This window comes from Saccharopolyspora sp. ID03-671, assembly GCF_045278815.1.
GTDB lineage: Bacteria > Actinomycetota > Actinomycetes > Mycobacteriales > Pseudonocardiaceae > Saccharopolyspora > Saccharopolyspora ipomoeae.
This window is the reverse complement of record NZ_CP134054.1, coordinates 5505234-5620576: the sequence shown is the minus strand read 5'-3', so window position 1 is coordinate 5620576 and position 115343 is coordinate 5505234. Positions and strand designations below refer to the sequence as shown.

Sequence of the window (115343 nt, the reverse complement as noted above, 5' to 3'; positions counted from 1 at the left end):
CGTCACCGACACATACCCCGAGTTGCGGGCCGCATCACCGCCGTGGACGTGCGACACCAGGTTGTAGTCCCGACCCCACGACGTCATCCCGTCCCGGAAAACAACCTCCGGCTGACGCGTATCACCCCGGTACATCCACGCCGGGCGCGACGGATTCTCCCGCAACTGCGGGTTGTCCAACCGCACCGGACCCGACTGCGACGGCTGACCCGACTGCGACGACGGGGCCGCCGTGTACGTCGAGTACGACGGGGTGTGCCGACTCGACGACGAGTGGTGCGAGCGCGACGAGTGGTGCGAGCGCGACGAGTGGTGCGAGCGGGTCGACTCGTGCGAGTGCCGCGAGCGGGACGAATGGCGCGACGAGTACCGGCCGTCGTCCGACGGCGGCAGCCCCGGCGAGACGTCGGCCCCGACCGCACCGGACGCGGGTTCCCGCCGCGGCCGGATCTCGGCGTTGCCGAGCAGCCTGGCCACGTCGTGAGCGGCGCGCGCGGCCGTGTCTCCGGTTTCCACCACGACGCGGCGATCCTGGTCGAAACCGGGGTGCAGGCGCACGTGGTTGGCGAAGTCGCGCGGCGTGCGGTCCCCGCCGTCCCAGAGGCTCACCCGGTCGCCGTCCTGGCTCGTGGTGAACCGGATGACCTGCTCATCGAGGTTCGGGCGGGCGTCGCGGGCCTGCTGGACGAGGTTCGCGACGTCGTCGTTCGAACTCGGGTAGTGCAGTCCGTCGCGGGTGGGCACCGCGAGGGTCTGGAAGTCGTCGGTGGCACCGGTCCGCTGCCAGGGTTCGGTGGCGGCGAACAGCTCCACGATCTGCTGCTCGGCCGCCTTGCTCAGCGGTAGCACGTCCAGCAGGTCGAGCAGGTCGTTGAGCTGGGCTTCCTCGGAGCGGTCGCCGGTTTCGTCGCCGAGCAGCCTCGGGTCGGACAGCAGCGCGTCGATGCGGTCGTGTGTCGCCGGGTCCTGGGCGGCGGCGACCATCGCGGAGCTGAGCTCGACGCGGGCCTGCCACTCCCCCTTGTCGGTGCTGCTGGGGAACATCCGGAACTCCCAGCGGTCGTGGGGGCTCGCCTGGACGTGCTCGAAGTTGAGCCCCTCGTTGCGGCTGGAGTTCAGCGCGCGCACGTCCTCGGCGGTCGACGCGGCATCCGTGCGGGGCGGGACGGGCATCGGCCCGACGGCGCGGAGTTCGCGCTGCCTGCCGCCCATCGTGGAGTTCGCCATCCGGTACAGCGACTGCTCGCGGGCCTTGGCGAGCCCTGCCAGAGCGACGCTGGCCTGCGGGGTGAAGGTGGTGCCGTCGAAGCTGACGTTGACGTGCCCGCCGCCTTCGTCGACGGATCCGCCGTACTTCTCCACGACCGAGCCGATGATGTCGGCGGCGGTTTCGAAGCGCTGCCAGGAACGGGCGTCGCCACCCAGTTTCTCCGACACTGCCTCGATCCCGTTCTCCAGGGTGTCCTCGTCGACCAGTCGCCAGCGGTCGGGCGCCTTCTTGACCAGGCCGGACGCCAGTTCCTGCCCGTCGCGCCAGTCACCGAGGCCCGCGTCGCGGAACGCCGTGCCGAGCTCCTGGACCGCGACGTCGAAGTGCTCCTCGGGAACGGTGAACTCGATCTCGGTGCCGAAGCGGGCATCGGGCCTGCTGCTGACACCGCCGGGCACGCCCTCGGCGTGGTAGCGGACCGGGTTGGTACCGGCGGCGACCGCGTTGCGCGCGTCGCGGTAGGTGTCGAGCATCGCGGCGAAGCGCTGCTCGCGGGGTACCGAGGCGGCGGGCGAAGCATCGGTGGCACGGTTCGGGGCGGCGCCGTCCTGGCCAGGCGGGAGGCCGGGCCGCCGGTCGTAGTAGTACGAGCTGCTGCTCGACGCCGGGTAGTAGTACGAGGTCGACGGGTACGAGGCGGGCACCGATCGACTCGACTCGTGCGACGATCGGGTCGGCTGCGGGGCGGGTTCGGCGAGTCCGAGGTCGGTGTTGCGGGTGAAACCGCTGTACGGATCGGCGTGCGGGTCATAACCACGGAAACCCGGCACGTAGCGGCGGTTCTCGACGTTCGTCAGCTCCGGCGTCGTACCAGGAAGAATCGTGCGCCGACCATCCGGACCCTGGTGGAAGTAACCGCGCACCGTCATAGCGCTGTGCACGTTGCGGTGACCGACATGACGAACCGCGTCCCACTCGGTCTGGTACTGCATCCGGTCGAGGAGGGCCTGCGGAAGGTTCTGCGAGGCCATGTGGATCATGTTGCCGGTCGACTCGATCTGATAGATCTGCCCGGTCATCGGCACGTACCACCGACCGCCGTGCTGAATCGGATCACCACCGTCGGGGACGACGAACTGGTGCGCGGCGACGGCACTCGGCGTCACCGACACGTAGCCGGAGTTGCGGGCGGCATCACCGCCGTGCACGTGCGCCACCAGGTTGTAATCAGTGCCCCAGGAGGTCATGCCATCCCGGAAGATGATCTCCGGCGGACGGGTGTCGCCCCGGTACATCCACTGCGGACGCCGCGGGTTGGACCGCAACTGCGGGTTGTCGAGTCGGACCCGACCAGAGGGCTGGGCAGGCACCTGCGGCGAACTGCTCGCCTGCGATGAGGACGGCATCGCGGTGTAGGTCGAGTACGAGGGGGTGTGCCTGCTCGACGAGGAGTGGTGCGACCTGGACGAATGATGCGAGCGCGACGAGCGGTGCGAGCGCGAGGACTCGTGCGAGTAGCGGTAGCGGTCGTCGGGCGACACACCGGGCGAGACGTCGGCCGGATCGGCCTGGCGCTGCGCCGTGGTCGTGGTGTCCGAGGACGCCGGGATGACCCCGTCGGTCGCCAGCGATCCGGGCAGGTGCGGCGAGGCCACGTCCATGATCTGCTGCATGTGCCGGTCCAGCACCCGGTACTCGACACCGGGCTGACGCACATCCATCAGATCGCCCGGAACCGGGCTGTCGGAGGTGTCGAGCACCTGCCGCGGATGCGGGTAGGCGTCCCGCACACCGAAGAAGTGCATCACCTCGTGCGTGAACTCCGACGGCGTCGCATCAGCGGCCCACCGGTGCTGATCCATCGGGTTCGACCGGTCGTCCGGCTTGCCCGGCACCACGTCGATCACGCCGTCGGCCTGGGCCGGGTCGTCGACGAAGGTCACCTTGCCGTGCGCGCGAACGTCCGGTCCGGGCAGCACGTTCTCGGGCTGGTTGAGCAGCTGCTCCAGCCCGGCGGTCGTGTTGGCCCGCACGGCCGCCAGGTCCTGCGGGCTGACACCGGGGGCCGGCCGCAGGTGCAGCTTCGTCTCGAAGGTCCACCGGCCCGGTTCGGGCGTGAGGCTGTAGCTCACCGCCTGCCGGATGCCGCTGCCCGGACCGCGCTGCACGGTCCCATCACCGAAGACGAACGCGTTGTCCAACGGCTTCCACCGCTCGGCCTCGACGGTGAACGTCGGCGGCGGCTCCGAGACCTGCGACCCGGTGGCCTGCCGGTTGACGGGCGCGGGCGTGTCGGGAGTCGTGAGGGCGGGGGTGATCGGGCCGTCGTCGCGGACCACGCGCGGTCGGGAGCCGTCGGGCTGGAAGCTGCGCCACTGGAGCTTGCCCCGGCCGTTGTCGACCAGCGCCACGACCTCCTTGCCGAGGTCCCGCGCCACGCGCGTCCCGCTGTCGGTGAACTCCACACCGCGAGCACCCGAGCCGTCGGGCGGGAGCAGCACGACGCGGTTCGCGTCGGGAGCGACCTGGGCGGACACGGTCTCGGCGCTGACCGGGCCTGCCGGGGCCTGGATCCTGGGGCTGTCGGCGATCGAAACGGGCACCCGCACCGAATCGCCGCCCTGCTCGCGAAGCACGTCGGGCGTCCCGGTCTGGTCCCGTGGGAGCCCCGGCCGACGGTCGTAGTAGTACGGGTCGCTGCTGGAAGCCGGGTAGTAGCGCGATGACGAGGAGGAGCTGCCGGCTGGGTAGTAGGAGGAGCTCGGGTAGGTCGACGAGGTCGTGTATCCGGTGGGAGCGGGGATCGAGCGGCTCGACTCGTGGGAGGACCGGCTCGGGCGCGGCGGCGCGAGTCCGAGGTCGGTGTTGCGGGTGAAACCGCTGTACGGATCGGCGTGCGGGTCATAACCACGGAAACCCGGCACGTAGCGCCGGTTCTCCACGTTCGTCAGCTCCGGCGTCGTACCAGGAAGGATCGTCCGCCGACCATCCGGACCCTGGTGGAAGTAACCGCGCACCGTCATGGCGCTGTGCACGTTGCGGTGATCGACGTGGCGGACCGCGTCCCACTCCGTCTGGTACTGCATCCGGTCGAGGAGGGCCTGCGGAAGGTTCTGCGAGGCCATGTGGATCATGTTGCCGGTCGACTCGATCTGATAGATCTGCCCGGTCATCGGCACGTACCACCGACCGCCGTGCTGAATCGGATCACCACCGTCCGGCACCACGAACTGATGCGCGGCGACGGCACTCGGCGTCACCGACACGTAGCCGGAGTTGCGGGCCGCATCACCGCCGTGCACGTGCGCCACCAGGTTGTAATCAGTGCCCCAGGAGGTCATGCCATCCCGGAAGATGATCTCCGGCGGACGGGTGTCACCCCGGTACATCCACTGCGGACGCCGCGGACTGGACCGCAACTGCGGGTTGTCCAAGGTGACCGGGGGTTGGGCAGGGGGCTGCGACGGCGCGGGCGCGTAGGTGGAGTACGACGGCGCGTGCCTGCTCGACGATGAGTGGTGCGACCGCGACGAATGATGGGACCGCGACGAGCGGTGCGAGCGCGAGGACTCGTGCGAGTGCCGTGAGTGAGACGAGTGCCGGGACGAGTACCGACCGTCGTCCGAGGGCGGCAGCCCCGGGGAGATGTCGGGGTCGTAGGAGCGGCGCCCGCCCAGTCCGAGATCGGTGTCGCGGGTGAACCCGCTGCGGGGATCGGCGTGCGGGTCGTAACCCCGATATCCGGGGACGAAGTCGGGGTTCTCGACGTTGGTCAGGTTCGGAGTCGTGCCGGGCAGGATCGTGCGACGACCGTCCGGACCCTGGTGGAAGTGCCCGCTGACGGTCATCGCCGAGTGCACGTTGCGGCGATCGACGTGGCGGACGGCGTCCCACTCGGTCTGGTACCGCATCCGGTCCAGCAGATCCTGCGGAAGGTTCTGCGACGCCATGTGAATCATGTTTCCGGAGGACTCGATCTGGTAGATCTGCCCCGACATCGGCACGTACCAACGACCGTTGTAGTACACCGGTTCACCACCGTCGGGAACCACGAACTGGTGCGCGGCAACGGCACTCGGCGTCACCGACACGTAGCCGGAGTTGCGGGCGTGCTCTCCACCGTGCACGTGCGAGACCAGGTTGTAGTCGGTGCCCCAGGACGTCATCCCGTCGCGGAAGATCACCTCCGGTGGTCGCGTGTCGCCCCGGTACATCCACGACGGGCGCGACGGGTTGGCCCGCAGCTGCGGGTTGTCCAGGGTGACCGGACCCGTCGGGTTCTGCGATGAGGACGGAACAGCGGTGTAGGTCGAGTAAGACGGCGCGTGCCGGCTCGACGAGGAGCGGTGCGACCGCGAGGAGTGGTGCGACCGCGAGGAGTGGTGGGACCGCGAAGACTCGTGCGAGTTCCGCGAGTGAGACGAGCGCCGACCGTCGTCCGACGGCGGCAACCCCGGCGAGATGTCGGGGTTCTGCTCGGTGCGCGGGGTCTCGGCGAGGCCGAGGTCGCTGTCGCGGGTGAACCCGCTGGCGGGGTCGGCGTGCGGATCGTAGCCCCGGTGCCCGGGCACGAAGTTCTGGTTCTCGACGTTGGTGATGGTCGGGGTCGTGCCCGGCAGGATGGTGCGGGTGCCGTCGGGGCCCTGGTGGAAGTAGCCCTCGACGGTCATCGCCGAGTGGATGTTCTCGGTGTCGACGTGGCGGACCGCGTCCCATTCGGTCTGGAACTGCATCCGGTCGAGCAGGGCCCGCGGCAGGTTCTGCGAGGCCATGTGGATCATGTTGCCCGACGACTCGATCTGGAAGATCTGCCCGGACATCGGGAAGTACCACTTGCCGTCGCGCTGGATCGGCGCGCCGCCGTCCGGAACGACGAACTGGTGCGCGGCAACGGCACTGGGCGTCACCGACACGTAGCCGGAGTTCTTGGCCTGGTCGCCGCCGTGCACGTGGGCGACCAGGTCGTAGTCGGTGCCCCACGACGTCATCCCGTCGCGGAAGATCTCCGCGGGCGGCCGCGTGTCGCCCCGGTACATCCACCGCGGCCGTGGCGGGTTCGTCCGCAGCTGCGGGTTGTCGAGCGTGACCTCGGTGCTGTCCTGCTGATCACCCGTCTGCTGATCACCCGTCTGCTGGGCCGAGGTCTCGGCGCTCGGGGGCAGGCCGGGGCGCCGGTCGTAGTAGTTGTCGTAGGAGCTGGAGTGCCTCGGGTAGTAGGACGAGGAGCTGCTGGTTGCCGGGTACTCGTCGTCGTAGGACGGCGAGCGGCGACGCCGCGAGGGACCTAGGCCCAGGTCGGTGTCGCGGGTGAACCCGCTGTCGCGGTCGGCGTGCGGGTCGTAACCCCGATAACCCGGGACGTAGTCGCGATTCTCGACGTTCGTCAATCGTGGCACCGTGCCCGGGAGAATGGTGCGACGGCCATCGGGCCCCTGGTGGAAGTGCCCGCTTACGGTCATCGCCGAATGCACGTTGCGCCGATCGACATGACGGACCGCATCCCACTCGGTCTGGTACCGCATCCGGTCCAGCAGATCCTGCGGAAGGTTCTGCGACGCCATGTGAATCATGTTTCCGGAGGACTCGATCTGATAGATCTGCCCCGACATCGGCACGTACCAACGCCCGTTGTGGCGAATCGGCTCCCCGCCGTCCGGGACGACGAACTGGTGGGCAGCCGTCGCACTGGGCGTCACGGACACGTACCCGGATTCACGCGCACCATCACCACCGTGCACGTGCGACACCAGGTTGTAGTCCCTACCCCAGGAAGTCATGCCGTCCCGGAAGACAACCTCCGGCTGACGCGTATCACCCCGGTACATCCACGACGGACGCGACGGATTCTCCCGCAACTGCGGGTTGTCCAGCACGACCGGCCTCGACTGCGACGACGAGTGGTGCGAGCGAGGCGAGCGCGAGGAGTGGGACGATCGCGAGGAGCCGGAGTCGTGGCCGTGGTGGCGACGGGGCCGGTCGCTGGGCGGCCTGGCCGGTGAGACGTCGGAGGTGTCGGGCTCGCGCTGCGAATCGAGCGCGGTGCCCGAGGACGCCGGGATGACCCCGTCGGTCGCCAGCGATCCGGGCAGGTGCGGTGAGGCCACGTCCATGATCTGCTGCATGTGCCGGTCCAGCACCCGGTATTCGGCACCGGGCTGACGCACATCCATCAGATCGCCCGGAACCGGGCTGTCGGAGGTGTCGAGCAGCTGCCGCGGATGCGGATACGCGTCCCGCACGCCGAAGAAGTGCATCACCTCGTGCGTGAACTCCGACGACGACGCGCCCGCCGCCCACCTGTGCTGATCCATCGGATTCGACCGGTCGTCCGGCTTGCCCGGCACCACGTCGATCACGCTGAACGCCTGGGCCGGGTCGTCGACGAACACGACGTTGCCGTGCATTTCGACGTCGGGTCCCGGCAGCAGGTGGGCCTGCTGGTTGAGCAGCTGCTCCAGGCCGGCGGCGGTGTTGGCGCGCACGTTCGCCAGGTCTTCGGCGGTCACACCGGGGGCCGGACGCAGGTGGAGCTTCGTCTCGAGGTTCCAACGCCCCGGTTCGGGCGTGAGGGTGTAGCGGACCTCTTGCCGGATGCCGCTGCCCGGTCCGCGCTGCACGGCCCCATCACCGAAGACGAACGCGTTGTCCAACGGCTTCCACCGCTCGGCCTCCACCTCGAACGTCGGAGGCGACTCATCACCGTCAACCGGCTGCGGCCCAGCGTCGGGCCGCGACGCGGGAGCGGGTTGGGGCGAGGTCGGCAGCCGGTCGCGGACGGACTCGGCGATCTGGGCGCTGGCGGGATCGGCGAAGAACTCCTCGGCGTGCCGCGACCCGAAGTCCTCGACGCCCGCGGCGTGGGCGACGGCCGCGAGGATCTCGCGAGCGGTGTTCTGGCGCGTCACGCCGAGATCGCGGACGTCGATCTCGACGCTGCGCCCGACCTCCCGCACGTCGGCGGTCGTGCTCGGCTTGTGCGGGGTGCCGGTGCGCTCCAGCGACACCGGGACGAAGTGCGCGTCCGCCTTGGCGTTCCCGCTGCCCGGGGTGGTGTTCGTCGTGCCGTCGTGGCCGGTGAACCGGTAGCCGCCGGGCAGGTCCTGGCCGACCCGGTCGGCGAGGGCGGCGGTGACGACGTCGCCGTCGGCACCGACGTGGCTCTGCTGGGCGTTGCCGCCGGGCGCGGTCGGGAACCCGGCCATGTGGTTCGGTCGGCCGGTGAAGGGGTTGGTCTCGGGACGGACGCCCAGCACCAGCGTGTTCTGGTCCAGCCAGGGCAGCGCGACGTAGCGCTGCTTGCGCCACTGCCCGTCCTGGCCGCGTTCGACGAGGTTGCCGGACCGGTCGAAACGCCGCCCATCACCGTCGGTCCGGGACTCGTCGGGTCGAACCCCGTTGTCCTGAGCGGGACCGTCCGGCGCGGGCGCGACGCCGGGGTCGACGTCGGTGGCCTCGCGGCGCAGGTCCTGCAGCTCGAAGGTGTTCGCGGCGATCTGCTGACCGAGCTGGTCGAGCCGCCGCACGTCGGGCTCGGTGACCTCGACGGCGGCGCGGTGGATGATCTCGACCTGCCGCGGATCGGGTCGCGGCCCGCCGTCGAGGTGCGGTTCGGCCATCGCCTGGACGGCGCCGGCGATGTGGGTGATCCTGCTGGTCAACCGGTCGTACTGGGAGGTCAGGTCGGAGATCTGGTCCTCCAGCGCCCGGATCTCCCGACGCACCTCCTCGGGGCTCCGCGCCCCGTCGTCAACAACCCCCTCCCGAACAGCGCCGTCCCGATCAGCGCCGTCCTGAACAGCGCCGTCCTGAACAGCGCCGTCCTGAACAGCGCCGTCCTGAACAGCGCCGTCCTGAACAGCGCCGTCCTGCGTGGAGGTCGTGGGGTCGGTGGCGGGAGCGGGCGTCGTGCGGGGCGGGGGTTCGAAGGCGGTGTGCTCGCCCTCGCGGACGTCGAACTCCACCGGGGTGCCGGTGAACCCGTCGGCGCCTTCCCTGCGGTGCTCGGACCAGAACGGCGAGAAGTGCGGCTTGGAGCGGATCACCACGTCGTAGTGCGGGGTCGCGGTGTAGCGGTGCCACTCCTGCTGCCGGGTGCGGGAGGTGTTGCTCTGCTCCAGCGCGGAGGCCGCCGTGTCGCCGTCGGTGACGCCGCGCGAGGCGGCGTTCTCGGCGTTGCTCCAGTTCTGGGCGTTGATGGCCATCGCGCCCAGACCCGTGTCGACGCCGCGCGTGTTGCCGTCCCCGGAGGACGATCCGGCTTCCTGACCGCGCTTGGCCTCGTGCTGCGCCTCGGTCCAGGTGTGCAGGTGTTGCGGGTCGCTCAGCCGGGGTTTGACCTGAACCTCGTAGTCCACCGCGAGGAAGCGGTCGTGCACCCGGAAGGTGCTGGTGTGGCCGTCCTCGCTGAGCAGCTGCCGGTCGGGACCGATGTTCGGCACGAGCACGTCGGGGGAGAACAGCGCGTCGATCTTGCCGCGGTTCGGGGTTCCCTCCCCGAACCAGCGGTGCACCAGGTCCTCGTGGCCGCGCGCCTCGACGATCGCGTCGACCACCTGCCGCGTCAGCTCCGGGTCCCGGGTGCTCTTGGCCAGCTGGAACGACGGGGTCTGCCGGGCGGCGTCGGTGATGTCGCGGCCGGTGGTCGTGGTGGTGCGGTCGGCGGGCTGGTCGAGCAGGAACTCGGGCAGGCTCAGGTCGACGGCGCCCCGGGTCCGGGACAGCTGCGGCGGCAGCGTGACCTCGCGCAGCTCCGGGTGCCGGTAGGCGCTGGAACCCGCGGCGCCTTCGGTGAAGGTGGACAGCAGCAGCGGCGGGACGCGGAACTTGTGCACCGTGAAGTTGACCTGCACGGGTGCGCGCACGCCGACGTGGCCGTCGGTGTCGGAGCGTTCCTGCTGGAAGGTGTCGACCTCGTTGGCCTGCTCGGCGCTGCTCGCCTGGGTCGAGCCGACGAGCGGCATCGGGGCCATCGTGTCGCCGGCGGCGGTGGTCGGCACGATCGGCCACGCGGTGATCCCCAGCGCGGTGGCCACGTCGCGGGAGGAGTCCTGGCCCTGCCCGCGCACGCCCTGGGTCTCGGCGTAGCCGCCGGAGGGGACGTCGCCGCGGTCGATGACCTCGGCACCCGGCTGCTGCTCGGCGGTCGCGGTGAAGGTGTAGTAGTGCGAGCCGAACCAGCGGGAGCGGAACATGCTGCGCTGCCAGCCGCCGTTGAGCATCTCGCGCACGTCGGCGGGGTTGTCGAGGGCGCGCAGCGCGTTGGTGGCGTCGAACAGCGGTGCCGGGCGGCCGGAATCGGGCGTCCAGCCGGGGAACAGCTCGGGCGCGGCGTGCCAGAGCGCGCGGATCGCGTCGTCGGACAACCGCCCCGGCGCACCCGCCTCCTGGTCCTGCGAGCCGTCGGCGGGCGCCGGGTCGTCGCGGGTGAAGCCGTTGACGACCACCGACCGGTCCAGGCCCTTGCCGAGGTCGCGCAGCAGCGGCAGGTCCTCGGTGAGCCGGCCGTCGGGGTGCGTGGTGACGGGGGTGCGCGGTTTGACGTAGAGCAGGCCGTCGGGGACGACGATCTCGACGCTGTCGCTCTGCGCCCCGGTCGGGTAGGGGCTGATCGCGTCCCAGCGGTGGTTGGGCTGGCCGAACAGCTGCTGCCAGGCGTCGGCGCGGACGGTGAGCACGAGGTCACCGGTGTAGAGGTCCATCGGGGTCTTGACCTGCGAGCTGGACTTGGTGGAGCCGCCGAGCGAGTCGTCGTTGCCGCGCCCGGTCGACATCGACACGCCCGCGTTGGCGTCCGCCATCGCGCCCCAGAAGTTGACGCCCAGCTCGCCGTCGGTGCCGCTGCTGGTGCCGTTGGAGATCGACACACCGGTCTTGTTGCTGGTCTCCCAGGTCGAGTTGCCCGGCACCGGGCCCAGCGGCCGTTCGTTGTGCACCCGCATCTCGAAGGCGCCGCGCTGCATCCGGTCGAAGAACCACCCGGCGTGCGATCCGTCGTCCCGGACCTGCGGGGTGTGGAACATGCCGGGGATCCGGGTCTTCCACCACTGCGGGTCGACGTCGACGAGGTGCTTGGGGTCGCTGTGCCGGGGATCGCTGCTGCCGTGCGCGATCCACCGCCGGAAGCGTTCGAACCGGCCTTCCTTGGCGCCGCGGGCGGCGTCGCGCTGCATCTCGTGGAAGGCTTCGTTGGCCTTGCCGTAGAGGTCGGGGACCGAGACCACGGCGGTGTTGCTCATGTCGACGCGGTTGCCGTCGTCGAGCCCGCGTCCCGCGGCCGGGACCGGGTCGCCCGGGCGCCAGCCCGCGTCGGCGTCGAGCAGGAAGCTCGCCACCCGGTAGTCGGCCTGTCCGGGCACCTGCATCGAGGTGGGCGGGGTGGTGCGGCTGAACGGGTTCCGCGCGGAGGTGTCGGTGGCCTTGAGCTCGAACGCGACGTCGCGGGTGACCCGGTCGGCCTTGCCCTCGTACTTGATGCGCTGCTCGGATTCGAGGCTGTCGCCGTACCCGCTGGCCTTGCCCCGGTTCCAGCTGCCGCCGATGCCGGCGATGCCGCCGACGTAGTTGTTGGCGCCGTAGCCGGACGGGCGGATCGTGGCGCGCGCCATCGCCGCCACCAGCGCGCCGACGCCGAAGCTGGTCTTGAACCCGGTCTTCCAGCCGCTGCCGCGCTTGCGGGTGGCGCTGAACTTGACGTCGTTGTCGAGGGTGCGGCGCCCGGTCACGTCGCCGAGGTCACCGGTGAGCTCGAACTTGAACTTGCGGCCGCCCGCGGTGACCTCGACGGTCACCGGCTTGCCGTCACCGGTCAGGTCGTCGAACTTGGTCATCACCCCGTACGGGCCGAGCCCGCCGAGGTCGCGGTTGATCTGGTTCCAGTCGACCTGGTCCTGGTCGACGCCGAGCGCGGTGAGCCGCTGCCGGATGTGCTGCCGCGCCTGGTCGCGCACGGCCTCGGTGCCGCGCACCCGCACCACGTTGCTGAACATGCCCTCGCCGTCGACGACGGTGCGGATGCGTTCGCGCTGCTCGGCGTCGGGCACCGGGACCGGGTTCGGCATGGTGGTCGTGCCGTCGGGGTTGAGCGCGTCGGTGAGCGCCTGCTCGAACTCGGGCACGTCCTCGTTGCGCACCCACACGTAGGTGGCCCCGTCGGTGGGTGCGACGGTGACGGGTGCGGACTCGGCCTTGCCGCCGGGCCGGGAGGTGATCTCGGCGGCCAGCGACAGGTCGATCCGGTAGCGCTGAGCGCCGTCGCCTTCCAGCGACTTGTCCTTGTTGGTGCCGGATTCCCGGCCGGTCTGGGATTCCTTGCGGCTGGAGTTGAGCGACAGCACGCCGATCGGGCCGATCTGCAGCGGGCTGCCGTGCCCGTCGATCTTCGCCTCGCCGGAGGTGAACAGCCCGCGGAGCCGGATGCCGCCGATGGCGCGCGATCCGATGCTCTGCGACAGGCCGGTGTCCTTGGTGTTGCGCAGGATCTCACCGGTGCGGATGGGCTGCGGGTCGCCGATCCGCTCGAACCCGCGCACCTGCGGTTCGACCTTCACCGAGACCTGCGGGTGCTTCGACCAGTTCTTGCCGGGCATCCGCGACCACTTGGGGTAGGTGGTGCGCTGGCTGATGTCGATGCCGTTGACCAGGCCCTCGGAGGTCTCCTCGACGAACTGCGAGGAGTCGACCTTGTCGGCGATCCCGCCGCTGAGGGTGGCGTCGTTCTTGGCCCAGTCCGGCAGGTTGTCCATGACGGAGCGGTTGAGCTGCCCGATGCCCGCGTAGCCGTCGAGGTTGGCGATGAGCTGCTGGATCTCGGCGGGCACCGGGACGGGGGCGCGCGGCGTCGGCGTGGTCTGCGCGGCCGGGTTCTGGTTGCCCTGCACCGCGGGGGTCGTGGTGGCCGGTGCGGTGTCCGGGGTCGGTGCCGGGCGGGGTGCTTCCAGCACCGTCTCCGGGTACGCCAGCCGGACCGTGGGGTCGAAGCGGGAGCTGCCGCGCTGCCCGCCGGACTCCCACTGGACCTCGAAGTTGACGTCGAAGGCCTTGTGGTGGCCGCCGAGTTTGGCGGTGCGCTCGCGCGTGTTGCCGGTCTTGTCCGAGACGGAGCTGGTGCGGCTCTCGCCCCAGCCGAGGAACGGCATGACCCGCAGGTTCAGCGAGGTCGCTGCCACCTCGATCGCCGAGTCCACCCAGCCGGCGACGGCGTTCTGCCGGAGCTTGCGGGACACGGCGTGGCTGGAGATCGAGCGGCTCGCCCCCTCGTGCTTGCTGCTCTGCGACGGGGTGTCGTGCACCGCCGAGTCGGGGGTGGCGGCGGGGGTGACGGTGTCGGGGTCCATCCGCACGAACACGCTCTGCGTGCCGGTCGTCGTCGGGACCTGGAAGCTGCGGCCGCTGGAGAGGATCTGCAGCAGGCCGAGTTCGCCCCGCGTGTTCACCAGGTGCTGGAACTGCCCCTGCAGCCCGGCGCGCACCGCCGGGTCCACGTCGATCTTGGAGGCGACGTTGGCGGCGAGCGGCGCGGGGCGATCCGGCGACCACACCCCGTCGCTGGGCAGCAGGCGCGAGTTGTGGGTGATGATGCCGTCGCGGGTGAGCTCCGCCGGTCGCGGCGTCTCGTCGACGCGCGCGGTCATGTCGGCGGCGAAGGAGTCCGCGGCCCGCGCCGTCTCCGGCAGCACCGGAGCCGGGGTGACCTGCGACGGATCGGTGAGCGACAGGTCCAGCGGGGTGTCCTGGTCCAGCGCCGCGAACAGGTCGTCGGTCGAGGTGGTGCCGTCGGTGGCCGTGTCGGTGGAACCGGTGTCGGTTGCCGTGTCGACGGTGTCCCGGCCGGTGCCGGCGGTGTCTTGCTGAGTCGTGTCCTGCTGGGTCTGCGTGGATTGCTGCCCGGTCTCCTGGGTCTGCCCGGTCTCCTGGGTCTGTCCCGTCTCCTGGGTTTGGGGCGTCTCCTGGGTTTGGGCGGTGTCGACGAGGTTGCCGCTGGAGTCGACCGTGACCGTCGCGGTCGACGCCTCGGGCGTCGGGGTGCCCGGAACCTGGGGCACGGACGTCTGCGAGGTCGCCGTCACGTCGGTCACCGACGGCGAGGACGTGGCGATCGAGTTCGTGGTGCCGCCGCGCGTGTTCGGGGTCGACTGGGATTGGGTCTGGGTCTGGGACTGCGCTTGCGGCGCGGGCGAGTTCGTCGAGGCGGGGTTCGACGAACTCGATCCGAGGCCGGAAACCTGCGTCTGACCGGTCTGGCCGAGACCGGTGACCGACTGCTGGCCGGACGTCCCGTCGCTGCTGGTCACGCGGTCGGTGCTGGTCGTCTCGCTCGCAGGGCGCCCCTGGCCGCTCTGCGCCTGCACGTCGGCGAAGCTCTGCGAAGTGGTCGTGGTGGTGTCGCTCGCCGAGTTCTGCTGGTTCTGGCCGAGATCCGTCCGCGACTGCGTGAGATCCGTCCCGGCACCATCGGTCTGGGAACCCCGATCGACCTGCACGGCGGAATCGGTGCCTCCCCGCACCGGATCGGCGGCGGACTGGGAACCGTTGGACTGCACCGGATCGGTCTGAACCGACCCGACCGGCGACGAGGGCTGCTGCGTCCCGGTCCCGGTCGTCCCCCCGTCGGTGGCGACGGCATCGGGGGCGGCCTGCTGCCCACCGGGATTCACCTGAGCCTGCCCGTCGACCTGCGTCGGCGGCGCGACGTACGAGTCCGATGTGGACGGCGAGAGGTTCGGTTCCCCCTGGGTGTTCGACGACTGCCCCGACGGAGGAAGTCCGGGTGAGACGTCCGGGTTCGAGGGAGCGGGTTCCGGCGGAACAGCGCTGTTCGAACCGGATTCCTGCCCGGTCGAGACCTGCGAACCGGAGTTCGGGGCAGCTCCCCGCTCGCCGCCGACGCTGACGGTCTCCGGCGTCTCGACGACCGAACCGGTCTCGGACCCGGGCTGCGAGGGGACCTGGGTCTGCGACTCGGCGAGCGACCCAGTCGTGGACTGCGCAGGCGTGGACTGCGCAGGCGTGGACTGGGCGGTCGTGGACTGGGCATCGGCATCGGACTCGAACGGGTTGCTCGGGTTGTCGGACCCGGTCGATGCGACGTCGTCGACCGCGCCGCGATCTCCCCCGCCCTGCCCCGGGACCTGGGTCTGGGACTGCCCCAGCGAAGACGGGTTGCCACCCGCAACACCACCGGCGACCCCACCACCGGACGTGCTGCCACTGGACGTGCTGTCGCCGGACGTGCTGTCGCCGGAGACGCTCTGCGCGTCGCTGTCGATGTCGGAGGTGTCGAGGTCGCCGTCGCCGTTCAGCAGCGGCGAGGTGTCGGAGTCGCCGCCCTCGTTCTCGCGCTGCGCGGCGAGGAACGGGTTCTCCCCGCTGCCGGGCGTGAGGTTGCCGTGGAGCCCGGCGCCGATGACGCTGCCCAGGTTCTCCGACAGACCGGCGGACATGCCCGCGGTGAACGAGTACGGGTTGGCCTGGAAGCCCTGCCCGGTCATGGCGCCGTAGAGGCCCTCGGTGAAGAACTCGTGCAGCCCCTCCTCGACGGCGTCGGCGAGGCCGCGGCCGAACTTCTCGGCCCACATGCCCTTGAGGCTCATGCCCGCGTAGTTGCCGGGCGTGGCGGCCCCGAGGTCGCGGGCGATGTGGGTGTTCATGTGGTCGGAGACCTGGGTGGCGAACTTGGCCAGCGACGGTGCCTTCGGGAAGTCGTCGGCGAAGTTCTTGGCGGCGGCCTCCGCGGCGGCCTTGAGGATATCGTTGTCGATCTGGTCGCCGATGCCCTTGACCAGGCCCTTGGCGAGCATGTTGCCCATCGCGCCGCCGAGCGCGGCGAAGGGCAGGGACAGCGCGCCGCCGAGGGCTCCGACTGCGGCGGCCTGCTTGGTGGCGTCCTCGTCCCAGTCGTCGCGGCTGCCCTTCGCCATCTGGATGCCCTGGGCGGCGGCGTCGATGGCCACCTGGAAGGCGATGCCGAACACCTGCGCCTGGATGACGCGCATCAGCAGCCGTCCCCAGATGTTCTTGAGCAGGAACCGGACGATGGCGTAGCGGCCGGCGAGCCAGGCCATGCTGGCGCCGAAGGTGGGCCCGGCCATCGCGATGGCCCAGGCGATCTCGGCGAGCAGCTCGACGAGCGAGAGCAGGCTGACGAGCTTGACGTACTCGGTCTGCACCGAGAGCTGCTTGAGGAACGCGGAGATCTGCTCGTACCCGGCGGCGGCGGTCTCGATGTGGCCGTTGCTCTCGACGTACGGCGCCATCCGGTCGGCGAAGCGCATCGCGGCCTTGCCGTAGAACTCGGAGCGGATGAGCTTGATCGCCTGAGCGAGCTCCGGTGTCAGGTCGTTGCGCAGCCGGTTCGCGGTGTTGCGCCACGATTCCGACAGCTTGCGAAGTTGATCTTCATTGATCTGCGGCCACTTCTCGCCGGTCAAGACCATGAAGAGGTTGCCGACCTCTTCCGGAACCATGATCGCCATAGCTCGCCCTCACGCCCCCTCGTCCGCGCGCGGCACGCCGTCGTCGGTCGCGCCGCGCGCCGCGCTCACGCCTTCTTGCCGCCCCGCGTCACCTCGCTGTTCGCGGTCGAGTTCATGTCGTCGAAGGTCTTGCCGACGTCGACCACCTTCTCGCCGTCGGTGCCGATGCTCAGGCCGAGCATGCGCAGGAACTCCAGCCCGTCCTTCTCCCCCGGCTCGTACTTGGAGCGCAGCGTCTTGGCGATGTCGTCGTCGCCCTCGATGGCGAAGGAGTTGCAGTCGTGGGCCAGGTCGGCGTAGATGGCGTTGGCGGTCTCGGCGATGCGGGTCAGGTCGACGCCTCCCCGCTTGAGCGCCTCGATGTCCGCCGCGACCAGGTCGTTCTCCTCATTTGCCACGATCGGTCCCCTCCCCCTCGTCGGCGGCGTCGGACATGCTGTCCGCCTCCCGGACCGCCTCGTCGAACATCGTGTCCAGGTCGAAGTCGCCGTTGACCATGTCGGTCAGCGCCGACCCGAACCCGGCGGGCGCCATCGCGCTGTAGACGGCGATGGACTTCTGGCTCGCCTCGTCCTGCGCCTGCCGAACCAGCTCGACGATCTTGTTGGCCAGTTCGGCGGGCGCCATCGTGCGGTAGCGGGTGCCGGAGAACTTCAGACCGGTGAGCCGCTGCCGGTGGTCCACCGTCGCGGATATCGAGCGGTCCTTGCTGGAGACGGTCGTGGTCTCCTTCTCGGCCCGCTCCTGCGCCTCGCGGATGCGCTCCTGCTGCTTCCGGAGGTCTGCCAGAGCGTTTTCCATCTGGTTGAACAGAGGAGAGGACATCGCCACTCCCTCCTTCCCGGGACCTGGTCTTCAGCCCTGCGCCGTTGCCTGGGTGGTCTGCTCCTGCTCCGCCGGTGTCTGCTGCGGCTGGCGCGGCGGGCGGACCGGGCCCGCGGCGATCTGCTCGTCGACGTCGAAGTCGGCTTCGTCGGGCAGGCCGATGACGCCCATGCCCGCGTCGGCGTTGGTGCCCCAGACGTCCTCGTCCTCGGACAGCCAGGTCTGCCGCTCGCGTTCGCTCTTGTCGCCCTGCTGGCCGCCCATGCCGCCCATCATCGGTGGCATGAACGGCATTCCGCCCATGCCCTGCTGCGTGGACGGACCGTTGAGCTGACTCATCCCCGGCGGCAGCGGCGATGCCTGGGAACCGCCGAGACCGGAGCCCGCGCCGGAGCCCATGCCGAACCCGGCGGTGCCGCCCCCGGCACCACCGCGCTGCTGCTCGGAACCCGTACCGGGACCACCCGCGCCGTCGGCCGAGCCGTCCGGGGCGCCGAAGCCGTCGGAGACGTTGTCGAACCCGTAGCCGTCGGCCGGGTCGGACACGCCCTCGAAGCCGCCCGAACCGAGACCGCCCGCACCGTCGCCGAATCCACCGTCGCCGAACCCACCGGCGCCGCCGTTGGCGACGTCACCGATGCCGGCACCGGAGCCGAGCCCGGCGCCCGAGTCGGACCCGAGTCCGCCCGGGTCGAAGCCGCCGAGTCCGCCGTTGGCCGGGTCGCCGAGCCCTTCCCCGGCACCGGATCCGAGGCCACCGGGGTCGAAACCGCCCTGGCCGCCGGGCAGATCGCCGAAGCCCCCGGCACCGCCGTTGGCCGGATCACCCAGGCCCGCACCGGCGCCGAGGCCGCCGTCAGCACCACCGGGCAGATCGCCGAACCCACCGGCACCGCCGTTGGCCGGATCGCCCAGGCCCGCCCCGGCGCCGAGACCGTCGTTGCCGCCCGCGCCGAGTCCACCGAGGCCGCCGTTGGCCGGGTCACCGAGGCCCTGACCGGCTCCCAGTCCGGAGTCCGCGCCGCCGGGCAGCCCGGTGTCGCCGAAGCCTCCCGCACCGCCGTTGGCGAGGTCGCCGATGCCTTCTCCGGCACCGGGGATCGGGTTGCCGTTGGAGTCCAGGGGCACACCGGCCATGCCGCCGGGGCGGTCCTGGTCCTGCTGCCCGGGCACGTCGCCGAAGCCGCTCGCACCGCCGTTGGCGGGGTCGAACGAGTTCTGGGTCAGGCCGCTGTCGACCAGGCCGGGCTGCCGGCTGCCGCCGCTGAGCCCACCGACCCCGCCGTTGGCCGGGTCGTTCTGCCCGAAGTCGCCGAAACCGCCCGCGCCGCCGTTGGCCGGATCGCCGTTGGCGTTGGCGCCGGGCTTGGTGCCCGCGCCGCCGGTGGCGCCGCCGAGCCCGAGCCCACCGGGGCCGACCAGCGGCGGCGTCGCACCGCCGTTGGCACCGTTGTCCCCGGTCCCCAGACCGGAGTCGCCGCCGAGGCCACCACCGGCACCGCCGAGGCCGTCACCGCTGCCGAGGCCGCCGACGCCGCCGTTGGCGGAGTCCCCGCCCAGGCCGTCGGCTCCGCCCAGGCCGCCACCGGCTCCCCCGAGCCCGTCGCCACCGCCGAGTCCGCCGACGCCGCCGTTCGCGGAATCGCCGCCCAATCCGGCACCGCCGCCCAGGCCCTCGGGACCGCCACCGGCACCGCCGAGACCGTCGCCGCCACCGAGTCCGCCGACGCCGCCGTTCGCGGAATCGCCGCCCGACCCGTCACCGCCGCCCAGGCCCTCGGGACCGCCACCGGCGCCCCCGAGACCGTCGCCGCCACCGGGCGGCGGGACGTTGGTATCCCCGCCGGGCGGGGGCACGTTGGTGTCGCCCCCGGGCGGCGGCGGGATGTTCGTGTCGCCACCCGGGGGCGGCGGGATGTTGGTGTCGCCGTTGGGAGGCGGCGTGGTCGGCGGGGTGTTCGGGGCGCTGGCCTCGGGCTCGGTGAGCTCCTTGATCGCCGACTGCGTGTACTTGAGCTCCTCTTCGAGGGGTTTGAGCGCCGCGGCCGCCGCGGTGTCGAGCGTCTTGAGCTCGGTGAGCGCGGCGTTGCTGATCTCCGTGTTCATCTTGTCCCACGGACCGGCGGTGACCAGGTTGCCTTCCTTGAAGCTCGCCAGCGAGGTGTTGATGTACTCCTGGGCCTCGGAGGTGCTCTTGCCGTCGAGCTGGTAGTTCGGCGCGCCCTTGACCAGCCCCACTCCGTTGGTGAGGAAGTCGTAGAGCTGGTTCTCGTAGTCCACGCGCTTGTTGTTTGGGGCGTAGAGGGCGCGGCTGCGGAAGTCGTAGAACGCCTCGGCGAGGCCCTTGATCGCCGCTTCCACCTTGTCGCCGAGGTTCTTCAGCGCCACCGAGACGGCGACGCCCCGGTCGATGGTGAGCTGCTCGTGCAGGCCTTCCAGCTTGTCGGCGTTCTGGTCCATGCGCCCCTGGATGACCGAGGCGGCCTTGCCGCTGAAACCGGAGTCCTCGGAGTCCAGCGACTTCGCCCAGGCCCGGAAGTCCGTGCCGGTGCCCTCCAGCCACTTCTCGTACTTGCCGACGAGGTCTTGGGCCTGGCGCAGGGTGGGCAGGTCCAGCGTGCCGCTCTTGCCGGACGACATCTCCTCGACGATGGTTCCGGCGTCGTTGATCGCCTGGGTCCACGCGTCGGTGGCGGCGGTGTTGCGGTTGACCCGGTAGTAGACCCGGTCGAACGCGGTGTAGGTGAGGTCCTCGGTGGGCGCGACCCGGTTGGTCAGGTCCTCCTTGAGCTTGTCGCCGGTGAAGTCGGCGTCCTTGCCGCCGGCTCCACCGTCGCCACCGCCTGCGACCTCGAACCACTTGATGCCCTCGGCCTTGGACTTCAGGTCCGGCCCTTTTCCGGTCAACGCGTTGAGCGCCTGGAAGAACGTCCAGTCGCTGCTCGGGCCTGACAGGTCCGCGTTCTCGGGCATGGGCTTTCTCCTGCTCCTGGGCTGATGCCGTCAGCTGAGGTCGATCGGGTGGGGGTCGATCGAGTGGGGGGTGAACCGACTCAGGCGGCCGGGGTCTGCGTTCCCGAAATGTCCGGGTATTCCTGGGTGAACTCGGTGGCCGAGTAGGTCGCGAGATCGTCGGTGTCCTCGAAGACGCGCTTGGCGTCGTTGAGGGCTTGGGTGAACTTGCGCCAGTCCTTGCTGGTCTTCTCGTTCATCGCCTCGGCGGATTTGCCCAGGGCGCCCAGGGATTCGTTGAGCGACTGGATGGCCGGCCACTCGGGGTTGCCGGCGTGGACCCGCTCGCCGAGGTCGGCCGCGAGCCGGATGCCGGAGCTGGCGCCCAGGAACTGCTTGCGCAGCTCGTCCTCGCGGGTGTCGACGTCCTTGATCAGCTTCTCGTACTGACCGCTGTCGAACTTGGTCTTCGTCTCGTCAGCCACTGGTTCTCCTTGTCACGGTGGAGGAAGACGGGGGATCGGGCGCGGGCCGCTGCGCGTGGCGACCCGCACCCGAAACTTCAACCGCACGAGCACCTCTCAACGGCTTGAGCCGCGGGAGGACTCGTCACGCCATGATCTGGGCGCTCCTGTTGTCGCCGTCCTGGAATGCCTGGGCGGCGTTGTTGGAGGAGACGTGACCGCTGCTCAGGCGGGTGTTCATCTCGGTGTAGGCCTGGTTCCACTTCTGCTGCTTCTCGGCCCACAGCGGCGCGGCCTTGCCCTGGGTGGCCTCGCCCATGTTCTTCAGGAAGCCGTTGAGCTCGTCGAGGATGGTGCCCATCTGGCGAACGGCCTGCTGCAGCCCCATGTTGACCTCTTCGTAGGCCCCGTGCTGCACGCTGAACTGGGTCATCTCAATCTCCGTTCTGAGTAGGTGGAGGTGTCGATCAGAGGTTGGCGCCGGAGGCGGAGTCGGCGGCCTGCTGAGCGGCCTGCAGGGAGGCGTTGCGGACGTCCATGACGCGCTGGTTCAGCTGGTTGAGCTCGTTCTCGATGCGCGAGAAGTCACCGGCCCAGACGCCGAACTTGTCGACCAGCATGCGACCGGAGTCGGACTGGTTGGCCTGGCCAAGCGAGGACGCCTGCATCTGGACCTGGTTGTTGAGCTGGCGCATCTGCGACAGGGACTGGTTGGTCGCCTCGATGATCTGCTGCAGCTGAGCGTCGTTGAGGCCGTACTGGGCGCCTGGTGCGGTCATCGGTTTCTCCTTGCGCTGTGCGGAATTTGAAATGGGCGGGATTCGACTTGCGTACTGCGCGCCGACCGGGTGGGTCGGCGTGTCACGGTGCTGCTGGTGCAGCACCTCCTGCGGCTCGCTCCGGTGCGAGAACCGGTCCGGTCGGCAGCAGCGAGAGCAGGTGCGCTGGAACCGGAACCGCGTCGGTCAGCCGGTACCCGAGGGCCTCGGCCGCTTTCTGGCCGGGCACCGGGTACTTGGCACCCGAGTCGGTGACCAGGTAGAGACCGGCGCCGGGGACGCCGGGGGCGGGCAGGGTGCGGGCGAGCACGCCCGCACCGGGCTGGACGTCGATGCGGTCGGCGGTGAACTCGTCGCGCTCGATGCCGGGACCGCCGACCACGACGCCACCTTCGGCGGGGCCGATGGCCAGCGCCGACCGGGCACCGCGCGGGCCCGGTTGGATCCGGGCGCAGGGCGCGGTGGTGTCGTCGGCGACCAGCGGCATCGGGGGCTTGTCGGGCAGCTGCGCCATCGTCGGCGACGAGGGCACCTGTCCGACCGAGGCCATCGCCGCGGGCGAGAGCGCGCGGGGGCCGGTCTGGCCACCGCCGGCCGGGTCGCCCATCGCCAGCGCGGCGGTCGTGCCGTTGACCGGCATCAGCCCGCCGGTGGTGAGCACGTACAGCGTCTGCGGGCGGCCGACCACGCTGACCGAGAAGACCTGGCCGATGCGGGTGGGCTGGCCGCCGAGGGCCGGGCCGGGCTGGCCGGATCCGGGGATCTGCAGCGGTCCGAGGTCGGGCCCGGCGGGCATCGCGTTGATGAAGGCGTCGCGCACCGGCAGAGCGGTGGAGGCGTCGTAGCCGAGCACGGCGGCGACCCACGGGGCGCTGAGCTTCATCCGCTTGTCCCGCCACACCAGGTACTGGTCGCCGCTGGTGGAGCGCACCAGCACGGCCTCGTCCGGCCCGGCGGGTTCGGCCTCGGCGGCGTCGCCGACGTGCAGGGCGACGGTGGCGTGCGGGGCCCCGGCGGCGTCGCGGGTGGTGGTGGCGCAGACCAGCCACGCCTGGCCCGCACCTCCCGCGGCGCCCGCCGGGATCCCGTCGGGGGCGCCGATGATGCCGATGGGAGTGCCTCGCGGCACCTCGCTCAGCGTGGAGCGGGACACCTCCGCGACCTCGCTCGCCCCCAGCAGCCGCGCCGATGCGTAGTTGAGCACCGGGCGCAGCGTGCCGTCGGAGGCCAGCACGTACTGGCTCCCGGTTTCCTTCTCGACGATGAGCTTGCCGGGCTGGGACCAGTCGGTGGCCCCGCCGAAGCCGAGGACGCCGGCGACGGCGAACCCGGCGACGATGAGCATCGACAGCATCAGGCCGATGACGTAGCCGAGCGGGGTCCGACGCAGCGGCGGGTCGGGCGCGTCGGGTTCGGCCTGCACCAGCGCGGAGACGACCCGCGCGGCCATGAACGAGTGGGCTTGGACCTGGTCACTGCGCGAGTGCACGACGACCTCCCCCGGACAGGAAGGTGCCCGAGCTCCGGCTCCACCGGAGAACCTCGTTCACGACCATGCGGCCCTCACCACGGCGTAGAGGTTCAGCGCTGCCAACGTCATCGGGATGATCGCGATCGCGAGGGCCATGTGCGCCCAGTCGCCCGCGCGGCCCCAGTGCGGGAGCATGCGGCGGCCGGGCAGGCTGCGGGCTCCGGCGAGCAGCAGTCCGGACAGGACGATCAGCCCGCCGATGACGGCGATCCGCCAGGCGCCGGGGATCACCAGGCACAGCGCGGTGATCACGGCGGCGAGGCCGAGGAAACCGGGCACCATGACGGCCACGCGCTGGCGGGAACTCGCGAACTCGCGGGAGTGCAGCAGGAGCAGGAACGAGGCGATGGCGGCCAGCGTCGGCGACGCCCACCCGGGGGTGAAGGCGAGGATGCCGAGGCATCCGGCGATGACGACGCCGAGCCCGGCGCACAGCGCGGTGAGGTTGAAGTCGGCCTCGGCGGTGCGGTCCATCAGCTCGCGGCCGGGTTCGGGGTCGATGCCTTCCTGGAACTGCTCCGCGGAGGTCGGCAGCGGCGGCACCTTCAGCCCGGCGAGCCAGGCGGCGATGCGCGGGACGCGGGTGCCGACCAGCAGCGTCACGGCGAGCACGACGGCGGCCGCGCCTCCGGCGGAGAGCATGTCGAAGGTGTTGAGGAGCCCGACGAGCGCGGTGAGCCCGGTGGCGAGCATCGCGGCGAGGTAACCGGCGCCGAACCCGCCGCCGACGAGGAACCGGCCGAGGACGATGACGCTGGTGCACACCGCGGCTGCGGTCAGGCAGGGCGCGACGAGCTGGGTGCTCATGGCGATGACGGGCCGCCCGATCATCGGGAGCGCCCATCCGGCGGCCGCGGCGAACGCGGCGCTGCCGGAGAACAGCAGTTCCGAAGCGGCCCGGTCGCCGAGGGCCCGCGAGGACAGGGCGGCGGCGCCGAGCAGGACGAGCGCGACGCTGCCTGCGGTGATGGCCACCCACTGCCCGGCGCCGATGCTGGGCAGCAGCACCAGTCCGAGCGCGAGCGAGGCGCCGAGCAGCGCCAGGAACGCGCGCCGGGTGCTCTCCGGACGCCACAGGTCCTTGCGCTGGTTGCGGATTCCGGTCGCCACGCCGTCGGCGAGGTCGTCGAAGTCGGCCGGCGGCAACTGGTCGTTGCGCGGCCGGAGGTAGAGGATGTCGCCGTCGTAGAGGCCCAGCGCGGCAGTGCCGAGATCCTCCTGCAGGGCGGGCTCGCCGAGCCGCTGCAGCACCCATCCGTCGTGTTCCAGGCCCGCGTTCCCGAGGCCACCGCCGAGGTGGTCGAGGAAGGTGGGCAGCAGGTCCGCGAGCGGGATGTGGGCGGGTACCGCGAGCTCGACCCGAGAGCTGGGGCCCTGGATCGTCAGTCGACACACCTCGCCTGCCGCAACCGCAGGCTGAGCCGTCGTTCCCGTCATACCCACCACACGCGGCTCGGCTCATGAAGAGTTCAACCGTTTTGCCGAACTCCTCTCCTCCGGACACCGGATTCAGGTAACCGGAGGAAGCTGCCCCCACTTGTGGGCGGTTTCCGCAGGAACCGACCCGGGGAACGGGTGTCGATTTCTGGGAATTGTGGCTAAAACCGCCCCGGGGCAACACCTCTCACCACCACCCGTCCCGGTCCCCACGACGGCGGACCCATCGGGGCACCGGGGATCGAGCGGGATTGCCGTGATGAATTCGTTGCTCCGGGTTCTCCCCTCCGCTTTGACCCGATTGGAGTGCTCCATCCGTGTAGAGGGGTGAGGGGATGCAGGGGAAAGGATCTGATCGCAGTGAGTGTGACGCCGTTCCGGCGACCGGCCAGGCAGAAGCCCCCCACGATGCCCGACGGGGAACTGTCCCTGCAGGAGCCGCCCGTCATCCCCGAGCAGGTCAGCGGTGGGTTCGGCGGGCTGCTGATGTACCTGCCGATGGCGTTGGGCTCCGGCGCCATGATGCTGATGTTCATGGGCCGCGGTGGTTCCGGCGGTTTCGGCGGCATCGGGCTCGTCGTGGTGGCGCTGATGGCCGTGTCGATGCTCGCGATGGGCTTCGGCCAGATGGGCCGCAGCGTCGGCGAGCGCAAGCGCCGCCTCAAGGGCGAGCGCCGCGACTACCTGCGCTACCTCGGCCAGATGCGCAAGCAGGTCCGCCAGGTCGCGGCCGATCAGCGGAAGGCGTTGTCGTGGCGGCATCCCGACCCGTCGGGCCTGTGGTCGGTGGCGATGAGCGGCCGGTTGTGGGAGCGCCGCCTGTCGCACGCCGACTTCGCCGAGGTCCGCATCGGACGGTCCGCGCAGCGGCTGGCGATGAAGATGACGCCGGTGCAGTCCAAGCCGGTCGAGGACCTGGAGCCGTTGTCGGCGCGGGCGCTGCGCCGGTTCATCAAGGCCTACACCACTGTGGACGATCTGCCGACGGCCTTGTTCCTGCGCGGTTTCTCGCAGGTGCAGATGCGCGGCGACGCCGAGGCGGCGCGCGGCCTGCTGCGCGCGGTGCTGGCGCAGCTGGTGACCTTCCACTCCCCCGACGACCTCAAGATCGCCGTGTGCGCGAGCCCGGAGCGGGCCCCGGAGTGGGACTGGGTGAAGTGGCTGCCGCACGCCCAGCACACCAGCCAGCAGGACGGCGCCGGGCACGTCCGGATGCTGACCGGCTCGCTCGCCGAGCTCGAAGGCCTCGTCGGCCCGGACCTCAACGACCGCGGCCGCTTCGAGGCCGGGGCGAGCCCGACCCGCGACGAGCCGTACGTGGTGGTGGTCCTCGACGGCATCACGACCCCGGCGGAGTCGCGCCTGGCCGGTGCCGGCTACCGCAACGCCACCGTGCTCAACCTCGACATGTCCGGCCCCGCCCAGCGCACCACGCTGCGGCTGGAGGTGGCCGCCGACCAGATCGACATGATCCGGCTGAACCGCTCGGGCGCGGAGGTCCGCACCGAGCTGGGCGCGCCGGATTCGCTGAGCCCGTCGCAGATCGCGTCGCTGGCGCGCACTCTCGCCCCGTTCCGGCTCAGCGCCACCACCGACATCGTCGAGCCGATGGTCACCGACTTCGACCTGGCCGCGCTGCTGGAGGTCGGTGAGATGGACAAGCTCGACGCCGCGCGCACCTGGGCGCGCACCTCGCAGCAGGACCGGCTGCGGGTGCCGATCGGCATCGCCGAGAACGGCACCAAGATCGAGCTGGACATCAAGGAGTCCGCCCAGGGCGGCATGGGCCCGCACGGCCTGCTCATCGGCGCGACCGGTTCGGGCAAGTCGGAGCTGCTGCGCACGCTGGTGGTGGCGATGGCCGTCACGCACTCCTCCGAGGTCCTCAACTTCGTGCTGGTCGACTTCAAGGGCGGCGCCACGTTCCTCGGCCTGGACGAGCTGCCGCACACCTCGGCGGTGATCACCAACCTGGCCGACGAGGCGCCGCTGGTGACCCGCATGCAGGACGCGCTGCAGGGAGAGATGGTGCGCCGCCAGGAGCTGCTGCGCTCGGCGGGCAACTACAGCTCGCTGCTGGAGTACGAGAAGGCCCGCGCCAACGGCGCACCGCTCGCACCGATGCCGAGCCTGTTCCTGGTCGTCGACGAGTTCAGCGAGCTGCTGGCCTCGCACCCGGACTTCGCGGAGCTGTTCGTGATGATCGGCCGGCTGGGCCGGTCGCTGGGCGTGCACCTGCTGCTGGCCTCGCAGCGCATCGACGACGGCCGGATGCACAAGCTGGAGAGCCACCTGTCCTACCGGATCGGTCTGCGCACGTTCTCGGCGATGGAGAGCCGCTCTGTGATCGGCGTCCCGGACGCCTACCAGCTGCCGAGCGCGCCGGGCAACGGCTACCTGCGCTCGGACGTGGCGACGCTGTCGCGGTTCAAGGCCGCCTACGTCTCGGCGCCGTTCAAGCGGCGCACCGCCGAGCAGCGCAAGGCGGAGATCAGCCGCCAGGTGGTGACCTTCGGCGCCGCGCGGCTGCCGGAGACGCCCACCGAGCAGGTCCCCGAACCGGAGCCGGAGACCGGGGAGGAGGAGACCACCGAGACGCTGCTGCAGGTCGCGGTCAGCCGCCTCAAGGGCCAGGGCCCGCCCGCGCACCAGGTGTGGTTGCCGCCGCTGGACGAGCCGCCGACGCTCGACGAGCTGCTGCCGCCGCTGGTGCCCGACCCCGACCGCGGCCTGACCCCGATCAGCTGGCCGGGCCGCGGCAAGCTGCAGGTGCCGGTGGGCGTCATCGACAAGCCCTTCGACCAGGCCCGCGAGCTGTACATGGTGGACCTCTCCGGCGTCGGCGGGCACGTCGGCATCGCCGGTGGCCCGCAGGCGGGCAAGTCGACGATGCTGCGCACCCTCATCGCCGGTCTCGCGCTCACCCACACCCCGGACGAGGTGCAGTTCTACTGCCTGGACTTCGGCGGTGGCACGCTGCAGACCCTCGGCGAGCTGCCGCACATCGGCGGCATCGCCGGGCGCATGGACTCCGAGCGCGTCAGCCGCACGGTGGCCGAGGTGCAGGGCGTGCTGTCCCGGCGCGAGGAGCTCTTCGCCCAGCACGGCGTGGAGAACATGGCCGAGTACCGGGAGCTGCGCCGCGAGGGGCGGGTCCCGGAGGACTCGTTCGGCGACGTGTTCCTGGTGGTGGACAACTGGGGCACGCTGCGCAGCGACTTCGAGCAGCACGACCAGACGATCCGCTCGCTGGCCTCGCGCGGGCTGACCTACGGCATCCACCTGATGCTGACCACCAGCCGCTGGGCCGACATCCACAGCCAGCTGCGCGACCAGCTGGGCACCCGGCTGGAGCTGCGGCTGGGCGACTCGATCGACTCGGTCATCGACATGCGCGCGGCCGCCGGTGTGCCGCGCCAGCCGGGCCGCGGTCTGACGATGGACAAGCTGCACTTCCTGTCGGCGGTGCCGCGCCTGGACGGTCTGCGCCGGGTCGACGACCTGGCCAAGGGCGCCCGGATGCTGGCCGAGGCGGTGGCCGACAACTGGGACGGCGAGGACGCCGCCGGAGTCCGGATGCTGCCCGCGGTGCTGCCCGCCGAGCGCCTTCCCGAGCCGGAGGGCAAGCTGCGGCTCCCGCTGGGCTGGGGCGAGGCCGACCTGCAGCCGGTGTGGCACGACTTCGCGACCCAGCCGCACCTGACGGTGCTGGGCGACACCGGCAGCGGCAAGACCGGGCTGCTGCGGCTGGTCGCCGACGCGATCCCGAAGACCTACGCGCCGGGCGAGGCGGAGCTGATCCTGGTGGACTCGCGCCGCGTGCTGCTCGACGCCGTTCCCGACGCCTACCGGCGGGGTTTCGCGTTCTCGGCGACGGCGGCCAAGGACATCATCGGCACCGCCGCCAACGAGCTGCGGGAACGCCTGCCGGGCGCGGACATCACGCCGCAGCAGCTGCAGCGCCGCGACTGGTGGTCGGGCCCGGAGGTGTTCATCCTGGTCGACGACTACGACCTGCTGGCCAGCACGATGGGCGGCCCGCTGGACTCGCTGCTGGACCTGCTGCCGCAGGCCGCCGACATCGGTCTGCACGTGATCCTCACGCGCAGCGCGGCCGGGTCGTCCCGGCTGTCGATGGACTCGGTGGTGCGGCGCATGCAGGAGTCCAACACGCCGGACCTGGCGTTCTCCTGCCCGCCCACGGAGATGCCGCTGCTCAACGGCATGCGCCCGCAGGTGCTGCCCGCGGGCCGGGCGCACCTGGTGACCCGCCGCAGCGCGACGCTGATGCAGGCGGGCTGGCTGGAGCCGCGCCCGGCGGGAGACCGCGCATGAGGGCGGTGGCGACGGCGCTGGTGGTGGGTGCGCTGCTCACCGCCGCGCCGATCCCGGCGGTCGCCCAGCAGTGCGCGCAACCGGCGGATCACGTGGTGCCGCAGGAGGGTTGGGCGCTGGAGCGCCTCGCTCCGAGCAGCGTGTGGGACCTGACCAGCGGTGACGCGGTGACGGTCGCGGTGATCGGCACGGGCGTCAGCGCGGCCGCTCCGGCGCTGTCCGGGGCGGTGCTGCCGGGCCAGAGCCTCAGCGGTGGCGCGGGCGACGACGACTGCGCGGGCCGGGACACGTTCATGGCCGGGGTGATCGCGGCGCGCCCGGCGGCGGGCACCGGGTTCACCGGCATCGCCCCCGGCGCCCGGATCCTGCCGATCCGGATCACCGACGATCCCGACGAGGTCGACGCCGGCAAGCTGACCTCGGCGATCCGCTCGGCCGCCGACGGCGGCGCGGAGGTGATCGCGGTGTCGGTGGGCACGGCCTCGGCCGACGGCGGGCTGCGCGCGGCGGTGGCCTACGCGCTGAGCAAGGACGCGCTGGTCATCGCACCGTCCGATGTGGACGTCGGCGAGGACGCGGTCCCCTACCCCGCCGGGTTCCCGGAGGCGCTGCCGGTCACCGGCATCACCGACGAGGGCGACCCGATCCAGAACGCCGCCGGGCGGCCCGCGCTGGTCGCCCCGGGCAACGAGGTGGTGGGCATCGCCCCGCGCGGCAGCGGCCAAATCGTGGCCTCCGGCGGCGGCATCGGCGTCGCGTTCGTCGCGGGCACGGCCGCGCTGGTGCGCGCCTACCACCCGGACCTCTCGGCCGCCGAGGTGCGAAACCGGTTGCAGGACACCGCCGATCACCCGCCCGCCGACCTGCCCGATCCGCAGCGCGGTTACGGCGTGGTCAACCCGGTCGCCGCGGTCACCTCGGTGCTGCCCGCCGAATCGGGCGAGAAGCCGATGGCCGCCGCGGCCCCGCCCGCGCACCTGCCGCCGAAGCCGGTCGTGGACCCGCTGCCGCGCCTGGTCGCGCTGCTGGTCACCGGTGGCGTCGGGCTGCTGGTGGTGCTCACCGCCCTGGGCAGGGTGCTGATCCCGCGCGCCAGCAGGCGCGGGTGGCGCTCGGCGTGGCACAACGCGTCGCGGAGCGGGGGCTAGGCTTGGGCGAGCAGAACTTGATCAAGCACCGGGCTTTCCGGGCTCAGGTGGGGGCGCGCTGATGGGACCGGAGCTGTTCGGGCGGGACGCCGAACTGGCGCAGCTGCGCGGACTCGCGGGAGAGGTGGCCGCCGGGCGCGGCACCGTGCTCTGGCTCGAAGGTGAGCCCGGCATCGGCAAGACCGCGCTGCTGCGCGCCCTGCTCGCCGAGACCTCCGAGCTCGGCTGCGCGGTGCACCACGCCACCGCCGACCAGCTGTCCCAGCGCTTCCCGCTGCGCGTGCTGCTGGACTGCCTCGCGGTGCACCCGACCTCCGGCGACCCGGAGGTCCTGGCCATCCACGAACGCCTCGGCGCCTCGGGCGACGACCCGGTGCCCGCGATCGCCGAGCAGCTCATCGCGCTCACCGAGAAGCTCTGCACCGCAGGGCCTCTCGTGCTGGCGATCGACGACGTGCAGTGGGCCGACGAGGCGAGCCTGCTGGTGTGGCACCGGCTCAGCCGCCTGACCGAGCACCTGCCGCTGCTGCTGGCCGCGGCGGTGCGCCCGTCGGGCGGCCGCACCGAACTCGGCGTGGTGCGCGGCGAGGACCGCGCGGCGGTCCGGATCCCGGTGAACCCGCTCGACGAACTCGCCACGGCGGGCCTGGCCGCGCACCTCACGGGTGCCGCCGAGATCGGGCCGGCCCTGCGGGCGACGCTGGGCCGCGCGGCCGGGAACCCCCGCTACGTGCGGGAGATGGTGCTCGCGCTCAGCCGCGAGCAGCACCTCGACGCCGACGCCGAGCGCGCCGAGCTGACCGCGGAGTTCACCGACGGCGCGCTGCCGCGCTCGCTGGCCGAGGCCATCGCCTCCCGGCTGGGTTTCGTCGGCAGCGACACGATCGGCCTGCTGCGGATGGCCGCGCTGCTCGGGCCGACGTTCTCGGTGACCGACCTGCGCACCGTCTCCGAGCGCCCGGTGGTGGCGCTGGTCGGCAGCGTCGAGGAGGCGCTCACGGCCGGTCTGCTGGTGGAGTCGGGATCGCGGCTGACCTTCCAGCACGGCCTGATCCGCCAGGCCCTGCACGAGACAACGCCCACGGCGCTGCGGCTGGCGCTGCACCACCAGGCGGCCCGCGCGCTGGCCTCCTCCGGCGCACCGGTGGAGCGGGTCGGCGAGCAGCTGATGGCCTCGATCGCCGTCGACGACGCCGAGATCGACGACTGGGGACTGGACTGGCTGGTCGACAACGGCCGGATGCTGGCCCACCGCGCCCCGGAGTCCGCCGAGGGCCTGCTCGCCAACGCCCTCCCGCTGCTGTCCACCCGGGACTCCCGCCGCGATTCCCTGCGCACCGCCCGAGTGCTGGCGATGGTGCAGCTGGGACGCCCGGAGCAGGCCCGCGACCTCAGCGAGCGCGCGCTGGCCGACACCGACGACGCCGCCTGCTCCGCCGAGCTCAGCTGGTACCTGGCGTGGTCGCTGGCGGTGCTGGGGCAGGACGACCTGGCCGCCGAGGTGGTCGAGAAGGCCCTGCGGACACCGGGTTTCGACCGCCCGTGGCTGGCCCGGATGCACGCGGTGCTCGGTCAGGTGATGCTCTCGCGCGGTCACTTCGAGGCCGCCGATGCGGCCGTGGAGCGGGCGCTGGCCGAGGCCCGCCCCTCCCGCGACGGTTTCGCGCTCGGCCTGGCCCTGCACGTGCGCGGCGCCGCGCTGGCGCGCCGCTGCGACCTCGCCGAGGCGGTGATCTGCTACGAGCAGGCCGGTGCCGCGCTCGGCGACGCGCCGGAGAACACGGACCTGCGGCTCACGGTGCTGGGCAACCGGATGACGCTGCTGTTCGGACTCGGCCAGGCCGAGGAGGCCGAGGGTGCGCTGCACGAGATGCTGGCGATGGCCGAGCGGTCGGCGACACCGGCCCGGCTGGGCGCGGTTCGCCTGTCGGCGGCCAACCACTACTACACGATCGGCCGCTGGGACGACGCGACCGCCGAGCTGGAAGCCGCCGCCGAGCTCGCCGACCACCTGGACCCGGCGGGGCTGCGCTTGCTGCGCGGGCTCTCGGCGCTGCTGGCCGGTCACCGCGACGACCGCGCGACGCTGCGGCGCAACCTGCGCGCCGCCGGCTGCGACGGGCAGCTGAGCACCCGCTCGTCGGCCGAGTTCCTGCTGCTGGCGGCCGCGATGCACGCCGAGTCCGACGACGACCCCGATCGCGCGGTGCGACTGCTGTCGGAGGCGCTGACCGCGGGCACCCGGTTCGGCACCCGCTACCTGTGGCTGCCGAACCTGGTGCGGCTGGCGGCCGACGCTGGCGAGACCGAGATCGCCGGCCGCGCCACCGACGCCTGCGCCGAGGACGCGGCCGTGGGCGCGGTGCCCAACATCGTGGCCGCCTCGCAGCACTGCCGCGGCCTGCTGGAGCGCGATCCGACCGCGCTGCGCGCCGCGATCGAGCTCTACGGCTCCACCAACCAGCCGCCCCGCTGCGCGCGGGCGCTGGAGGACATGGCGGTGGTGCTGGCCGAGCGCGGCGAGCCCACCTCGGCGCGCGCCGCCTACGCCCGGGCGGTGCAGATCTACCAGGACCTGGGCGCCACCTGGGACCTGCGGCGCGCGGACTCGCGGATGCGCCCGCACGGGGTGCGGCACACCCGGGGGCGGCGCCGTCGCGCCACGAACGGCTGGGAGTCGCTGACGCCGACCGAGCGGCAGATCGCGCGGCTGGTGGCCGACGGGCTGCCGAACCCCGACATCGCGGCGGCCCTGTTCTCCTCGCGCCGCACGGTCGAGGTCCACGTCTCGCACATCCTGGCCAAGCTCGGGGTGCGCTCGCGGGTGGAGATCGCGGTCGAGGCGACCCGCCACGACGGCGGCGAGGTCGGCACCAGATCGGCCTGAGCGGCACCGCGATCCGCGAGGCCCGGCCCGTCGCTCACCGTCACGGCGCTCACCCTCCGCTCACGCGTTGAGCGCAGCCGCGCGGGCGATGATCACGACGCTGCGGGGCCGGGCTCTGACGCCCCGTCACCAATCACAACCCCGTCATCGATCGTTCACATTACCTTTATTTTTCAGACCGACCAGTTGGTCCGGCACATGGGGACGAAACCCGAAAAATCGCCCACGTCGATGCTCATATGAGCGACGCCCAAGTGCCACGCAGAAAATCTACGTGAGCTCCCGGATTTCCTCCGATCGAGCTAACGGGCAAGCTCATCGCTGCCATCCGGAATCCCCGTCTCCGGTCGTTTCCTCTCAGTTCTCGCGAGCGATTCACCGGCGGGGCAGACAACCGAATGAAGAAGCCACATGACGCTAGTCGGAGATCCGCGATCCGCGATCGCATTCGAACGGGCACACGCCACGACGACCACCAGAGGCGGTGAGCACGACGTTCGAAACACAGACGCGACTCTGAAGTCGCTCTACGACGACTACTACCTTCGCCTGCTGGCGTACGTGAACAAGATCCTGGCCGACCCGCACCACGCCGAGGACGTCGTGCAGGAGACGATGCTCCGCGCCTGGCAGCACGCCGATTCGCTGACGCCGGAGCGCGGGTCGGTGTGGGGCTGGTTGACCAGGGTCGCGCACAACATCGCCATCGACCGCATCCGCGCACGTCGCGCGCGCCCCACCGAGGTCGACGAGGCCGCGGGCACCGCGTCCGGCGAGTACGACGCCGACCACGCCGACGCGGTGGTCAACCGGGTCGTGGTGGCCAAGATGGTCAGCAGGCTGACCCCCGGGCACCGCTCGGTGCTCTACGAGGTCTACTTCGCCGACAGCACCGCGACCAAGGCCGCGAGGTCGCTGGGCATTCCGCCGGGAACGGTGAAATCCCGGCTGCACCACGCCCTGCGGAACCTCAAAACGACGATGGACCCCCGTTCCCGCGACATCTACAACTCCCGGCGCTGAGAACGCTCCCGAAAACGGCGTTTCCTCCCGCCCCGAATTGTGATGTGACACCGGACAGCAGAATGTCCCACCCAAAATCATAAGGTTCCCTGATTCCACGCCGCTGAAATCGTTTCAACCGCGCCCGCAATTCCTATGGATGAGACTCGACTCCAATCTATGTCCTTGCGCCGACGAATCACGATCCCCTGTTCGGCGCAACACGGGTGAGGCCGGGACGCAGCGGCGTGCAGCACTCGGCGGGGGACAGTTTTTTCTCGAATTATCCGGACATTTCGGACATCGATCATGGGTGATTCGAGGAAAAACTGTCCCCTGCCGTGGCGGCCACCACCGCGAGCCGCCTACCAGGCGCGCGCAGCCCGCAGCAGCCGGTCGCGGACGCGGGTGAGGTGGGGGCTCTGCGAGGTCCCGGCGCGTTCGGCGAGGAAGAGGGTGTTGATCGGCGGGTCCGGCGGGTCCAGCAGCGCGATCAGGTCTCCCGAGGCGAGGGCGCCCGCGCAGAGGTAGCGCGGGAGGACCGCGATGCCCGCACCGGCGGCGACGGCGCCGGCCTGGGCGCGCAGGTCCGGCATCACCACGGCCGCCGGGGTGTTCAGCCGCCTGCCGAAGACGTGCCGCCAGTAGCGGCGTGCGATCGGCAGGTCCTCGGCGTAGGTCAGCAGCGGCACCTCGGCGAGCGCACCCAGCTCCCCCGGCGTCAGCTCCCCGGCAGTCAGCTCACCGAGGCGCTCCGCCCACGCCGGCCCGGCGACGAGCACGAACTCCTCGTCGGCCAGCGCGGTCGCCGCGATCGTGCGCCCGCGCGGCCGGATCGCCGACACCACGAGGTCGAAACGGCCCGCCCGCAGACCTTCCAGCAGTTCGTCGGCCAGGCCGGTGGTCACCCGCAGCCGGAGCCCGTCGGCCACCAGCGGCGCGAGTTCCGGCAGCACCCGCTCGCCCAGCAGCTCCGCCGGACCGGCCAGCCGCACCGGCTCGTCGCCCTCCCGGCCGGTGCCGCGCTCGGCGACGGCGGCGAGCGCGTCGAGCGGCCCGGCGACCTCGGCGGCGAGCTCGTCGGCGACCGCCGTCGCCGCGGCCCCGCGCGGCAGCCGCTCGAACAGCTGCCGCCCGAGGTGGTCCTCCAGCGCCCGCACCTGCCCGGTCACGGTCGGCTGCGCGAGCCCGAGGACGCGCGCGGCGGAGGTGAACGACCCCGTCCGGTGCACCGCCAGGAAGGTCCGCAGCAGCCCCAGATCGACCGGGCCGGAACCCTCGGCCGCACCCTCGCTCATGCCGCGATCCTATCGCCGGGCCTGCGAGCTCAGCCATCAGAACCCTGATGGCCGTCATCGGTTCGCCGATTGGCACGGACGCCGAGACCGCGCCTACGGTCGGAGTCGGAATCGCACATCACGAGTCTGAGAGCGACACATCATGGCGAAGATCCTGTTCGTGCTCACCGGCGCGGACCACTGGACCCTCAACGACGGCAGCAAGCACCCCACGGGCTTCTGGGCCGAGGAGTTCGTGGCGCCCTACGAGGCGTTCACCCGGGCCGGGCACGAGATCGTGGTCGCCTCCCCGGGCGCCGTGGTGCCCGTCGTCGACCAGGGCAGCCTGAGCGCCGACGCCAACGGCGGTCAGGAGGCCGCCGACCACATCGCGGCGGTGCTGGAGAAGGCCACCGAGCTGAAGAACCCGATCGACCTGGCCACCGTCGACCTCGACGCCTACGACGCGGTGTTCTACCCGGGCGGCCACGGCCCGATGGAGGACCTCGCGGTCGACGACGACTCGGCCCGCGTCCTGACCGGCGCGCTGGCCTCCGGCAAGCCGCTGGCCGTCGTCTGCCACGGCCCGGCCGCCCTGCTGGCCACCGAGCGCGGCGGCGACTCGCCGTTCCGCGGTTACGAGGTCACGGCCTTCACCAACGCCGAGGAGACCCAGGCGGGCCTGGCCGACAAGGCCCCGTGGCTGCTGCAGGACCGCCTCGAAGCCCTGGGCGTCACCTTCAACGAGGGCCCGGCCTGGGCCCCGAACGTCGTGGTCGACCGCAACCTGCACACCGGCCAGAACCCGGCCTCCTCGGCCCCGCTGGCGCACCGCTTCCTCGAATCGCTGTGACCCGCGCGTGAAAAGCGCTGAGGCGAGGAGGCTTCCCTCTTCCTCCTCGCCTCAGCGTGGTGCGAACACCGACCCCCAGGGTGACGTGGCGCGGCGCCAGCCCGTCGCCGTTCGCGGGACGCCGGCCGACTCCCGTGCGCGTGGTCCGCGCGCCGGTTCGTCCGCCGCGATGGCGACGTGACCAGGCTAGATGCGTCGATCACGAGCGTTCCAGTTCCGCTTCGCACAGTCAGGCCCGGAAACCGGGTTCGGTGTGCTGCACCAGATCGCGGCACACCCCCTACGATCGTCACCCGAAAGTGTGATGACCTGGGGGTGACGCAGTGCCCGGCGACGAGCGGGAGAGCCTGGACCGGTTGCGCGGCCTGCAACGCGACGCCGAGACCGGCGGGCCGCTGCGGCTGCTCGGCCGCATCGCCGCCGATATCGACGGCCACGCCGCGCTGTTCGACCGCAACGGCGCACCTCTCACCCCGCACCGGGGCCTGCCCGACGCGATCACCGGCACCGTCCGGCGGGTGCGCAGCGGCGGAACCCGATCGGCCGTCGAGCACGACGGGCAGCACCGGCTCGCCGCGTTCGCGCTGTCCACCGAACCCGACGCCCCGACGCTCGCGCTGGCCGGGCCGTCCCTGGACCGCTTCACCGCCGAGCCCGGACGCACCGACGCGCTGCGCCTGCTCGCGCTTTCCTGGCGCGCGCACCACGCCCAGGAGCGGTGGCGGCGGGCCGACGAGGCGGGTGACCAGGTCCGCGAGGCCGTGCTGCACCTGCTCATCGACGGCGGTCTGGCCACCGCGCACCGCGCCGCCGGGGCGCTGGGCGAACCGCTGCCGGACCCGATGCGGGTGTGGGTGGTCGAGGTCGGCGCGCTGGAGCGCGGCGAGCGCGACGTCGTCGCCGAGGAGCTGCTGCGCATCACCGGCGATCGCGCCTGGATGATCAAGTGCCCGGTCTACAGCGGCCACCTCATCCCGGCCGTGCCCCCGATGAGCCACGAGGAGGAGCGGGCCTGCGCAGCCGAGCTGGTGGCGACCGCGACCGCGAGCACCGGCCGGATCAGCGTGGGCATCAGCAACGTCCTGCCGCTGCGCGACTACGCCGTCGCCTACCAGCAGGCCTTCCACGCGCTGGCGCACGCGCGCGGCAACGCCGAGCGCTTCGCGACCTTCGGCCGCGGCCACGACCTCGCCGCCGAGATCGCCGGTCCGGGACAGCGCTGGGCGCGTCAGGTGCTGGCCGGGCTGGAGGATTTCACCCCGCAGCGCCCGCAAGATCCCACCCGCGAGGAGCTGCAGGGCACGTTGACGTCCTGGCTGATGTTCCACCAGCAGGCCGCCCGGCACCTCAAGATCCACCGCAACACGCTGCAGGCGCGGCTGCACAAGATCGGCGCGCTGCTGGGCCGCGACCTGCACCGGCTGCACGACCAGGCCTGCGTGGACCTGGCGCTGCGGCTGCGCAACTCGGCCGCCCCGGAGGGTTCCGGCGCGGACGACCTCGACGCGCTGCTGCGCAGCGACGCGGTGCGCCGCTGGGCCGCGCAGCTGCTGGCACCGCTGCGCGAATCGCCGCGACTGCGCGAGACGGTGCGCGCCTGGCTGCTCGCCGACACCCACCTGACCGAGTCCGCCGAGGCGCTGGGCCTGTCGACCACGGCGGTGCGCAAGCGGCTGGCACGCGCCGAGCAGCTGCTGGAGCGATCGCTGCTGCACTCCCCGTCGCTGAGCTACGACCTGCACTTCGCCTTCCGCGCCCTCAACCCGCTCGGTTGAACCGGAAACCAACCTTGCACTTCCGATCACGCTTTCCTATGCTTCCGAACGCCTAGGAAAGCGTTTACCGCACTGCGTCGACGACGTGCACGACGGCTCATCCACCGGGGCGCGACGCCGCGCCCCCGAGACGATCGGCAGGGTCCTCAATGGATTCCAGGCAACGAAAGCTCCTGTCCCGACCGCTCTTCCCCCTCATCACCGCCGCGATGCTGCCGCTGACGTGGCCCGCACCGGCCCCCGCCGCGCCCCCGCCCGCCGACCGCGCCGCGGTCGCGATCGACCGGGACGGTGGAACCTTCGTCTCCTGGCGCCGGTTCGGCTCCGACCCGGCCGACGCCGGCTTCGACGTCTACCGCGACGGCACCTTGGTGAGCACGCAGCGCGGCACCAGCTTCTTCGACGCCGGAGCACCGCCGCACGCCCGGTATTCAGTCGCGCCGGCAGGGGTTTCCGCGCGAGACGCCGCGCCGGCCCGCTCGTTCGCCGACCACCTCGACATCCCGCTGCAGATCCCCGAGGGCGGGACCACCCCCAGCGGCGAGACCTACACCTACAGCGCCAACGACGTCAGCGTCGGCGACCTCGACGCCGACGGCCGGTACGAGTACGTGGTCAAGTGGGACCCGTCGAACTCCAAGGACAACTCGCAGCCCGGCTACACGGGCAACGCCGTCGTCGACGCCTACGAGGCCGACGGCACGCGGCTGTGGCGGATCGACCTGGGGCGCAACATCCGGGCGGGCGCGCACTACACGCAGTTCCAGGTCTACGACTACGACGGCGACGGCCGCGACGAGGTCGCGATGAAGACCGCCGACGGCACCGTCGACGGCGCCGGGACCCCGATCGGAGACGCCGAGGCCGATCACCGCAACGCCGACGGGTTCGTGCTGGAGGGACCGGAGTTCCTGACCGTCTTCGACGGCGCGACCGGCGCGGCCCGGCACACCACCGATTTCATCCCGCCGCGCGGCGACCTGGCCGACTGGGGCGACGACACCGGCAACCGCGCCGACCGATTCCTGGCCGCCACCGCGCAGATCGGCGGCGAACCCGCGCTGATCGAGGCCCGCGGCTACTACACCCGCACGGTGGTCACCGCCTGGAGCTTCGGCGACGGGACGCTGCAGCCGCTGTGGACCTTCGACAGCGACGTCGCGGGCGAGCAGTACGCCGGGCAGGGCAACCACAACCTGTCGGTGGCCGACGTCGACGAGGACGGCAACGACGAGATCGTCTACGGCGCGATGGCGCTCGACGACACCGGGAAACCGCTGTGGAACACCGGTTTCGGACACGGCGACGCGCTGCACGTCGGTGACTTCGCCCCGGACCGGCCGGGCCAGGAGGTCTTCAAGGTCGACGAGGACGAGACGCAGCCGGGCTCGTGGCTGGCGGACGCCGCGACCGGTGAGGTGCTGTGGCAGACCGCGCCCGCCGGGGACAACGGCCGCGGCGTGGCCGGCGACATCTGGGCCGACAACCCGGGCGCGGAGCACTGGTCGGCGGCCGAACCGCAGCTGCGCGACTCGGCGGGCAACGAGATCGGGCCGCGCCCGGAGTCGATGAACTTCCTGGTGTGGTGGGACGGCGACACCACCCGCGAACTCCTCGACGACACCCACGTCGACGAGTACTCGCCCGACGGCGAGCAGCGCGTGCAGGACTTCGAGGGCGTCGCGTCCAACAACGGCACCAAGGCGACCCCGGCGCTGTCGGCGGACCTGATGGGCGACTGGCGCGAGGAGGTCGTCTACCGCACCACCGACAGCAGCGCGCTGCGGGTGTTCAGCACGACCGAACCTACGGACGTGTCGCTGCCCTCGCTGATGGAGGACCGCCAGTACCGGCAGGCGGTCGCCTGGCAGAACACCGCCTACAACCAGCCGCCGCACCCGAGCTTCGACCTGGCTTCCCGGGCGGGGCGCTGAAAGTATTTCGTGACCCGATAATTGAACCGAGGTACGCTGAAAAACGTGCGCCCCGCCCCGGGCGCACGTTTTCCGCTCTGCCGGGCGGGAACGAGAAGGGGAAAAGAACGCCGAATTCGTGAATGCGGAACGGCGACGACCCGTTTGACCTCCGCAGACTCCTCAGCTGGGAAAACGGGAATCGACTGGCGCACTGGCGGTTTCCCGCCGAATGCCTTCCGGTTTCGCTCTTGATCGGTCTAGGGTGCCGAGCTGAGAGCGCTCTCACGCAGTGCGTTCGACGCATTGTCCTTTTCCGGAGGTGCTTGATACATGACTCCCGTCTCACAACGGCGTGGGCGACGCCGGTTCCCGTTCTTCGCGGGAATGGCAGCCGTCGCCGCCGTCACCGCCGTCGCGCCGAGTGCGGCGGCGATGCCGGGTGCGCATCCCGCGCAGCCGGCAGCCCCGGCCCCGGCCCCGGCTCCCGGGCCGCAGGCCTGCGCCGGGACCGACACGCCGGACTTCGGTCCCAACGTGCGGATCTTCGACCCGTCGATGCCCGCCCAGGACATCCAGAAGCAGCTCGACGACGACTTCAACAACCTCAAGGACACGCTGGCCGACCAGATGTCCGAGGACCGGGTCGCGCACCTGTTCAAACCGGGCGAGTACACCGTCAACGACAACGTCGGGTACTACACCTCGGTGGCCGGTCTCGGAAGAACCCCGGCGACGTCACCATCAACGGCAACATCACCGTCGACGCGTTCAACGAGTCCGACCAGGGCAACGCGACGCAGAACTTCTGGCGCTCGGCCGAGAACATGACGGTCAAGCCCAACGGCGCCAACCGCTGGGGCGTGTCCCAGGCCGCGCCGATGCGGCGGATGGACATCCAGGGCGACCTGGACCTGTACCCGGAGAGCTACGGCTGGGCCAGCGGCGGCTACCTGGCCGACACGAAGGTCTCGGGCACCACCGAGTCCTCGTCGCAGCAGCAGTGGTACACCCGCGACTCGCAGCTGGGCGCCTGGGACGGCGGCGTCTGGAACATGACGTTCTCCGGCGTGCAGGGCGCCCCGCCCACCGCGTTCCCGGACCCGCCGCACACCACCCTGGAGTCGACGCCGGTGTCGGCCGACGTGCCGTACCTGTACGTCGACGGCGAGGGCAAGTACCAGGTGTTCCGCCCGGACGTGCGCACCGACGCCACCGGCCGAGCTGGGCCGGCGGTGAGACGCCGGGCAAGTCGGTGCCGATGAGCCAGTTCTACGTCGCGAAGCCGACCGACACCGCGGCCGACATCAACGCCGCCGTGGCCTCGGGGTGCAACCTGTTCTTCACCCCGGGCGTGTACCACCTCGACGACACGATCAAGATCACCAACCCGGACACGATCGTGCTCGGCATCGGCTACCCGACGCTGATGCCCGAGACCGGCAAGACGGCGATGGAGGTCGCCGACGTCGACGGCGTCCGCATCAAGGGCGTGCTGTTCGACGCGGGCACCCAGAACTCGCCGAGCCTGCTGACCGTCGGCGAGGAGGGCGCTTCGGCGGACCACTCGCAGAACCCGACGATCATGCAGGACGTGTTCTTCCGCCTGGGCGGCACCGTCGCGGGCAAGGCCACCAACAGCCTGGTGGTCAACAGCAAGAACGCGGTCATGGACCACATCTGGGCCTGGCGCGCCGACCACGGCAACGAGGGCTCGTTCGGCTGGGACGTCAACCCGGGCGACACCGGCGTGCTGGTCAACGGTGACGACGTGACGGCCACCGGCCTGTTCGTCGAGCACTACAACAAGTACCAGGTCATCTGGAACGGCAACAACGGCAAGACGATCTTCTTCCAGAACGAGATGCCCTACGACGTCCCGGACCAGGCCGCGTACATGAACGACAAGGGCCAGGAGGGCTGGGCCGCCTACAAGGTCGGCGACCAGGTCACCGACCACGAGGCGTGGGGCCTGGGCAGCTACTGCTTCTTCAACGTCAACCCCGAGGTCAAGAACGACCACGCCTTCGAGGTCCCGGCGGCGCCGGGCGTGAAGTTCCACAGCATGGCGACCGTGTCGCTCAACGAGAAGGGCTCGATCACCCACATCATCAACGACAAGGGCGACGTGACCCCGCCGGAGACGACCCCGTCCAACCTGGCGAACTTCCCGTGATCTGAAGTACCCCGAAGAACCGGGCGAGACCCCAGAGGTCTCGCCCGGTTCTCGCATTCCTCACCCCGACCCGACCGCGTCCCGAGGTGGCCGGTCCGGGAGCGGCGGTGTCGGCAGCCGGACAGTTTTAGCCATAATTGACCGGACAAAAAGGACATTGATCATGGGTGATTCTGGCTAAAACTGTCCCCTGGTGACGCACCGCCCCACCGGAACGCCGCTCCACCCGAACGCCGCCCTCCCGGAACGCCGGCCCACCGGAACGCCGCTCGGCTCAGGTGCTGTCGCGGAGGATGAGGTCGGTGGGGAGGGTTCGGGCGGGTTCGACGGCGTTGCCGCTGATGAGGTTGAGGAGTTGGGCCGCGAGGTGGCGACCCAGGGAGCCGATCGGCTGGCGGACGGTGGTCAGCGGTGGGTCGGTGCAGGCGGCGCGGGTGATGTCGTCGAACCCGGCCACGGCCACGTCCTCCGGGACCCGGAACCCCGCGTGCCGCAGCACCTGCATCGCGCCCTCGGCCATGAGGTCCGAGGCGGCGAACACCGCGTCGACCCCGGGGTGCTCGTCCAGCAGCCGCTCCATCGCCGTCTCGCCGGACTCGCGGGTGAAATCTCCTTGCACCACAACGGGTTCCTGCGTCCCGGTGATCGCGTCGAAGTAGCCGTCGAGCCGGTCGATGCCGGCGATCATGTCCAGCGGCCCGGCGATGGTGGCGATCCGCCTGCGCCCGCGCGAGACCAGGTGCTCGACGGCCGCTCGCGCCCCGCCCCGGTTGTCCACGCCGACGCTCGGCACCTCGACCGAACCGAGGACCCGCTCGTTGCCGACCACCGGGATCCCCGACTTCGCCAGCGCCGCGGCCAGCGGGTCGGCGCCGTGCAGCGAGGCGAGCATGACGCCGTCGACGCGCCCGGCCACCGCCGAGCGCTGGATCCGGTCGCGGCTGGCGGTGGAACCGGCCAGCATCAGCACCAGCTGCTCGTCGGCGGTCTCCAGCTCCTGGCTGACCCCCTGGATCAGGCGCGGGAAGAACTGGTCGTCGGAGAACACGCGCGTCGAGGGCTCCGGCAGCACCAGCGCGATCAGCCCGGTCCGCTGCGTGACGAGGCTGCGCGCGGCCTGGTTGGGCACGTAGCCGATGTCGGCGATGGCGCGCTCGACCGCGCGCCTGCTCGGCCCGGCGACGGGCTGGTCGTTGATCACCCGGGACACGGTGGCGCGCGAGACACCGGCGCGCACGGCGACGGTCTCCAGCGTCGGCCGACGATCACCTCTGGCCATGCCCACCCCCTCGCATTCGGAATCGACGGTGCACGCTACCCAATTCGGGCGGTCCGGTGCGGCAAAACCCTTCTTTCCCCGCATGTCCCGCTCGGCGGAAGCCGAAAATGCCGCAGAACGCCCGAGAAGTGCGAACTTCCGACTCCGCTTGGCGAGAAGCGGACAACGGTCATCCGGATCGTTGACTTCCGTTCCGGATCGAGAAAGCCTGCTCGGCGAGAGCGCTCTCACCGATCTTCATTCCTCCACAGTTCGGAGAGTGAACCATGACCAGTACCGCAACGACGCGGCGTTGGCGCCGCGGCGCTCTGGGGCTGCTGACCGCGGGCGCGCTCGCCTCGGCCACCGTCGCCACCTCGCTGCCCGCCCAGGCCGCACGACCCGCCGAACCGCACCCGGCCGCGGTCACCCCCGCGGGAAGCCCGCCGCCCGAGGAGTTCTGGGGCGACGTGGGCAGCATTCCCCCGGCGCAGAACGAGCTCATGGTCAAGGTCGTCAACCAGACCAACGGGCAGTACCCGGACGACCAGGTGTACTGGACGTTCAACGGCGAGACCCACTCGATCGCCGAGCAGCCCTACCTGGACATGCCCGCGAACTCGGCCGGTCGCATGGAGTTCCACCTCGGCGCCCCGGACAGCCCGCTGACCGACTTCATCGAGTTCACCGTGGGCGAGAACGTCTTCAACGGCAACACCACGCGGGTCGACGCGTTCGGCCTGAAGCTGGCGATGCGGCTGCACGCCGACGACGGTTTCGACGCGTCCTTCGGCGAGGACTACGAGACGTTCCAGGAGAGCCGCGAGCAGACGTTCCAGAAGTTCCGCGACGAGGTGCCGGAGGAGTTCGAGCACCTGGCCGACGACCCGAACAGGATCATCGCACCGGGCAGCTCGCCGGAGTTCCAGGACGGCGGCGCGCAGGCGAACTACTTCACCGACTACGCCAACTCGGTGGGCGTGAACGAGACGACGAAGAACATCTTCGGCTGCGCAGGCGGCCTCGGCGGCGACGCCAACAAGTGCGCGGCGCTCAACCGCCACGTGGCCGACCTGCCGGAGGACCAGCAGCACGACCCGTCGAAGTTCTACCCGACCGGGCCGGCGAACTACTACGCGAAGTTCTGGCACGACCACAACATCGACGGCAAGGCCTACGGCTTCCCGTACGACGACGTGGCCGAGCAGGCCTCCTACGTCTCCCACGAAGGCCCGCAATGGCTGGTGGTCGCCGTCGGCTGGTGAGGTTTTCATGAAAACTGCACCACCCCACCAAAGGTGACCCCACACCAAAACCCGATGACCAGGGGAAATGATTTCCGGAGGGGGCTCGGTTCCGTTTTCGGGGGCGGGGAGGTTTTCATGAGAACTTCGCCGTGAAAGCTCGGGGCGCGCCCGCACCCTCCCGCGCGGGTGCGCCCCGGTCCTACCTCAGTCGGCGACGCGCGCCGGGACCAGCGCCGCCGACAGCTCCTCGCAGAGCTCGGCCAGCGCTTGCGGCGCGCTGCGGCAGATGTTCGGGAACGCCACGAACCCGTGCGGCATGCCGACGTAGGTGGTGCTGCGCACCGGAACCCCGGCGGCCCGCAACGCGGCGGCGTAGCGCACGCCGTCGTCGCGGATCGGGTCGTGCTCGGCGACCTGGATCAGCGCCGGCGGCAGCCCCTCGTGGGTGGCGGCCTTCAGCGGTGAGGCCAGCGGGTTCGCCGGGTCCTCGTCGCCGAGGTAGGCCTCGCGCATCCGCAGGATCTCGCGGGTGGTGATCACCGGTGCCTCGGCGTTGGTCCGCAGCGACTCGCTGCCCAGCGTGAGGTCGGTTCCCGGGTAGATCAGCCCTTGGAAGGAGATCTGCGGCCCGGAGCGGTCGCGGGCGAGCAGGCAGGTCACGGCGGCGAGGTTGCCGCCCGCGCTGTCGCCCATCACCGCGATCCGGTTCGGGTCGGCGCCGAGATCGTCGGCCCGGTCGACGAGGTCGAGCAGCGCGGCGTAGCAGTCCTCGACGGCGGCGGGGAACCGGTGGATCGGGGCGAGCCGGTAGTCCAGCGAGACCACGACGGCCCGCACCTCCTTGGCGACCCGGCCGCACAGCCAGTCGCCCATGTCGAGGTTGCCGCCGATCCAGCCGCCGCCGTGGATGTGCACGACCAGCGGCAGCGGTTCGCGCGCGTGCATCGGCCGGTAGACGCGGATCCCGATCCGGTCCTCGGCACCGGCCGCGGTGAGGTCGCTGGTGATGATGCCGGACGCCCGCGAACCCAGCAGGTAGTCGACGATCTTGTTGCGCGGCAACGACTTCGGCTGCCGCGCGGTCAGCTGCTCATCGGTCATGCCGGTCACGCTGGGGCCGAGCCCCAGAAGTGCGCCGAGCAGCCGGACGCGGAGATCCATCTTGGCCATGCGAACTCCTTCGTTCAGTGACTCTTGGCGGCGGGAGTGCTGCCGGCGGCGCGTTGCTGCGCTTCGAGCTCTTCGGCCTCCTCACCGCCGATGGCCTCGCCGCGCGCGACCAGCCCCGCGACCTCCGAGAGCGGGATCTGCTTGAGCACCAGCGCGAGCAGGAACGCCACGGCCATGAACGGAACCAGATACCAGAACACCGGCGCCAGAGCATCGGCGTAGGCCGACACGATCGCGTCACGCACGGGTTCGGGCAGCTGCTCCAGCATGGTCGGCGACAGCGTCACCGCGGACTGCTGCGCCTGATCGGCCGAGGCCCCGGCTCCGGCGAAGATCTCGGTGAGGTTCTCGGTGAGCCGGGTCGAGAAGATCGTGCCGAACACCGCGGTGCCCAGCGCCCCGCCGACCTCGCGGAAGTAGTTGTTGGTGCTGGTCGCGGTGCCGAGCATCGCCGGGTCGACGGAGTTCTGCACCACCAGCACGACGACCTGCATGATCAGGCCGAGGCCCGCGCCGAAGATGAACAGGAACACGCACAGCAGCCACACCGGCGTGTCGGCCGACAGCGTGGTCATGGCGAGCATGCCGCCACCGGTGACCAGCGTGCCCAGGATCGGGAAGATCTTGTACTTGCCGGTCTTGGTGATCATCGCGCCGGAGGTGATGGAGGTCAGCATGAGCCCGGCCATCATCGGCAGCATCGCCATGCCCGACACGGCGGCCGAGGTCCCGGTGGACATCTGCAGGAACGTCGGCAGGAAGCCCAGCGCGGCGAACATGCCCACGCCGAGCACGAGTCCGATGCTGGTGGCGTTGATGAAGATCGGGTTCCGGAACAGCGACAGCGGGATGATCGGGTCCGCCGCCCGGGACTCGACCAGCACGAACAGCGTCGCGGCGATGACCAGGCCCGCCGCCCACATCCAGGTCTCGGGCGCGCTCCAGCCGTGGGCGGTGTCGCCGCCGAAGTCGGTGAAGAAGATGAGGCTGGTGGTGGCCGCCGCGAGCAGCACCACCCCGAGGAGGTCCAGCGGCTTGGTGGCCTTCTTGCTGGGCAGGGTCAGCGCGAAGTAGGTGATGGCGAACGCGGCGATGCCGATCGGGATGTTGATGTAGAACGCCCAGTGCCAGGACATGTGGTCGACGAAGAACCCGCCGAGCAGCGGGCCGCCGACCGCGGCGAGGCCGAAGATGCCGCCGAGCGGTCCGAGGTACTTGCCGCGCTCGTTGGCGGGCACGATGTCGGCGATGATCGCCTGCGAGAGGATCATCAGGCCACCGCCGCCGAGCCCCTGGGCGGCGCGGAAGGTCACGAACGTCCAGAAGTCGGTGGACACGGCGCAGCCGACGGAGGCGACCGTGAACAGCGCGATCGCGATGAGGAACAGCTTGCGCCGGCCCAGCACGTCGCCGAACTTGCCGTAGATCGGCATGACGATGGTGGTGGCCAGCAGGTAGGCGGTGGTGATCCACGCCTGGTGCTCGACGCCGCCGAGGTCGCCGACGATCGTGGGCATCGCGGTGGACACGATGGTCTGGTCGAGGCTGGCCAGCAGCATGCCCGCGATCAGCGCGCTGAAGATGATCCAGATCCTGCGCTTGGTGAGCAGTAACTTCGGTTCGGTCTCGGTCATCGGGTCCCTCCGGTGAGCGTGGCGGCGAAGACCTCGCGAGCGGCAACCAGGCGGCGTTGCATGATCGTGTGCAGCGGGTCGGTGTTGTCGGGTTCGAGGAACCGGCCCATGCAGGCGCCGGCGAGAGCGCTGACCAGCTGGACCGCGACCTGCGCGCGCAGGTCGTCCTCGGGAAGGCCCTCGCGGTTCCGGACCAGGTCGACGTCGGCCCGTTCGCGCGCGCGGACGCTCTCGAAGAGCCGCGAGAACAGGCGCGGTTCGCGGTCGGTCGCCGCGACCAGGTCGGCGACGTGCTCGGGCGTGAGGCCGACCTCGGTCCAGCGCTCCACGAGCAGTCCGGCGTAGTCGTCGAGCAGGTTCGGCGAGAGCCCGGGCGCGTCCGGGTCGCCTCCGGCGGTGAACCGCTCTTCGAGCTCGTGCTGGTCCCAGAGCGTGGTGAACCCCAGTACCGCGTCCTCCTTGGACGCGAAGTAGTTGAAGAAGGTGCGTCTGGAGATGCCCGCCTCGTCGCAGATCTCGTCCACGGTGAAACCGGACAGCCCGTCCTCGCTCGTGCGGCGACGAGCGGCGGCGGTGAGCCGGTGGGCCGTGTTGACCCGACGCTTCAACGCAGGATTTGCACCATCAACCACAGAGTGCATTATTGCACTCTCGACTGCAGCGTGCAGATCTGGTGGTGTGAGGTAGAACTGTGCGCCGGGAGGTGAGGGCGGTGGACGCCATCGGCACAGGTCTGGGCAGCCTCGGGTACCGGCTCAACGTGGTCGCCCGGCAGGCCCGCGCGAACTTCGAGCAGCGGCTCGGCGAGGCGGGCGCGAGCTTCACGACCTGGACGATCCTGGAGGCCCTCACCGTTCACGGCCCGCTGATCCAGCGCGACCTGGCGGGATCGCTGCACGTCAGCGGTCAGACCCTGGCGCGCCAGGTGGACCGCCTGGCGGAGATGGGCTGGCTGGAGCGCTCCGAGGCGGAACGGGACCGCCGCGCAGTCCGCCTCCACCTCACCGACGAGGGCCGCGCCGCCCACCGCCGCCTCCAGCAGGCCTCCCGAGACGCCAACGAACAACTGGTCGCCGGCCTCTCCCCCACCGAGATCGACCACCTCAGCGCCCTCCTCACCCACCTCACCCGCAACCTCGATCCCTGACACCCGGCCCCAGGTCGAAAACCCCGGTTTTCGCGCGACGAATGCTGCGGTTTTCGCGCGACGAATGTTGCGGTTTTCGACGGGGGTTGGTCAGAGGGTTGATTCGAGGTCGGTGACGAGTTGGGAGAGCGGGGGCAGGGCGAGGGTGCGGCGCTGGACGCCCCGGGCGGCGGTGCGGAAGGAGCGGTCGTCCAGGACGCGGAGGAGGGCGTCGTGGAGGGCGGGAGCGGTGGCGTCTTCGACGTTGAGGGACAGGCCCGCGCCGAGTTCGGTGATCCGGGCGGCGTTGCGGGGCTGTTCGGCGAACATCGGGACGCCGACCATCGGGACCCCGGCGTAGAGGGATTCGCGGGTGCTGTTGAACCCGCAGTGGGTGAGGAACACGTCGCAGGCGGGCAGCAGGGTCTGCTGCTGGACGAACGAGGTCAGGTGCACGTTGTCCGCCCGCACCCCGGTCCAGTCCCGCGGGTCGCGGTGGGCGCCGAGCGCGACCACGCCGGTGACCGGCAGCTTCCCGAGCGTCTCGATGATCGTCTCCAGCAGCCGCGGGCGTTCCCCGAGCATCATCGGCGCGTTGGAGCCGAGACTGGCCAGCACCAGCGGCCGGTCCGGGAGCTCGGCGATCGCCGAGTCGAGCCGCTCCGGGTCGGCGGCGGGCACCCGGTACTGGCGCGCTGATTCCAGCCGGGCGCCTTCCGGGTAGAAGAGCTCGGGCACGACCCCGGCCCGGAAGGTGCGCATGGGCTGCCACGGGTCGTCGATCGGGTCGAGCCCGAAGTGCGCGCGACCCGCGTTGAGGTGCTCCAGGACGTCGCCGTAGGGCGCCATCGGGCTGATGTCGATCACGGCGCTGGGCACGCCCCACTTCTCGGCCGCGTAGTAGCCGCCGAACTCGGTGCCCTCGCGGACCACCAGATCGGGACGCGCGACGTGCTCCAGCAGCTGCTCGCCGAAGCGGCGCCCCAGCACGTCGACGAAGTTGCCGCCGAAGATCTCCGAGGTGACGCCGACGGTCTCGACGCCGCGCCGGTCCCCGACCTCGCCGAGCCCCCGCGCCCCGTGCCGCTCGGGCTCCCGCGCCAGGTCGCCCATCGTGAGCAGCTCGGGGAGCACGACCGGGTCGAGCCCGAAGTTCTGAACTGTCTCGGCCATCGCCTCGCCGGTGGCGACGACGACCTCGTGCCCGGCGTCGCGCAGCTGGCGCCCGACGGGCAGCAGCAGGGGGACGAGGTGCGAGAAGGCGGGCATGGCGGTCAGGACGATGCGCAAGGTCAATCCCATTCGGCCGGGTACGCGAGCGAACTAGACAGCATGCTGTCTAGTTGCGACGGTACACCCGCCCGATCACCGCTCGTGACGCGGAACCACGGCGTACACCGCGAGGTCCTTCGGCGTCCCCTTCGCCCGAAAACGCCTGCTGCGCGCCACGTACCGGCCGCGGTCGGCGGCCTCCAGCACCTGCTCGGTGACCAGCACCTCGCCCCCACCGGCGGCGTCGGCGACGCGCGCGGCGATGTTGACGTCGACACCGATGTAGTCCTTGCCGACCTTGCGCGGCCACCCGCGGTGCAAGCCCACCCGCAGCGCGGGCCGGTACCCGTCGTGGTGCAGCGCGCTGACGGCCGACCCGAGCGCGGAAGCCGCCTCGATCGCCTTGTCGACGTCGGAGAAGGCCACCATCACGCCGTCGCCCAGCGACTTGACGACGACGCCGCCGTAGCCCTCGACCACGTCGTCGGTGACGTCGAAGAACTCCCGCAGCAACCGCAGCACCTGGTCGTCTCCGGCCCGCAGCGCCCAGCTGGAGAAGCCCACGAGGTCGGTGAACATGATCGTCACGGCCCCGTCGGAAGCGCCCTTGTTCGTCAGCGCCTGCCAGGCCTGCACGGTCGCCAGCCCCAGTTCGCGCACGGCGCTGGGGCGATCCCCGGCCACCTGCAGCATCAGCCGCGCCACCCGGTCCGAGGGCGTGCCGTCGCCGGAGAACGCGACCTCACCGGACCCGGGCAGCATCCGCCGGACACCGCGCAGCGCCCCGACCACGCGACGGCTCTGGTTCACCTGCCGAACCCGATCGCCGGTCCTCCCCCAGAACCCGGCAGGCCGCGACTCATCGATCATCCGGACACTCCTCGCAACCCGACCACGCCACCAGAATACCCAGAACCTACTCCTAAGTAGGTTGAGCTCGTGAGTCGCTGATCACGTCGAATCGACCCACGGAGATCGTTTCCCTGACTAGCATTCGTGCCGCCAGTGGCTCGAACAAGAGGGGGAGTGTTCGTTCGTGGCTCAGCCATCGGAACGCGTCCAGGAGATGATGCGGAAGTTCGAGGAGCAGGCCGCCCAGGCGGGTCGGCTCCGCGAGAGGATGCAGGAGATCAAGGGCCGGGCCCGCAGCGCCGACGGCAGCGTCTCGGTCACCGTCGCGCCCTCCGGCGCGGTGCTGGACCTGCAGCTCACGGCCGCCGCAACTCGCCAGCCGCACTCGTCGCTGCAGCAGAGCATCATGACGGCGATCCGCGAGGCCACCCAGGACGCCGCCCAGCAGATGGACGAGACGGTGACCCCGGTGCTGGGCGATCGCGCCGAGCAGTTCAAGAGCGCCTTCAACGCCCACTCCCCCGCACCACCACCCGCTCCGCGTCGCGCGGACGACGATGACGACTTCTCCGACGGCTCGTTCCTGAGGTGACCCGATGACGATGAAAGTCGCCCCGGAAGCGCTGTCCGCGCACAGCCAGGGCTCCGAAGGCGTGTCCCAGCACCTCGACCAGCTGGCCCAGATGCTGGAGCAGGCGCGGGTGAGCGATGACTGCTTCGGCCCGATCGGCGAGTTCCTCGCCTTCACCTACTTCGACTCGCTGGAGGAGTGCCGCGACCTGGCCACGAAGGCCGGCGGGTTCATGCAGCACATCTCCGAAGCGGTCTCGGAGTGCGCGAAGGACTACTCCGAGACCGACCAGAAGCAGGCCCAGGACCTCGGCAAGATCGACATCGCCGGGCTCGGCGGGTCCGGTTCCGGCCCGGGCACGATGGGCGGGGTCAACAACGCCGGTGGACCGCGTCGCGGTTTCATGGACCAGACCGCCGCCTACGGGATGAGCAGCGCATCGGCCGCCCAGGACCTCGCGAAGGCCGACAACCCGCCGGACATCGCCATCGCCACGGTCAACGCCCGCATGGAACAGCTCCAGCTGGTCACCAGCCCCGGCCAGTCCTTCGTGGACAACGGTCTCGGTTTCCTGGTCTCGCTGGTCATCAGCCCGCTGGTCGAGTTCGTGCTGGAACCGGCCATCGGTGACCCGGAGCAGATGCGCGCCACGGCCAAGGGCTGGGAGCAGGTCGCGACGTGGGTCGAGAAGCTCGGCGAGCAGGAGCAGCAGCGCGCCGACGCCACCCGCCCGGCCTGGGAGGGGCAGGCGGGCGACGCGTTCCGCAAGCAGATGACCGAGTTCACCGGCGGCACCAAGGCCTTCGCCTCCGACATCCTCGACCTGAAGCAAACCCTGGAGATCGCCGCAGACCTCTTCGACGCCTTCGTCGAGATGGTCATCGACATCATCCAGGAACTCGTCATCGGCCTCATCATCGAATGGATCGCAGCGCTCGCGGCGTCCTGGATCACGGCAGGCGCGTCAGCAGCCGCCGCCTCGGGCCTCACCGCAACCCAGGTCGCCATCACCGGCACCCGCCTCGGCGCCAAGGTCGCCGAACTCCTCCACAAGCTGAAGCCCCTGGTGACGCAACTGGAGAAGCTCCTCGTCACCCTCCGCCGCGGCCCGCTCCGCCAGGTCGTCGAGAAGATGAACGACCTCCGCGGCGGCAACATGGCACAACGCTGGGTATCCCGGCAGATCGATGCGAACCCCCTGGCCAAGACGATCACTCGTGGAGATCACGGAAGTCTGCCGAATGCCCAGAACGCGGTGCGAGAGGCAGAAGAAGCCTTGAGCGCGGGCAGGCCAGGAGCCGAATCGGAGCTCCGAGCAGCGCGGAACGCCCTGGAGAACGCCCGGGAGAACGACATGGCGTCGACGACGGGCAATCGATTCGCGCGGCAAGGTGCCACCGACCCCGACGCTCCGGCGTACGCACCGGCTGGAGCGGGGATCTCATCGAGAGCGCCAAGGGCGAACAAGCCCTCGCGACCAACGTCGTGCAAGCAGGGCTCGGGACGCTTGGCCTGGGAGGCACGACTCGTGCGAGCGACGCAGCTCTCAGCGCGGGCGGCCAAGCCCTCACCGAGCAAGGCATCGAGCAAGGCGTCAAATACGGTTACAACAAGGCTGAGGACCCGTCCACGGCTGAGGACCGGAAGGCCGCAACGGACCGCGGCTTCGAGGTTTAGGAGACGATGACCCGTGACGGTGTCGGAGAAGCTCGGCGCCGCGTTGACCGCGCGGCAGTGGTGCAGTCCTGGCGAACCGATCTTGTGGGCGACCTGGCAGGTCGACAAGCGCTACCAGGTCAAGGGGCTCGACGAGGACGGCCGTCCTAAGAAAGGACTGGGCGGCAAACTGGGAGAGGCCGCTTCGAGCGCTGCCGGCGCCGTGGCAGTCGGTGCGCTCACCATGGTTTTCGGAGGCGGCGACAGCAGTTCCGGACCCGGAACCACCCAGCGCGGCCGCGACTTGACGATCGTCGGATCCGGGCAGGAGTGCGCTGCCATGAATCTGATCAACACCAGGTACCCGACCGGTCACGTCGGATTCGAGATGCTGTGGGTGCTGACTCCGCAACGGCTTGCGGTCCTCGTACCGCCCATGGTGGAGGACTCCGAGATCTCCGCACACCCCACCTTGTCCGAGACGTTCAGCGAGATGGGACGGATTCTGGTCGGGAAGGAGACCGAGCAGTTCGGCTGGAACACGCCTGGCGAGCCGATCTCCAGCAAGCCGGTCACCACCTGGTTCGAGATCGCTCTTCACGACGTCGTCGATTGCCGGACCGTCGGCGAGAAGGAGGACTCGCACCGCTATTGCGGTCTGCAGTTCGCCGACGGATCGGGGTTCGTGCTCAACGCCCGCCACCCGGCCGACGCGCAGACGATGGTCGACGCCCTGAACCACCAGCGAGGCATCCGTGGCTGATCTGAAGTTGCTTGACCGCGAGCTGCTTCGGGAGAAGTGGCAGAAGATGCTCGCTGAAACCTGGCTCAGCGGCGGGGAAACACTGCGTTGGCTGGAAGTTCCAGCGCAGGGCCACGTGGGATCCGTGGTGAACCAGAAACCGGCCGTTCCGCACAAACCGCTGTCGGAGGTGCGCAGGTCGCTGGTCGAGGAACCGAACTGGCCACTTCCCAGCGAACAGCTGACCAGGGGCGAATTCCTCGGCGACGAGTGGGCCGACGACCCCGCGGTCATGTGGTGGGCCTTCGCCGACCAGACGGAGCGCGACGCGGTTCACATGGCCGACCACATCGCCAACGTCCCCGGCGAGGCGTTCCTCGCCATCACCGAGCGGCGAGTGGCGGTCGTGGTGAAGGGCAACCAAGTCGCGAAGGAAGCCGAGGAGCCACAAGGTCTGTTCGGCCGGGCAAGGTCAGTCGTCCAGAAGGCCGCCGACAGCCTGCCCTCGACGAACCACCCGGTTTCCTACTTCGAGGTCCCGACCGAGCGGATCACCCAGATCCAACCGGTCCGCATGGGCCGGAGCATCCCCCGGGCCACCTGCCTCCGCCTCGACTTCACCGACGGCTCGACCTTCTTCGCCCACTCCCGCACCAAACAGGACCCGGCGGAGGTCTTCCCCGCTCGTTGAGGACGCGATTTCAATGGAAGTCGGAGACCTGACTTCCATTGAAATTTTGAACACCCTGGTCGCGAGTTGACGGGCAAGCGTTGACTTGCCTACCTTCGGGGTGTGGACGATGCCGTGTTCAAGGCTCTGGCTGATGCCACGCGGCGGGCGATCCTGGACGAGCTGACCGAGCAGGACGGTCAGACGCTGTTCGAGGTGTGCGCGCGGTTGGCGACGAAGCACGGGTTGGCCTCGTCGCGGCAGGCCGTCTCGCAGCACCTGGACGTCCTGGAGTCCGCGGGCCTGGTCCGGACGCGCCGGGAGGGCCGGTACAAGTTCCTGCACATCGACACCGCACCGCTCGAACCGATCGTCGAGCGGTGGCTGACGGAAAGGCCTGGACGATGAGGATCAACCTGCACAGCATCATGGTCGACGACCAGGACAAGGCCCTGCGCTTCTACACCGAGGCCCTCGGCTTCCAGGTCAAGCACAACATCCCGATGGGCGAGTTCGCCTGGATCACGCTCGTCTCGCCCGAGGACCCGAACGGCACCGAGCTGGTCCTCGAACCCGACCAGCACCCGGCGGCCAAGCCGTTCAAGGAGGCCCTGGTCGCCGACGGCATCCCGTTCACCTCGTTCGCCGTGGAGGACGTCCACGCCGAGCACGACCGCCTCACGGCCCAGGGCGTCCGCTTCACCCAGGCCCCCACCGACATGGGCCCGGTCACCACGGCGGTCCTCGACGACACCTGCGGCAACCTCATCCAGATCGCCCACGAGAAGTCCTGACGAGAACATCTTGACGGCTTCTTGACGGCCGGGCGGCCAAGTGGAGGCTTAGCATTCGGGCATCGGCTGCGGTCGTGGTGTGCCGGGAAGTCTGGTCGGCGGTGTGAGAACGTGCCGTGAGGACTGGAGTGATGGCGATGACCGGCGACGACGCCGTGGTGCTGGATCTCGCGCAGGTGGGCGCGAGCCGGATCGAACTCGTGGGCGGCAAGGCCGCCGGGCTCGGGGAACTGATCGAGGCCGGGTTCCGGGTGCCCGAGGGGTTCTGCGTGACGACCCGGGCGCACGCCTGCGGTGAGGTGCCCGAGCAGCAGGTCCTCGACGCCTACCGCCGGCTCGGGGGCGGACGGGTGGCGGTGCGCTCCAGCGCGACCGCCGAGGACCTGCCGGAGGCGAGCTTCGCCGGGCAGCAGGACACGTTCCTCAACGTCAGCGGCGAGCAGGAGCTGCTGTCGGCGATCCGCCGCTGCTGGGACTCGCTGAACTCGGAGCGGGCGATCGCCTACCGGGAGGCCAACGGGTTCACCGCCGAGGCGCGGATGGCCGTGGTGGTGCAGCGGATGGTCGACGCGAAGGTCGCCGGGGTGCTGTTCACCGCGAACCCGCTGACCGGGACGCGCTCGGAGATGGTCGTCGACGCCGCGCCCGGGCTCGGCGACGTGGTCGTCGACGGGTCGGTCATCGCCGACCACTACGTGCTGGGCGGAAGCCCCACCCCCGACGAGGACCAGCCGCGCACCGACGGGTGCCTGGACCGCGAGCAGCTCGAGGCGCTGCGCGACGCCGGATCGCGGGTGCAGGAGAGCTTCGGGTCTCCGCAGGACGTCGAGTGGGCCATCGACCGGGACGGCGAGCTATGGCTGCTGCAGTCGCGGGCCGTGACCACGCTCTTCCCGCTCCCGCCGCGCACCGAGGACCTGCGGGTCTACTTCGAGATGGGCCACATGCAGGGCATGACCCGCCCGTGGACCCCCGCCGGCATGTCGGCGATGACGCACGGCGCGAAGCTCTGGATGGAGTCGGCGGGACTGGCCGGTGGCGCGTTCGGCGACGCGATAGGCATCGTCCCGGTCGGCGACCGGCTGTTCATGGATTTCTCGGACCTGTTGCGCAACAAGCGTTTCCGCTCCCGGCTGCCGCAGATGATGGAGGTCTACGGGCCGCGCAACGTCGCGATCGTGCAGCGGCTGCTCGACGATCCGCGCTTCGCGCCGACCCGGTCCGGGCTGCCGTTCCCGGCAGGCCCGCTGCTGCGGAAGAGCCTCACCGTCGTGCCGAAGGCGAAGTTCGAGATCATGCGCACGCTCGCCTTCCCCGACGCCGCCCGCGCGCGGGCCTTCCGGGCCACCGAGCAGCTGCGCCACCAGGCGCAGGCGCCCGAGTTCCACAACTCCGAGCAGCGGCTGCGCTTCGCCGAGGAGGTGCAGCGGGACTTCATGACCGCCTCCGACGTGATCTGGCCGCTGTTCATCGGCATCCTCGTCGGCCAGCTGCCGAAGTCGCTGCTCAAGGGCGTCGCGAGCAGTGCGGAGCTGGACGCGGTGCTGGGCGGTCTGCCGCACAACGTCACCACCGAGATGGACCTGGCGCTGTGGCGGCTCACCAGCGGGCTCGACGAGGACGAGCGGACGCTGCTGAGCAGCACTCCCCCGGCCGAGCTGGCCGCCCGGTACCGGGCCGGAACGCTGCCGGACATCGGGCTGGCGGACTTCCTGGACCGCTACGGTCACCGGGCTCCGGCGGAGGTCGACGTGGGGCGGCCGCGCTGGGCGGAGGACCCGACGCAGATCTTCGACACCATCGCCGCCTACCTGAAGATCACCGACCCCGAGCAGGCCCCGGACCGCCGGTTCGAGCGGGCCGCGGCGCGGGCGGAGGCCACGATCGACGAGCTCTACGAGCGGGCTCGCCGCCGTCGCCCGATCCGGGCGCGGCTGGCCCGGTTCTGCATGCGCCGCGCCCGCAAGCTCACGGGCTTGCGCGAGCTGGGCAAGTTCGCGTGGCTGTACTCGCTGCAGACCGTGCGCGAGCAGCTGCTGCTCATCGGCGAGGACCTGACCCGGCGGGGGCGGCTGGAGCAGGCCGGGGACGTGATGTTCCTGGAGTTGGACGAGATCCGTGCCGCAGTGCGCGGAACCGACCAGCGCGGCCTGGCGGGTGAGCGGAAGGCGTTTTACGACAGGGAGGTTCGGCGTCGCTCGGTGCCGATCGCGCTGCTCTCCGACGGCACGGACCTGGAGGCCGCGGCACCGGCCGAACCCGCCGCGGACGGGGCGATGACCGGGCTCGGCGCGTCCCCGGGCAAGGCCACCGGGCCGGCGCGGGTGGTGCACGACCCGGCGAACGCGCGGATCGAACCCGGCGAGATCCTCGTGGCGACCACCACCGATCCGGGCTGGACGCCGCTGTTCATGACCGCGGCGGGCCTGGTCACCGAGACCGGGTCGCCGATGGCGCACGGCCCGACGGTGGCCCGCGAGTACGGCATCCCGGCGGTGATCTGCGTCCGCGACGCCACCACCGCGATCACCACGGGCCAGGTCATCACGGTCGACGCCGCCGCGGGCACCGTCACACCGGAGTGAGCTTGCCCCACCGGATCCGGCGGCTCAGCCTGGTGAGATGGCTGAGCCGCTGATCCGGGAGCTCCGGGACGACGACTGGGACGCGGTGCGCCGCATCTACGCCGAGGGCATCGCGACGGGAAACGCGACCTTCGAGACCGAGGTTCCGGGCCGGGACGTCCTCGACGCGAAGTGGCTGGCCGGGCACCGGTGGGTCGCCGAACTCGACGGGCAGGTCGCGGGGTGGGGTGCGGCCGCGGCGGTGTCGGCGCGCGAGTGCTACGCCGGGGTCGCCGAGACCTCGCTCTACATCGGAGCGGATTTCCGCGGCCGGGGAGTGGGAAAGTCGTTGCTGCGCAAGCAGATCGGTGCAGCCGACGAGGGAGGGCTGTGGACGTTGCAGACCTCGATCTTCCCGGAGAACGAGGTCAGCATCGCGTTGCACCGCGCCGCCGGGTTCCGGGAGGTCGGAACCCGGGAACGCATCGCTCGGCATCACGGGGTGTGGCGCGACACCGTCCTGCTGGAGCGTCGCCGCGCCGACTGATCAGGCCGCGCCTTCGGCCTCCAGCGGGAGCGTCGCCTCGCGCGGTGCGAGCTGGACGTAGACGGTGCCGCCTTCGACGAGCACCTGGTGGGTGCGCAGCGCCCGCTTGGCCGGCGGGCACGTCGGCTTGCCGTCGCGCAGGTCGAAGAACGCCGCGTGCAGCGGACATTCGACGAAGCAGCCTTCGAGGAAGCCGGCTGACAGGGACGCGTCCTGGTGGGTGCAGGTGTCGTCGACCGCGTAGAACACGCCGTCGGCGTTGAACACGGCGATCGGGACGTCGGCGACGAACCGGGTCGACTCGCCCGGAGCGAGCTCGTCGGCGCGGCAGACAGCGAACATCGAACCTCCTGTGTTGCGCATTAGAGAACTCAAAACGCTATGCGCAACAGAGTGCGGCCCATCGGAGAGGTGCGTCAAGACGTCGAAGGCGTCGATCTCCGCGTGGATTTCCCCGTTGACCAACGACATCGGCCGTTTACCCGAATCCCCGCCGACTACCTGGTGGTAACCCGCTCGGACGTCTTGACAGCGCCGGACCCGCGATCGCATCGTGTTGTCGATCGAGCAACGAGGTGCTCATCGCGCAACAACTGAAGACCCCTGCGGACCGAGCCGAAAGGCGCCCCGAGATGACCGCTACGGAGTTGCCGCAGAGCCTGCTGGCCACTCTTCCCGGCCACCACTACACCGACCCGACGATCTTCGCCCTGGAGCAGGCGCGGATCTTCGAGACCGGCTGGTTCTGCGCGGTGCGCAGCGCCGACCTGGACAAGCCCGGTGCGTTCCAGACCGTGCAGGTCGGTCGCGAGAGCGTGCTCGTCGCGCGCGACCGCAAGGGCGACCTGAACGCGTTCCTCAACGTGTGCCGGCACCGGGGCGCCCGGCTGTGCACCGAGGAGACCGGGCAGGTCCAGCGCTCGCTGCAGTGCCCGTACCACGCCTGGACCTACGGGCTCGACGGCAAGCTGATCGCCGCGCCGAACCTCGGCGCGATGGAGGACGTCGACCGCGGGGAGTACGGTCTCAACACGGTTCACCTGCGGGAATGGCTCGGCTACGCGTGGGTGTGCCTGGCCGACGAGCCGCCCTCGTTCGACGACACCGTGATCGCCGACGTCGCCGGGCGGCTCGGTGACGCCGGGGAGATCGACGCCTACGACATCGCAGCGCTGGAGCTCGGCGAGCGGATTCGCTACGACGTCAAGGCGAACTGGAAGCAGATCATCGAGAACTTCATGGAGTGCTACCACTGCGCGACGATCCACCCCGAGCTCACCGAGGTGCTGCCGGAGTTCGCCGACGGGTTCGCCGCGCAGTACTACGTCGGGCACGGAGCCGAATTCGGTGACGAGGTATCCGGTTTCACCGTCGACGGCGGCGACGGCGTGCAGCCGCTGCCGGGCGTGGGCGAGCACCAGGACCGCCGGTACTACGCGATCACCGTGCGTCCGCAGGTGTTCATCAACCTGGTGCCGGACCACGTGATCATCCACCGGATGTTCCCGCTGACCGCCGAACGCACCCTGGTGGACTGCGACTGGCTGTACCTGCCGGAGGTCGTCACCTCGGGTCAGGACCTGTCCCGCTCGGTGGAGCTGTTCCACCGCGTCAACCAGCAGGACTTCGACGCCTGCGAGCGCTGCCAGCTCGCGATGGACTCCCGCTCCTACGCCTCCGGCGGCGTGCTCGTCCCCAGCGAGCACCACATCGCCGAGTTCCACGACTGGGTCCGCAGCCGGATCACGGACTGAAAACCCGCCGCCGGGCCCCGCTTCGGGGCTCGGCGGATCAGGGGCGGGTGTCCAGGAGCAGGTAGCGGACGGCGATACCGCCGACTCCGAGCGCGATGCCGATGAAGATCACGACCGGGCTGATCGCGAGCAGGCCCAGCAGGAACACCAGGACGCCGACCGCGGACACCGACATCGCCACGCAGCGACGGTTGCGCGTGGCCGGATCGGGTGGCGGTTTCTTGACGGCCTCGGCGAAGCGCGGGTCGTTCTCCTCGAACCACCGCTCGATCTCGCGAAGCCTCCTGCGCTCACTGCGACTCAGCATCACGACCTCCCGGCGCGCTCGCCGCGGAGGAACCCTCCGCGAAGGAACGTCACGCCGACCGGACTTCCCGGCACGCCATCGTCACCGCCGAGGTGCGACACCTCTCAACATAAACCCGGCGCACAGCCGTGGGAAGGGTCCGACGGGCCTCGACCGGTCTAGCACTGCGTATCGTGGACACACCCGGGAGCAGGGAAAACGCTCCCGCGGACTAGATCGGTCGAGGAGTGGTTCGGGCGTGGGTGAGCGGATGCAGATCGGCGAGGTCGCCGAGCGCACGGGGCTGTCGCTGCGCACGATCCGCTACTACGAGGAGGTCGGGCTGGTGGTGCCCAGCGCGCGCAGCCAGGGCGGATTCCGCCTCTACACCGACCCGGACGTCGACCGGCTGGAACTGATCAAGGGCATGAAGCCGCTGGGCTTCCAGCTCGACGAGATGCGCGATCTGCTGGCGATCCTCGACCCGACCCCCGACGCCCCGGAGATCGAGGAGCCGCAGCGGCGGCTGGCGGAGTTCAGCGAGCAGGCCGAGCAGTCCTGCCAGAAACTGCGCACGCGCCTGGCGCTCGCCGAGCGCTTCGCCGCGATGCTGCGTGAGCGGCTCGACCACCCGAAGTGATCCCGGCCTCACCCGGCCCGCTCGGTTAGGGCGCGGCCACATCCCTCCTCTAACGTAACGGGAGGGTTGACGGATTACGCCCGTATTCAGGTTCCGGATTACTGCCGTATTCGGGTCCCGGAAGACGGCCGTATTCGGGTACCGGATTACTGCCGTATTCGGGTCCCGGAAGACGGTCGTAATCCTTCCCCGCCCGGGCAGCGTCGCCCCTCCCCGCACTTCACCCCGCCGCCGCGTGCGGCGCCCGAGCATGTCTGGTTGTCGCGTGCCGAAGCTGTCCCTGAACCGTCCCGCCTGGCTGTCGCCGTCGGTGGCCCGCACCGAAGTGCTCGGCGGCCTGGTCGTCGCGCTGGCGCTGATCCCGGAGGCGATCTCGTTCTCGATCATCGCCGGTGTCGATCCGAGCGTGGGGCTGTTCGCCTCGTTCACGATGGCGGTGGTCATCTCGGTCGTCGGCGGCAGGCCCGCGATGATCTCGGCCGCCACCGGTGCGATCGCGCTGGTCGTGGCGCCGCTGGCGCGCGAGCACGGGATGGTTGTCCTGGTCGCCACGGTCATCCTGGGCGGCCTGTTCCAGGTCGCGCTGGGGGCGCTGGGCGTGGCGAAGCTGATGCGGTTCGTGCCGCGCAGCGTCATGGTCGGGTTCGTCAACTCGCTGGCGATCATGATCTTCATGGCGCAGGTGCCCGAGCTCATCGGCGTGCCGTGGGCGGTCTACCCGCTGTTCGCGGCGGGCCTGGTGATCATGGTGCTGTTCCCGAAGCTGACCAGGGTGATCCCGGCGCCGCTGGTGTCGATCGTGGCGCTGACCGCGGTGACCATCGCCGCCGGCATCGCCGTGCCGACAGTCGGCGACAAGGGCGCCCTCCCGTCGTCGCTGCCGGTGCCGGGCATCCCGGACGTGCCGCTCACGCTGGGCACGCTGCAGCTCATCGCCCCCTACGCGCTGGCGTTCGCGCTGGTCGGGCTGATGGAGTCGCTGATGACGGCGAAGCTCGTCGACGACATCACCGACACGCGGTCGAACAAGACCCGCGAGTCCATCGGGCAGGGCATCGCCAACATCGTCACCGGCTTCTTCGGCGGCATGGGCGGCTGCGCGATGATCGGCCAGACCATGATCAACGTCAAGACCGCGGGCTCGCGCACCCGGCTGTCGACGTTCCTGGCCGGCACCTTCCTGATGGTGCTGTGCATCGTCTTCGGACCGCTGGTCTCGCAGATGCCGATGGCCGCGCTGGTCGCGGTGATGGTGCTGGTCTCGGTCGGCACCTTCGACTGGCACAGCATCGCGCCCCAGACGCTCAAGCGGATGCCCGCGGGCGAGATCGTCGTGATGGTGGTGACGGTGTCCGTCGTGGTCGCCACCGACAACCTCGCGATCGGCGTCGTCGTCGGCACGATCACGGCGATGGTCATCTTCGCGCGCCGCGTCGCCCACCTCGTCGAGGTCACCTCGGTGACCGACCCCGACGGCGGGCAGGTCGTCTACCGCGTCACCGGTGAGCTGTTCTTCGCCTCCAGCAACGAACTCGTGCACCACTTCGACTACGCGGGCGACCCCGACGACGTCATCGTCGACCTCACCGACGCCCACATCTGGGACGCCTCCACCGTCGCCGCGCTCGACGCCATCACGACCAAGTACGAGGCGCGCGGCAAGCGGGTCGACATCGTCGGGCTCAACGAGCGCAGCGCGGCCATGCACGTGCGGCTCAGCGGCGAGCTGTCCGGGAGCCACTGACCGGAGTCTCCGGCGGGCAGGCCCACCCGCGCATCGACAGCATGATCACGATGCGCGATCATGGCCCGCATGCACGACGAGCGTCCTGCGCCGCACATCGACACCGACTCGCCCAGCGTGGCCCGGGGTTACGACCACTGGCTGGGCGGCAAGGACAACTTCGAGGTCGACAGGACGATCCTCAAAGCCGTCGAGGAGGTCGTGCCCGAGGCCCGGCCGCTCGCGCAGGAGAACCGGTACTGGCTGATCCGCGCCGTGCGGTTCCTGAGCTCGCCGCTGCACGCGGGCATCGACCAGTTCCTGGACCTGGGATGCGGGTTGCCGACGATGCAGAACGTGCACCAGGTCGCGCAGGCCAACAACCCGGACGCGGTCGTGGTCTACGTCGACAACGACCCGACGGTGGCGGCATACGGGCGGGCGATGCTGGCGGAGAACGACCGCACGCACTTCTCCATCAACGACCTGCGCGATCCCGAGGGCATCCTCAGCGATCCGGTGATCACCCGGAACCTGGACTTCGAGCGCCCGATCGCGCTGATCCACTCGGGCACCATGCACCACGTCTCCGACGAGCACCGGCCGCGCCAGGTCATGCAGCGCTACGTCCGGGCGCTGGCGCCGGGCTCCTACGTGGCGATGTCGCACTTCAGCTGGCCGCCGGAGTCGGAGCGCTACCGCGAGATGGCCCGCACCATCGAGGGTTTGCTGCACGAGATGGTCGCGTCGTGCTGGTGGCGCAGCAACGAGGAGGCGCTGTCGTTCCTCGACGGCCTGGAACTCCTCGAACCCGGCTTCGTCCGCACGGTCGACTGGTGGCCGGAAGGCCCCGCCCTGACGCCGAAGTCGGAGATCACCAACCTCATCTACGCCGCCCTCGCCCGAAAGCCCTGAGCGCAGCGGTTCCTCGCGTCCCGGCGGTTCCGTCGCGGGAGCGGTCAGGGTTTGACGAGGACCTTGAGGGTCTTGCGGTCCGCCATCTCCCGGTAGCCGGCGGGGACGCCGTCGAGATCCGTCGTGGCGTCGAAGACCTTGCCCGGCTCGATGCTGCCGTCGAGGATCGGCGGCAGCAGCTCGTCGATGTAGGCGCGCACCGGCGCCGGTCCCCCGGCGAGCCGGACGTTCCGGCCGAACAGGCTGCCGAACCCGATCGGCGCCTCCTCGTACTGCGGCACGCCGACGCGGCTGATGATCCCGCCGGGGCGCACCGCGCCCACCGCCTGCTGGTAGGCGGGCATGTTGCCGACCGCCTCCAGGACCACGTGCGAGCCGTGCCCGCCGGTGAGCTCGCGCACCCGTTCGACGCCCTCCTCACCGCGCTCGGCCACGACGTCGGTGGCGCCGAACTCGCGCCCCAGGTCGGTGCGCTCGGCGTGCCGTCCCATGAGCACGATCTGCTCGGCGCCGAGGCGCTTGGCCGACAGCACCGCCAGCAGACCCACGGCCCCGTCGCCGATCACGGTCACCTTGCTGCCGCGACGGACTCCCCCGGCCGCGGCCGCGTGGTAGCCGGTGCCGAACACGTCCGAGAGCGTCAGCAGCGACGGCATCAGCACCGAGTCCGGTGCGACGGGCAGCTTGACCAGCGTGCCGTCGGCGTAGGGGACGCGGATCGCCTCGGACTGGCAGCCCTCGTGCGGCTCGGTGTCCCAGAAGGTGCTGTTCACGCACGAGGTCTGCAGCCCTTCGCGGCAGAACTCGCAGGTGCCGTCCGAGATCGCGAACGGGGCCACCACCAGGTCGCCCTTCTTGACCGTGGCGACCTCCGCGCCGGTCTCCTGGACGATGCCGATGGCCTCGTGCCCCATCCGCGCGGGCCCGTCGGAGGCCGGCATCGACCCGTAGGGCCACAGGTCGCTGCCGCAGATGCAGGCCGCGGTCACGGTGACCAGCGCGTCGGTGGGCTGCTCGATCTTGGAGTCCGGCACGTCCTCGACCCGGACATCGCCGGCCTCGTACATCACTGTTGCGCGCATGAGTTCTTCTCCGGTTGCTCGACTGCTCCGGGCGGCCTGCGGCGCCGCACCTGGCATCACGCACCAGGGTGAGCGAGCGGCGAGCGCATCGCACGGCGATCAGGCCGCCCGCCGGAGCTGGTCGCTGGTCGGAGTCCACGGAGCCGATCAGGTTCTGTACCCGCACCGCCGCGCACAGCGATTCCTCAACAGGCCTCAGTCGCGCTGCGGGAGCGGGAAGGTGACCGGGCTGCGGTGGCCGTCGGCGTCGATGGCCCGCACGCCGAAGAAGACGTTGTCCTTGGACAGGTCGATCACCGCCGCGGTGGTGTCGCCGACGTCGATGCGGTGCGTCCAGTCGGGGTCGGTGGTCTCCCGCCACACGACCTCGTAACCGGCGAGGTCGGGTTCCGGCCCGCGCTCCCACACCAGCTCGGTGTCGTTGGTGAGCTGGGCGGTGCGCACGACCACGCCCGTCGGCGCGCCGGGGCCCTGCGCGAGCGAGAAGAGCGCGGCGAGGTTGACCCGGGCGACGCGGGCGATGTAGCCGAAGTCGCAGAACTCCGGCAGGTCGCCGTAGCGCACACCGCCCTCGTCGCGGACGTCCTGGTGCTGGTGCCGGAAGTCCTCGTGCGGTTCGGTGAAACGCGCTGCCGGAAAGCCCTTCTCGAGGAACGGGATGTGGTCGCCGCCGCGCAGGAAGCGGTCTCGCCGGTAGATGACGCGCACGCTCATCCCGGTGGCGTCGTTGGCGGCGACGTCGGTGACGAAGCGGGCGAGCTGGCGCGACGGGGAGTCGTTCTCACCGCCCACCGAGCGCCGGATTTCGGCCTCGTCGGGGGTTTCCGAGGTGGGCACGCCCTCGGCGAACAGCCGGATGGTGCGCGGGTCGACGGTGCCGTCGTCGGCGCGGCCGGCTCCGACGATGTCGTCGGTGAACATCGCGCGCACGTCCGCGCCCTCGGCGGCGAAGAGCTCGGCCATGTGGTTCGCGCCGTAGAGCCCCTGCTCCTCGGCGGCCACCGCCGCCAGGACCACGGTGGACTCCAGCGGGGTTTCCGCCAGCAGGCGAGCGAGTTCGAGCACCACGGCGACTCCGGAGGCGTCGTCGTCGGCACCGGGCGCGTCGCTGGTGGCGTCCATGACGTCGGTGGCGCGCGAGTCGTAGTGACCGCTGACGACGTGCACGCGCTCGGGCGTCGCGGTGCCGCGGATGGTGGCGACGACGTTGGTGATGCGCGTGGTGACCGGGATGCGATCGGCCGGTTCCTGGTCGTAGGACTGGAGTTCCACGGTCATCCGCCCCTCCGAGCGGGCGGCGTGGCTCTGCATCTCGGCGAACAGCCAGTCGCGCGCGGCGCCGATGCCGCGCTGCGGGTCGTCCTGGCTCGACAGGGTGTGCCTGGTCCCGAAGCTCACCAACTTGCGCACCACGTCCTCGATGCGCCGCTCGTCGACCTGCGCGAGCAGCGCCCTCAGGTCCGCGCCGGGCTGCTGCGGCGGGATCGGCTCCCCGGGCGGGAGCGCACCCCCGGGAGAGGGCCGCAGATCAGCGGCCCCGGCGCTCCCGGCGAGCACGACGGCACCGGTGATCCCGGCGGAAGCGGACAGGAAGGCGCGACGGCTGCGACCAGCGGATGAGAGACCCATGCACAGCTTTCTACGTCTCCGCATACCGCCGAAGAATCGTCCGGACAGACCACCCGCTCACCCCGGAAGAACCATCACGGAACAACGCACCCGCTCCCGGCCAACCCCTCCCCACGTCGAAAACCGCTGTTTTCGCGCGTCGAAAACCGCTGTTTTCATCGCGCGAAAACAGCGGTTTTCGACACGCGGAGCACCGAGGACCACTCGGTCGGGGGTTCAGCCTGGATTTCGCCACTCCGCGACGCGGCGTTCGAGTTGGGTGAGGAGGTCTTCGAACGCGGCGTGGACGCGCGCTTCGTCGCCGCCGGTGAGGAGGTCGGCGAACAGGCCGCGCAGGCCCGCGAGCAGTGCCGTGGCCGCGGGCCGCGCCTGGTCCTCGGGACAGCCGTAGCCGATGAGACCCGCGGCGAGGAGGTCGGTGCGCTGGCGCATCGACGCCGCGACGGCCTCGGTCACCGCCGGGTCGCCGTACATCGCGTGGCCGGTGATCGCCACGAAGAGCCGCACGTAGCGGCGGCCTTCCTCGGTGGTGGCGCGGCGCCAGAGGGCGCGCAGCGGGTCGTCCTGCGGGAGGTCCCGCACGGCGAGGGTTTCGGCGAGCACCCGGTCGACGATCTCGGCGACCAGCCGGTCCTTGGTCGCGAAGTGGTGCACCAGCGTCGCGTGGCTGACCCCGGCGGTCTGGGCCACCTTGCGCAGCGACAGATCGTCGAGCCCCTGCTCCAGGGCGTGCTCGGTCGCGGCGGCGAGCACCTCGCCGCGGCGGTGCTGGAAGCGCAGCTTCCGGCCGTCGACCCGTTCGTTCATGCGGACAGCCTAATCCGGAACGAGATTGATTGACCGATCGGTAGAGGAACTTTAGAGTTGCCCTCGCACCGGAGATCTTGCTCAACGACGAACATGTTCCGGCGCGTCCGGACGACCGGACGCCTTCTGCAAAGGGCGAAACATGGAATTGAAGCGTTCCACCGGTTCCCTCACCCGATTACTCGTCGCCTCGGCGGCCGTCTTCGTCCTGCTCGCGGGCAACGCGACGCTGGCGCAGGCGGTCGAACCGGCCGACGTGCACGGCCCGGACCCGACCGAGGAGAGCGTCACCGCCCCGCGCGGCCCGTTCGAGGTCGACGAGGAGTCGGTTTCCCGGCTCAGCGTCAGCGGTTTCGGCGGCGGCACGATCTACTACCCCACCGACACCACCGACGGCCTGTTCTCGGCCGTGACCATCTCACCCGGTTTCACCGGCACCCAGGAGACGATGGCCTGGTACGGGCCGCGATTGGCGTCCCAGGGCTTCGTGGTGTTCACGATCGACACGATCACCACCACCGACCAACCCGATTCCCGCGCCCGGCAGCTGCAGGCGTCGCTGGACTACCTGGTCAACGACAGCAGCGTGAAGGACATCATCGACCCGGCCCGGCTGGGCGTGATGGGCCACTCGATGGGCGGCGGCGGTTCCCTCAAGGCCGCGCTCGACAACCCGGCGCTGAAGGCCGCGATCCCGCTGACCCCGTGGCACACGACCAAGGACTTCTCCGGCGTCCAGACGCCGACGCTGATCATCGGCGCCCAGAACGACACGGTCGCACCGGTTTCCCAGCACGCCAAGCCGTTCTACGAGAGCCTGCCGGACGAACCCGGCAAGGCCTACCTGGAACTGGCCGGCGCGGGCCACCTCGCCCCGAACACCGACAACACGACGATCGCGAAGTTCAGCATCTCCTGGCTCAAGCGTTTCCTCGACGACGACACCCGCTACGACCAGTTCCTCTGCCCGCCCCCGGAGAACGACGACTCGATCTCCGACTACCAGTCCACCTGCCCGTACTGACGGTCCGCGCGAACCACCGCGGCGCCGGCCCGGAGGTCGGCGCCGCGCTGGCGTTCTCAGTCGCGGAAACGCCACCGCGGCGCCGGGATTGGGGGTCCGGCGCCGCGGTTGGGTTAGGCTGGTTGGGTTGTTCTTGCCGGTAAGGGGTCTGTGTCCGGGGATTCGGGGGACTTGGTGAGCAGGGAGCCGATGGCGCAGATCGCGAGGTTGAGGGCGAGGCCGAGGAGACCTGCGGGGATGCCGTAGAGCTTGTCGATGTCGAAGACCGTCCAGGCTCCGGCGAGCAGGGCGCCCGCGAGCATGCCCCAGAACACCGGTCCCGCCGAGAGCCTGCGCCAGTACAGGCCCAGGATGAACGCGGGGGCGATCTGGACGATGAGCTCGAACTTGAGCACGAAGATGTTGTACAGCGTGCTCGGCGGGTTCCACGCCAGCACCAGCAGCAGGCCGATCGCCACCACACCGGCGACCTTGCCGACCATGACCTGCTTGCGCTCCGAGGAGTTCGGGGCGAGGTAGCGGCCGTAGAGGTCGCGCGAGATCACCGACGAGAAGCTCAGCAGCGCCGAGTCCGCCGTGGACACGATCGCCGCGACGACACCGCCGAAGAGCAGGATCATCAGCACGTAGAAGAACAGGTTGATGCCCGCGACCTCGTTGGCGATCATCCCGACCAGCTGCTCGGAGTCGTCCTCCGACAGACCCGGGAACAACTTGATCCCGACGATGCCGACCACGAACACGACACCGGTGGTGACCATCGGCATCCACGCCATGATCGCCAGCGACCGCTTGAGGGTGCGCTCGCTGCGGGCCGCGTAGATGCGCTGGATGGCGTGCGGGTACACCGCCGCGCCGATGCCGATCATGATGATCATCGACAGCCAGTTCACCGAGTCCTCGCCGCTGGGCACGCCCAGCTTCTCCGGCTCGTTCTCGGCCAGGTAGCGCGTCACCGAACCCCAGTCACCGCCGACCAGGTACAGGGCTCCGAGGAGCAGCACCGCCACGCCGACCAGCAGCGCGATGCCCTGCATGACGTCGGTGAACGCGACCGCGCGCATCCCGCCCGACCAGGAGTACACGAGCATGACGACCACGAAGGCGATCACGCCGATCTGGTACGGCACCGTGTTGCCGGTCAGCCCCGAGATGCCGTGGCCCATCGCCACCAGCTGCTCCAGCAGGTAGTTCGCCAGACCCCACAGCATCAGCACCGTGACCAGCAGCGACACCGGGGTCGAGCCGAAGCGGTGGCGCACCCAGTCGGTGGGCGTCACGAACTTCTCGCGCTTGGCGATCGCGTACAGCCTCGGCGCGAACACCAGGTACCCGGCGATCACCGCGATCATGAACGGCACCGACTGCCACCAGGTGAACCCGGACCGGTAGGCCTCCGGGGCGTAACCGACGATCGAGTTCCCGCTGTACTGCGAGGCGTAGAGGGTGAAGAACAGGGCGACGAAACCGAGACCGGAACCGCCCAGGTAGTAGCCGCGGGACGTCTTCTGGTCGCCCTCCGGCTGGCCGCGGCCGGCGAAGTAGCCGATGACCAGCATGATCACCGCGTAGGCGGCGAGCACCAGGATTCCGCTGAGACCGGCGAAGCTCAGGCCGTTCATCGGTCACCTCCGGCTTCTTCCTCGGGCTCCTCGATGTTCCAGCGGTACAGGCACGCCCAGGTGACCAGAACCGCGAACAGCAGCGTCGACACCGCCGAGATCACGACCCAGTACGGGACTCCGAGCACCATCGGGTGCGTGGAGCCGGCGGGCAGGTAGAACGGGACGCCGACCAGCACGACCACGGCCAAGGCCACCCACAACGAGCGAACCCGGATCGGCTCGTACCGGGGACGGTCCTGAGATCTTCGTTGATCCATCATGGACTCCGAATCGTTCGGTTTTCCACTGCTTTTCACGCAGGAGTTCTCAACCGACCGCCGGGGTCCCACGATTTCAAAGGAAGTCGGGTTCCTGACCTCCGCTGAAATCGGGTTCCGAGTTTCCGCTGACATCGCGGAACCGCCGGCGGCCGGGGGTGGTGCGGTGGTGGTCAGATGATGTTGTCGGCGCGCCAGCGGGAGAGCTGGTCCTCGTCGGCGCCGAGGACCTGGCCGTAGATCTCGGCGTTGTGCTCGCCGAGCTCCGGCCCCAGCGAGCGGACCTCGCCCGGCGTGTCGGACAGGCGCGGAACGACGTTCTGCATCGGGAACTCGCCCAACTCGGGGTGCATCAGCCGGACGATGGCCTGCCGGGCCGCGAAGTGCGGGTCGGCGACCATGTCCTGCGCGGTGTAGACGCGACCGGCGGGAACCCCGGCCTCGTGCAGCTTGTCGAGCACGTCGTCGGCGTCGAACTGCCGCGTCCAGGCCGAGATGAGCTCGTCGAGCTCCACCTGGTTCTCGCCGCGCGCGTCGTGGGTGCCGTAGCGCTCGCCGGTGGCCAGCTCCGGTTCGCCCATCAGCTCGCAGAGCCGGGTGAACACGGTATCGCGGTTCGCGCCGATGATGATCTCGGCGCCGTCGGCCGTCGGGTAGGCGTTGCTGGGCGCGATGCGCGGCAGCACCGACCCGGTGCGCTCCCGCCGGTACCCGGCGACCTCCCACTCCGGGATGAGCGACTCCATGAACGCCAGCACCGCCTCGTAGATCGCGGTGTCGACGACCTGGCCGCGCCCGGTGCGGTTGCGCGCGTGCAGCGCCATCACCGCGCCCAGCGCGGAGAACGTCGCCGCCAGCGAGTCGCCGACGCTCACGCCCACGCGGCTCGGCGGCCGGTCGGGCTCGCCGGTCATGTGCCGCATGCCGCCCATCGCCTCGCCGATGGCGCCGAACCCGGCGCGCGAGGCGTAGGGTCCGTCCTGCCCGTAGCCGGTGACGCGCACCAGCACCAGCCCCGGGTTGATCTCCTGCAGCTCGTCGTAGCTCAGGCCCCAGCGCTCCAGCGTGCCCGGCCGGAAGTTCTCCACCAGCACGTCCGCGCTGGCCACGAGCTCGCGCAGGATGCGCTGCCCCTCGCCGGTGCGCAGGTTGGCCGTCACCGACTTCTTGTTGCGCGCGATCACCGGCCACGCCAGGGACTTGCCCTCGTGCTTGACCTGGCCCCACTGCCGCATCGGGTCACCCGCGCCCGGGTCCTCGACCTTGATGACCTCGGCGCCGAAGTCGGCCAGCAGCTGGCCGCAGAACGGGCCCGCGATGAGCGTGCCCGCCTCGATCACGCGGACGTCGGAGAGCGGACCGCTCCTGGTTGCCGTCACTGGTTGTCCTCCTCTTCCTCCTCCGGGCGCAGCAGGGTCGCCCGGGCGGCGAGCACGTGCGACCGCATGACGGCCTGCGCCCAGTCGCCGTCGCCCGCCGCGATGGCCTCCGCCAGCTCGCGGTGCTGGGTGAAGCTGCGGTGCAGCTCGGCGGTCGTGTAGCGGTGGAACGTGCGGCGCACCAGCGGAACCTCGATCACCCGCGACAGCAGCTCGGGCAGCAGCCTGCGCCCGCCCGCCTGGTGGATGAGCTGGTGGAACTCGAGGTTCAGCCGGGTGATCTCCTCGTGCGCCCCGTCGTCGTCGAGCCGGTCCAGCTGCCGCTCCATCGCGTCGCAGAGCTCGTGCAGCCGGGCCGCGTCGGCCTCGCCGCGCAGGGCGGCGTGCCGGGCCGCGTAGCTCTCCAGGACGCTGCGCAGGCCGAACATCTCCTCGAAGTCCTCGGCGCTGAGCGAGACGACCTCGGCGCCGCGGTTGGGCACCACCTGCACGAGCCCGTCGGCCTGCAGCCGGCGGATGGCCTCGCGCACCGGGGTCCGGCTCAGGCCGAAGTCCTCGGCGAGCTGCTCCTCGCGCAGCCGGGACCCGGCCGGGCGTTCGCCGTTGAGGATGTCCTCGCGAAGCGCCTGGTAGGCCCGCGCAGCGGCTTGTGACACGTCCCACGTCCTTTCGAGATTGTGCACAACCTAGCAACCCGATTTGTCCGTGAACAGACCTTGCGCCTGGTTGTCCCGAAGTTCAGGATGGCTTCGAACTCAGATTGTGCACAACATGGAGGCGATCGTGACCGCAGCGCTGCCGTCCAGCGTCGAGATCGTGGAGGTCGGGCCGCGGGACGGCCTGCAGAACGAGAGCACCCTGCTGCCGACCGCGACGAAGGTGGAGCTCGTCGAGCGCGCGATCGAGGCCGGGGCGCGACGCATCGAGGCCGTCTCGTTCGTGCACCCGCGGCTCGTGCCGCAGATGGCCGACGCCGAGGCCGTGATGGCCGCCGTGCCGCAGCGCGACGACGTCTCCTACTCGGGCCTGGTGCTCAACCGGAAGGGCTTCGACCGCGCGCTGGACACCGGGTTGACCGAGGTCAACGTGGTCGTCGTGGCCACCGACACCTTCAGCCGGCGCAACCAGGGCGTCACCACCGAGGAGGGGCTGCGCACCTGGGAGGACATCGCCGCCCGCGCCCACGAGGCCGGGGTTCGGCCGGTGGCCACGATCGCCGTGGCGTTCGGCTGCCCCTTCGAGGGCGCGGTGAGCAGCGATCACGTCGTGGAGCTGGCCCGCCGCATCGCCGACGCGGGCCCCTTCGAGATCGCGCTGGCCGACACCATCGGCGCCGGCGTGCCCACCCAGGTCACCGAGCTGCTCACCCGGGTCCGCGAGACCACCGGCGCCCGCCTGCGCTGCCACTTCCACAACACCCGGAACACCGGATACGCCAACGCCTTCGCGGCCGTTACCGCCGGAGTGTCCACTCTGGACTCCAGCACGGGAGGCATCGGCGGCTGCCCCTTCGCCCCCAACGCCACCGGCAACATCGCCACCGAAGACCTCGAATACCTCCTCGCAGGCCTCGGAATCCGCACCGGCCTCGACCTCGCCGAGCTCTCCCGCACCGGAACCTGGATCGGCGAACAGCTCGGCAAGGACGAAGTCCCCGCCCTCCTCGGCCGAGCGGGCCCCTTCCCCCCGAAATGACCTCAAGACGAAAACCCCGGTTTTCGTCGCGCGAAAACCGGGGTTTTGACTTGAGCGGCCCGTTCGGGTGGGGTTAGAAGGTGGTGACGTTCAGGAGGGGTTCCTGGGTGCCGTCCGGGTCTTGGAGGGGAAGGTCCAGTCGGTGGTTCCCGCCTGCTGCAGGGCGTTCTTGACCTGCTCGGGGGTGGCCGCCGGGTTGGTGGCCTTGTGGAGAGCGGCGCCGCCCGCGACATGCGGGGTGGCCATCGACGTGCCCGAGATCGTGTTGTAGGCGCCGTTCGGCCAGGTGGAGTTGATGCAGACCCCGGGTGCGATCAGGTCGACGTCGGCGCCGAAGTTGGAGAAGTCGGCGAAGGTGTCGTCCTGGTCGTCGCGGCAGGTCGCCGGGGCGCCGCCGCCGGGCTGCCCGTTGAAGTCGGCCAGCGCGCTGACCGTGATGACCTCGTCGTAGGCAGCCGGGGTGCTGTCCTTCGCATCGGCGGCGTCGTTGCCGGCGGCGACCGCGAAGGTCACCCCGGCACCGACGGCGCGGCAGATGGCCTGGTGCTCGGAATCCCCGCTGGCCCGCCCGCACTGGCCGTCGTCGGTTCCCGCGCCACCGAGACTCATGTTGGCCACGTCGATCTCCCCGGCGTGAGCGGCGACGTAGTCGATGCCGCAGACGACGTCGGCCGTGGTGCCCATGCCCGCGTCGTTGAGGACCTTGACCGGCCAGATCCGCGCGCCCGGGGCCACGCCGACGACGCCGTCACCGTTGTCGAGCGCGCCGATGGTGCCCGCGACGTGCGTGCCGTGACCGTTCCCGTCCTCCGGCGGGAGCACCGGCAGCGTGCAGTTCTTGCCGCCCACCACGTTGAGATCGGGGTGGCCGCTGTCGACACCGGTGTCGATGACCGCGACGTCGACGTCGGTGCGCTGGTCGACGCCGTCGATGGCGGCCGTCGGGCTGGCATCGGCGTTCGCGCGATCGACACCGGTGGGCAGCGACTGCGCGGTGCTGCGCACCTGCCGGACCGGTTCGACCCAGGCCACGTCCGGGTCGGCGGCGACGCGGTCGCGGGACTGCGCGCTCATGCGCCCCGAGTAGCCCTTGAGCGCCGACTGGTAGAGGTGCCCGACCCGGGCTCCGTTGTCCTGGGAGTGCTTGTCCGCCTTGGCCTTCGCGTCCGTCCCGTCCTTGAGCACCACGATGTAGTCGCCCTCCGGCGCGGGCGCCGCCGGGGCCGGTGCCGCCTGCGCGGTCAGCCCCGTCGCACCCGCGAGCGCGCACGCGAGCAGGATCGCCGTGGTTCGTCTTCGCATCGAAACCCCTCCGTTGATCCGACTTCTCGCCGACCACGACGATCAGACCGCGACGACAGACCGTCCGGTCGGTACGAGCGTGGCGAGGACTCTGACACGCGCACCACGGGATGTCCAGACCTCCGCATCAGAACCGACTGCACGCCAACGATTTCGACGACGACACCTCCGCTTAGTACTATTCCGCAGCATTTTTCGCCGAACAAACCGGAACATTTTTCTCCGAAAAGCGATCTTCCCGGGCGTTCAGAACCGCCGGGGTCACGGTGCGCAGGAACGGCGGGATGGTGAGCAGCACCGTGAGCGCGAAGACGACGAAAGCAGCCCGCATCCCGAGGAGTTCGGCGAGCACACCGACCGCACCCGCCCCGACTGGCATCGCTCCCCAGCTGAAGAGCCTCGCCACAGCGCTGTACCGGCCCATCATCTCGGGCTCCACGAGCCGCTGAGCCAGCGTGCGCGCGTTGACCGCCCAGAGCGTGCCACCCATGCCGCCGAGGAACGCGCCGCCGGCCAGCACCCACAGCTCGGTGGTGACCACCGGGGCGATCACCATCGCGAACGTGCCGAGGAGATCGGCGAACAGCGCCCAGCGGCGCCCGATGAGGCGGTTCACGGTGGTCGCGGTCAGCGCGCCGACGAGTCCTCCGACACCGAGCGCGCTCAGCAGCAACCCGTACTCGCGGGGGTTCAGGCCCAGCGTCGTGGTGGCCATCAGCGGCATCAGCGCGAGCCACGCTCCCCAGCAGGAGCACAGCACGGTCAGCACCAGCGCCATCAACCGCAGCAGTCGGTGCCGCCACAGGTAGCGCAGGCCCTCGCCGATCCGGCTGGTCACGCTGACCGGTTCCGGCGCGCGAGGAACCCGGAAGCGTCCGGCCAGGAACATCAGCACGACCGTGGCCAGCACGTATCCGGCCGCCGTGGCCCCCAGCGCGAAGGCGCTGCCGACGGCGACGAGCAGTCCGCCGACGAGCGGGCCGCAGAACTCGTTGCACACGGCCTCGGCCCCGGTGATCCACGCGTTGGCCCGTTCCCGCCAGCTCGGGCCGACCGCGGTGGGCGTCAACGCCATCGCCGAGGTCAGCGCGATCACCTCCGCCACCCCGAGCACCAGCCCTCCGACCAGCAGCAACGGCAGCGTCACGCCGGCGGTGAACCAGGCGGCGAGCAGTGCGGCCAGCGTCAGCAACCGCATCCCGTTCGCGAGCCCACAGCAGCAGCCGCCGATCGAACCGGTCGACCAGCACTCCCACGTGCAGCGCCGCGAGCAGCCACGGCAGCGTCAACGACATCGACACCGCCGCCACCAAGCCCGGAGACCCGGTCAACGACGCCGCCGCCAGCGGCAACGCCATCTTCAGCACCCCGTCGGCCAGGTTCGTCACAGCGGTGAACACCACCAGCACCGCGGTGTTCCACCCGCTCCACTCCCCCGCCCTTTCCTCCACAGCCCCCCTCGCATGTAACCACTAAAATCACTTAGCAAGTTACTCGGCCTCACCGACCCCCACCATCCGACGAACGGTCGAAGGTCTCGGTGTGGGTGGTCCGGAGTGCGCGGAGCGTGGGCAGGGGGCAGTTTTAGCCCAAACTGCCCCATGATCATGTCCGTTTTGTCTGGACAATTCTGGCGAAAACTGTCCCCTGCCCACGCCCGAACCTCACCCGCAGCGTCGAAAACCCTGGTTTTCATCCACGCGAAAACCGGGGTTTTCGACATGAGGCGATGAGTGCGGAGAGGTGGCGTTCGGGGTTCTGGGGGTGGCGTTCGGGGTTCTGGGGGTGGCGTTCGGGGTGGGAGCGTGGTGAGTGGTTCGTGCGGAGCGGGATTCGGATTCGTTCGGGGTTCAGACGGGCACTGAGCTCTGGGCCCCGAGCCCTGCGCTCAGAGCACAGGGCTCCGACGGGTTTTGGGTTTTGGAAGGAGTGGGTGATGGTGGGGTATGCCGAGGGGGTTGCTGAGGGGATTTGGGGGGCTGGGGTCCAGCGGGTGGGGTACGTGCCTTCGGTGACCGTGGCTCCTGTGGTGGAGGCCTTGGTGGCTTCCGATGGGGGTGCGGACGGGGTGTCGCGGCGGGTGACGCCCTTGTCCCGCGAGGAGGAGGCCGTGGGGGTGATGGGAGCGTTGCCGCTGGCGGGGCGTTTCGGGGCTGTCGTCATGCAGGACAACGGGTTCGGGAACGCGCTCACCGCGTTGACCACGTTCTCGCTGGCCTACCACCTGCCGCTGCTGATCTTCGCGAACACGCGGGGTGGGCTCGGCGAGTACAACTCGATGATCCACTCGATCAGCGGGCACGCGCCCGAGCTGCTGCGGACCGTCGGGGTGCCCGTGTTCGAGCTGGACCGCCGCTCGTCGCCGCAGGACTGGCACGACACCACCGCCGAGGCCGGCGCGCACGCGCGGATGACCTACCGGCCGGTCGTCGTGCTCGCCTCCTTCTGGAACACCGACGGGAAGGTCGCCTGATGCGCCGCCTCGAAGCCCTGCAGCACCTCGTCGAGCTCACCGAGAACCGCCCGGTCGTGGTGACCTGCGCGGCCACCAGCCGCGAACTCGCCTCGATCGCCGACCGCGACAACCACCTCTACCTGCTCGACTCGATGGGCCTGGCCGGATCGGTGACGACCGGCCTGGCTATGGCCGTCGAGGACTCCCCCGTCGAGAAGGTGATCGGCATCGAGGGCGACGGCTCGCTGCTGATGAACCCGAACGTCCTGCCCACCGGCGGCTTCACGCGCCCCCGCGCGCTGCTGGTCCTGCTGGACAACCGCGCCTACGGCTCCACCGCCGGTCTGCCCACCTACACCGGCAGCATCGACCTCGGCGCGATGGCCGAGGCCGCGGGCTGGGCGGTCGGCCGCGCCGACGACCCCGCGACGCTGCGCGCGGAGTTCACCCGCCTGCTGGCGTTGCCGGGCCCGTGCTTCCTGCACGCGCGCATCGAACCCGGCAACGCCGCCGACATCCCGAAGCTCCTGGCGGACCCGGTGATGCTCACCCACCGGTTCCAGCGCTGGCTGGCCGCAGCACTCGGATCGTGACGGTGGCCAGAGCCATCGTCACCGCGCCGACCACACCGGTGAGGGCGAAGGCGGCGAAGCCGAGCTCGGCGTGGCCCGCTGCCAGCAGGGTTCCGCCGAGCCAGGGGCCGAAGACCGCGCCGAAGCGGCCCATCCCGGCGACCCAGCCCAGCGCGGTGTCTCGGTCGGCGGGAACGTGGTGGGCGCCGACCGTCGCGTAGACCATCGTCTGGCCGCTGAACAGCAGCAGCCCGGCGAAGAACACCACGACGTACAGGGCCGCGACCGGGAGGTGGACGCCCAGCAGGTAGACGAAGACCGAGGTCAGCGCGAACCAGATCACCACGATGCGGCGGGCTCCGACGGCATCGGCGAGGCGTCCGGCGACGAGCATCCCGACGATGCCGCCGACGTTGAGCGCCGTGGAGAACAGCAGCGAATCCCCGGTCTCGTAGCCGAGCTCGCCCATGATCTTCGGCAGCCACTGCCCCACCCCGTACACCAGCATCAACCCGGCGAACGAGGTGAGCCAGAACAGCAGGGTGGTCGGCCACTGCCTCCCGCGGAACAGCGCCTTGAGGCTCTCCCACCTGTCGGTGCGCTCCGGCGCGCGGACGACGTCGAGCCCGTGGTCCGCGGCCACCGAGGCCGCGGCCTCGCCGCGCCCCCGACCGGCCAGGATCGCCGGGGACTCGGGCAGCATCCGGAACGCCACCGGCAGCAGGACCAGAGCCGGAACGGCGCTGACGAGGAAAACCCACCGCCACCCGGCGGACTCGACCAGACCGAGCGCGATGAGCGGTGCGATGGCGCCGCCGGCCTGGTGCGCGGTCATGATGACGCCGGTGGCCAGGGCCTTGCGCGCCCCGGTGGTGAACTCCATGCCGTAGGCGATGGCGATCGGCAGCAGCGCGCCCAGACCGAACCCGCACAACAACCGGAACAGACCGAAAACCGCTGCGCTGGGCGCGATTCCGCATCCGATGGTGGCGACCGTGAACAGCCCGACCGAGGCGAACACGGTCGGGCGGCGACCGACCCAGCGGGTGACGGTGCCGGACAGGATCGTGCCCACCAGCATGCCGAAGGTGGTGTAGCTGCCGATGTTGCCAGCCAGAGCGTCGGTGAGGCCGAGGTGACCTCCGTCGATCATGTCGGGCAGCACGGATCCGTAGATGAACGTGTCGATTCCGTCGAGCAGCACCAGCGCCCAGCACACGGCGACGACGACCACGCGCCGTCGTGCCGCGATCGGGGACGCCGTCAGCTCCGGTGATGACGGGGCCTGCGACATGGTGGCTCCTAGTCGACGGTGGGGGTTCCGTGGGTGTGGAAGGACTCGATGGTCTGCAGGCCCCAGGCCTGGCCCTTCTCGCGCTCGGCCTCGGTCCAGGTGATCAGCGGCCAGTCGGGCGCCAGCACCAGGCGGGTCAGCGGGTTGCACAGCTCGACGCGGTTGCCGCCGGGCTCGTAGACGTACAGGAAGAAGGTCTGCTGGATCGCGTGCTTGTGCGGCCCGGTCTCGATGAACACCCCGGTGTCGACGGCCAGGTCGGCGGCGCGCAGCACGTCCTCGCGGCTGTCGGTGGCGAAGGCCAGGTGGTGCAGGCGGCCGCTCGACCCGGTCCAGTCCTCGGTGTGGACGAGGTCGTAGGACTTCTGCGTGAAGGTCTGCCAGCGACCCGCGATCCGGCCGGAGTCGAGCCGGATCTGCTCGGTGGGCCGGGCTCCGAGCGCGTCGATGAGGAACCCGCTGGACTCCTCGACGTCGGCGGCCAGGTAGTTGATGTGGTCGAGCCGCCGGACACCGACGCCGCGCCCGGGCTTGGCCTCCGGCTGGTTCTTCAGCGCGGGTGCGGAAGGTGCTTCGTACCAGTCGGTTTCATAGTAGAGCGCGATCTCGTGGCCGTCCGGGTCGGCGGTGACCCACAGCGGCCCGACACCCGGTTCGTCACGTACCCACCGCCCGCTCGCGCCGGTGGCCTCCACGGCGGCCTTGCGGCGTTCGAGCGCTTCGGGCGAGGAGCAGCGCAGCGCGGTGCGGCCGATACCGGCCTTCTCGCGGCCGGTGACGATCAGGCTGTGGTGCTCGTAGTCGTCCCAGGTCCGCAGGTAGGTGTGCTCGCCGTCGCGCTCGACGACGCTGAGGCCGAGGAAGTCGGTGAAGAACGCGACGGTGTCCTGCGGGCACGGCGTGAACAGCTGCGCGTGGCCGAGGTGGGCGACGTCGCCGAGCGGCGGGCGCGTGGGTGCGTCGGCGACCATGCGCTTGAGGCTGGAGAGGTTCTCCGGAACTGTCATGGGATCTCCTCACACGGTTTCGGGGGTCTGCAGCCGGAGCTTGCGGGTGGCGGGACCGAAGATCGCGAGGGCGAGGGCGCCGACGATCCAGGTGCCCGCGATGAAGTAGAAGACCGTCATGTAGCCGAAACCGCTGTAGAGGGCGGCGATGATGAGCGGTCCGGCGGCGTTGGACAACCGGCCGATGCCGTAGGAGATGGAGGTGCCCAGCGAGCGACCGCGGGTGTCGAACAGCTCCGGCGAGTAGGCGTAGGCCAGGGCCGTGTAGCCGCGCTCGAACAGGTTCACCATGAAGCCGAACACGACGACCATCACCGGCACGAACGTCAGCCCGTACAGCAGGCCGGAAACGGCGATGATCAGGCCGAACACCACCAGGCACCACTTGCGCTCGAAGCGGTCGGTGACCTGCGCGGCCAGGAACGACCCGAGCGGCGCGCCGACGGTGGTCAGGGCGACGAAGAAGATGGAGTCCTCGACGCTGACGCCCTCGGCGGCCAGCAGCGTCGGCGCCCACGAGGAGAACCCGAAGAAACCGATGGTCTGCGTGATCCACAGGACCGACAGCAGGATCGTCGGGAACAGGAACCGCTTGTCCTTGAGCATCCCCAGGCTCGGCTTGGCGGCCGGTTCCGCCGCGACCGGTTCCGCGGCGGCGGGCAGCTCACCGTGCTCGGCGGTGGCCCGGGCCTCCAGGTCTCGCAGCACGGTCTCGGCCTCGTCGTGGCGGCCACGGGCCTCCAGCCACTGCGGAGATTCGGCGAGCCCGCGCAGGAACAGCAGGAACAGCACGCCCAGCGCGCCCCACAGGTACACCAGGCGCCAGGTCTGCTCGCCGAGCGGCACCACCAGGGACGCGATGAGGTTGGTGGCGGGCGTGCCGCAGATCCCGATCATGATCACGTAGGCCTGGTACTTGCCGCGCTGCGCGCGCGGGAACACCTCGTTGAGGTAGACCACCGCCACCACGGTCATCGCCGACAGGCCCGCGCTGGTCAGCACGCGGAACACGCCCATCGACAGCATGTCCCAGGCGAACACGGTGGCCAGCGACCACACCGAGAACCACACGGTCGTCAGCGTCAGGGTGCGCTTGCGGCCGAGGCGGTCGGCGAGGCCGCCGGCCACCACCGAGCCGAGGAACATGCCCACGAACGACAGCGAGGTCACGTAGGCGATGTGGCTGACGTCGGACCCCCACAGCACGCGCACCTTGGGCGCGGTGATGGCGAAGGTGTTGATGTCGGCGAACTCGAAGAAGTAGGCGAACGCCAGCGCGGCGATCGTGGTCTTGTGGAACTTCGAGATCGGCAACCGGTCGAGCCGGTTGGCCGAGTTCGTAGCGGAGTGCGGCACTGCGGTCTCCTGGGGGAAGGGGGCGTCGCTCAGGCCTCGTCGGGCCAGTACAGGCGCATCGGGTTGTCCACGAGCAGCGCCCGTTGCTGCTCGGCGGTGACGGCGATGTGCCGGACGTGGTCCAGCAGCAGCCCGTCGTCGGGCATGTGGTCGGTGAGGTTGGGGTGCGGCCAGTCGGTGCCCCACAGCACGCGGTCGGTGAAGGTCTCCACGACGCGGCGGGCGAAGGGCACGACGTCGGTGTAGGCGTGCTGCTCGCCGTCGAGCGCGGGTGGCCCGGTCCGGGTGAGGCGCTCGGGGCAGGAGACCTTGACCCAGGCGCCGGTGTCGGCGACGAAGTCGAGGAATCCGGCGAACCCGGGGTCGTCCAGGTCCCGGCCGACGTCGGGGCGGCCCATGTGGTCGATCACCAGGGTCACCGGCAGCGAGGCGAAGAAGTCCCGCAGCTCGGGCAGGTCGGGGGCCTCGAAGTAGAGGACGACGTGCCAGCCCAGCGGGGCGATCTTGGCGGCGATGGTCTGCAGCGCCTCGGTGGGCGCGGCGTCGACGAGCCGCTTGACGAAGTTGAACCGAACGCCCCGGACCCCGGCCGCGTGCAGGCGTTCCAGTTCCTGCTCGCTGACGTCGGCGTCCACCGCGGCCACTCCGCGCGCCCGGCCGCCGGAGGATTCCAGGGCGTCGACCAGGGCGCTGTTGTCGCTGCCGTGGCAGGTGGCCTGCACGATGACGTTGCGGGACAGGCCGAGGTGGTCGCGCAGCGCGAACAGCTGCTCCTTGCCCGCGTCGACCGGCGTGTACTTGCGCTCGGGCGCGAACGGGAACCGCGCGGCCGGGCCGAAGACGTGGCAGTGCGCGTCGACGGCACCGGCGGGCGCGGTGAAGGCGGGCGCGCTCGGGTTCGGGTGGAAGGGCAGCCAGCCCGGGGTCACGTCAGTCGACATAGGTCAGTCCCGCCTCGGCCAGCTTGGGGCGCATCCCGTAGAGGTCCAGGCCGAGCTCGCCCGCCTGGAACTTCTCCCGCTTGCCGGCCTCGTTCGCCTCGCGCTCGGCGGCGGCCTCGGCGACCTCGGCGGCCTTCGCGGCGGGCACCACGACCACGCCGTCGCTGTCGGCCACGATGACATCACCCGGGTTGACCTGCGCGTTGGCGACCACGACCGGCACGTTCACCGAGCCGAGGGTGGCCTTGACGGTGCCCTTCGCGCTGATCGCGCGGGAGAACACCGGGAAGTCCATCTCGCGCAGGTCGTCGACGTCGCGGCACCCGCCGTCGATGATCAGCCCGCGCGCGCCCCGGGCCCGCAGAGAGGTGGCCAGCAGCTCGCCGAAGAACCCGTCGGAGGATTCGGTGGTGCACCCGGCGACGACCACGTCGCCCTCGCGCACCTGCTCGGCGGCGACGTGCAGCATCCAGTTGTCGCCCGGCTGCAGCAGGACGGTGACGGCGGTGCCGCAGACCTTCGCGCCCTCGTAGACGGGCCGGATGTGGGGGCGCATCAGGCCGATCCGGCCCATCGCCTCGTGCACCGTGGCCACGCCGAAGCGCGACAGGGCGTCGACGGCCTCGCGGTCGGCGCGCTGCACGGCGGTGTGGACGACTCCGAGTTCCTGCACTGCGAATTCCCTTCAGCGGTGATGAGTTTCAGCGACCCTGGGCGGTGAGCAGCGCGTCCAGGCGGGGGTAGGCGCGGCGGGCGTTCCCCTCCTCGACGGCGGCGAGGTCGGCGGCGGACAGCCCGGCGTTCTCGACGTAGCGGCGGGTGTCGTCGAAGTGGTGGCCGGTGCGCGGGTCGACGCCGCGCACGGCGCCGATCATCTCGGAGGCGAACAGCACGCTGGAGTGCGGAATCACGTCGAGCAGCAGGTCGATGCCGGGCTGGTGGTAGACGCAGGTGTCGAAGAAGACGTTGCCCAGCAGCGCTTCCTCGGGTTCGGGCTTGCCCAGCGCCTGCGCGAGCCCGCGAAAACGCCCCCAGTGGTAGGGAACCGCGCCGCCGCCGTGCGGGATGACCAGCCGCAGCTCGGGGAAGTCGGCGAACAGGTCCCCCTGCAGCAGCTGCATGAACGCGGTGGTGTCGGCGTTGAGGTAGTGCGCGCCGGTGGTGTGGAAGGCCGGGTTGCAGCTGGTCGAGACGTGCACCATCGCGGGCAGGTCGAGCTCGACGAGCTTCTCCCACACCGGGTACCAGTGGCGATCGGTCAGCGGCGGCGACGTCCAGTGCCCGCCGGAGGGGTCGGGGTTGATGTTGACCGCGACCGCCCCGAGCTCGGCGACCCGCTCGATCTCCCCGCGCACGGTGGCCGGGTCGACGCCGGGCGATTGCGGCAGCATCGCGCCGAAGGCGAAGCGGCGCGGGTAGAGCTCGGCGACCCGGTGGCACAGGTCGTTGCAGATCCGGGCCCACGTCGAGGAGATCTCGTAGTCGCCGATGTGGTGAGCCATGAACGAGGCGCGCGGCGAGAACACGGTGACGTCGATGCCGCGCTCGTCCATCAGCTTGAGCTGCTGGGTCTCCAGCGACTCGCGGATCTCGTCGTCGCTGATCACCGGCCCGGCCGGGTCCGGCCGCCGCGCCGGGTCGTCGAGCCCGGCGACCTGCGCGTCGCGCCAGCGACCGAGCGGCTCGGGCGCGGTGGTGTAGTGACCGTGCACGTCGATGATCACGCGAAGCGCTCCTTCTCGAACTTCGAAAATCCCTGGTATTTACCGATTTCCATCGGCCCCTCGGCCTTCGGCGACACTCCGGGGATCGATCTTCTTTCCGGGTTCCGCCGTTCCGGTGGGGGCGAAGTTCTCATGAGAACTTCGCCCCCACCGGAACGAAGACGTCTCCGGCCATCAGCAGCCGCGCGGTGCGCAGCAGCGCCGAGCGCACGACCCGCTGCGGGTCGTCGGGGTCGAGCCCGAGGGTCACGCTGAACTCGCCGGTCGGGTGCTCGACGGACACGGTGGGCTCGGTCCCGGTGATGCCGCGGGCGACGTCGTGGGCGACGCTGCCCTCCAGCACGCAGGCGGTGGCGGCGGTGACGGCGGCCAGCACGCCGATGGACTGGTGCGCGACGCGGGGGATGAGGCTGCGGGTGCTGATGCTGCCGCCGCGCGCGGGCGGGGCCACCAGCGTCATCTTCGGGTAGTTCCTGTCGCCGACGTCGCCGAGCCCCATCGCGTGCCCGCACACCAGGCGCAGCGCCTCGACGCGGGCCTTGAGCGCGTCGTCGGCGTCGATCTCGGCGGGCGTCTCGTAGCCGGTGGCGCCGAGCCGCTCGGCGGCGACGATCACCAGCGGCTGGCCGTTGTCGATGAGCGTCACCTCGACGGCCCCGAGCCCGTCGACCTCGACGGTGTCGCGGACCCGACCGGTGGGCAGCAGCGATCCGGCGACCGACCCGGCGGTGTCGAGGAAGCCGATCTCGATCGGCGCCGCGGTGCCGGGAACCCCGTCGATGCGGGCCTGACCTGCGTAGTCGACGTGCCGGGTGCCGTCGGCTCCGGCGGGGGTGCGGACCGTGATCTCGGCGATCATGCCGGTGTTGCGGGTGAGCACGCGGGCGGTGGTGGTCTCGCCGGCGGGCTCGACGATGCCGGTTTCGAGGGCGAAGGGCAGCACCGCGGCGAGCATGTTGCCGCAGTTGGCGGTGACGTCGACGGTCTCGCCGCCGGGCTGGATCTGGCCGAAGGTCCACTCGACGTCGACACCGGGCCGGGTGCCGGGGGCGACGATGCCGACCTTGCTGGTCAGCGGGTGGGCGCCGCCGATGCCGTCGATCTGGCGCTCGTCGGGCGAGCCGAGCGCGGCCAGCAGGACGGCGTCGCGGGCGGCGGCGTCGGCGGGCAGCGCGCGCTCGTCGAAGAACGGCCCTCGCGAGGTGCCCCCTCTCATGAGCAGGCACGGGATCGCGGTCTGCGAACCGGCGTCGACGGGCATCGGTGCTCCTCACTCAGGTCGGTGTGCCAGCGAACCTAAACGATGGACAGGATTGTTCACAATCCTTTCGACAAAATTCATCGCGGATATTGCGCACCACTTCTGAGCAGCCGCGACCCACCGGCCGCGCCAGGGCGGCTACCGTTCAGGGGATGCGTGCTCAGGAGAAGCGAGCCGTCGAGGCTGTCACCGACCACCTCGCGGGCCTCGATCGCGTGCCCGACGCGCTGTCCCTGGCGCAGGTCGTCGGCACCGCGCTCGGCGCGACCGGCTGCGCGTTCACCATCGCCGGCCGACGCCACCAGTGGGGCAACGGCGCCGAGCGGTGGCACACCCAGCCCGTCGCCTGCGACGGCGAGGAGCAGGCGCTGCTCTCCGTCGCCCCGGAAACGGCCGGACCCGTCGACGCCCTGGCCGCCGCGCTCGGACCGCCGCTGCTGGCGATGCGGCTGGCCGCCGAGACCGACCGGCTGCGCCGCGACGGCGACGCCGCCGCCCGCGAACTCGTCGACGACCGCTGGCGCACCACCGTCGAGATGGAGCAGGAGCGGCGGAGCCTGGAGCGCGACCTGCACGACGGCGCGCAGCACCACCTGGTCGCCCTGAAGATGTCGATGGCGCTGGTCGAGCACACCGGAGCCACCGAGGAACGGCTCGCCCAGCTGGAGTCCAAACTGGACGCCGCCGAGAAGGCGCTCACCGACACCGCCGCCGGCATCCTGCCGATCCCGCTGTCCACCGAGGGCCTCGCGGGCGCCCTGGCCGCCGAGCTCGCCGCGCACAGCGACGTCACCCTGGACACCACGGGTTTTCGCCGCCGCTACCCGCCGCTGGTCGAGTCCACTGTGTACTTCGCGTGCCTGGAAGCGGTGAACAACGCCCACAAGCACGCCCCCGGCGCGGCCATCGCGGTCGTCGTCCGCGACACCACCCGCGGCCTGGAGTTCGGCGTCTCCGACGACGGCCCCGGATTCGCCGCGACCCACGCCCGCCTGCCGAACCTCTCGGCCCGCATGGCCACCGTCGGCGGCACGATCGACATCCGCTCAAGCCCCGGTCAGGGCACCACGATCACCGGTTGCGTTCCCCGCTGAGCAGTCCCTCGGCGGTGCGGATCAGGACGTCGCAGACCGAGGCGTCGCGGCCGCCGGTGATCGGGCGGACCGCGTGCGCCCGCCAGCGGTTCGCGGCCCGCTGCGCGGCCACCGACACCTGCTCGTCGTTGGCCTCCGGTTCCAGGCCCAGCCGCGAGCGCGGGTCGGTGCCCTCGGCGCCGAGCAGTCGCGCGGCGTCGTCGGCGACCCCGCGCAACAGGCGCGTCTCCCCGCTCAGCAGCTCGTCGAGCAGGTCGAGTTCGGTGATCTCGTGCGCCTCTGCGGCGATCCGGTCCACCGACCAGCGCAGCGGGTGATCGGCGGGCAGCCCCGGTAGCAGCGCGCGAGCGGAGGTGATCGCCCGCCGCGCGGCGAGCACCGGGGCCCAGGTGACCAGCCTGCGCGCGACGTCGTCCGCGCACGACGACTCCGAGATCTCCACCCGCTGCGCGGCCCGGCGCAGCGCCGCCCGGAACTCCGGCACGGGCGGGACCCGGCACAGCACCGCGTCGACCGAGCCGCGCGGGCCGTCGTCGGCCAGCAGCTCCTCGGCCAGCTCGCGGTCGGCCGGTCCCTCGGCGAACACCACGGTCACGCCGAGCAGCGAGGCGCTGTCGAGCTCGGAGGGGTCGGCGCCGTCGGCGTCGGCGACCACGGCCAGCCGCGGCGGCTGCACCAGCCGCGCCGCGATGGCGTCCCAGCGGGCGCGGGCCGGTCCGGCACCGGCGGCCTCCTGCCCTTGTTTGACCAGGTCGGTGACCCGCTGGAACAGGGCGCTGCCCTCGCCCTGGGAGGTGATCGCCGAGCTCGTCCGGTCCGCCAGCCGCACCGACACCACCGCGGCACCGTCGGTCACCGCGCACTCCAGCGCCCCGCCCAGCACCGCGATCCGCTCGGCGTCCTGGTGCAGCGCGGCTCGCAGGTCCGCCGCCGACAGGACGCCGACGTCGGTGCGCAGCCGGGCGCGCAGCTCCTCCTCGCGACCGAACTCCACCGCCACGGCAGGGTCGTCGCGGTGGATGCCGTCGCCTGCCAGCAGGTTCAGCACCGCCGCGACCGCGTGGTAGAAACCGGATTCGATCTGCCAGCCCACGCGCCTGCCCAGGTCGCCGGTGAAGCGCACCGGGTGCGGCAGCGTCGCCGCCAGCTCCTCCAGCGCTGCCTGCGGGCCCTTGTCCGGCAGCATCGCGGGGTAGACGCCGCGCACGACGGTCCGGAACGTGTCGAGCATCTCGTCCACCGCGACCCCGATCTCGGCGATCCGCGCCATCTCACCGCCTTCGGCGAGCTGCTCGCCGAAACCCCGCAACCTGCGGCGCAAGTCGTCGAGATCGCGCAACGTCGAGGTGGTGATCGAGCGGACCAGCCTGCGCCGCTCCAGGTCGCGCACGTGCGCGAGCCGCTCGCGCGCGGCCGTGACCTCGGCGCGCAGCGCGCGGAACCGCTCGTCGGCTTCGTCGTGGTCGGCCCGCAGCCGGTCCACGTCGGAGGTCACGGCGAGCCAGCCCGCGGTCTCGCGCACCGCCGCCTGCTCCTTGGCGCCCCAGCGCCGCGCCCCGGCGACCAGCAGAACTCCCCCGCCGCGCACGGGTTCCCGAAACGAATCGCGATCCGGTCCAGTGTGGATCGACTGCGACGAGGCGGCGACGACCTCGAAGCCCTCCGGCCGGTCGGCGGCGGGAACGCAGTAGGCCGCCTGGCCGCCCACGGTGCGGGCCAACTGGCCCACCAGCTCGTCGGCCAAGCGGTCCTGCGGGACGGACGTGACGAGCTCGTGCGGACGCCGGTTCTTGCGCATGCGGCCTAGCTCTCGATCCGGCTCGACCTCAGGTAGGCGAGCACGGCGAGGACCCTGCGGTGGTGCATCGCCTGGTCGCGGGGCAGGCCGAGCTTGGTGAAGATCGACGCGGTGTGCTTCTCCACGACCTTCGGGGACACGAACAGCTCCTTGGCGATCGCGTTGTTGGCGTGCCCCTCGGCCATCAGCCGCAGCACGTCCAGCTCCCGCTCGGTCAACGTCGAGATCGGGCTGTCGGCGCGCTTCGACGGCGCCTCGACCAGGCGTTTCGCCAGAGTCGGCTCGATGACGATCTCACCGGCCGCGATCCGGTCCAGGGTGTCGGCGAGCACCTGCACGCCCGCGACGCGCTCCTTGAGCCGGTAGCCGATGCGCTCGGCGCCGATCTCCAGGACCCGCATCAGGTAGTGCGTCTCGGCGTAGTGCGACAGCAGCAGCAGGCCGGTCTCGGGGCTCCGGGCGCGGATCTTCTCGGCGGTGGTCAGCCCGCCGTCGGGTTCCGGCGGCATGCGGATGTCGAGCACCGCGACGTCCACCTGCTCGGTGGCCACGATCCCCAGCAGCGAGTCGCCGTCGCCGACGCAGCCGACGACCTCGTGGCCGGCCGCCTGCAGCAGCAGGACCAGTCCTTCTCGGAACAGCGCGCCGTCCTCGGCGATGGCTACCCGCACAGCAGCACCGCCCGCAAGTTCCGCCGGACCGACGAACCCGGTCGCTGCTCGGTGATGCGCACCCGCACGACCCTCCTGCCTCGCACTCGTACCCGCACGGTCGTACCGGGCTCCAGCGTACGCAGGTGATCGGCGACCAGGAGACCGGTCCGCATCCGGGCCTGCGCGTCCAGGTCGTGCTCCGGCAGGTCGAGCTTGATCCGCAGGTCGTAGCGCTCGGCCACCGACACGCAGGCCGGTTCCAGGCCCTCGGTGAGCACCGGCGGGTGGAGGGCTCCGCCGAGCTGGCGCAGGTTCTCGATGAGCACGTAGACCCGCTCGCGCAGCACCTCCACGCGGGAGGTGAGCCGCAGGTCACCCACCATCGCCGAGAACAGGTCGAGCTCGACCGCCAGCGCCGAGAGACCCGCCGCGGGGCCGTCGTTGAGCGCGCGTTCGAGCTCGAAGCGGTGCTCGGCGGCACCGCGGCCGGGCACGCGCAGCCATCCGGGCAGCAGCCGCCTGCCGCCCACGTCGTACCTGCCCGCACTCCCGACCATCGTCCCAGCCTCGCGCACGCGGACGCGTGGCAAAAGGGTGCCAGCCCGTTGCGGAGGTAGGGCTATCCCTCCCCTGGCGCGACTCGCCTAGTCTTGACGAGACTGGAGTTGTGATTATCTTTTGCTGACGCGAAGGGAGCACACAAGGTGCGTTACGGCGTTGGCATCGACCTCGGGACTTCGTTCACCTCGGCTGCGGTCAGCGGCCCGGGCGGGACCCGCATGGTGTCGTTGTCGCCGGAGGTGGTCATCCCGTCCGTTGCGCACCCGGCCCCGGACGGGACGCTGCTGACCGGGAAGTCCGCTCTGGACTCGGTGTCCGATGCTTCCCAGGTGGCGCGGAACTTCAAGCGCAGGCTCGGCGATCCCACGCCGCTGGTGCTCGGCGGGTCCGCCTACTCCCCCGCAGCGCTGATGGCCGCGCAGCTGCGCTCCGTCCTGGACGCCGTCACCGCCGAGATGGGCGCTGCACCCGATTCGGTCGCGCTGACCTACCCGGCGATCTGGGGACCGTACCGGCAGGAGCACTTCACCGAGGTGCCGAGATTGGCCGGTGTGGAGGACTTCCGGCTCATCACCGAGCCGGAGGCGGCCGCGACGCACTACTCCACCGAGCGCAGGCTGGAGGACGGCGAAGTCGTGGCCGTCTACGACCTCGGCGGCGGCACGTTCGACACCACGATCCTGCGGATGCGCGGCGGCAGGATGGAGATCCTGGGCACGCCGGAGGGCATCGAGCACCTCGGCGGCATCGACTTCGACGAGGCGCTGCTGGCCCACATCGACCAGAAGCTGGGCGGCGCGATCGGGCGGTTGGACACCAGCGATCCGCGCGCGGCCTCCGCGCTGGGCACCATCCAGGCGATGTGCGTGCGCGCCAAGGAGGAGCTGTCCACCGAGCCGGACGTGCACCTGACGATCCCGCTGCCGTCGGGGCCGCGCGGCGTGACGGTCACGCGGCTGGAGTTCAACGAGATGATCCGGCCGTCGGTGCAGCTGACCACCGAGGCCCTGCACCGCACCACCGCGTCGGCCGGGCTGCGCGCGGAGGACCTCTCGGCGGTGCTGCTGGCCGGGGGTTCGTCGCGGGTTCCGCTGGTGGCGCAGATGCTCTCGGAGGAGTTCAACAAGCCGGTCCGGGTCACGCTGCACCCGAAGTTCACCGTGGCGCTGGGCGCCGCCCGCACCGCAACGCAGCCGCGCCCGGCCCCCGCCCCGGAGGCGAGCGCCGAATCCGTTGCAGCTCAAGAGGTTCCGAGCACTTCGCAGCGCAAGCGCAGACCTTGGCTGGTTCCCGCGCTGGCGACGGCGGCCGCGCTGGTCGTCGGCGTCGCCGCCACGATCTACGCCACCGGCCAGGGCGGGCCCGGGACGACGCCGCCGGACGCGGTCGCCCAGAAGCCCGCCGCTCCGGACGGTCCGCTGAAGGTCTTCGACGGCAAGACGCTGGAGCCTTTCGCCGGTTATCTCGGTTCGGACGCGAACTGGGGCGGTTCCTACATCTTCGACGAGGGCACCGAGCAGGGAACGGCCATCAAGGCGGTCGACGACCCCGTCAACAAGGGACTCCGGGTGTCCTGGCTGGACGACAAACCCGCCCAGGTCTACCTGCAGACCAACAGCCCCCGCGGCCCGCTCGACCTCACGCCCTACTCCGCCAACGACGGGGCGCTGGTCTTCGACGCCGTCGTGCACGCGCCGCCGGTCGGGGACACCACCAAGATCGGCATGCACTGCGAATACCCCTGCCGCTCCGAGGTTCCCGCGAGCCACCTGTTCGCGAACATGCCGCCGGAGCAGCGCGCCACGGTCAAGATCCCGCTGGCCTGCTTCGTCGACGGCGGCCTGGACCCGAAGCGCGTCAACACCCCGTTCCTGGTCTGGTCCCAGCGCCGGATGGACATCACCTTCGCCAACGTCCGGGTCGAGGCCGAAGTCCACGACGCGACCCCCTGCAACGCCTTGAGCTGAGGACTGGCGGAAGAGGGCGCGGCTCCGCCGCACGCCCCACCAGCGCCTAGGCCGCCATCGGGGTGGCGAAGCGGGTGCGGAGCGATCGGATGGCGTGGTGCAGGCGGCTCTTCACGGTGCCGACCGGGACGCCGAGGTGGGTCGCGGCGGAGGCCGTGGTGCGGTCGGTGACGTAGACCTCGACGACGGCGCTGCGGTGGGCCGGGGACAGGTGGTCGAGGAGTTCGTCGACGACCATCCGGCTCTCCACCTCGTCGCTCGGCGCGGACTGCACGGCCTTGTTGGCCAGGTCCTCGCCTTCGAAGGCGACCTCGGTGGGCCGGGCCTTGCGGCTGCGGTGCTGGTCGACGGCCACGTTGTGGGCGACCCGCAGCAGCCAGCCGCGCACGGACCCGTTGCCGTTGGACAGCCGGTCGGCGTGCCGCCAGGCCCGCAGCCAGGTCTCCTGCACGATGTCCTCGGCCAGGTAGCGGTCACCGGTGAGCCGGGTGGCGTAGGAGAGCAGCGCGGCTCCGTGCTCGCGAATGACACCGTCCATGTCGGTGGCGACGGGCCGAATGGCGTTCTTGGTGTCCATTGCGCTGTTCCTCTCTCGACGGGTGATCCGGGAAGCCCTGCCCGGCCGTGTCTTAAGAGGAATGCTTTCGCGTTTCGCGAGGGGAGTCGTCGGGTCTGTCCCTCCGTTCCCCGGTGCTGTCCCGCACTTTCGAGGGAGGCTGCCCCGCAGATCGCGGTAGGGCTATCCCCCACCCGACGACCGCGCCCGCCCGACGACGAGGCGCGTCATCGGGTTCAACGCGCGCTCCCGCCGCCGGATACGCGTGGGGGCGATCACCCCCGGTCGACCTCGGCCCACAGGCTCGGCAGGTTCACCACGATGCCCTCCTGCGTGCTGCGGGCGATGACCACGACGGCCTCCTCGGCGGGGTCGGGGTTCTCCTCGCGGTGCGGGACGTAGGGCGGGACGAAGATGTAGTCGCCGGGCTCGGTCTCGACGCGGACCTCCTCCTCGCCTTCGGCGAAGACGAACACCGGGTGCCCGGACACGACGTAGATGGCGGTCTCGGCCTCCCCGTGGTGGTGGTCGCCGGAGTTGGTAGCCGGGCCGACGTGGGTGCGTCCCATCCACAGCTTCTCGGAGCCGACGGTCGTGCCGGAGATGGCCTCGAACCGGCGCATCCCGGAGGTCTGGTTGGTGTCGGAGCTCAGCGCCCCGCCCCGGATGTGCTCGAGCTTCTGGTGCCAGTCCGCGGTGCCGTCGCGCCGTTCGTCGTTGCCTGCCAAGGAGCTCTCCTAGCTGTTCCTACATAGTGGTCGGGCTTGCCCCACAGCCTGCCACGTCCCTAGCTTGTGGAACGTTCTTTTCGCAATGTGGGAAGCAAGATCGGAGCATCGGATGGCCGTCGAGTTCGTGGGGATGATCCGCACCGCCGACACCTCGGAGATCCGCCCGCCTTCCGGGCCGGCCGTCGACCGCGACTACCTCCGCCGGTTCGCCCAGGCCCACGAGGAGGCCGGGTTCGACCGGGTCCTGATCGGCTACCACTCGTGGGACGCCGACGGTTTCGCCGTGGCGAGCTACGCCGCCGCGCACACCGAGCGGCTCGGGTTCCTGCTCGCGCACCGGCCGGGTTTCGTCGCTCCGAGCTTGGCGGCCCGCAAGCTGGCGACGGTGGACCAGCTGATCGGCGGGCGGCTGGCGGTGCACGTCATCAGCGGTGCCAGCGACACCGAGCAGCGGCGCGACGGCGACTACGCGGACAAGGCGGCCCGCTACCGCCGCACCGACGAGTACCTCGACGTCGTCCGCCGGGTCTGGGCGTCGGACGAGCCCGTCGACCACGAGGGCGAGTTCTACCGCCTCGCGGGCGCCCGCTCGGAGGTCAAGCCGGTCAACGGCGCCCTGCCGATCTACTTCGGCGGCTCGTCGGCCGACGCCTACCGGGTCGGCGGCAAGCACGCCGACGTCTTCGCCCTGTGGGGCGAGCCGCTGGCCGAGACCGCCGAGCAGATCGCCGCGGTCCGCAAGGCCGCCACCGAGCACGGCCGCAACCCCGACGACCTGGGCTTCTCGGTGTCGTTCCGGCCGATCATCGGCCGCACCGACGCCGAGGCGTGGGAGCGCGCGCACGGCATCCTCAACACGATCACCTCGCGCACGTCCGGCGAGTCGGGCGCGATGCTGGCGTTCCCGGCCGCCGAGCGCGGCGTGGGCTCGCAGCGGCTGCTCGACGCGGCCGGCAGGGGCGAGGTCCACGACCGCGCGCTGTGGACGGCCCCGGCCCGGGCCACCGGTGCGGCCGGGAACTCGACTGCCCTGGTCGGCAGCCCGGAGACGGTCGCCGAGGCGCTGCTGGACTACGTCGACATCGGGGTCACGACGCTGCTGATCCGCGGCTACGAGCCGCTGGAGGACGTCGTCGACTGGGGCCGCGACCTGCTGCCGCTGGTCCGCCAGGAACTCGCGAACCGCTGACCCGGAAAGGAACCCGGTGTTGTCCTCCCTCCCCGCACGCCTCGCCGTGCTCGTCGCCCTGCTCGCCACCGTCCTCCCGCTCGCCGCCTGCGGTTCGGGTGCGGACAAGCCGGTGCTGAGGGTCGGCGACCAGACCGGCGAAACCGAGTCCCGCCTGCGCGCTGCCGGACTCCTCGACGACCTGCCCTACGAGATCGAGTGGGCCCGCTTCCCGGCCGCGGCCAACCTGCACGAGGCGCTGCGCGCCGACGCCGTCGACATCGGCTCCGCCGCCGACTCCCCGACGGTCGCCGCGATCGCCGGAGGCTCGGCGATCAAGGCGGTCGCGGCCTGGAACAACGGCGGCAAGGGCACCTACGTCCTGGTCCCGAAGGACAGCCCGATCCGCACGCTCGCGGACCTCAAGGGCAAGCGCATCTCGCCCAGCACCCGAGGCAGCGTCGCCCACTACCTGGTCCTCGGCGCGCTCAAGCAGGCCGGGCTCAGCGAGTCCGACGCGACGCTGAACTACCTGTCGCCGACGGACGCGAGCTCCGCGTTCTCCACCGGCAGCATCGACGCCTGGGCCACCTGGGGCGTCTACGCGGCCCGAACCCGGGGCGAGCTCGGCGCCAGGGTCCTCACCGACGGCACGGGCATCAACAGCGGACTCAGCGTCCTGTCCGCCACGGACAAGTCCCTCACCGACCCCGCCAAGCGCCAAGCCATCGCCGACTTCGCCGACCGGGTCGACCGGAGCTACACCTGGGCCCAGCGGAACCCCTCGGCGTTCGACGACTGGTACTCCGGCTTCGCCCGCCAACCCGTCGAGATCGCCGCCCAGATCCGAGCGGAACAGACGTCCTACCGCCGAATCCCGGTGGACGGCGCCTTCGCCGACCAGCTCCAAACCACCTACGACACCTGGACCCGGGCAGGGGTCCTCCAAGGCCGGAAGAACCTCCACGACTACGTGGACGGTTCCCTGCAAAAGCCCTGACCCGCCGCCACGCGGCGACGGATTGCTCCCGCAATCAGGGGTCCGGATTGCGGGAGCAATCCGTCCTCTCCCGCGTTCACGGACCGAACGTGCCTCCCGCGAATCGTCAGGCCGATGCCGATCAGGAGCGCGGGCGGCACGACGTGACCCCAGCGGGACATCACGGGCCGGGTGGCGAAGTGCCGCCCCGCGGCGGGAGCAGTCCCGGGATGGCCCGGGATCGGACCGATAGCCTCGGGCGCATGAGTGATGCGTGCGTGTTCTGCGGGATCGTGGCCGGTGAGCTGCCGAGCGTGAAGGTGGCCGAGGACGAGACGACGTTGGCGTTCATGGACATCCACCCGGCCTCGGACGGGCATCTGCTGGTCATCCCGAAGCGGCACAGCCAGGACCTGTTCGACATCCCCGCCGACGACCTCACCGCCGTCACCCTCGCCGGTCAGCGCATCGCGAAGGTGGCGGCGGAGGAGTTCGGAGCCGACGGCGTCAACCTCCTCAACTGCTGCGGCTCAGCCGCCTGGCAGTCGGTCTTCCACTTCCACCTCCACGTCATCCCGCGCTACCGGGACAAGTCCCACGACACCCTCACCCTCCCCTGGAAGCCCCACGTCCCGGGCGACGCGAACCTCCTCACCGACCTCGGCAACCGCCTCGCCAACGCCCTCAACTAACCCCCGATGTCGAAAACCCCGGTTTTCATCGGTCGAAAACCCCGGTTTTCATCGGTCGAAAACCCCGGTTTTCGCGCGATGAAAACCGGGGTTTTCGACGGGAGGACCCACGAACGGGTCACTGGGGCAGGAGGTCGGGGATGAGCCTGGTGAGGTCGGGCAGGGTGTCCGCGGCCGTGCTGGGGCGGGCGGTGCACGTGGCGCGGTAGGGGGCGGCGTTGGCGCCCGTGGTGCCGAGGGCCTGGTCCGCGAAGTGGGCGATGGTGTCCGAGGTCTGGTGGGAGTTGCGGTGCAGGGCGGTGTTGTGACCGGCGGCGGGGATGACGGCCGCGCGCAGGCAGGCGTGCGGGTGGAAACCGGGGGCCTCGTAGTCGGCGAGCGCTGAGCCCGCGCGTTCGAGCTCCTCGGGCGTGGCGTGGACACCGGCGGTGGTGCGGCACGAGGACCCGCCGGGGCCGCACACGAAGTCGTCGTGCCGGCCGTTGATGAGGAACGTCGGGATGCGGATCCCCTTGTGCGTTCCGTCGTACTCGCGGCTCAGGGCGAGGGGCTCGGTGGCGGTCATGGGGTTCTGCAGCCGGTCGTCGACGGCGAGCATCGCGGGATCCGTGCCGGGCTCGTGGAAGAAGGGCAGCTGCGGACGGGTTCCCGGGCGCGAGGCGAGGTAGCCGGGATCGGCCTTCCAGGGCGCCGGCGGCAGCACGGGGTGCAGCGCTGCGGGCAGCATCGTGGACAGCAGGTTCACGCCCTGTTCGAGCCGGAACCTGTTGCTGTAGCCCGTTCCGATGACGAGATCGGCGTCGTTGTGGAGCGCGCTCTCCAACCAGACCACGGCCGTGCCGTAGGAGTGACCGACGAGACCGACTCGGGGGTACCGAGTTCCACCGACATCACCACCGCGGAGCCGGGCGATGAGCTGGTGGCCCGTCTCCGCCGCCGCGTCGGGGGTGATGAGCGCGCTCAGCGGGTGACCGCTGCGACCCGCGCCGACCCGGTCGATGTTGAGCGTCGCGTACCCGTGCTCGACCAGGCGGTTGACGGTCGAGTACCTACCGGGCTGGAACGGCGAGTCCCAGTACCAGGTCCCGTAGGTGAGCCCGTGCACGAGCAGCAGCACAGCGGGTGGCGCACCACCGGCCGCCGCGCGGGCTCGCGCGGCCTCGCTCATGCACAGCTCGGCGTGGATCGTGCTGGGCACCGACGGTTCCGGCAGCGCGGGCACGGTGCTCGCGGGCACGGTCACCGCCGGGAGCCGCACGGGCAGCTCACCGACGAAGGGGCAGGTCTTGCCGGACGACCGGGTCGGTGTGCCGAAGTCCCGCGCGTCCTCGACAGCAGGACCGGCAGCGGCCGGCGGGACGATCGCCGGCACGGCCAGGACAGCGGTGATCATCGCGAGAGCGCGCCCCCACGACCTCCTGAACGCACGCATGACTCCCCCCGAGTTGAGCGTGACCGGGTGGGCGAACGACCGGATGAGGTCGTTCGCCCACGAGTGCTGGGAACGGGCCGCGGAAGTGCGGCGAGAACGGCAGGCCGCGGTGCCTGACCGCGTGTCAGCGCCTGGAGTTCAGCGCGCGGTCAGCGACGTATGAGGTCGGAGTTGTGGATGCGGAATCTCGTGTTCGCGCGCGTCGCGGCCATGACCCCTCCCCCTCGTCATCCGGCGGAGTCCGCGTCGAGATCGGTTGAGCCTCTGCGACTTCGCTGGTGAGCGACATTCTCATGTGGACTCGACCGCGCCGCCACTCGAAGATCGCGAGTCAGAAGATGGACCACCCGGTGAGGGTGGTGAAGTGGTCGAGCGCCGCGACCCCGGCGACGGAGTTGCCCCGGGCGTCGAGCCCCGGGCTCCACACGGCGATCGCGCACCGGCCCGGCACGATCGCGAGGATCCCGCCACCGACCCCGCTCTTGCCGGGAATGCCGACCCGGTAGGCGAATTCGCCTGCGGCGTCGTAGGTGCCGCAGGTCAGCATGATCGCGTTGATCCGCTTGGCCTGCCTTCGGGTGAGCAGCTCGGTGCCGTCCCGGCGGACGCCGTGCGCGGCGAGGAACCGCCCGGCCAGGGCAAGATCGCGGCAGCTCATCCCGATCGAGCACTGCCGCACGTACTGGTCGAGCACGGTGGGGACCGGATTGCGCACGTTGCCGTAGGAGGCCATGAAGTGGGTCAGCGCCAGGTTGCGGTCCCCGTGCGCGACCTCGGAGGAGGCCACCTCCTCGTCGACGCGCAGGCCCGGGTTGCCGCTCTCGGCGCGCAGGAACGCCAGCAGCTCCTCACCGGCATCGCCCACCCGGGAGATCAGCTCATCGGTGACGGTCAGCGCACCGGCGTTGATGAACGGGTTCCGCGGAATCCCCCGTTCGTGTTCGAGCTGGATGAGAGAGTTGAACGCGTTGCCCGACGGTTCCCGCCCGACCCGGTTCCACAACGTCCCGTCACCGCGGGACAGCACGAGCGCGAGGGTGAACACCTTCGAGATGCTCTGCATCGAGAACGGCATCTCCCAGTCACCGGCCCCGCGCACGCGCCCTTCGAGATCGGCGACGGCGATGCCGAAGCGGGCGGGGTCGACCCGCGCCAGCGCGGGGATGTAGTCCGCGACCACCCCGGAGCCGCGCAGCGGCGCGACCTCCTCGACGACACGCCCGAGCACCTGGTTCCACTCCACGAGCAACGATCATCGCACCACCGAGGTCCACAGGGGACCGCGGCGTGCGCCGAAGGAGGACGACGATGAGCCTGCGGGGACGCACCGCGCTGATCACCGGGGTCAGCAGGGTCGACGGGATCGGCGCCGCGGTCGCCCGCCGACTGGCCGCGATGGGCGCCGACCTGGTGCTCCACCACCACCGCCCGCACGACACCGATCAGCCGTGGGGCGCCGACGACCTCGACCGGGTGCTGGACTCGATCCGCCCCCACCTGACCGGAGACGCGACCTTGACCGATCTACCGGGCGACCTCGCGGGCCCGGGCGCACCCGAAGCCCTCGTCCGCGAGGCCGGGCCGCTCGACGTGCTGGTCTGCAACCACGCCCGCTCCGGCGGCGACGGCACCCTGGCCGACATCACGCTCGACGAGCTCGACGGGCACTGGGCGGCCGACGCCCGCTCGGTCCTGCTGCTCACCAAGGCGTTCGCCGCTCAGCACGACCCCGCTCGCCCCGGGGGCAGGGTCATCTGGATGACCTCCGGGCAGCAGCAGGGGCCCATGCCCGGCGAGGTCGCCTACGGCGCGGCGAAGGCCGCCCTGGCCGGCATCACCCCGACGGTCGCCGACGAGCTCGCCGACCAGGGCATCGTCCTGAACGCGGTCAACCCGGGCCCGGTCAACACGGGTTTCCTCGACCAGGGCATGGGAATCGACGACGCGACCCTCGACTCCCTGCGCGAACGCTTCCCCGGCAAGCGGTTCGGCACCCGGACGACCCGGCCCGCCTGATCGCCTGGCTGATCTCCGACGACGGCGAATGGGTCGTCGGCCAGGTCCTCAACACCGAAGGAGGCTTCCGCCGCGGGTAGCCCGGTGCGGACCACTCGCTGATGACGATTCCCGAGATCGTCATCAGCGGAGGTCAGGGAGCTTCGGGGAGGACGTGCACGGTGGTGGACCTGTCCGGGCGGATCTCCACCTCGATGCCCGAGAGCCAGTTCGGCTCGCCGGGGTCGGTTCCCGTGCTCGCGAGGGCGCAGGCGCGCAGCACGGGCGAGTGCGTGATCGCCACGGTCAGACCGGCGTCGCCCGGACGGTCGATGAGGCTGCCCGCGAAGGCGCGGATGCGAGCAGACACCGCTGCGGCGGTGTCGCCGGGCGGGTTCCGGTGCGCCACCCACCACCCGACCCTGTCGGCCGCGGTCAGCCACTGCTCGAAGAAGTCGACTCCCAAGACGTCTTCGACGTTGAGGCCGGGCACCTGGGAGGCGAACTTCTCGGCGCTGCTGACCATGTCCACCCGCACTCCCGCCAGGTACAGATCAGGGTTGCGCAGGGCGAACGCGACACCGTCCTCGACGACCTCGGCGCCGGCCTCGCGCGCCCCGGTGACGATCGCAGCGGCGGTTTCCTTCGCACGGCGGGTCCCGCCGCTGATGACGCGCAGCCGCCCGCGCTCCTGCGCCGCGAGATGACGACCCGCGTCAGCGGCGATCTGGGCCCCCTTGTCGGTGATGGGGACGTCGCCCCGGTGTGATTCGACTTCGCTGTGGCGCAGGAGGAGTAGGCGTGGCATGCGGACATCCCATCTGTGGTCGGGCCGACGACTTCCGGTCAGGCGGTCGCCGCAGGCGCGGTGGGGACCAGGTCGCGATGACGTGACCACTGCTTCTGGAACAGCTCGAACACGGCGTCGGCGAAATCGGGGTCGTTGATGTTGGTGTTCTTCTCGATCACCTCGATCGACGGATTGAGCCCGGCCCGCAACGAAGTGAGCAGGGGCGTGACATCCACGCCGTTCCACTGGCTGCCGGGTTTGAAGTAGTTGTCGAGACCGTCGAGCGGGATCCCGACGGCCGCTGGGCCGGCCGAGTTGTTGACGTGCTCGGCGATGTACGCGCCGAGACGACGCATCTCGTCGGGCGTGGCCAGGAGTGAGGTGACGTTGGGGTTGTGGATCAGGACGTTGCGCTCCTCGGTGTCGAACTCGGCCGGAACCGTCTCCCGGGCACCGAAGTTGAAGCACTCGGCAGCCCCGGGGACCACCACCTGCGGAATCGCCGATCTCGTCGCGGCCTTCATGCGATCGCATCCGGGATCGAAGATCCCCTTGTGCCAGTGGTTCAGGATCTCGGGCAACGTGAAGTCGATGAGCCCGTCGATGACGCCCTTGTCGATGAGGTGCTCCATGCCTGCACCCTCGCCCACGGCGTGGAAGGTGACGACCTCGAATCCCTCGTTCTCCAACCGCTCCCGGATGCGCATGACGCCCGGTGTGGTGACGCCGAACATCGAGATCGCGATCAAGGGCTTGCTCGCCGCCGCGTGCGACCTGGTGAGCTCGTACCCCCTGGCCATCCCGGCTGCGGCGTGAGCCGCGTTGATCAGCACCTGCTTGGAGATCCGGTTGAGCCCGGCGATGTCGGTGACGGCGTTCATCATCATCATGTCGGAGTGGCCGATGTAGGGACGGGTGTTGTTGGAGGCCATGGTGGACACGATGAGCTTGGGCACGCCGATGTCGAGGTTCTTGAGCGCCCCGCTGAGGAGATCGGTCCCACCGGTACCGCCGAGCCCGAGGATGGCGTCGATGCGCCCCTCTTCGGTGAGCTCGGTGAGCAGGCTGCGGAGACCTTCGCTCATCTTGGCCACCGCCAGGATTCGGCCACCCGCTCCCTCGACGCTCCCGGCGAAGTCGTCGAGCCGGATGCCGGCCCGATCGGCGATTTCGGACGCGGCGATGTCAGGCGCGAAGTAGGGGGCGCCGAGCACTCCGCAGTCGACGACGAGCACCTCCACCCCCGCGGCGATCAGCGCGTCGCGGACGTAGGCGTACTCGGTCCCTTTCGTGTCCAGGGTTCCGGCCAGGCAGACAACAGGCTTCCGAGGCATCGCGTAACTCCTTTGTTACTGGGGCAGCCCTCGTGGTGCTCAAAGTTCGCCGTTCGTAGTGCTTTTCACGTTCCTGTCAGGGGTGTCGCGGCGACGCGTGCAACGCCGTCCACACGCGTTCCGGAGTGAGGGGCAGATCGCGGATGACGACGCCGGTCGCGTCCGCGACCGCGGCGCCGAGCGCGCCCGCGGTGCACAGCAGTGCGCCTTCGCTGATGCCCTTCGAGCCGTAGGGCCCGGGGCCGTCCTGGTTCTCGATCGCCGCGCTGACGAACTCCACCGGCACGTCGTTGAAGGTCGGGATCCGGTAGTCCAGCGCGCCGAGGTTGCGGATGCGGCCGTGCTCGTCGAGCAGCAGTTGTTCCATCTGGCTGTGGCCGAGGCCCATGATGGCCGCGCCCTCGTCCTGGGAGACGACCTGCAGCGGGTTGAGCTCCGTGCCGACGTCGCTGACGGTCACGTGCTTGGTGAGCAGCAGTTCGCCGGTTTCCACGTCGACCTCGACCTCGATCGCCGTGGCGTTGAACTCGTAGAACGCGGCGTCGCCTCCGAGCGGGTGCCCTCGCTTGCCGCGCAGTCGCCGGGTTCCCTGACCGATGAACTCGCCGTGCAGCGACCCGAGGGCGCGCCGCGCGGCTTCGGTGAGGGGCAGCTCACCGTCCGGGGTGAGCAGCACACCAGGAGCGTGCGCGAGCTCTTCCTCGGGAACGCCGACCGATTCGGCGAACAGCTCGAGCACCTTGTCGCGGACGTCGCGGCAGGCCTCCAGCACGGCCGAACCCATGAACACCGTCGACCGGCTCGCCGAGGTCTGCAGGTCGAAGGGCACCGCGCTGGTATCACCGCTGACGACCTCGACCCGGTCCAGCGGTGTTCCCAGCTCGTCGCTGAGGATCTGCTGCCACAGAGTTCTGGCGCCCTGCCCCATGTCCGAGGTACCGGCGTAGGCGATGGCGCTGCCGTCGGAGAGCAACCGGACCAGGCTTTGCGAGAGTCCGGACGTAGCACCGGGTTTGATTCCGACCGCGATGCCGCGTCCCCGGTTGGGGGCCGGTGGCCGGTCCCACCCGATGAGTTCGGCTGCCTTCTCCAGGCTCTCCGCCCAGTCACCGTCGGCCGGGGCCGGCGAGTCACCGCGGATGAACTCCTCCCCGCGGGTCACGAGGTTCCGGCGGCGGATCTCCAGCCCGTCGAGACCGAGCCGCCGAGCCGCCGCGTCCAGCTGGTTCTCGGTCGCCCAGGAGACCTGTGGGCTGCCGAAACCGCGGAACGCGGTGCTGGGGGTGGTGTTGGTCAGCACCGCCCGCCCGTTCACCCGCAGCGCCGGAACCCTGTACGGACCGGCGGAGACGAAGGAGCCCTTGGACATCACCCGAGGGGCGACGTCGGCGTAGGCGCCGATCTGGAAGTCGGCGTCGACCTGGTGGAACGTGATCGCGCCCTGGTCGGTGAAACCGGTGCGCGCGCTGATCCGGCAACCAGCGCGCCGCATCGTCTGGAATGTCTGCTCCAGCGACAGCACGAGTCGGCAGGCCCGACCGGTGCGCAGCGCGAGGAAGGCCAGCAGCGGTTCCAGCTTGGGCGTCTGCTTGCCGCCGAACGCTCCGCCCGGGTCCGGTGCGAGCACGCGCACTCGGTTCAGCGGGAGCCCGACGAGCGTGGCGATCGTGCGTTGCAGCAGGTAAGGATGCTGCACCGGCGAGAAGACGTCCAGCCCGCCCTGCTCGGTCGGCACGACGACGCTCCCACCCGGTTCGATCGGGAAGTGGGTGACCATCGGGAACGTGTAGGTGTCCTCGACGACGAAGTCGCTGCGCTTCTCGGCTTCGTCCGCATCGCCCCACGCGTACCGGGCGTGTTCGAGCACGTTGGTCTCGGCGAGGGGATCGTCCGGACGGATCGCGGGGTCCTGGACCAGCGGCGCGGAATCAGCGAGCGCGTCCTCGACGGAGTAGGCACCGGGGCGTTCCGCGTAGTCGACGTGCACGGCACGCGCCGCGGCCTCCGCGATCTCCACGCTCTCGGCGGCGACGACGGCCACCGGTTCTCCGTGGTAGGTGACGCGATCGGCGGCCAGGACCGGCCTGTCCTGGTGGGACACCCCGAACCGCGGCATCGGCGAGGGCAGGTCCGCGGCGGTCATCACGCCCAGCACACCGGGCATTGCGGCAGCCTCGGCCACGTCGACGCGGTGGATCTCGGCGCACCCCACCGGCAACGACACGAGGGCGACCTGGGCGGCCCCGGGGAAGTGCAGATCGGCGACGAAGCGCTGGGTCCCGCGTGCGCGGTCGACGCCGCCGTAGCGCTCGACCTCGGAGCCGACTTGGCGATGCGGTGTCGCAACGGGCGTGAATCCCGTTCCGGCCGGCACGTGTTCGCGCGTCTCAGCCATGGCCGGCCGCCCTCCGCACTGCGGTGGCCTGCACGGCCCGGACGATGCGCTGGTAACCGGCGCACCGACACAGATTTCCCGACAGCGCGTCCCGGATCTCGGGCTCGCTCGGCTGCGGTGTGGTGCGCAGCAGGTGTTCTGCGGACATCACCTGACCCGGGATGCAGAACCCACACTGCACGGCACCGGCGTTGAGGAACTCCTCCTGCAGGTCGCTGGGCCCGTCCGCGGAGAGCCCTTCGATCGTGGTCACCTCGTGGCCGACGACCTCCGCGCACAGCACGAGGCAGGCGTTGACGGCGCGTCCGTCCAGCAGGACGGTGCAGGCCCCGCACTCCCCCTCGGCACAACAACTCTTGGATCCGGTCAGTCCCAGGTCCTCGCGCAGCGCTTCGAGCAGGGTGCGATGCCCGGGGACGGTGATGCGGTGCGAGCCGCCGTTGACGGTGACGTCCACGTCCTGCAGGTCGTCGAGCCCACGGGTCGTCATGCGGACACCTCCTCGCGGCGTCGACGGTCGGCTGCGGCGAGCACAGCGCGCCGGGCGAGCACCTTCACCATCGCCGCCCGGTACTCCTGTCCGCCCCGAATGTCGGAGATCGGTGTCGCGATCACCGAGGCGCGTTCGAGCACGTGCCCGAGCGCGTCCTCATCGGCGGGGTCGATCGGCTCGTCCCACTCGGTCCTGAGCGGTCGCGGCCCGACGGCGCCCAGTCCGAGAACGACCGAGCCGGTGCGGTCGACACCGGCTGCGGCGCTGACCGTCGCCAGGTCCACCCCACGTCGCCGCGTGAGGCGCTGGAACGCCGACCCGTAACCGGCCGACGGGCGGCGCATCCCGATTCCCGTCACGATTTCCCCCGTCCCGCACAGGGTTCGTCGCGGTCCGAGGAAGAAGTCCCGCAACGGCACGGTGCGCACGCCCTCGACCGACTCGATCGTCACCGCCACCTCGTGCACGAGCATCGCCGGTACCGTGTCCGCAGCCGGAGATCCGTTGCAGCAGTTGCCGATCAGACTGGCGCGGTTGCGGATCGCCACCGAACCCACCGTCAGCGCCGCCTCGACCAACGACGGGAACCACTCCTGCACGGTCGGATCGGTGGCCAGCTCACCGAGGGTCAGGGTCGGGCCGACCAGCACGCGGTCGTCCTCGATCCGCAGCGGATCCGGCAGGTCCTCGATGCCCTTCAGATCGACGATCACCTTCGGTTCGACGGTGCGGTGGCGGACACCGACGAGAAGGTCGGTGCCCCCGACGAGCGGACGCGCACCGGAGCCTTCCTCCGCGAGGACCGCGAGCGCATCGGCCTTGTTCCGCGGCCGGTAGTACCTGGTCATCGCCGACACCTCAAGGATTCACGATGATCTTCATGGCGCCGCTGCTGCGATCGTTGAAGGTCGCCAGCGCCTTCTCGTACTCCACCAGCGGGAACCTGTGCGTGATGAGCTCACCCACCTGCATGCGGCCGTCGGCGACGAACGGCATGACGCGCCGCATCTCGCCGGCGGAAGCTCGGGAACCCACGAGCTCCAGCTCGTCGAGCACGAGGGATTTGCACGCCAGGAGCACGTCCTCGGTGGGGATCCCGACCATCGCGCAACGCCCGCCCTTGCGCAGCATCGCCATCGCCCAGGTCAGCGTCTGCGGCACACCCGCGCATTCGAGCACGACGTCGGCTCCGAGCCCGCCGGTGAGCTCACGGACTTCGGCGACCGGGTCGCCCGCCTCGGAGTCCACGGTCTCCGATCCCAGCGCGCCCGCCTTCTTCAACCGGTACCCGCGCCCCACGACGACGACCCGCGCGGCGCCGCAGATCCGGGCCGCGTCGGCGGCCAGCATGCCGATCGCGCCCGCGCCGGTGATCGCCACGGTGTCACCCGGACTGATGTTGCCGCGCCGAGCGACGTGCAGCGCGATGCTGGCCGGATCGATGATCGCGCCCTCGTCGTAGGAGATCGAGTCGGGCAACCGGAAGATGCACTTGACGTTGTGCACCGCGTAGGTCGCGTCCGCGCCCTGGTGGTTGTGGCCGTACTGGGCGTGCAAGCCGGGCTTGCCGTAGTCTCTCGCAGAGGTTGTACCGGCCCTCCACGCACTTCTGGCAGACTCCGCAGGCGTTGTGGCTGGTCCCGGCGATGCGGTCGCCGACCTTCCAGCCGAGCTGCTCGACGCCGGGACCGAGCGCGACGATGTCGCCCGCCCACTCGTGCCCCGGGGTGAACGGGAACGACGGCGGCCAGAACCCCGGGTAGTCCCCGTTGATCAGGTGGGCGTCGGTCCCGCAGATCGAGGTCGAGCGGACCCGGGCGAGAACCTCGTTCCTCCCCGGCACCGGGACCGGCTTCTCCTGGATCTCGAGGACGTTCGGCTGCTGCACGACCAGGGCTTGCATCGTCTCGGTCATTCGAGGTCTCCACGTCGTTCGTCGTTGAAGAACGTCCGCAGCGCCCGCCCGCCCGATCGCGGACAGTGGCGCACGCCACTATCTTCTATCGATAATCGAAAGCTAATGCGGACATCGCAGGATGTCAATGAACTATCGATAATCGATTCGGCGCGCTTCCGGAAGAACTCGGTTCAGGAGACCTGGGCCTCGGCAGCGCCGTCAGCACCGCCGTCGACCGTGGAACGCTCAAGCATGAGCGTGCGCACGTTGAGCTGGTGCTGACGTGCGGCCTCGGCCGCACCATCGGCATCCCGGGCGGCCAGCGCCTCCAGGATGCCCCTGTGCTCGAGCACGATCTCGCGGACGTCCACATCGGGCAGCGTCAGGGTGAGGAAGGTCCGCGCGAAGGGCGCGAGCTGGCTGAAAGTCTGCTCCAGCGCGCGGTTCCCCGAAGCCTGCACGATCACCTCGTGGAAGCGCACGTCAGCATCGGTCACCGCGGGGAAGTCCCCTTCGGCGAGCTTGTCGAGCATGCGGGTCACGAGCTCCTCGAGAGCGGTGAGCGTCGCCGCGCTCATGCTCTCGGCGGCCAGGCGCGCAGCGAGGCCGTCGATCTCGGCGCGCACCTGGCTGACGTCGGCGAGCTCCTTGGCACTGGGCATGCGCACCCGGGCTCCGCGCCGCGCGTGCATCGTGATGACGCCGATCGCCGCGAGTTCGCGCAGGGCGTCCCGGACCGGCGACTGGCTGACGCCGAGCTCCTTGGACAGCTGGAACTCCACCACGCGCTCGCCCGGCCTGTAGTGCCCGTGGATGATGCGGTCGAGAACCAAGCGCTTGACCTTGTCCGACAGCAGCTCTCCACCGAAGTCAGCAGCCAAGCCCTTCTCGGCCATCACGCGGGTCTCCTTCATCGATGCACGTCATCGCGCCTGGGGCAGGCAGCGGCCCCGGACGGTCACTTGCCCACCGAGTCTCTCAGATCCAGCCTGCTCCGGGCCTCATCAGGCGTGGCGACCTCTCGATGAAGCAACCGGCTCATCGCCGCGACCCGTTCGACCTGAGCCGCGTTCGACTCGGCGAGCTTGCCCGGGCCGTCCCACAGCGAATCCTCGAGCCCGACCCGCGCGTTGCCCCCCAACGACAGAGCGATCGAGGCGAACCGAAGCTGCGCGGCACCGGCCCCGACCACCGACCACTCGAAGTCGTCGCCGAACAGCCGCAGAGCAGTGCGGCGCAGATGCGCCAGGTCCTCCAGGTCCGCGCCGGTTCCCCCGAACAGGCCGAGGACGGTTTGGATGAACAGCGGTGGCTTCACCAGACCTCGGTCCAGCACGTTCGCGAGGTTGTAGAGGTGCGCGGTGTCGTAGCACTCGAATTCGAAGCGCGTCCCCTGGTCGCCGCAGAGCTTGAGGATCCGCTCGATGTCGGCGTAGGTGTTCTTGAAGACGATGTCCTTGTTCTCCAGGTGCTGACGTTCCCAGTCGTGCTGGAGTTCCGGGAAGCGATCCAGCATCGGAAACAGCCCGAAGTTCATCGATCCCATGTTCAGCGAAGCGAGTTCCGGAGCCAGCTGGACCGCGGGAGCGATCCGCTCGTCGACGCTCATGTGCGGGCTGCCACCGGTGGTCAGGTTGACGATCACGTCGGACCGGTCCTTGACCGCGGCGATGACCTCCTTGAAGAGACCGGCGTCCTGGACGGGGTGCCCGTCCCGCGGGTCGCGGACGTGCAGGTGCACGATCGCCGCGCCCGCTCTCGCCGCGGCCAGGCTCGCCTCCGCGATCTCCTCCGGGGTGACCGGCAGCGCTGGCGACATCGTCGGGGTGTGGATCGCACCGGTCGGAGCGCAGGTGATGATCGCCGGCCTCGTTGCCTTGCTCGCCATCGTCCCTCCAAACGCTTGAACTATCGATAATCGATGGTAGCCTCCGCTCATGTCGTTGCCAATGGCCGGCGAAGCATCCATCCGGTCACCGCAACCCGGCACCTGCGCCCTCGAATTCGCCGCCACGCGCGCCCTTCTCAGCAAAGGGAGAGAACCTCATGAGCGTCAACGCCGACCGCCGGAGCGCACCCCCGACCGACCCGGAACGCGGACCCGCGGCCTTCGCGCGACCGGAGGACATCCTGTCCGCGCTGGCGCTGCCGACCCGCGGCACCACGTACTCGCTCTCGGTGCCCCGCTTCACCGGGATGCCGCTGTTCGGGTCGCACCCGCCGTTCCAGGTGAGCATGTCGCGCACACCCTCGGGATTGCGCGCCGAGGGTCGTCAGCCGTGGGGCCCACGCAACGACGTCAACCTCGGATACATGGCCGAACTCGTCAGCGCGACCTCGCACTGCGGGGCGCACGTGGACGCCCTAGCGCACATGACCATCGGCGAGGACGACCACTGGTACGGGGGCGGCAAGGCGAGCGAGCACCTCGGCGATGGCGGCCCGCGCCACGGCGACGCGTCCAAGCTGCCGCCGTTCATCACCCGCGGCGTCATGCTCGACGTTCCCGCCTATCGCGGTGTCGAGGCGCTGCCCAAGTCCGATCCGGTCACCGACGACGAGCTGCGGGCGATCGCGCAGCACCAGAACACCGAGGTGCGCCCCGGCGACGTCCTGCTGATCCGCACCGGATACCTCGGGAAGTGGCCGGATCCGGAGGGCCTGGCCCGCCACGCGACGGCGGGGCCGGACATCAGCGCCGCCCGGTGGCTGCTCGACAGAGGAGTCGTCGCCGCGGGAAGCGACACCGAGACCTTCGAGGTCCAACCAGCACCCGATCCGGGCGAACCCGCCAACCCGCAGCCGGTGCACACCCTCCTGCTCATCGAGAACGCCATCTACCTCTTCGAGTCGATCTACCTCGAAGAGCTCGCCCGCGACGGCGTGCACGAGTTCCTGTTCGTGGCACTACCCATCAAGATCGAAGGAGCTACGGGATCGATGCTCGACCCCGTGGCGATCGTCTGACCACCGACGTCGACGTCCGGCCCGTGAGTGAGTCAGCGGGCCGGACGGAGGCGTGCGCGGTCAGGGTGCGCAGGTGCCCGGGTCGAGGTTGAGCAGCGGGTCGTCCGCGGGCACGTCCGAGAACGGCGCCCTGGTCCACTCGCTGATCGAGTTGCCGGTCTGGATCAGCCACGACGTGGTTCCGTCGTAGGTCTCGGACTCGAAGTCGTACTGCGCGCTGACGATGCGCAGCATCGGCCCCTTGCCCGATTCCTCGCACTGGTAGCCGGAGCGGGCGCTGATCCCGCCGCCCTCGTAGAAGGTGAACGGTTCGCCGCCGTTGTCGACGGCCACCACGCCGATCGCCGGGTCGTACTTGAACAGCTGGAAGTGCTGCGTGTTCGCCCCCGTCACCGTGGTCACGGCGACTTCGGCGGCACCGTCCCGGTTCACGTCGGTCACCCGCGGCGTTTGCGGTGCCTGCAGCTGAGCAGGCGCGGTCGTCTCCACCGGCCCCTGCGGCAGGTCGAACGTGATCGACTGCGTCGACTCGTCCAGCAACCGCACCGTCACGGCGTTCGCGGTGCCGTCACCGTCCACGTCGGCGTAGACGGTCTGCGGCTCCCCCTGAGCGGAGGCCACCGGCCCCGCGACCGCAGCCCCGGCACCCGCCAGCGCCACGACCCCGAGCAACACCTTCCCCTTGCGAATCATGAGTCCCCCCAGATCGATTCGAAACACCATTCCCGGCCCGGCTTCGCGCGGACCTGCCCACAAGACGTCCGGGACCCGCCCCGCGTTGCCCACCCGACCGAAAGTGGGAGCGAACCCGGCCCGGGTCAGGGCGGGCCGGGTTCGTCCGCGGGGACGTGCGCGTGGTGCGGCGCGGTGAGCGCGACCGCGTCCAAGGAGAGGTGGTGCTGGTCGGCGTAGAGGGCCCGGACCAGGCCGTAGCACATCGCGAGCATGATCACGCTGAACGGCAGGGCCGTGGTGATCGCGGCCGTCTGCAGGGCCACCAGACCTCCCGCACCGGCCAGCAGCAGCACGGCAGCGACGGCCCCTTCGAGCACGGCCCAGAACACGCGCTGGATCTTCGGCGTGTCGGCGATGCCTCCCGAGGTCAGCAGGTCGATGACCAGCGATGCCGAATCCGATGAGGAGATGAAGTACAGGGTGACCAGGACGATGGCGAGAGCGGTCGTCACCGTCGAGAGCGGCAGCTGGTCGAACAGGCCGAACAGGGCGATGGCGGGTTCTTCGGCCACTTCGGCCGACAGCGCACCGCCCGTCGCGGCGTCGGCGGAGAAGGCGCTGTTCCCGAAGACCGCGAGCCACAGGAACGTGAAGGCCGTGGGCACGAGGAGCACTCCGAACACGAATTCGCGAATCGTCCGGCCGCGCGAGATCCGGGCGATGAACATCCCCACGAACGGCGCCCAGCTGATCCACCACCCCCAGTAGAAGAGGGTCCAGGCCGCCTGCCACCCGGTGCGCGCGTCGGCATCGGTCCACAGCGTCGTCTCGGGCAGGGTCTGGACGTAGGTGCCGATCTGCTGGACGAAGTGCGCCAGCACGTCGGTGGTCGATCCGGCGACCACGACGAACACCATGAGGGCGACGCCGACGCACAGGTTCGCCACCGCCAACCGGAGAATTCCCTTGTCGAGCCCGAGCAGCAGCGACCCGATCGCCGCGAGCGTGATCCCGGCGATCAGGAGCACCTGCACGGTGACGTTCTGGGGCAGGAGGTTCAAGCTGTCCAGGCCCGCGTTGACCTGCAACACCCCGAACCCGAGCGAGGTGGCGACGCCGAACATCGTCCCGAAGACGGCGAAGACGTCGACCGCGTCACCGAGCCGACCGTGGATGCGGTCGCCCAGCAGCGGGTACAGGGCGCTGCGGATCGACAGCGGAAGCCGGTGCCGGTAGGAGAAGTAGGCCAGGCACACGCCCACCACGATGTAGACCGCCCAGGCGTGCAGTCCCCAGTGGAAGAACGTGAAGCGCATCGCCTCCGCGCGCGCCTCAGCACTGCCCGGCTGCGCCATCGGCGGATCGGCCACGTGCGAAAGGGGTTCCGCGACGGCCCAGAACACCAGCCCGATCCCCATCCCCGCGGTGAACAGCATCGCGAACCACGTGAGGTACCGGTACTCCGGGCGGCTGTCGGGCGGGCCGAGGCGGACTCGGCCGAAGCGACTGGCACCGAGCCACACCGCGAAGACGAGAACGCCCCGACCACGAGGATGTAGTACCAGTCCAGGGTCGCGGCGATGCCGTCCTGCGCCGCTTCGAAGAAGCCGTGCAGGGCATCGGTCGCCACGACCCCTGCTACGAGGAAACCCAGGATCACCGCGATCGAGACAGCGGAGACCACCGGGTTCGTCCGAAGTCGAAAACGCATCGGAATCCGCACTCCCCTCAAGAGCGAGACGCGAAAAGGGGGTTCCCGCGCGACTGTTGCACGCGGTCGTCGCGGCTGCCCGGCAACCTCGGCGGCCACTGCCCGAGTGGCGTCGCTCAGGACTGCATCGGACCCTCGAACGAGTGGAGTTTGCCCGTCCGCTTCGCCGGGTACGCCGGAGGCCGCGAATCAGGGGGAACGAGGATGTCTGACCTGAGCAATGCGATCGTCGTGGGCGTCGACGGGTCCGATCAGGCGCTCAGCGCGGTGACCTGGGCGGCGAAGGCGGCTTCGGCCCGCGGCCTGTCGCTGCACCTGGTCTCGTCGACCGAGCCCTACTTCCGCGGTCCCTACGGCGCGGCCGCTGCGGTGGCGCCCGAGGCGTTCAGCGAGATCGACGAGCTGGCCCGCACCCGGCTGCGCAACGCCGCCAAGCGCGCGGCCGGGGCCGACGCGGCCCTGGAGGTGACCACCGAGTTCGTGCAGCAGCAGCCGATCCCGCTGCTGCTGCACCTCGCGGAGAGCGCCCGGATGCTCGCGCTCGGCACGTCCGGGCGCGGCGGCTTCACGGGCATGCTGCTCGGCTCGACGGCCGCCTCCGTCGCCGCCCACGCGGCCTGCCCGGTGGCCGTGGTGCGCCCGCCGAAATCCCCGGACGGCCCGGTCGTGGTGGGCGTGGACGGCAGCGCGATCAGCACCGACGCGCTCGCCGCCGCCTTCGCCGAGGCCTCGTGGCGCCGGGTGGCGCTCGTGGCCGTGCACGCCTCCCGCGACCACGAGCCCTCGATCCGCGAGGTCGGCCTCGGTCGCACCGAACCGGACCCGCAGGAGCCCGAGCTCGTCCTGGCCGCGAGCCTCGCGGGCCTCCAGGAGCAGCACCCCGACGTGCGGGTCGAACGCGACACCGTCAACAGCAGGCCCCGGGACGCGCTGCTGGACCGGAGCGCTCGCGCTCAGCTCGTCGTGGTCGGCAGTCGAGGGCGAGGAGGTTTCCTCGGCATGCTCCTCGGCTCGACCAGCCAAGCCCTCCTCCAGCACGCGCACTCCCCGGTCCTCGTCGTCCACCCCACCCGCTGAACGGGCCCGATCACCCGGCCGCCAGCACGGCGGCGAGCCCGTCGCGGAGGTCGTCGACGAAGTACCCCGGTACCTCCAGCGACGGGAAATGGCCCCCGGACGTCGGTTCGTTCCACCGGACGATCCGGCGGTACCGCTGCTCCGCCCAAGGACGCGGGCACTTCTCGGTGTCGCGGGGGTAGATCGTGATCGCCGCCGGGACGTCGACCCGCAGGTCGGGGTCGAGCGAGTTGTGGCTCTCGTAGTAGATGCGGGCCGCCGACGCACCGGACCGCGTCAACCAGTAGAGCGTGACGTCGTCCAGGACCCGGCCCCTGGAGATCGTCTCGAACGGGCCGTCCTCGGTGTCCGACCACTCCGCGAACTTGTCGAGAAGCCAGGCCAGCAGCCCGACCGGCGAGTCGACGAGCGAGTACCCGATGGTCTGCGGCCGCGTGGCCTGCTGCTTGGCGTAGGCCGCGCGGCGGTGCCAGAAGTCGTGGGTCTCCTCCGCCCACCTGCGCTCGGTCGCGGTCAGCCCGTCCGTCGTCGAATCGGGCGTGCCCGCCGCGAAGGTCGAGTGGATGCCGAGCACGTGCTCGGGGAACCTGCCGCCGAGCACGGTCGTGATGTTGCCGCCCCAGTCGCCGCCGTGCGCCAGGAACCGGTCGTGGCCCAGCCTGCCCATCAGCTCCACCCACGCGGCCGCGATCTTCTCGGTTCCCCACCCGGTGGTGGTCGGTTTGTCGCTGTGGCCGAAGCCCGGCAGCGACGGGGCCACGACGTGGAACGCCGGCGCAGCCGGGTCGTCCGGGTCCGCCAGTTCGTCGATCACGTCGACGAACTCGGCGACGCTGCCCGGCCACCCGTGAGTCATCAGCAGCGGAACGGCGTCGGGTCGCGGGGACCGGCGGTGCAGGAAGTGGATTCCCAGGCCGTCGACGGTGGTGCGGAACTGGCCGATCCGATCGAGGCGCTGCTCGAACGACCGCCAGTCGTACCCGGTGCGCCAGTGGTCGACGACGTCGACGAGGTCGGCGAGCGGAACGCCCTGCGCCCACCGGTCCTGGCCGCGGACGGTTTCGGCCTCCGGTAACCGCGCGGCGGCGAGCCGCGAGCGCAGATCGTCGAGATCGGCATCGGTCGCGCGGGCCTCGAACACCTGAACATCGCTGGGCTGACGGGACATGAGAGCCTCCTGGCCATCGAAGAACCGGCTAAGACGGTTCTAGCATCCGCCGCAGCGACCAGCAACCGGCTAAGCTGGTTCCATGCCCGCTGAGTTCCCCGACTTCCGCCTCGGCACCGAGCTGGCGACCAGCTTCACGGCGACCCTGACCGAGCGCTCCGGTGACCCGGTGGAGCGCGTCCCGACCCCGCAGCGACTCCTCGACTGGCTGGCGCTGCACGACCTCGCCGCGAACTCCTGCTCCGCCGCGCAGCTCGACCGCGCGCGGGAGCTGCGGGAAGCGATCCACGCCGCCGCGACGGCGGCCGCGACCGGAGGTCCTCTCCCCGCACCCGCCCTCCAGGTGATCAACGACCGCAGCGCTCGGGGACGGGCCGCGGCCGTCCTGACGCCTGAGGGCGAAAGGCGCTGGCAGCTGGGATCTTCGTCCGTCGAGGACGCCCTCAGCGTGATCGCCGCCGATGCGGTCGAGATCATCGCGGGCGAGCGGGCCGGGAGGCTCGCCCTGTGCGCCTCGCCGACCTGCCGAGCCGCCTTCTTCGACACCAGCCAGAGCCGCAGCCGCAAGTGGTGCGACATGAACACGTGCGGGAACCGCCAGAAGAAGGCGCGCTTCAACGCCAACCACCGCAAGAGCACCCGCACGACGAAGTGACCCGGCGGCACAGCGACCAGTTCCGGCTCCAGCCCCGAGGAGTCCTCCGTGCGGACAGTTTTAGCCATAATTGACCGGACATTTCGGACATTGATCATGGGTGATTATGGCTAAAACCGTCCACTGCCAACCACCGTTGTCACGGTGCGCGGGCAGGCGAACCCGCCCCGCACCGTCACCGGTCAGGCGTCCGCGAACCAGCGTCGCTCGAGAAGTGCGCTGTGATGCCCGGTTCCGTTGCGGGCGTCGTAGGCGCGGGCCCGCTCGCGGGCCTCGGCGCGCCGCCGCTCGCCGTGCGCGCTGTCACCGCGCAGCAGGTGGAAGCGCGCCACCGCGGCCAGATCCTCGATCGCGTCCAGCGTGGTGAGGTCGAGGTTCTCCTCGGCGACGTCGACGATCTCCCGCGCGCCCGGAATCGGCGCACCGTCGGTCGCGCGCACCATCGCCCACACCGCGCACCGCCGGGCGACCGCGTCGAGCTCCTGCCCGTCGATGGCCGCCGTCAGCGCTTCCCACGCGTCGTCGGTCTTGCCGCACACCGCGAGGTAGCCCGCGCGGTCGACCTCGATCGTCATGATGCGGTGCGGTGCGCCCACCATCCCGGGGACGCGCACGTCGAGCTCGCGCAGCGCTTCCGCTGCGTCGAACGCCCCCGTGATGGCGCTCATCAACCCGATCGTCATGGTCTTCTCCGGTGCCCACCAGTCCGATCCCTCGGCCAGCCACCGATCCATCCAGTCCTCGGCGGCGTCCCGCTCACCGGTGTGCGCGTGCCAGTACGCGCGGGCCACGGCGAGTTCGGGGGCGCCGTGGCCGGATCGCCGGGTCTCGTGGTCGAGCTGGTTCAGGAAACCTTCGACGGTCGCGCGCGGCACCGCCGGATCGTCGAGCATCGCCGAGAGCGGTTGGACCACCATCGCCGACATGGCCTCGGCCGTGCTCTCCGGGATCTCGTGCCTGCGCTGCTTCAGCAGCTCCATCGTGGGCACGAACAGCCGGAAGCCCTCGGCGTGCGCGCCGCGCTCGAACACCGAGAACAGCTGGAACATCCGCGCCGACACCATGTGCAGTGCGGAGTCGAGCCGCGCGGCGTCGGCGTACAGCGCGTCGAGGATCCGCTCCTGCTCGGGGCCCGGTTCCATCGCCGCCGCCGCGAGGTAGTTGTCGTTCACCCGCTCCAGCTCGGCGACCTCGTCCTCGCTGAGCCGCGCGAGGTACTCGTCGAACTCGTTCACGGCCTGCCTCCTGCCACGTCGGTGCTGGTCGCTGCGGTGATGAGGGTGCTGAGGCTGTCGCCGAGCAGCAGGTGGTCGTCATCGCTGAGCGTCTGGCCGGTGTGCAGGCGCCCCAGCACGGACAGCGCCCGCACCGCGTGCCCGGCGACGTCGTCGGGCAGCGCACCGCCGAGAGCGCGGACGGCGGGCGAGGCCACGTTGAGCACGAGACGCGGGCCGGCGGGTTCCCAGCGCGCGGCGATTCCGCCGAGGACCGATCCCCAGCCGCTGCTCGCGGCCGAGTCCGGATGCCACGCGTCGTCCGCGGCGAGTTCGAGCGCGGCCACGGATTCGACGCCGAGGTCGACCACCTGCGCCCGGTGGCCGGGCAGCGCTGAGGCCACCAGCCGCTCGATCGACGCGACCAGGACCGGGTCTGCCGCGGGCGCGGCGTCCTCGACGAACGCCTCCAGGTC

Annotated in this window: 87 protein-coding genes and 3 pseudogenes (2 of these 90 cut by a window edge); 35 read left to right on the top strand and 55 right to left on the bottom strand. The window is 70.6% G+C overall.

All coding sequences use genetic code 11. The annotated features are described in order from the left end of the window. The 9 genes from REH65_RS26020 to eccD all read right to left on the bottom strand — a co-directional run. A protein-coding gene (locus tag REH65_RS26020; protein WP_406689497.1) for a hypothetical protein crosses the window boundary here: on the bottom strand, positions 1 to 16680 show its 5' portion. Its footprint begins 489 nt before the window's first position; the window shows 16680 of its 17169 coding nt (coding positions 1–16680); the start codon lies at positions 16678 to 16680; its stop codon lies beyond the left edge, outside the window. Between the two features lie 65 nt (positions 16681 to 16745). Then, a complete protein-coding gene (locus REH65_RS26015) occupies positions 16746 to 17078 on the bottom strand; it encodes a hypothetical protein (protein WP_281453906.1) in 333 nt (110 codons plus the stop codon). Next, the gene (locus tag REH65_RS26010; RefSeq protein ID WP_281453907.1) at positions 17068 to 17505 is read right to left on the bottom strand and encodes a YbaB/EbfC family nucleoid-associated protein; all 438 of its coding nucleotides are present in this window, start codon (positions 17503 to 17505) and stop codon (positions 17068 to 17070) included. Before REH65_RS26010 ends, REH65_RS26015 begins: the two co-directional genes overlap by 11 nt. 30 nt (positions 17506 to 17535) lie before the next feature. Further along, complete coding sequence (locus tag REH65_RS26005) at positions 17536 to 20478, bottom strand: hypothetical protein (RefSeq protein ID WP_406689496.1); 2943 nt, start codon at positions 20476 to 20478, stop codon at positions 17536 to 17538. A gap of 80 nt (positions 20479 to 20558) precedes the next feature. Beyond that, entirely contained in the window at positions 20559 to 20942 is a 384-nt protein-coding gene (locus REH65_RS26000) for a hypothetical protein (protein ID WP_406689495.1), read from the bottom strand. Positions 20943 to 21066: 124 nt separating this feature from the next. Then, positions 21067 to 21354 (bottom strand): hypothetical protein, encoded by a 288-nt coding sequence (locus REH65_RS25995; RefSeq protein WP_281453910.1) that lies wholly within the window; start codon positions 21352 to 21354, stop codon positions 21067 to 21069. Between the two features lie 34 nt (positions 21355 to 21388). Then, positions 21389 to 21700, bottom strand: a complete 312-nt coding sequence (locus REH65_RS25990; RefSeq protein ID WP_281453911.1) for a hypothetical protein — start codon at positions 21698 to 21700, stop codon at positions 21389 to 21391. Between the two features lie 82 nt (positions 21701 to 21782). Next, the gene (gene eccB, locus REH65_RS25985; protein WP_406689494.1) at positions 21783 to 23189 is read right to left on the bottom strand and encodes a type VII secretion protein EccB; all 1407 of its coding nucleotides are present in this window, start codon (positions 23187 to 23189) and stop codon (positions 21783 to 21785) included. Positions 23190 to 23246: 57 nt separating this feature from the next. Then, a complete protein-coding gene (gene eccD, locus REH65_RS25980; RefSeq protein ID WP_406689493.1) occupies positions 23247 to 24626 on the bottom strand; it encodes a type VII secretion integral membrane protein EccD in 1380 nt (459 codons plus the stop codon). 450 nt (positions 24627 to 25076) lie between these two features. Here eccD and eccCa point away from each other — a divergent pair, with 450 nt between their 5' ends. The 4 genes from eccCa to REH65_RS25960 all read left to right on the top strand — a co-directional run bounded on the left by eccCa (position 25077) and on the right by REH65_RS25960 (position 34061). Then, a complete protein-coding gene (eccCa, locus tag REH65_RS25975) occupies positions 25077 to 29003 on the top strand; it encodes a type VII secretion protein EccCa (protein ID WP_406689492.1) in 3927 nt (1308 codons plus the stop codon). Then, positions 29000 to 30151 (top strand): S8 family serine peptidase, encoded by a 1152-nt coding sequence (locus REH65_RS25970; RefSeq protein ID WP_406689491.1) that lies wholly within the window; start codon positions 29000 to 29002, stop codon positions 30149 to 30151. Before eccCa ends, REH65_RS25970 begins: the two co-directional genes overlap by 4 nt. Before the next feature lie 61 nt (positions 30152 to 30212). Beyond that, positions 30213 to 33038, top strand: a complete 2826-nt coding sequence (locus REH65_RS25965; RefSeq protein ID WP_406689490.1) for an AAA family ATPase — start codon at positions 30213 to 30215, stop codon at positions 33036 to 33038. A gap of 516 nt (positions 33039 to 33554) precedes the next feature. Continuing rightward, positions 33555 to 34061, top strand: coding sequence for a sigma-70 family RNA polymerase sigma factor (locus REH65_RS25960; protein ID WP_281454029.1), 507 nt, complete (start codon positions 33555 to 33557; stop codon positions 34059 to 34061). Between the two features lie 344 nt (positions 34062 to 34405). On the opposite strand, the gene REH65_RS25955 is transcribed toward REH65_RS25960, so the two are convergent. After that, positions 34406 to 35338: a LysR family transcriptional regulator gene (locus REH65_RS25955; protein ID WP_406689489.1), complete on the bottom strand. Its 933-nt coding sequence runs from the start codon at positions 35336 to 35338 to the stop codon at positions 34406 to 34408. Positions 35339 to 35480: 142 nt separating this feature from the next. Here REH65_RS25955 and REH65_RS25950 point away from each other — a divergent pair, with 142 nt between their 5' ends. From REH65_RS25950 to REH65_RS25935, 4 genes and pseudogenes are all read left to right on the top strand, one after another. Beyond that, positions 35481 to 36170, top strand: a complete 690-nt coding sequence (locus REH65_RS25950; protein WP_406689488.1) for a type 1 glutamine amidotransferase domain-containing protein — start codon at positions 35481 to 35483, stop codon at positions 36168 to 36170. 323 nt (positions 36171 to 36493) lie between these two features. After that, positions 36494 to 37945 (top strand): helix-turn-helix domain-containing protein, encoded by a 1452-nt coding sequence (locus REH65_RS25945; protein WP_406689487.1) that lies wholly within the window; start codon positions 36494 to 36496, stop codon positions 37943 to 37945. A 209-nt stretch (positions 37946 to 38154) separates the two neighbouring features. Then, on the top strand, positions 38155 to 39879 hold the full coding sequence (locus REH65_RS25940; protein WP_406689486.1) for a rhamnogalacturonan lyase: 1725 nt from the start codon (positions 38155 to 38157) through the stop codon (positions 39877 to 39879). A 366-nt stretch (positions 39880 to 40245) separates the two neighbouring features. Continuing rightward, positions 40246 to 42034 (top strand): annotated as a pseudogene (locus REH65_RS25935) (hypothetical protein). A gap of 274 nt (positions 42035 to 42308) precedes the next feature. On the opposite strand, the gene REH65_RS25930 reads toward REH65_RS25935, so the two are convergent. Continuing rightward, positions 42309 to 43313 (bottom strand): LacI family DNA-binding transcriptional regulator, encoded by a 1005-nt coding sequence (locus REH65_RS25930; protein ID WP_406689485.1) that lies wholly within the window; start codon positions 43311 to 43313, stop codon positions 42309 to 42311. 266 nt (positions 43314 to 43579) lie between these two features. Here REH65_RS25930 and REH65_RS25925 point away from each other — a divergent pair, with 266 nt between their 5' ends. Next, on the top strand, positions 43580 to 44557 hold the full coding sequence (locus tag REH65_RS25925; RefSeq protein WP_406689484.1) for a glycoside hydrolase family 64 protein: 978 nt from the start codon (positions 43580 to 43582) through the stop codon (positions 44555 to 44557). Positions 44558 to 44743: 186 nt separating this feature from the next. On the opposite strand, the gene REH65_RS25920 is transcribed toward REH65_RS25925, so the two are convergent. From REH65_RS25920 to REH65_RS25910, 3 genes are read right to left on the bottom strand one after another with little or no spacing between them, the layout of a single operon-like run. Then, entirely contained in the window at positions 44744 to 45709 is a 966-nt protein-coding gene (locus REH65_RS25920) for an alpha/beta hydrolase (RefSeq protein ID WP_406689483.1), read from the bottom strand. Positions 45710 to 45723: 14 nt separating this feature from the next. Continuing rightward, a complete protein-coding gene (locus REH65_RS25915; protein WP_406689482.1) occupies positions 45724 to 47343 on the bottom strand; it encodes an MDR family MFS transporter in 1620 nt (539 codons plus the stop codon). Then, a complete protein-coding gene (locus REH65_RS25910) occupies positions 47340 to 47951 on the bottom strand; it encodes a TetR/AcrR family transcriptional regulator (protein ID WP_281453926.1) in 612 nt (203 codons plus the stop codon). The genes REH65_RS25915 and REH65_RS25910 overlap by 4 nt, the downstream gene beginning before the upstream one ends. Before the next feature lie 104 nt (positions 47952 to 48055). On the opposite strand from REH65_RS25910, the gene REH65_RS25905 reads away from it, so the two are divergent. Then, positions 48056 to 48490 carry a MarR family transcriptional regulator gene (locus REH65_RS25905; protein WP_281453927.1) on the top strand — a complete coding sequence of 145 codons (435 nt, stop codon included), beginning with the start codon at positions 48056 to 48058 and terminating at the stop codon, positions 48488 to 48490. A 90-nt stretch (positions 48491 to 48580) separates the two neighbouring features. Here the strand turns inward: REH65_RS25905 and REH65_RS25900 are convergent, their stop codons facing one another. Beyond that, positions 48581 to 49759: a glycosyltransferase gene (locus REH65_RS25900; protein ID WP_406689481.1), complete on the bottom strand. Its 1179-nt coding sequence runs from the start codon at positions 49757 to 49759 to the stop codon at positions 48581 to 48583. 75 nt (positions 49760 to 49834) lie between these two features. After that, on the bottom strand, positions 49835 to 50611 hold the full coding sequence (locus REH65_RS25895; protein WP_406689480.1) for an adenylate/guanylate cyclase domain-containing protein: 777 nt from the start codon (positions 50609 to 50611) through the stop codon (positions 49835 to 49837). A 166-nt stretch (positions 50612 to 50777) separates the two neighbouring features. Between REH65_RS25895 and REH65_RS25890 the strand changes: the two genes are divergently transcribed. The 8 genes and pseudogenes from REH65_RS25890 to REH65_RS25855 form a co-directional block, all read left to right on the top strand. Beyond that, a complete protein-coding gene (locus REH65_RS25890) occupies positions 50778 to 51185 on the top strand; it encodes a YbaB/EbfC family nucleoid-associated protein (protein ID WP_406689479.1) in 408 nt (135 codons plus the stop codon). Between the two features lie 4 nt (positions 51186 to 51189). Beyond that, on the top strand, positions 51190 to 52851 hold the full coding sequence (locus REH65_RS25885) for a WXG100 family type VII secretion target (protein WP_406689478.1): 1662 nt from the start codon (positions 51190 to 51192) through the stop codon (positions 52849 to 52851). Positions 52852 to 52854: 3 nt separating this feature from the next. Then, positions 52855 to 53583: a hypothetical protein gene (locus REH65_RS25880; RefSeq protein ID WP_406689477.1), complete on the top strand. Its 729-nt coding sequence runs from the start codon at positions 52855 to 52857 to the stop codon at positions 53581 to 53583. Between the two features lie 127 nt (positions 53584 to 53710). Then, positions 53711 to 54253: a hypothetical protein gene (locus tag REH65_RS25875; protein WP_406689476.1), complete on the top strand. Its 543-nt coding sequence runs from the start codon at positions 53711 to 53713 to the stop codon at positions 54251 to 54253. A 102-nt stretch (positions 54254 to 54355) separates the two neighbouring features. Next, positions 54356 to 54640, top strand: a complete 285-nt coding sequence (locus REH65_RS25870; RefSeq protein WP_281453934.1) for a metalloregulator ArsR/SmtB family transcription factor — start codon at positions 54356 to 54358, stop codon at positions 54638 to 54640. After that, complete coding sequence (locus tag REH65_RS25865) at positions 54637 to 55026, top strand: VOC family protein (RefSeq protein WP_406693245.1); 390 nt, start codon at positions 54637 to 54639, stop codon at positions 55024 to 55026. The genes REH65_RS25870 and REH65_RS25865 overlap by 4 nt, the downstream gene beginning before the upstream one ends. 131 nt (positions 55027 to 55157) lie before the next feature. Then, entirely contained in the window at positions 55158 to 57611 is a 2454-nt protein-coding gene (locus REH65_RS25860) for a PEP/pyruvate-binding domain-containing protein (RefSeq protein WP_406689475.1), read from the top strand. A 55-nt stretch (positions 57612 to 57666) separates the two neighbouring features. Beyond that, positions 57667 to 58137 (top strand): annotated as a pseudogene (locus REH65_RS25855) (GNAT family N-acetyltransferase); the annotation flags it as partial. Here REH65_RS25855 and REH65_RS25850 read toward each other — a convergent pair. Further along, on the bottom strand, positions 58138 to 58479 hold the full coding sequence (locus REH65_RS25850; protein WP_281453936.1) for a bifunctional 3-phenylpropionate/cinnamic acid dioxygenase ferredoxin subunit: 342 nt from the start codon (positions 58477 to 58479) through the stop codon (positions 58138 to 58140). 290 nt (positions 58480 to 58769) lie between these two features. Here REH65_RS25850 and REH65_RS25845 point away from each other — a divergent pair, with 290 nt between their 5' ends. Beyond that, positions 58770 to 59891: an aromatic ring-hydroxylating dioxygenase subunit alpha gene (locus tag REH65_RS25845; protein WP_406689474.1), complete on the top strand. Its 1122-nt coding sequence runs from the start codon at positions 58770 to 58772 to the stop codon at positions 59889 to 59891. 37 nt (positions 59892 to 59928) lie between these two features. On the opposite strand, the gene REH65_RS25840 is transcribed toward REH65_RS25845, so the two are convergent. Continuing rightward, the gene (locus REH65_RS25840; protein WP_406689473.1) at positions 59929 to 60198 is read right to left on the bottom strand and encodes a DUF3040 domain-containing protein; all 270 of its coding nucleotides are present in this window, start codon (positions 60196 to 60198) and stop codon (positions 59929 to 59931) included. 238 nt (positions 60199 to 60436) lie between these two features. Between REH65_RS25840 and REH65_RS25835 the strand changes: the two genes are divergently transcribed. The 3 genes from REH65_RS25835 (at position 60437) to REH65_RS25825 (ending at position 63455) form a co-directional block, all read left to right on the top strand. Next, positions 60437 to 60817 carry a MerR family transcriptional regulator gene (locus tag REH65_RS25835; RefSeq protein ID WP_406689472.1) on the top strand — a complete coding sequence of 127 codons (381 nt, stop codon included), beginning with the start codon at positions 60437 to 60439 and terminating at the stop codon, positions 60815 to 60817. 250 nt (positions 60818 to 61067) lie between these two features. Further along, positions 61068 to 62561, top strand: coding sequence for a SulP family inorganic anion transporter (locus REH65_RS25830; protein ID WP_406689471.1), 1494 nt, complete (start codon positions 61068 to 61070; stop codon positions 62559 to 62561). A 60-nt stretch (positions 62562 to 62621) separates the two neighbouring features. Continuing rightward, complete coding sequence (locus tag REH65_RS25825) at positions 62622 to 63455, top strand: SAM-dependent methyltransferase (protein ID WP_406689470.1); 834 nt, start codon at positions 62622 to 62624, stop codon at positions 63453 to 63455. A gap of 44 nt (positions 63456 to 63499) precedes the next feature. Here the strand turns inward: REH65_RS25825 and REH65_RS25820 are convergent, their stop codons facing one another. The 3 genes from REH65_RS25820 to REH65_RS25810 form a co-directional block, all read right to left on the bottom strand. Beyond that, positions 63500 to 64537 (bottom strand): zinc-dependent alcohol dehydrogenase family protein, encoded by a 1038-nt coding sequence (locus REH65_RS25820; RefSeq protein ID WP_406689469.1) that lies wholly within the window; start codon positions 64535 to 64537, stop codon positions 63500 to 63502. A 195-nt stretch (positions 64538 to 64732) separates the two neighbouring features. Continuing rightward, on the bottom strand, positions 64733 to 66166 hold the full coding sequence (locus REH65_RS25815) for a M20/M25/M40 family metallo-hydrolase (protein ID WP_406689468.1): 1434 nt from the start codon (positions 66164 to 66166) through the stop codon (positions 64733 to 64735). Positions 66167 to 66382: 216 nt separating this feature from the next. Continuing rightward, positions 66383 to 66973 carry a TetR/AcrR family transcriptional regulator gene (locus REH65_RS25810; RefSeq protein ID WP_406689467.1) on the bottom strand — a complete coding sequence of 197 codons (591 nt, stop codon included), beginning with the start codon at positions 66971 to 66973 and terminating at the stop codon, positions 66383 to 66385. 142 nt (positions 66974 to 67115) lie between these two features. Between REH65_RS25810 and REH65_RS25805 the strand changes: the two genes are divergently transcribed. Then, on the top strand, positions 67116 to 67997 hold the full coding sequence (locus REH65_RS25805) for a dienelactone hydrolase family protein (RefSeq protein ID WP_406689466.1): 882 nt from the start codon (positions 67116 to 67118) through the stop codon (positions 67995 to 67997). 113 nt (positions 67998 to 68110) lie between these two features. Here the strand turns inward: REH65_RS25805 and REH65_RS25800 are convergent, their stop codons facing one another. The 4 genes from REH65_RS25800 to REH65_RS25785 all read right to left on the bottom strand — a co-directional run bounded on the left by REH65_RS25800 (position 68111) and on the right by REH65_RS25785 (position 71914). Then, complete coding sequence (locus tag REH65_RS25800; protein WP_406689465.1) at positions 68111 to 69619, bottom strand: sodium:solute symporter; 1509 nt, start codon at positions 69617 to 69619, stop codon at positions 68111 to 68113. Further along, positions 69616 to 69816 (bottom strand): hypothetical protein, encoded by a 201-nt coding sequence (locus REH65_RS25795; protein WP_281453947.1) that lies wholly within the window; start codon positions 69814 to 69816, stop codon positions 69616 to 69618. Before REH65_RS25795 ends, REH65_RS25800 begins: the two co-directional genes overlap by 4 nt. Before the next feature lie 236 nt (positions 69817 to 70052). Then, the gene (locus tag REH65_RS25790; protein ID WP_406689464.1) at positions 70053 to 71258 is read right to left on the bottom strand and encodes a CaiB/BaiF CoA transferase family protein; all 1206 of its coding nucleotides are present in this window, start codon (positions 71256 to 71258) and stop codon (positions 70053 to 70055) included. Next, the gene (locus REH65_RS25785) at positions 71255 to 71914 is read right to left on the bottom strand and encodes a GntR family transcriptional regulator (protein WP_406689463.1); all 660 of its coding nucleotides are present in this window, start codon (positions 71912 to 71914) and stop codon (positions 71255 to 71257) included. Before REH65_RS25785 ends, REH65_RS25790 begins: the two co-directional genes overlap by 4 nt. Before the next feature lie 127 nt (positions 71915 to 72041). Here REH65_RS25785 and REH65_RS25780 point away from each other — a divergent pair, with 127 nt between their 5' ends. After that, on the top strand, positions 72042 to 72953 hold the full coding sequence (locus tag REH65_RS25780; RefSeq protein ID WP_406689462.1) for a hydroxymethylglutaryl-CoA lyase: 912 nt from the start codon (positions 72042 to 72044) through the stop codon (positions 72951 to 72953). A gap of 90 nt (positions 72954 to 73043) precedes the next feature. Here the strand turns inward: REH65_RS25780 and REH65_RS25775 are convergent, their stop codons facing one another. Then, a complete protein-coding gene (locus REH65_RS25775; protein ID WP_406689461.1) occupies positions 73044 to 74255 on the bottom strand; it encodes a S8 family peptidase in 1212 nt (403 codons plus the stop codon). A gap of 178 nt (positions 74256 to 74433) precedes the next feature. Beyond that, on the bottom strand, positions 74434 to 75453 hold the full coding sequence (locus REH65_RS25770; RefSeq protein WP_406689460.1) for an MFS transporter: 1020 nt from the start codon (positions 75451 to 75453) through the stop codon (positions 74434 to 74436). 843 nt (positions 75454 to 76296) lie between these two features. Here REH65_RS25770 and REH65_RS25765 point away from each other — a divergent pair. Both REH65_RS25765 and REH65_RS25760 read left to right on the top strand, forming a co-directional pair. Beyond that, complete coding sequence (locus tag REH65_RS25765) at positions 76297 to 76728, top strand: thiamine pyrophosphate-binding protein (RefSeq protein WP_406689459.1); 432 nt, start codon at positions 76297 to 76299, stop codon at positions 76726 to 76728. Next, positions 76728 to 77303, top strand: coding sequence for a thiamine pyrophosphate-dependent enzyme (locus REH65_RS25760; RefSeq protein ID WP_406689458.1), 576 nt, complete (start codon positions 76728 to 76730; stop codon positions 77301 to 77303). The genes REH65_RS25765 and REH65_RS25760 overlap by 1 nt, the downstream gene beginning before the upstream one ends. Here the strand turns inward: REH65_RS25760 and REH65_RS25755 are convergent. The 7 genes from REH65_RS25755 to REH65_RS25725 form a co-directional block, all read right to left on the bottom strand. Beyond that, entirely contained in the window at positions 77257 to 78576 is a 1320-nt protein-coding gene (locus tag REH65_RS25755; RefSeq protein ID WP_406689457.1) for an MFS transporter, read from the bottom strand. The genes REH65_RS25760 and REH65_RS25755 overlap by 47 nt on opposite strands. An 8-nt stretch (positions 78577 to 78584) precedes the next feature. Next, positions 78585 to 79583 carry a VOC family protein gene (locus REH65_RS25750; protein WP_406689456.1) on the bottom strand — a complete coding sequence of 333 codons (999 nt, stop codon included), beginning with the start codon at positions 79581 to 79583 and terminating at the stop codon, positions 78585 to 78587. A 9-nt stretch (positions 79584 to 79592) separates the two neighbouring features. After that, entirely contained in the window at positions 79593 to 80939 is a 1347-nt protein-coding gene (locus REH65_RS25745; protein ID WP_406689455.1) for an MFS transporter, read from the bottom strand. Between the two features lie 29 nt (positions 80940 to 80968). Then, entirely contained in the window at positions 80969 to 81880 is a 912-nt protein-coding gene (locus REH65_RS25740; RefSeq protein WP_406689454.1) for an amidohydrolase family protein, read from the bottom strand. Next, positions 81870 to 82553, bottom strand: a complete 684-nt coding sequence (gene ligK / locus REH65_RS25735) for a 4-carboxy-4-hydroxy-2-oxoadipate aldolase/oxaloacetate decarboxylase (protein WP_406689453.1) — start codon at positions 82551 to 82553, stop codon at positions 81870 to 81872. The genes REH65_RS25740 and ligK overlap by 11 nt, the downstream gene beginning before the upstream one ends. Before the next feature lie 28 nt (positions 82554 to 82581). After that, positions 82582 to 83604 (bottom strand): amidohydrolase family protein, encoded by a 1023-nt coding sequence (locus tag REH65_RS25730; RefSeq protein ID WP_406689452.1) that lies wholly within the window; start codon positions 83602 to 83604, stop codon positions 82582 to 82584. A gap of 130 nt (positions 83605 to 83734) precedes the next feature. After that, positions 83735 to 84865 (bottom strand): 4-oxalomesaconate tautomerase, encoded by a 1131-nt coding sequence (locus REH65_RS25725; protein ID WP_406689451.1) that lies wholly within the window; start codon positions 84863 to 84865, stop codon positions 83735 to 83737. A gap of 152 nt (positions 84866 to 85017) precedes the next feature. On the opposite strand from REH65_RS25725, the gene REH65_RS25720 reads away from it, so the two are divergent. Then, entirely contained in the window at positions 85018 to 85959 is a 942-nt protein-coding gene (locus tag REH65_RS25720; RefSeq protein ID WP_406689450.1) for a sensor histidine kinase, read from the top strand. Here REH65_RS25720 and REH65_RS25715 read toward each other — a convergent pair. Genes REH65_RS25715 through REH65_RS25705 form a run of 3 tightly spaced genes read right to left on the bottom strand, consistent with a single transcriptional unit; the run spans position 85937 to position 88967 of the window. After that, entirely contained in the window at positions 85937 to 87757 is a 1821-nt protein-coding gene (locus tag REH65_RS25715; protein ID WP_406689449.1) for a hypothetical protein, read from the bottom strand. The two genes, REH65_RS25720 and REH65_RS25715, sit on opposite strands and share 23 nt — an antisense overlap. 5 nt (positions 87758 to 87762) lie before the next feature. After that, positions 87763 to 88428, bottom strand: a complete 666-nt coding sequence (locus REH65_RS25710; RefSeq protein ID WP_281453961.1) for a response regulator transcription factor — start codon at positions 88426 to 88428, stop codon at positions 87763 to 87765. Then, positions 88419 to 88967: a hypothetical protein gene (locus tag REH65_RS25705; protein WP_281453962.1), complete on the bottom strand. Its 549-nt coding sequence runs from the start codon at positions 88965 to 88967 to the stop codon at positions 88419 to 88421. The genes REH65_RS25710 and REH65_RS25705 overlap by 10 nt, the downstream gene beginning before the upstream one ends. 147 nt (positions 88968 to 89114) lie before the next feature. Here REH65_RS25705 and REH65_RS25700 point away from each other — a divergent pair, with 147 nt between their 5' ends. Beyond that, positions 89115 to 90938: an Hsp70 family protein gene (locus tag REH65_RS25700; RefSeq protein WP_406689448.1), complete on the top strand. Its 1824-nt coding sequence runs from the start codon at positions 89115 to 89117 to the stop codon at positions 90936 to 90938. Between the two features lie 46 nt (positions 90939 to 90984). Here the strand turns inward: REH65_RS25700 and REH65_RS25695 are convergent, their stop codons facing one another. Both REH65_RS25695 and REH65_RS25690 read right to left on the bottom strand, forming a co-directional pair. Further along, positions 90985 to 91515, bottom strand: coding sequence for a sigma-70 family RNA polymerase sigma factor (locus REH65_RS25695; RefSeq protein ID WP_281453964.1), 531 nt, complete (start codon positions 91513 to 91515; stop codon positions 90985 to 90987). A gap of 254 nt (positions 91516 to 91769) precedes the next feature. After that, complete coding sequence (locus tag REH65_RS25690) at positions 91770 to 92222, bottom strand: cupin domain-containing protein (protein ID WP_406689447.1); 453 nt, start codon at positions 92220 to 92222, stop codon at positions 91770 to 91772. 112 nt (positions 92223 to 92334) lie between these two features. Here REH65_RS25690 and REH65_RS25685 point away from each other — a divergent pair, with 112 nt between their 5' ends. From REH65_RS25685 to REH65_RS25675, 3 genes are all read left to right on the top strand, one after another. After that, positions 92335 to 93414 carry an LLM class flavin-dependent oxidoreductase gene (locus REH65_RS25685; RefSeq protein WP_406689446.1) on the top strand — a complete coding sequence of 360 codons (1080 nt, stop codon included), beginning with the start codon at positions 92335 to 92337 and terminating at the stop codon, positions 93412 to 93414. A gap of 16 nt (positions 93415 to 93430) precedes the next feature. Continuing rightward, positions 93431 to 94393, top strand: coding sequence for an ABC transporter substrate-binding protein (locus REH65_RS25680; protein WP_406689445.1), 963 nt, complete (start codon positions 93431 to 93433; stop codon positions 94391 to 94393). Between the two features lie 242 nt (positions 94394 to 94635). Beyond that, on the top strand, positions 94636 to 95064 hold the full coding sequence (locus REH65_RS25675) for an HIT family protein (protein WP_406689444.1): 429 nt from the start codon (positions 94636 to 94638) through the stop codon (positions 95062 to 95064). A 118-nt stretch (positions 95065 to 95182) separates the two neighbouring features. Here the strand turns inward: REH65_RS25675 and REH65_RS25670 are convergent, their stop codons facing one another. Further along, positions 95183 to 96457: an alpha/beta fold hydrolase gene (locus REH65_RS25670; RefSeq protein ID WP_406689443.1), complete on the bottom strand. Its 1275-nt coding sequence runs from the start codon at positions 96455 to 96457 to the stop codon at positions 95183 to 95185. A gap of 370 nt (positions 96458 to 96827) precedes the next feature. Further along, positions 96828 to 97739 (bottom strand): glutaminase, encoded by a 912-nt coding sequence (locus REH65_RS25665; RefSeq protein WP_406689442.1) that lies wholly within the window; start codon positions 97737 to 97739, stop codon positions 96828 to 96830. A gap of 65 nt (positions 97740 to 97804) precedes the next feature. On the opposite strand from REH65_RS25665, the gene REH65_RS25660 reads away from it, so the two are divergent. After that, positions 97805 to 98512, top strand: a complete 708-nt coding sequence (locus REH65_RS25660) for an SDR family oxidoreductase (protein ID WP_406689441.1) — start codon at positions 97805 to 97807, stop codon at positions 98510 to 98512. A gap of 133 nt (positions 98513 to 98645) precedes the next feature. On the opposite strand, the gene REH65_RS25655 is transcribed toward REH65_RS25660, so the two are convergent. The 9 genes and pseudogenes from REH65_RS25655 to REH65_RS25615 all read right to left on the bottom strand — a co-directional run bounded on the left by REH65_RS25655 (position 98646) and on the right by REH65_RS25615 (position 107288). Next, on the bottom strand, positions 98646 to 99299 hold the full coding sequence (locus tag REH65_RS25655) for a histidine phosphatase family protein (RefSeq protein ID WP_406689440.1): 654 nt from the start codon (positions 99297 to 99299) through the stop codon (positions 98646 to 98648). Positions 99300 to 99337: 38 nt separating this feature from the next. After that, a complete protein-coding gene (locus tag REH65_RS25650) occupies positions 99338 to 100615 on the bottom strand; it encodes a Tm-1-like ATP-binding domain-containing protein (RefSeq protein ID WP_406689439.1) in 1278 nt (425 codons plus the stop codon). A gap of 76 nt (positions 100616 to 100691) precedes the next feature. Then, positions 100692 to 103010, bottom strand: a complete 2319-nt coding sequence (locus tag REH65_RS25645; RefSeq protein WP_406689438.1) for a xanthine dehydrogenase family protein molybdopterin-binding subunit — start codon at positions 103008 to 103010, stop codon at positions 100692 to 100694. After that, positions 103003 to 103500 carry a (2Fe-2S)-binding protein gene (locus REH65_RS25640; protein ID WP_406689437.1) on the bottom strand — a complete coding sequence of 166 codons (498 nt, stop codon included), beginning with the start codon at positions 103498 to 103500 and terminating at the stop codon, positions 103003 to 103005. Before REH65_RS25640 ends, REH65_RS25645 begins: the two co-directional genes overlap by 8 nt. After that, positions 103497 to 104351: an FAD binding domain-containing protein gene (locus REH65_RS25635; protein WP_406689436.1), complete on the bottom strand. Its 855-nt coding sequence runs from the start codon at positions 104349 to 104351 to the stop codon at positions 103497 to 103499. The genes REH65_RS25640 and REH65_RS25635 overlap by 4 nt, the downstream gene beginning before the upstream one ends. Positions 104352 to 104361: 10 nt before the next feature. Then, complete coding sequence (locus tag REH65_RS25630) at positions 104362 to 105060, bottom strand: zinc-binding dehydrogenase (RefSeq protein WP_406689435.1); 699 nt, start codon at positions 105058 to 105060, stop codon at positions 104362 to 104364. A gap of 22 nt (positions 105061 to 105082) precedes the next feature. Continuing rightward, positions 105083 to 105406 (bottom strand): annotated as a pseudogene (locus tag REH65_RS25625) (alcohol dehydrogenase catalytic domain-containing protein); the annotation flags it as partial. Positions 105407 to 105591: 185 nt separating this feature from the next. Next, positions 105592 to 106296, bottom strand: coding sequence for a GntR family transcriptional regulator (locus tag REH65_RS25620; protein WP_406689434.1), 705 nt, complete (start codon positions 106294 to 106296; stop codon positions 105592 to 105594). A gap of 62 nt (positions 106297 to 106358) precedes the next feature. Then, positions 106359 to 107288: a 3-keto-5-aminohexanoate cleavage protein gene (locus REH65_RS25615; protein WP_406689433.1), complete on the bottom strand. Its 930-nt coding sequence runs from the start codon at positions 107286 to 107288 to the stop codon at positions 106359 to 106361. 158 nt (positions 107289 to 107446) lie between these two features. On the opposite strand from REH65_RS25615, the gene REH65_RS25610 reads away from it, so the two are divergent. Then, positions 107447 to 108367, top strand: a complete 921-nt coding sequence (locus REH65_RS25610) for a cyclase family protein (protein ID WP_406689432.1) — start codon at positions 107447 to 107449, stop codon at positions 108365 to 108367. Positions 108368 to 108427: 60 nt separating this feature from the next. Here REH65_RS25610 and REH65_RS25605 read toward each other — a convergent pair whose 3' ends face one another. Beyond that, the gene (locus REH65_RS25605) at positions 108428 to 109060 is read right to left on the bottom strand and encodes a hypothetical protein (protein WP_406689431.1); all 633 of its coding nucleotides are present in this window, start codon (positions 109058 to 109060) and stop codon (positions 108428 to 108430) included. 125 nt (positions 109061 to 109185) lie between these two features. Beyond that, positions 109186 to 110607 (bottom strand): BCCT family transporter, encoded by a 1422-nt coding sequence (locus tag REH65_RS25600; RefSeq protein WP_406693244.1) that lies wholly within the window; start codon positions 110605 to 110607, stop codon positions 109186 to 109188. A 350-nt stretch (positions 110608 to 110957) separates the two neighbouring features. Here REH65_RS25600 and REH65_RS25595 point away from each other — a divergent pair, with 350 nt between their 5' ends. After that, entirely contained in the window at positions 110958 to 111830 is an 873-nt protein-coding gene (locus REH65_RS25595) for a universal stress protein (protein ID WP_406689430.1), read from the top strand. A 10-nt stretch (positions 111831 to 111840) separates the two neighbouring features. On the opposite strand, the gene REH65_RS25590 is transcribed toward REH65_RS25595, so the two are convergent. Then, a complete protein-coding gene (locus REH65_RS25590) occupies positions 111841 to 112998 on the bottom strand; it encodes an epoxide hydrolase family protein (protein WP_406689429.1) in 1158 nt (385 codons plus the stop codon). 82 nt (positions 112999 to 113080) lie between these two features. Here REH65_RS25590 and REH65_RS25585 point away from each other — a divergent pair, with 82 nt between their 5' ends. Further along, on the top strand, positions 113081 to 113653 hold the full coding sequence (locus tag REH65_RS25585) for a CGNR zinc finger domain-containing protein (RefSeq protein ID WP_406689428.1): 573 nt from the start codon (positions 113081 to 113083) through the stop codon (positions 113651 to 113653). 182 nt (positions 113654 to 113835) lie between these two features. Here REH65_RS25585 and REH65_RS25580 read toward each other — a convergent pair whose 3' ends face one another. Further along, positions 113836 to 114888 carry a hypothetical protein gene (locus REH65_RS25580; RefSeq protein ID WP_406689427.1) on the bottom strand — a complete coding sequence of 351 codons (1053 nt, stop codon included), beginning with the start codon at positions 114886 to 114888 and terminating at the stop codon, positions 113836 to 113838. Then, positions 114885 to 115343: the 3' portion of an HSP90 family protein gene (locus REH65_RS25575; RefSeq protein ID WP_406689426.1), read on the bottom strand. It continues 1344 nt past the right edge of the window; the window shows 459 of its 1803 coding nt (coding positions 1345–1803); its start codon lies off the right edge, out of view; its stop codon occupies positions 114885 to 114887. Before REH65_RS25575 ends, REH65_RS25580 begins: the two co-directional genes overlap by 4 nt.

Coding starts and splice junctions, on each gene's coding strand:
- REH65_RS26010 (WP_281453907.1), bottom strand. CDS start 17,505: ATGTCCTCTCCTCTGTTCAACCAGATGGAAAACGCTCTGGCAGACCTC.
- REH65_RS26005 (WP_406689496.1), bottom strand. CDS start 20,478: ATGCCCGAGAACGCGGACCTGTCAGGCCCGAGCAGCGACTGGACGTTC.
- REH65_RS25995 (WP_281453910.1), bottom strand. CDS start 21,354: ATGACCCAGTTCAGCGTGCAGCACGGGGCCTACGAAGAGGTCAACATG.
- REH65_RS25990 (WP_281453911.1), bottom strand. CDS start 21,700: ATGACCGCACCAGGCGCCCAGTACGGCCTCAACGACGCTCAGCTGCAG.
- eccCa (WP_406689492.1), top strand. CDS start 25,077: ATGCCCGACGGGGAACTGTCCCTGCAGGAGCCGCCCGTCATCCCCGAG.
- REH65_RS25970 (WP_406689491.1), top strand. CDS start 29,000: ATGAGGGCGGTGGCGACGGCGCTGGTGGTGGGTGCGCTGCTCACCGCC.
- REH65_RS25965 (WP_406689490.1), top strand. CDS start 30,213: ATGGGACCGGAGCTGTTCGGGCGGGACGCCGAACTGGCGCAGCTGCGC.
- REH65_RS25955 (WP_406689489.1), bottom strand. CDS start 35,338: ATGAGCGAGGGTGCGGCCGAGGGTTCCGGCCCGGTCGATCTGGGGCTG.
- REH65_RS25950 (WP_406689488.1), top strand. CDS start 35,481: ATGGCGAAGATCCTGTTCGTGCTCACCGGCGCGGACCACTGGACCCTC.
- REH65_RS25940 (WP_406689486.1), top strand. CDS start 38,155: ATGCTGCCGCTGACGTGGCCCGCACCGGCCCCCGCCGCGCCCCCGCCC.
- REH65_RS25930 (WP_406689485.1), bottom strand. CDS start 43,313: ATGGCCAGAGGTGATCGTCGGCCGACGCTGGAGACCGTCGCCGTGCGC.
- REH65_RS25925 (WP_406689484.1), top strand. CDS start 43,580: ATGACCAGTACCGCAACGACGCGGCGTTGGCGCCGCGGCGCTCTGGGG.
- REH65_RS25920 (WP_406689483.1), bottom strand. CDS start 45,709: ATGGCCAAGATGGATCTCCGCGTCCGGCTGCTCGGCGCACTTCTGGGG.
- REH65_RS25915 (WP_406689482.1), bottom strand. CDS start 47,343: ATGACCGAGACCGAACCGAAGTTACTGCTCACCAAGCGCAGGATCTGG.
- REH65_RS25895 (WP_406689480.1), bottom strand. CDS start 50,611: ATGATCGATGAGTCGCGGCCTGCCGGGTTCTGGGGGAGGACCGGCGAT.
- REH65_RS25885 (WP_406689478.1), top strand. CDS start 51,190: ATGACGATGAAAGTCGCCCCGGAAGCGCTGTCCGCGCACAGCCAGGGC.
- REH65_RS25865 (WP_406693245.1), top strand. CDS start 54,637: ATGAGGATCAACCTGCACAGCATCATGGTCGACGACCAGGACAAGGCC.
- REH65_RS25860 (WP_406689475.1), top strand. CDS start 55,158: ATGGCGATGACCGGCGACGACGCCGTGGTGCTGGATCTCGCGCAGGTG.
- REH65_RS25850 (WP_281453936.1), bottom strand. CDS start 58,479: ATGTTCGCTGTCTGCCGCGCCGACGAGCTCGCTCCGGGCGAGTCGACC.
- REH65_RS25845 (WP_406689474.1), top strand. CDS start 58,770: ATGACCGCTACGGAGTTGCCGCAGAGCCTGCTGGCCACTCTTCCCGGC.
- REH65_RS25840 (WP_406689473.1), bottom strand. CDS start 60,198: ATGCTGAGTCGCAGTGAGCGCAGGAGGCTTCGCGAGATCGAGCGGTGG.
- REH65_RS25830 (WP_406689471.1), top strand. CDS start 61,068: ATGTCTGGTTGTCGCGTGCCGAAGCTGTCCCTGAACCGTCCCGCCTGG.
- REH65_RS25825 (WP_406689470.1), top strand. CDS start 62,622: ATGGCCCGCATGCACGACGAGCGTCCTGCGCCGCACATCGACACCGAC.
- REH65_RS25820 (WP_406689469.1), bottom strand. CDS start 64,537: ATGCGCGCAACAGTGATGTACGAGGCCGGCGATGTCCGGGTCGAGGAC.
- REH65_RS25815 (WP_406689468.1), bottom strand. CDS start 66,166: ATGGGTCTCTCATCCGCTGGTCGCAGCCGTCGCGCCTTCCTGTCCGCT.
- REH65_RS25810 (WP_406689467.1), bottom strand. CDS start 66,973: ATGAACGAACGGGTCGACGGCCGGAAGCTGCGCTTCCAGCACCGCCGC.
- REH65_RS25805 (WP_406689466.1), top strand. CDS start 67,116: ATGGAATTGAAGCGTTCCACCGGTTCCCTCACCCGATTACTCGTCGCC.
- REH65_RS25800 (WP_406689465.1), bottom strand. CDS start 69,619: ATGAACGGCCTGAGCTTCGCCGGTCTCAGCGGAATCCTGGTGCTCGCC.
- REH65_RS25775 (WP_406689461.1), bottom strand. CDS start 74,255: ATGCGAAGACGAACCACGGCGATCCTGCTCGCGTGCGCGCTCGCGGGT.
- REH65_RS25770 (WP_406689460.1), bottom strand. CDS start 75,453: ATGCGGTTGCTGACGCTGGCCGCACTGCTCGCCGCCTGGTTCACCGCC.
- REH65_RS25760 (WP_406689458.1), top strand. CDS start 76,728: ATGCGCCGCCTCGAAGCCCTGCAGCACCTCGTCGAGCTCACCGAGAAC.
- REH65_RS25755 (WP_406689457.1), bottom strand. CDS start 78,576: ATGTCGCAGGCCCCGTCATCACCGGAGCTGACGGCGTCCCCGATCGCG.
- REH65_RS25750 (WP_406689456.1), bottom strand. CDS start 79,583: ATGACAGTTCCGGAGAACCTCTCCAGCCTCAAGCGCATGGTCGCCGAC.
- REH65_RS25740 (WP_406689454.1), bottom strand. CDS start 81,880: ATGTCGACTGACGTGACCCCGGGCTGGCTGCCCTTCCACCCGAACCCG.
- REH65_RS25725 (WP_406689451.1), bottom strand. CDS start 84,865: ATGCCCGTCGACGCCGGTTCGCAGACCGCGATCCCGTGCCTGCTCATG.
- REH65_RS25720 (WP_406689450.1), top strand. CDS start 85,018: ATGCGTGCTCAGGAGAAGCGAGCCGTCGAGGCTGTCACCGACCACCTC.
- REH65_RS25715 (WP_406689449.1), bottom strand. CDS start 87,757: ATGCGCAAGAACCGGCGTCCGCACGAGCTCGTCACGTCCGTCCCGCAG.
- REH65_RS25705 (WP_281453962.1), bottom strand. CDS start 88,967: ATGGTCGGGAGTGCGGGCAGGTACGACGTGGGCGGCAGGCGGCTGCTG.
- REH65_RS25695 (WP_281453964.1), bottom strand. CDS start 91,515: ATGGACACCAAGAACGCCATTCGGCCCGTCGCCACCGACATGGACGGT.
- REH65_RS25685 (WP_406689446.1), top strand. CDS start 92,335: ATGGCCGTCGAGTTCGTGGGGATGATCCGCACCGCCGACACCTCGGAG.
- REH65_RS25675 (WP_406689444.1), top strand. CDS start 94,636: ATGAGTGATGCGTGCGTGTTCTGCGGGATCGTGGCCGGTGAGCTGCCG.
- REH65_RS25670 (WP_406689443.1), bottom strand. CDS start 96,457: ATGATCACCGCTGTCCTGGCCGTGCCGGCGATCGTCCCGCCGGCCGCT.
- REH65_RS25660 (WP_406689441.1), top strand. CDS start 97,805: ATGAGCCTGCGGGGACGCACCGCGCTGATCACCGGGGTCAGCAGGGTC.
- REH65_RS25655 (WP_406689440.1), bottom strand. CDS start 99,299: ATGCCACGCCTACTCCTCCTGCGCCACAGCGAAGTCGAATCACACCGG.
- REH65_RS25650 (WP_406689439.1), bottom strand. CDS start 100,615: ATGCCTCGGAAGCCTGTTGTCTGCCTGGCCGGAACCCTGGACACGAAA.
- REH65_RS25645 (WP_406689438.1), bottom strand. CDS start 103,010: ATGGCTGAGACGCGCGAACACGTGCCGGCCGGAACGGGATTCACGCCC.
- REH65_RS25640 (WP_406689437.1), bottom strand. CDS start 103,500: ATGACGACCCGTGGGCTCGACGACCTGCAGGACGTGGACGTCACCGTC.
- REH65_RS25635 (WP_406689436.1), bottom strand. CDS start 104,351: ATGACCAGGTACTACCGGCCGCGGAACAAGGCCGATGCGCTCGCGGTC.
- REH65_RS25620 (WP_406689434.1), bottom strand. CDS start 106,296: ATGGCCGAGAAGGGCTTGGCTGCTGACTTCGGTGGAGAGCTGCTGTCG.
- REH65_RS25615 (WP_406689433.1), bottom strand. CDS start 107,288: ATGGCGAGCAAGGCAACGAGGCCGGCGATCATCACCTGCGCTCCGACC.
- REH65_RS25610 (WP_406689432.1), top strand. CDS start 107,447: ATGAGCGTCAACGCCGACCGCCGGAGCGCACCCCCGACCGACCCGGAA.
- REH65_RS25605 (WP_406689431.1), bottom strand. CDS start 109,060: ATGATTCGCAAGGGGAAGGTGTTGCTCGGGGTCGTGGCGCTGGCGGGT.
- REH65_RS25595 (WP_406689430.1), top strand. CDS start 110,958: ATGTCTGACCTGAGCAATGCGATCGTCGTGGGCGTCGACGGGTCCGAT.
- REH65_RS25590 (WP_406689429.1), bottom strand. CDS start 112,998: ATGTCCCGTCAGCCCAGCGATGTTCAGGTGTTCGAGGCCCGCGCGACC.
- REH65_RS25585 (WP_406689428.1), top strand. CDS start 113,081: ATGCCCGCTGAGTTCCCCGACTTCCGCCTCGGCACCGAGCTGGCGACC.